Annotated in this window: 111 protein-coding genes, 6 tRNA genes, 3 rRNA genes and 1 pseudogene (2 of these 121 cut by a window edge); 93 read left to right on the forward strand and 28 right to left on the reverse strand. The window is 59.4% G+C overall.

The features are described from left to right. A protein-coding gene (argC, locus tag J3P82_RS02935) for an N-acetyl-gamma-glutamyl-phosphate reductase (protein WP_047702261.1) crosses the window boundary here: on the forward strand, positions 1-607 show its 3' portion. Its footprint begins 428 nt before the window's first position; only the last 607 of its 1,035 coding nucleotides appear in the window; the start codon falls outside the window, past its left edge; it ends in the stop codon at positions 605-607. A gap of 150 nt (positions 608-757) precedes the next feature. Continuing rightward, positions 758-1,108, forward strand: coding sequence for an iron-sulfur cluster insertion protein ErpA (gene erpA, locus J3P82_RS02940; RefSeq protein WP_003177727.1), 351 nt, complete (start codon positions 758-760; stop codon positions 1,106-1,108). Positions 1,109-1,175: 67 nt separating this feature from the next. On the opposite strand, the gene J3P82_RS02945 is transcribed toward erpA, so the two are convergent. Together J3P82_RS02945 and J3P82_RS02950 are read right to left on the reverse strand one after the other, a co-directional pair. Next, positions 1,176-2,267 carry an anhydro-N-acetylmuramic acid kinase gene (locus tag J3P82_RS02945; protein WP_434560624.1) on the reverse strand — a complete coding sequence of 364 codons (1,092 nt, stop codon included), beginning with the start codon at positions 2,265-2,267 and terminating at the stop codon, positions 1,176-1,178. 3 nt (positions 2,268-2,270) lie between these two features. Then, complete coding sequence (locus J3P82_RS02950; protein WP_434560626.1) at positions 2,271-3,689, reverse strand: peptidoglycan DD-metalloendopeptidase family protein; 1,419 nt, start codon at positions 3,687-3,689, stop codon at positions 2,271-2,273. A 211-nt stretch (positions 3,690-3,900) separates the two neighbouring features. Between J3P82_RS02950 and tyrS the strand changes: the two genes are divergently transcribed. From tyrS to bfr, 56 genes are all read left to right on the forward strand, one after another. After that, positions 3,901-5,100 (forward strand): tyrosine--tRNA ligase, encoded by a 1,200-nt coding sequence (gene tyrS / locus J3P82_RS02955; RefSeq protein ID WP_434560628.1) that lies wholly within the window; start codon positions 3,901-3,903, stop codon positions 5,098-5,100. 550 nt (positions 5,101-5,650) lie between these two features. Further along, positions 5,651-7,187: ribosomal RNA gene (locus J3P82_RS02960) — 16S ribosomal RNA — on the forward strand. A gap of 123 nt (positions 7,188-7,310) precedes the next feature. Next, positions 7,311-7,387 (forward strand) — tRNA-Ile (locus J3P82_RS02965). Between the two features lie 10 nt (positions 7,388-7,397). Further along, positions 7,398-7,473: transfer RNA gene (locus J3P82_RS02970), tRNA-Ala, on the forward strand. Between the two features lie 242 nt (positions 7,474-7,715). Then, positions 7,716-10,607 (forward strand): 23S ribosomal RNA (locus J3P82_RS02975). A 160-nt stretch (positions 10,608-10,767) separates the two neighbouring features. Then, positions 10,768-10,883 (forward strand): 5S ribosomal RNA (gene rrf, locus J3P82_RS02980). Together the 16S, 23S and 5S rRNA genes with 2 tRNA genes alongside form the textbook arrangement of a ribosomal RNA operon. 133 nt (positions 10,884-11,016) lie before the next feature. Then, on the forward strand, positions 11,017-11,973 hold the full coding sequence (gene birA, locus J3P82_RS02985; protein ID WP_434560630.1) for a bifunctional biotin--[acetyl-CoA-carboxylase] ligase/biotin operon repressor BirA: 957 nt from the start codon (positions 11,017-11,019) through the stop codon (positions 11,971-11,973). After that, positions 11,963-12,712 (forward strand): pantothenate kinase, encoded by a 750-nt coding sequence (locus tag J3P82_RS02990; protein WP_434560632.1) that lies wholly within the window; start codon positions 11,963-11,965, stop codon positions 12,710-12,712. The genes birA and J3P82_RS02990 overlap by 11 nt, the downstream gene beginning before the upstream one ends. A 7-nt stretch (positions 12,713-12,719) precedes the next feature. Next, positions 12,720-13,175, forward strand: coding sequence for a hypothetical protein (locus J3P82_RS02995; RefSeq protein ID WP_434560634.1), 456 nt, complete (start codon positions 12,720-12,722; stop codon positions 13,173-13,175). Between the two features lie 142 nt (positions 13,176-13,317). After that, positions 13,318-13,402 (forward strand) — tRNA-Tyr (locus tag J3P82_RS03000). Between the two features lie 24 nt (positions 13,403-13,426). After that, positions 13,427-13,500 (forward strand) — tRNA-Gly (locus J3P82_RS03005). A 27-nt stretch (positions 13,501-13,527) separates the two neighbouring features. After that, positions 13,528-13,603: transfer RNA gene (locus J3P82_RS03010), tRNA-Thr, on the forward strand. An 84-nt stretch (positions 13,604-13,687) separates the two neighbouring features. Further along, positions 13,688-14,881, forward strand: a complete 1,194-nt coding sequence (gene tuf / locus J3P82_RS03015; RefSeq protein WP_003186103.1) for an elongation factor Tu — start codon at positions 13,688-13,690, stop codon at positions 14,879-14,881. 53 nt (positions 14,882-14,934) lie between these two features. Further along, positions 14,935-15,010, forward strand: a tRNA-Trp gene (locus J3P82_RS03020). A 45-nt stretch (positions 15,011-15,055) separates the two neighbouring features. After that, positions 15,056-15,424, forward strand: a complete 369-nt coding sequence (gene secE / locus J3P82_RS03025; protein ID WP_024776457.1) for a preprotein translocase subunit SecE — start codon at positions 15,056-15,058, stop codon at positions 15,422-15,424. A gap of 9 nt (positions 15,425-15,433) precedes the next feature. Then, positions 15,434-15,967: a transcription termination/antitermination protein NusG gene (gene nusG / locus J3P82_RS03030; protein WP_003186097.1), complete on the forward strand. Its 534-nt coding sequence runs from the start codon at positions 15,434-15,436 to the stop codon at positions 15,965-15,967. A gap of 117 nt (positions 15,968-16,084) precedes the next feature. After that, positions 16,085-16,516, forward strand: a complete 432-nt coding sequence (gene rplK / locus J3P82_RS03035) for a 50S ribosomal protein L11 (protein WP_003176435.1) — start codon at positions 16,085-16,087, stop codon at positions 16,514-16,516. Beyond that, positions 16,516-17,211, forward strand: a complete 696-nt coding sequence (gene rplA / locus J3P82_RS03040) for a 50S ribosomal protein L1 (RefSeq protein ID WP_003186095.1) — start codon at positions 16,516-16,518, stop codon at positions 17,209-17,211. The genes rplK and rplA overlap by 1 nt, the downstream gene beginning before the upstream one ends. A gap of 198 nt (positions 17,212-17,409) precedes the next feature. Next, on the forward strand, positions 17,410-17,910 hold the full coding sequence (gene rplJ, locus J3P82_RS03045; RefSeq protein WP_047230484.1) for a 50S ribosomal protein L10: 501 nt from the start codon (positions 17,410-17,412) through the stop codon (positions 17,908-17,910). A 78-nt stretch (positions 17,911-17,988) separates the two neighbouring features. Continuing rightward, entirely contained in the window at positions 17,989-18,354 is a 366-nt protein-coding gene (gene rplL / locus J3P82_RS03050; RefSeq protein WP_025215758.1) for a 50S ribosomal protein L7/L12, read from the forward strand. A 220-nt stretch (positions 18,355-18,574) separates the two neighbouring features. Further along, positions 18,575-22,648, forward strand: a complete 4,074-nt coding sequence (rpoB, locus tag J3P82_RS03055; protein WP_434560636.1) for a DNA-directed RNA polymerase subunit beta — start codon at positions 18,575-18,577, stop codon at positions 22,646-22,648. Between the two features lie 64 nt (positions 22,649-22,712). Further along, on the forward strand, positions 22,713-26,912 hold the full coding sequence (rpoC, locus tag J3P82_RS03060) for a DNA-directed RNA polymerase subunit beta' (RefSeq protein ID WP_434560638.1): 4,200 nt from the start codon (positions 22,713-22,715) through the stop codon (positions 26,910-26,912). A gap of 216 nt (positions 26,913-27,128) precedes the next feature. After that, positions 27,129-27,500, forward strand: coding sequence for a 30S ribosomal protein S12 (gene rpsL / locus J3P82_RS03065; protein ID WP_002555494.1), 372 nt, complete (start codon positions 27,129-27,131; stop codon positions 27,498-27,500). A 116-nt stretch (positions 27,501-27,616) separates the two neighbouring features. Further along, positions 27,617-28,087 carry a 30S ribosomal protein S7 gene (gene rpsG, locus J3P82_RS03070; protein WP_003186074.1) on the forward strand — a complete coding sequence of 157 codons (471 nt, stop codon included), beginning with the start codon at positions 27,617-27,619 and terminating at the stop codon, positions 28,085-28,087. A 30-nt stretch (positions 28,088-28,117) separates the two neighbouring features. Further along, a complete protein-coding gene (gene fusA, locus J3P82_RS03075; protein ID WP_434560640.1) occupies positions 28,118-30,223 on the forward strand; it encodes an elongation factor G in 2,106 nt (701 codons plus the stop codon). A gap of 30 nt (positions 30,224-30,253) precedes the next feature. Beyond that, positions 30,254-31,447: an elongation factor Tu gene (gene tuf / locus J3P82_RS03080; RefSeq protein WP_003186071.1), complete on the forward strand. Its 1,194-nt coding sequence runs from the start codon at positions 30,254-30,256 to the stop codon at positions 31,445-31,447. A gap of 156 nt (positions 31,448-31,603) precedes the next feature. After that, positions 31,604-31,915, forward strand: a complete 312-nt coding sequence (gene rpsJ / locus J3P82_RS03085) for a 30S ribosomal protein S10 (RefSeq protein WP_003186070.1) — start codon at positions 31,604-31,606, stop codon at positions 31,913-31,915. Positions 31,916-31,995: 80 nt separating this feature from the next. Continuing rightward, positions 31,996-32,631 (forward strand): 50S ribosomal protein L3, encoded by a 636-nt coding sequence (rplC, locus tag J3P82_RS03090; RefSeq protein WP_003186059.1) that lies wholly within the window; start codon positions 31,996-31,998, stop codon positions 32,629-32,631. Between the two features lie 12 nt (positions 32,632-32,643). After that, on the forward strand, positions 32,644-33,246 hold the full coding sequence (rplD, locus tag J3P82_RS03095) for a 50S ribosomal protein L4 (RefSeq protein ID WP_186615425.1): 603 nt from the start codon (positions 32,644-32,646) through the stop codon (positions 33,244-33,246). Beyond that, on the forward strand, positions 33,243-33,542 hold the full coding sequence (gene rplW, locus J3P82_RS03100; protein WP_002555488.1) for a 50S ribosomal protein L23: 300 nt from the start codon (positions 33,243-33,245) through the stop codon (positions 33,540-33,542). Before rplD ends, rplW begins: the two co-directional genes overlap by 4 nt. Positions 33,543-33,556: 14 nt before the next feature. After that, a complete protein-coding gene (rplB, locus tag J3P82_RS03105) occupies positions 33,557-34,381 on the forward strand; it encodes a 50S ribosomal protein L2 (RefSeq protein WP_003186055.1) in 825 nt (274 codons plus the stop codon). Between the two features lie 16 nt (positions 34,382-34,397). Then, positions 34,398-34,673, forward strand: a complete 276-nt coding sequence (gene rpsS, locus J3P82_RS03110) for a 30S ribosomal protein S19 (RefSeq protein WP_002555486.1) — start codon at positions 34,398-34,400, stop codon at positions 34,671-34,673. A gap of 11 nt (positions 34,674-34,684) precedes the next feature. Then, positions 34,685-35,017: a 50S ribosomal protein L22 gene (rplV, locus tag J3P82_RS03115; protein ID WP_003103908.1), complete on the forward strand. Its 333-nt coding sequence runs from the start codon at positions 34,685-34,687 to the stop codon at positions 35,015-35,017. A gap of 13 nt (positions 35,018-35,030) precedes the next feature. Then, entirely contained in the window at positions 35,031-35,717 is a 687-nt protein-coding gene (gene rpsC / locus J3P82_RS03120; RefSeq protein ID WP_003176422.1) for a 30S ribosomal protein S3, read from the forward strand. Between the two features lie 12 nt (positions 35,718-35,729). Further along, positions 35,730-36,143, forward strand: coding sequence for a 50S ribosomal protein L16 (gene rplP / locus J3P82_RS03125; protein ID WP_003186052.1), 414 nt, complete (start codon positions 35,730-35,732; stop codon positions 36,141-36,143). Further along, entirely contained in the window at positions 36,143-36,334 is a 192-nt protein-coding gene (gene rpmC / locus J3P82_RS03130) for a 50S ribosomal protein L29 (protein ID WP_002555481.1), read from the forward strand. The genes rplP and rpmC overlap by 1 nt, the downstream gene beginning before the upstream one ends. A 2-nt stretch (positions 36,335-36,336) precedes the next feature. Then, positions 36,337-36,603 carry a 30S ribosomal protein S17 gene (gene rpsQ, locus J3P82_RS03135; RefSeq protein ID WP_003176419.1) on the forward strand — a complete coding sequence of 89 codons (267 nt, stop codon included), beginning with the start codon at positions 36,337-36,339 and terminating at the stop codon, positions 36,601-36,603. 23 nt (positions 36,604-36,626) lie between these two features. Next, positions 36,627-36,995, forward strand: coding sequence for a 50S ribosomal protein L14 (gene rplN, locus J3P82_RS03140; RefSeq protein WP_002555479.1), 369 nt, complete (start codon positions 36,627-36,629; stop codon positions 36,993-36,995). Between the two features lie 11 nt (positions 36,996-37,006). After that, positions 37,007-37,321 (forward strand): 50S ribosomal protein L24, encoded by a 315-nt coding sequence (gene rplX, locus J3P82_RS03145; protein WP_003186046.1) that lies wholly within the window; start codon positions 37,007-37,009, stop codon positions 37,319-37,321. Between the two features lie 20 nt (positions 37,322-37,341). Beyond that, positions 37,342-37,881: a 50S ribosomal protein L5 gene (rplE, locus tag J3P82_RS03150; protein WP_003186044.1), complete on the forward strand. Its 540-nt coding sequence runs from the start codon at positions 37,342-37,344 to the stop codon at positions 37,879-37,881. A 13-nt stretch (positions 37,882-37,894) separates the two neighbouring features. Further along, entirely contained in the window at positions 37,895-38,200 is a 306-nt protein-coding gene (gene rpsN / locus J3P82_RS03155) for a 30S ribosomal protein S14 (protein WP_003186042.1), read from the forward strand. Between the two features lie 210 nt (positions 38,201-38,410). Beyond that, complete coding sequence (rpsH, locus tag J3P82_RS03160) at positions 38,411-38,803, forward strand: 30S ribosomal protein S8 (protein WP_003186040.1); 393 nt, start codon at positions 38,411-38,413, stop codon at positions 38,801-38,803. A 12-nt stretch (positions 38,804-38,815) separates the two neighbouring features. Further along, positions 38,816-39,349 (forward strand): 50S ribosomal protein L6, encoded by a 534-nt coding sequence (gene rplF / locus J3P82_RS03165; RefSeq protein WP_003186039.1) that lies wholly within the window; start codon positions 38,816-38,818, stop codon positions 39,347-39,349. A gap of 10 nt (positions 39,350-39,359) precedes the next feature. After that, complete coding sequence (rplR, locus tag J3P82_RS03170; RefSeq protein ID WP_003186037.1) at positions 39,360-39,710, forward strand: 50S ribosomal protein L18; 351 nt, start codon at positions 39,360-39,362, stop codon at positions 39,708-39,710. Positions 39,711-39,713: 3 nt separating this feature from the next. Beyond that, on the forward strand, positions 39,714-40,214 hold the full coding sequence (rpsE, locus tag J3P82_RS03175) for a 30S ribosomal protein S5 (protein WP_003186035.1): 501 nt from the start codon (positions 39,714-39,716) through the stop codon (positions 40,212-40,214). A 2-nt stretch (positions 40,215-40,216) separates the two neighbouring features. Then, the gene (gene rpmD, locus J3P82_RS03180; protein ID WP_003186033.1) at positions 40,217-40,393 is read left to right on the forward strand and encodes a 50S ribosomal protein L30; all 177 of its coding nucleotides are present in this window, start codon (positions 40,217-40,219) and stop codon (positions 40,391-40,393) included. A 3-nt stretch (positions 40,394-40,396) separates the two neighbouring features. Further along, positions 40,397-40,834 carry a 50S ribosomal protein L15 gene (rplO, locus tag J3P82_RS03185; RefSeq protein WP_003186032.1) on the forward strand — a complete coding sequence of 146 codons (438 nt, stop codon included), beginning with the start codon at positions 40,397-40,399 and terminating at the stop codon, positions 40,832-40,834. Then, a complete protein-coding gene (gene secY, locus J3P82_RS03190) occupies positions 40,835-42,163 on the forward strand; it encodes a preprotein translocase subunit SecY (protein WP_047229771.1) in 1,329 nt (442 codons plus the stop codon). Positions 42,164-42,193: 30 nt separating this feature from the next. Continuing rightward, positions 42,194-42,310 (forward strand): 50S ribosomal protein L36, encoded by a 117-nt coding sequence (gene rpmJ / locus J3P82_RS03195; protein ID WP_002555468.1) that lies wholly within the window; start codon positions 42,194-42,196, stop codon positions 42,308-42,310. A 130-nt stretch (positions 42,311-42,440) separates the two neighbouring features. Continuing rightward, positions 42,441-42,797 (forward strand): 30S ribosomal protein S13, encoded by a 357-nt coding sequence (rpsM, locus tag J3P82_RS03200; protein ID WP_009045849.1) that lies wholly within the window; start codon positions 42,441-42,443, stop codon positions 42,795-42,797. A 30-nt stretch (positions 42,798-42,827) separates the two neighbouring features. After that, on the forward strand, positions 42,828-43,217 hold the full coding sequence (rpsK, locus tag J3P82_RS03205) for a 30S ribosomal protein S11 (protein ID WP_002555466.1): 390 nt from the start codon (positions 42,828-42,830) through the stop codon (positions 43,215-43,217). An 18-nt stretch (positions 43,218-43,235) separates the two neighbouring features. Next, positions 43,236-43,856, forward strand: a complete 621-nt coding sequence (gene rpsD / locus J3P82_RS03210) for a 30S ribosomal protein S4 (protein ID WP_003176404.1) — start codon at positions 43,236-43,238, stop codon at positions 43,854-43,856. Positions 43,857-43,878: 22 nt separating this feature from the next. After that, positions 43,879-44,880: a DNA-directed RNA polymerase subunit alpha gene (locus J3P82_RS03215; RefSeq protein WP_003186012.1), complete on the forward strand. Its 1,002-nt coding sequence runs from the start codon at positions 43,879-43,881 to the stop codon at positions 44,878-44,880. A gap of 42 nt (positions 44,881-44,922) precedes the next feature. Then, the gene (gene rplQ / locus J3P82_RS03220; RefSeq protein ID WP_003176402.1) at positions 44,923-45,309 is read left to right on the forward strand and encodes a 50S ribosomal protein L17; all 387 of its coding nucleotides are present in this window, start codon (positions 44,923-44,925) and stop codon (positions 45,307-45,309) included. 225 nt (positions 45,310-45,534) lie between these two features. Continuing rightward, entirely contained in the window at positions 45,535-46,983 is a 1,449-nt protein-coding gene (locus J3P82_RS03225) for a catalase (RefSeq protein ID WP_434560642.1), read from the forward strand. Between the two features lie 158 nt (positions 46,984-47,141). Beyond that, a complete protein-coding gene (gene bfr, locus J3P82_RS03230; protein ID WP_434560644.1) occupies positions 47,142-47,606 on the forward strand; it encodes a bacterioferritin in 465 nt (154 codons plus the stop codon). An 87-nt stretch (positions 47,607-47,693) separates the two neighbouring features. Here bfr and uvrA read toward each other — a convergent pair whose 3' ends face one another. Then, complete coding sequence (gene uvrA / locus J3P82_RS03235) at positions 47,694-50,528, reverse strand: excinuclease ABC subunit UvrA (RefSeq protein WP_186614515.1); 2,835 nt, start codon at positions 50,526-50,528, stop codon at positions 47,694-47,696. A gap of 169 nt (positions 50,529-50,697) precedes the next feature. Between uvrA and J3P82_RS03240 the strand changes: the two genes are divergently transcribed. The 4 genes from J3P82_RS03240 (at position 50,698) to arsH (ending at position 54,241) form a co-directional block, all read left to right on the forward strand. Continuing rightward, the gene (locus tag J3P82_RS03240; RefSeq protein WP_186641024.1) at positions 50,698-52,095 is read left to right on the forward strand and encodes an MFS transporter; all 1,398 of its coding nucleotides are present in this window, start codon (positions 50,698-50,700) and stop codon (positions 52,093-52,095) included. Positions 52,096-52,104: 9 nt separating this feature from the next. Then, positions 52,105-52,629, forward strand: coding sequence for a single-stranded DNA-binding protein (locus tag J3P82_RS03245; protein ID WP_186614519.1), 525 nt, complete (start codon positions 52,105-52,107; stop codon positions 52,627-52,629). Positions 52,630-53,009: 380 nt separating this feature from the next. Then, positions 53,010-53,480 carry an arsenate reductase ArsC gene (locus J3P82_RS03250; RefSeq protein ID WP_434560646.1) on the forward strand — a complete coding sequence of 157 codons (471 nt, stop codon included), beginning with the start codon at positions 53,010-53,012 and terminating at the stop codon, positions 53,478-53,480. A 47-nt stretch (positions 53,481-53,527) separates the two neighbouring features. After that, positions 53,528-54,241 (forward strand): arsenical resistance protein ArsH, encoded by a 714-nt coding sequence (gene arsH / locus J3P82_RS03255; RefSeq protein WP_434560648.1) that lies wholly within the window; start codon positions 53,528-53,530, stop codon positions 54,239-54,241. Positions 54,242-54,319: 78 nt separating this feature from the next. Here arsH and J3P82_RS03260 read toward each other — a convergent pair whose 3' ends face one another. Together J3P82_RS03260 and J3P82_RS03265 are read right to left on the reverse strand one after the other, a co-directional pair. Beyond that, entirely contained in the window at positions 54,320-54,943 is a 624-nt protein-coding gene (locus J3P82_RS03260; protein ID WP_434560650.1) for a hypothetical protein, read from the reverse strand. An 89-nt stretch (positions 54,944-55,032) separates the two neighbouring features. After that, complete coding sequence (locus tag J3P82_RS03265; RefSeq protein ID WP_434560652.1) at positions 55,033-55,590, reverse strand: cysteine hydrolase family protein; 558 nt, start codon at positions 55,588-55,590, stop codon at positions 55,033-55,035. A gap of 97 nt (positions 55,591-55,687) precedes the next feature. Between J3P82_RS03265 and J3P82_RS03270 the strand changes: the two genes are divergently transcribed. The 3 genes from J3P82_RS03270 (at position 55,688) to J3P82_RS03280 (ending at position 58,728) form a co-directional block, all read left to right on the forward strand. Next, positions 55,688-56,671 (forward strand): GlxA family transcriptional regulator, encoded by a 984-nt coding sequence (locus J3P82_RS03270; protein ID WP_434560654.1) that lies wholly within the window; start codon positions 55,688-55,690, stop codon positions 56,669-56,671. Between the two features lie 199 nt (positions 56,672-56,870). Then, positions 56,871-57,980 carry a DUF3182 family protein gene (locus J3P82_RS03275; protein ID WP_434560656.1) on the forward strand — a complete coding sequence of 370 codons (1,110 nt, stop codon included), beginning with the start codon at positions 56,871-56,873 and terminating at the stop codon, positions 57,978-57,980. Continuing rightward, positions 57,970-58,728, forward strand: coding sequence for an alpha/beta hydrolase family protein (locus J3P82_RS03280; protein ID WP_186614527.1), 759 nt, complete (start codon positions 57,970-57,972; stop codon positions 58,726-58,728). Before J3P82_RS03275 ends, J3P82_RS03280 begins: the two co-directional genes overlap by 11 nt. Before the next feature lie 60 nt (positions 58,729-58,788). Here J3P82_RS03280 and J3P82_RS03285 read toward each other — a convergent pair whose 3' ends face one another. Genes J3P82_RS03285 through J3P82_RS03300 form a run of 4 tightly spaced genes read right to left on the reverse strand, consistent with a single transcriptional unit; the run spans position 58,789 to position 62,810 of the window. Continuing rightward, positions 58,789-59,793 (reverse strand): lysylphosphatidylglycerol synthase domain-containing protein, encoded by a 1,005-nt coding sequence (locus J3P82_RS03285; RefSeq protein ID WP_434560658.1) that lies wholly within the window; start codon positions 59,791-59,793, stop codon positions 58,789-58,791. Then, positions 59,780-61,078 (reverse strand): cardiolipin synthase ClsB, encoded by a 1,299-nt coding sequence (gene clsB, locus J3P82_RS03290; RefSeq protein ID WP_434560660.1) that lies wholly within the window; start codon positions 61,076-61,078, stop codon positions 59,780-59,782. The genes J3P82_RS03285 and clsB overlap by 14 nt, the downstream gene beginning before the upstream one ends. Further along, entirely contained in the window at positions 61,075-61,887 is an 813-nt protein-coding gene (locus tag J3P82_RS03295; RefSeq protein WP_434560662.1) for an endonuclease/exonuclease/phosphatase family protein, read from the reverse strand. Before J3P82_RS03295 ends, clsB begins: the two co-directional genes overlap by 4 nt. Next, positions 61,884-62,810: a DUF72 domain-containing protein gene (locus tag J3P82_RS03300; RefSeq protein ID WP_434560664.1), complete on the reverse strand. Its 927-nt coding sequence runs from the start codon at positions 62,808-62,810 to the stop codon at positions 61,884-61,886. Before J3P82_RS03300 ends, J3P82_RS03295 begins: the two co-directional genes overlap by 4 nt. 187 nt (positions 62,811-62,997) lie before the next feature. Here J3P82_RS03300 and J3P82_RS03305 point away from each other — a divergent pair, with 187 nt between their 5' ends. Next, complete coding sequence (locus tag J3P82_RS03305; protein ID WP_434560666.1) at positions 62,998-65,109, forward strand: mechanosensitive ion channel family protein; 2,112 nt, start codon at positions 62,998-63,000, stop codon at positions 65,107-65,109. A 40-nt stretch (positions 65,110-65,149) separates the two neighbouring features. On the opposite strand, the gene J3P82_RS03310 is transcribed toward J3P82_RS03305, so the two are convergent. Together J3P82_RS03310 and J3P82_RS03315 are read right to left on the reverse strand one after the other, a co-directional pair. Continuing rightward, a complete protein-coding gene (locus tag J3P82_RS03310; RefSeq protein WP_434557345.1) occupies positions 65,150-66,085 on the reverse strand; it encodes an IS110 family transposase in 936 nt (311 codons plus the stop codon). A 340-nt stretch (positions 66,086-66,425) separates the two neighbouring features. Beyond that, complete coding sequence (locus J3P82_RS03315; protein WP_434560668.1) at positions 66,426-70,739, reverse strand: DEAD/DEAH box helicase; 4,314 nt, start codon at positions 70,737-70,739, stop codon at positions 66,426-66,428. Between the two features lie 201 nt (positions 70,740-70,940). On the opposite strand from J3P82_RS03315, the gene J3P82_RS03320 reads away from it, so the two are divergent. Continuing rightward, positions 70,941-71,825, forward strand: coding sequence for a sugar nucleotide-binding protein (locus J3P82_RS03320; RefSeq protein ID WP_434560670.1), 885 nt, complete (start codon positions 70,941-70,943; stop codon positions 71,823-71,825). Further along, entirely contained in the window at positions 71,818-72,747 is a 930-nt protein-coding gene (locus tag J3P82_RS03325; RefSeq protein ID WP_434560672.1) for an NAD-dependent epimerase/dehydratase family protein, read from the forward strand. The genes J3P82_RS03320 and J3P82_RS03325 overlap by 8 nt, the downstream gene beginning before the upstream one ends. Positions 72,748-72,815: 68 nt before the next feature. Here the strand turns inward: J3P82_RS03325 and J3P82_RS03330 are convergent, their stop codons facing one another. The 5 genes from J3P82_RS03330 to J3P82_RS03350 all read right to left on the reverse strand — a co-directional run bounded on the left by J3P82_RS03330 (position 72,816) and on the right by J3P82_RS03350 (position 76,804). Next, entirely contained in the window at positions 72,816-73,514 is a 699-nt protein-coding gene (locus J3P82_RS03330) for an OmpW/AlkL family protein (RefSeq protein ID WP_434560674.1), read from the reverse strand. A 127-nt stretch (positions 73,515-73,641) separates the two neighbouring features. Continuing rightward, on the reverse strand, positions 73,642-74,160 hold the full coding sequence (locus tag J3P82_RS03335; protein WP_434560676.1) for a DUF3299 domain-containing protein: 519 nt from the start codon (positions 74,158-74,160) through the stop codon (positions 73,642-73,644). 11 nt (positions 74,161-74,171) lie between these two features. After that, complete coding sequence (locus J3P82_RS03340) at positions 74,172-75,437, reverse strand: ABC transporter permease (RefSeq protein ID WP_434560678.1); 1,266 nt, start codon at positions 75,435-75,437, stop codon at positions 74,172-74,174. Position 75,438: 1 nt separating this feature from the next. Then, complete coding sequence (locus J3P82_RS03345) at positions 75,439-76,149, reverse strand: ABC transporter ATP-binding protein (protein ID WP_434560680.1); 711 nt, start codon at positions 76,147-76,149, stop codon at positions 75,439-75,441. A 70-nt stretch (positions 76,150-76,219) separates the two neighbouring features. Beyond that, positions 76,220-76,804 (reverse strand): DUF2796 domain-containing protein, encoded by a 585-nt coding sequence (locus J3P82_RS03350; RefSeq protein WP_434560682.1) that lies wholly within the window; start codon positions 76,802-76,804, stop codon positions 76,220-76,222. Between the two features lie 120 nt (positions 76,805-76,924). On the opposite strand from J3P82_RS03350, the gene J3P82_RS03355 reads away from it, so the two are divergent. After that, positions 76,925-77,281 carry a hypothetical protein gene (locus tag J3P82_RS03355; protein WP_434560684.1) on the forward strand — a complete coding sequence of 119 codons (357 nt, stop codon included), beginning with the start codon at positions 76,925-76,927 and terminating at the stop codon, positions 77,279-77,281. 80 nt (positions 77,282-77,361) lie between these two features. On the opposite strand, the gene trxA is transcribed toward J3P82_RS03355, so the two are convergent. The 3 genes from trxA to J3P82_RS03370 form a co-directional block, all read right to left on the reverse strand. Then, positions 77,362-78,234: a thioredoxin gene (gene trxA / locus J3P82_RS03360; RefSeq protein ID WP_434560686.1), complete on the reverse strand. Its 873-nt coding sequence runs from the start codon at positions 78,232-78,234 to the stop codon at positions 77,362-77,364. A gap of 85 nt (positions 78,235-78,319) precedes the next feature. Further along, positions 78,320-78,973: a class I SAM-dependent methyltransferase gene (locus tag J3P82_RS03365; RefSeq protein WP_434560688.1), complete on the reverse strand. Its 654-nt coding sequence runs from the start codon at positions 78,971-78,973 to the stop codon at positions 78,320-78,322. Then, entirely contained in the window at positions 78,970-79,434 is a 465-nt protein-coding gene (locus J3P82_RS03370) for a YbaY family lipoprotein (protein ID WP_434560690.1), read from the reverse strand. The genes J3P82_RS03365 and J3P82_RS03370 overlap by 4 nt, the downstream gene beginning before the upstream one ends. Positions 79,435-79,561: 127 nt before the next feature. On the opposite strand from J3P82_RS03370, the gene nrdR reads away from it, so the two are divergent. From nrdR to J3P82_RS03430, 12 genes are all read left to right on the forward strand, one after another. Next, positions 79,562-80,026: a transcriptional regulator NrdR gene (gene nrdR, locus J3P82_RS03375; protein WP_013694316.1), complete on the forward strand. Its 465-nt coding sequence runs from the start codon at positions 79,562-79,564 to the stop codon at positions 80,024-80,026. Further along, positions 80,023-81,156, forward strand: coding sequence for a bifunctional diaminohydroxyphosphoribosylaminopyrimidine deaminase/5-amino-6-(5-phosphoribosylamino)uracil reductase RibD (ribD, locus tag J3P82_RS03380; RefSeq protein ID WP_434560692.1), 1,134 nt, complete (start codon positions 80,023-80,025; stop codon positions 81,154-81,156). The genes nrdR and ribD overlap by 4 nt, the downstream gene beginning before the upstream one ends. Before the next feature lie 46 nt (positions 81,157-81,202). Continuing rightward, positions 81,203-81,877, forward strand: coding sequence for a riboflavin synthase (locus tag J3P82_RS03385; protein ID WP_434560694.1), 675 nt, complete (start codon positions 81,203-81,205; stop codon positions 81,875-81,877). A 16-nt stretch (positions 81,878-81,893) separates the two neighbouring features. Beyond that, positions 81,894-82,985, forward strand: a complete 1,092-nt coding sequence (ribBA, locus tag J3P82_RS03390; RefSeq protein WP_434560696.1) for a bifunctional 3,4-dihydroxy-2-butanone-4-phosphate synthase/GTP cyclohydrolase II — start codon at positions 81,894-81,896, stop codon at positions 82,983-82,985. Between the two features lie 150 nt (positions 82,986-83,135). Next, on the forward strand, positions 83,136-83,612 hold the full coding sequence (ribH, locus tag J3P82_RS03395) for a 6,7-dimethyl-8-ribityllumazine synthase (protein WP_181288414.1): 477 nt from the start codon (positions 83,136-83,138) through the stop codon (positions 83,610-83,612). After that, positions 83,609-84,109 (forward strand): transcription antitermination factor NusB, encoded by a 501-nt coding sequence (gene nusB, locus J3P82_RS03400; RefSeq protein WP_434560698.1) that lies wholly within the window; start codon positions 83,609-83,611, stop codon positions 84,107-84,109. The genes ribH and nusB overlap by 4 nt, the downstream gene beginning before the upstream one ends. 17 nt (positions 84,110-84,126) lie before the next feature. Beyond that, positions 84,127-85,092: a thiamine-phosphate kinase gene (gene thiL, locus J3P82_RS03405; RefSeq protein WP_434560700.1), complete on the forward strand. Its 966-nt coding sequence runs from the start codon at positions 84,127-84,129 to the stop codon at positions 85,090-85,092. After that, positions 85,089-85,592 (forward strand): phosphatidylglycerophosphatase A family protein, encoded by a 504-nt coding sequence (locus J3P82_RS03410; RefSeq protein ID WP_434560702.1) that lies wholly within the window; start codon positions 85,089-85,091, stop codon positions 85,590-85,592. Before thiL ends, J3P82_RS03410 begins: the two co-directional genes overlap by 4 nt. Before the next feature lie 11 nt (positions 85,593-85,603). Continuing rightward, positions 85,604-86,362, forward strand: coding sequence for a substrate-binding periplasmic protein (locus J3P82_RS03415; protein ID WP_434560704.1), 759 nt, complete (start codon positions 85,604-85,606; stop codon positions 86,360-86,362). A gap of 109 nt (positions 86,363-86,471) precedes the next feature. Then, positions 86,472-87,089, forward strand: a complete 618-nt coding sequence (gene ribA, locus J3P82_RS03420) for a GTP cyclohydrolase II (RefSeq protein WP_186614576.1) — start codon at positions 86,472-86,474, stop codon at positions 87,087-87,089. Further along, positions 87,086-87,505, forward strand: coding sequence for an MFS transporter (locus J3P82_RS03425; RefSeq protein ID WP_434560706.1), 420 nt, complete (start codon positions 87,086-87,088; stop codon positions 87,503-87,505). The genes ribA and J3P82_RS03425 overlap by 4 nt, the downstream gene beginning before the upstream one ends. Further along, the gene (locus J3P82_RS03430; protein ID WP_434560708.1) at positions 87,505-88,290 is read left to right on the forward strand and encodes a cobalamin-binding protein; all 786 of its coding nucleotides are present in this window, start codon (positions 87,505-87,507) and stop codon (positions 88,288-88,290) included. Before J3P82_RS03425 ends, J3P82_RS03430 begins: the two co-directional genes overlap by 1 nt. Before the next feature lie 36 nt (positions 88,291-88,326). Here the strand turns inward: J3P82_RS03430 and J3P82_RS03435 are convergent, their stop codons facing one another. From J3P82_RS03435 to J3P82_RS03455, 5 genes are all read right to left on the reverse strand, one after another. Continuing rightward, positions 88,327-90,207, reverse strand: coding sequence for a TonB-dependent receptor domain-containing protein (locus J3P82_RS03435; RefSeq protein WP_434560710.1), 1,881 nt, complete (start codon positions 90,205-90,207; stop codon positions 88,327-88,329). Between the two features lie 74 nt (positions 90,208-90,281). Then, positions 90,282-92,180 (reverse strand): 1-deoxy-D-xylulose-5-phosphate synthase, encoded by a 1,899-nt coding sequence (gene dxs, locus J3P82_RS03440; RefSeq protein WP_434560712.1) that lies wholly within the window; start codon positions 92,178-92,180, stop codon positions 90,282-90,284. A 113-nt stretch (positions 92,181-92,293) separates the two neighbouring features. After that, positions 92,294-93,181 (reverse strand): (2E,6E)-farnesyl diphosphate synthase, encoded by an 888-nt coding sequence (ispA, locus tag J3P82_RS03445; RefSeq protein WP_434560714.1) that lies wholly within the window; start codon positions 93,179-93,181, stop codon positions 92,294-92,296. Next, entirely contained in the window at positions 93,178-93,420 is a 243-nt protein-coding gene (locus J3P82_RS03450) for an exodeoxyribonuclease VII small subunit (protein WP_003185917.1), read from the reverse strand. The genes ispA and J3P82_RS03450 overlap by 4 nt, the downstream gene beginning before the upstream one ends. Before the next feature lie 227 nt (positions 93,421-93,647). Next, complete coding sequence (locus J3P82_RS03455; RefSeq protein ID WP_434560716.1) at positions 93,648-94,784, reverse strand: Fic family protein; 1,137 nt, start codon at positions 94,782-94,784, stop codon at positions 93,648-93,650. A 268-nt stretch (positions 94,785-95,052) separates the two neighbouring features. On the opposite strand from J3P82_RS03455, the gene J3P82_RS03460 reads away from it, so the two are divergent. Genes J3P82_RS03460 through J3P82_RS03485 form a run of 6 tightly spaced genes read left to right on the forward strand, consistent with a single transcriptional unit; the run spans position 95,053 to position 105,253 of the window. Further along, positions 95,053-95,841: a YfaP family protein gene (locus J3P82_RS03460; RefSeq protein ID WP_434560718.1), complete on the forward strand. Its 789-nt coding sequence runs from the start codon at positions 95,053-95,055 to the stop codon at positions 95,839-95,841. Positions 95,842-95,876: 35 nt separating this feature from the next. After that, positions 95,877-97,586, forward strand: a complete 1,710-nt coding sequence (locus J3P82_RS03465; protein ID WP_434560720.1) for a DUF2138 domain-containing protein — start codon at positions 95,877-95,879, stop codon at positions 97,584-97,586. Then, on the forward strand, positions 97,571-98,230 hold the full coding sequence (locus tag J3P82_RS03470; RefSeq protein WP_434560722.1) for a DUF1175 domain-containing protein: 660 nt from the start codon (positions 97,571-97,573) through the stop codon (positions 98,228-98,230). The genes J3P82_RS03465 and J3P82_RS03470 overlap by 16 nt, the downstream gene beginning before the upstream one ends. Next, positions 98,227-102,795, forward strand: coding sequence for an alpha-2-macroglobulin family protein (locus J3P82_RS03475; RefSeq protein WP_434563674.1), 4,569 nt, complete (start codon positions 98,227-98,229; stop codon positions 102,793-102,795). Before J3P82_RS03470 ends, J3P82_RS03475 begins: the two co-directional genes overlap by 4 nt. Position 102,796: 1 nt before the next feature. After that, the gene (locus tag J3P82_RS03480) at positions 102,797-104,416 is read left to right on the forward strand and encodes a DUF2300 domain-containing protein (RefSeq protein ID WP_434560724.1); all 1,620 of its coding nucleotides are present in this window, start codon (positions 102,797-102,799) and stop codon (positions 104,414-104,416) included. Between the two features lie 3 nt (positions 104,417-104,419). Further along, a complete protein-coding gene (locus J3P82_RS03485; protein WP_434560726.1) occupies positions 104,420-105,253 on the forward strand; it encodes a YfaP family protein in 834 nt (277 codons plus the stop codon). Between the two features lie 114 nt (positions 105,254-105,367). Here the strand turns inward: J3P82_RS03485 and J3P82_RS03490 are convergent. Then, positions 105,368-105,487, reverse strand: a pseudogene (locus tag J3P82_RS03490) (type II toxin-antitoxin system RelB/DinJ family antitoxin); the annotation flags it as partial. 154 nt (positions 105,488-105,641) lie between these two features. Here J3P82_RS03490 and J3P82_RS03495 point away from each other — a divergent pair. The 6 genes from J3P82_RS03495 (at position 105,642) to cyoD (ending at position 110,803) form a co-directional block, all read left to right on the forward strand. After that, complete coding sequence (locus J3P82_RS03495; protein ID WP_434560728.1) at positions 105,642-106,529, forward strand: MBL fold metallo-hydrolase; 888 nt, start codon at positions 105,642-105,644, stop codon at positions 106,527-106,529. 159 nt (positions 106,530-106,688) lie between these two features. Next, positions 106,689-106,931 carry a YdcH family protein gene (locus J3P82_RS03500; RefSeq protein WP_434560730.1) on the forward strand — a complete coding sequence of 81 codons (243 nt, stop codon included), beginning with the start codon at positions 106,689-106,691 and terminating at the stop codon, positions 106,929-106,931. Positions 106,932-106,945: 14 nt separating this feature from the next. Further along, entirely contained in the window at positions 106,946-107,878 is a 933-nt protein-coding gene (gene cyoA, locus J3P82_RS03505) for a ubiquinol oxidase subunit II (RefSeq protein ID WP_434560732.1), read from the forward strand. Between the two features lie 3 nt (positions 107,879-107,881). Further along, on the forward strand, positions 107,882-109,855 hold the full coding sequence (gene cyoB / locus J3P82_RS03510; protein WP_434560734.1) for a cytochrome o ubiquinol oxidase subunit I: 1,974 nt from the start codon (positions 107,882-107,884) through the stop codon (positions 109,853-109,855). Between the two features lie 3 nt (positions 109,856-109,858). Beyond that, positions 109,859-110,473 carry a cytochrome o ubiquinol oxidase subunit III gene (gene cyoC / locus J3P82_RS03515; RefSeq protein ID WP_434560736.1) on the forward strand — a complete coding sequence of 205 codons (615 nt, stop codon included), beginning with the start codon at positions 109,859-109,861 and terminating at the stop codon, positions 110,471-110,473. Then, positions 110,474-110,803 carry a cytochrome o ubiquinol oxidase subunit IV gene (gene cyoD / locus J3P82_RS03520; RefSeq protein WP_186641099.1) on the forward strand — a complete coding sequence of 110 codons (330 nt, stop codon included), beginning with the start codon at positions 110,474-110,476 and terminating at the stop codon, positions 110,801-110,803. 144 nt (positions 110,804-110,947) lie between these two features. Here cyoD and J3P82_RS03525 read toward each other — a convergent pair whose 3' ends face one another. The 3 genes from J3P82_RS03525 to J3P82_RS03535 form a co-directional block, all read right to left on the reverse strand. Further along, a complete protein-coding gene (locus J3P82_RS03525; RefSeq protein WP_186614607.1) occupies positions 110,948-111,880 on the reverse strand; it encodes a phosphatidate cytidylyltransferase in 933 nt (310 codons plus the stop codon). A gap of 1 nt (position 111,881) precedes the next feature. Continuing rightward, positions 111,882-112,502 carry a lysophospholipid acyltransferase family protein gene (locus J3P82_RS03530; protein ID WP_434560738.1) on the reverse strand — a complete coding sequence of 207 codons (621 nt, stop codon included), beginning with the start codon at positions 112,500-112,502 and terminating at the stop codon, positions 111,882-111,884. A 233-nt stretch (positions 112,503-112,735) separates the two neighbouring features. Continuing rightward, positions 112,736-112,977: the 3' portion of a hypothetical protein gene (locus J3P82_RS03535; protein ID WP_434563676.1), read on the reverse strand. 217 nt of this gene lie beyond the right edge of the window; 242 of the gene's 459 nt are visible here — the last part of the coding sequence; its start codon lies beyond the right edge, outside the window — the gene reads right to left on this strand; its stop codon occupies positions 112,736-112,738.

A 112,977-nucleotide genomic window follows, 5' to 3' on the forward strand; every position in this document is an offset into this window, starting at 1 on the left:
GCTGATCGCGGTGCCGGGTTGCTATCCGACCGCGACGCAGTTGGGATTCCTGCCGTTGCTGGAGGCCGGTCTCGCCGATGCTTCGCGCCTGATCGCCGACTGCAAGTCGGGCGTCAGCGGCGCCGGGCGAGGTGCCAGCGTTGGCTCGTTGTATTCCGAAACCTCGGAGAGCATGAAGGCCTACGCGGTCAAAGGGCATCGTCACTTGCCGGAGATTCGCCAAGGGTTGCGCCGCGCGGCAGGCAAGGACGTCGGCCTGACTTTCGTGCCGCACCTGACGCCCATGATCCGTGGTATCCATTCCACCCTCTACGCCACCGTGGCGGATCGCTCCGTGGATCTGCAGGCGTTGTTCGAGAAGCGTTACGCCGATGAGCCATTTGTCGACGTGATGCCGGCTGGCAGCCATCCGGAAACCCGCAGTGTCCGCGGCGCGAACGTATGCCGGATCGCTGTGCATCGCCCGCAGGACGGCGACTTGGTCGTGGTCTTGTCGGTAATCGATAACTTGGTCAAGGGTGCTTCCGGCCAAGCGGTACAGAACCTGAACATCCTCTTCGGGCTGGATGAGCGGCTGGGCCTGTCCCACGCGGGGATGCTGCCATAAATCACGAGCTGCAGGCTGTAAACTACGAGCTTATGGCTTAAAGCTTGCGGCTTGCAGCTGCTGCGCAAATAGTTGACCGATTTTGTAGGAGAAGCGGATAATGCCCGCCATCACGCATTATGGCGGCGTAAACGCCGGGAGATATTCAGCATGAGCGTCGAAACCTTCACCCCCACGGCTTTGCAATTCACCCACGGTGCTGCGCACAAGGTGAAGAGCCTGGTCGATGAAGAGGGTAATGATCGTTTGAAGCTGCGCGTATTTGTCACGGGCGGCGGTTGTTCCGGTTTCCAGTACGGCTTCACTTTTGATGAAGAAGTGGCCGAAGACGACACCATCGTCGAGCGCGAAGGCGTCAGCCTGGTGGTCGACCCGATGAGCTTCCAGTACCTGGCAGGTGCCGAGGTGGATTATCAGGAAGGTCTGGAAGGGTCGCGTTTCGTGATCAAGAACCCTAACGCCACCACGACTTGTGGGTGCGGTTCTTCGTTCTCGATCTGAGGGCTTCAATAAGAACGCCGCAGTGCCTTACGGCCCTGCGGCGTTTTTTTGTCTGGCGTTATTGATTTCAGGCCGGATAGATGGCGCCAAGTACACGCAAGCCGCGGGCGCCGGTGACACTTGGACGGTTGCCCGGGATGCCTTCAAGGCAGCAATGGGCGAGCCAGGCAAAAGCCATGGCTTCAACCCAGTCCGGGTCCACGCCGTACACCGCCGTACTGCTGACTTTGGTATCCGGCAGCAGCTCAGCCAGGCGTTTCATGAGTGTCCGGTTGTGCGCGCCGCCGCCGCAGACCAGCAGTTCCTGAGTATTGGATTGGGCATGTTGCAGCGATTCGACGATGGTCAAAGCCGTCAGTTCGAGCAGCGTGGCCTGTACGTCCTCCGGGGCGAAAGCTGGCAACTGCGATAAATGCTGGCTCAGCCACGGCAGGTTGAATACTTCGCGGCCGGTACTTTTCGGGCCCTTGGTGACGAAGAAAGGATCGCTGAGCAGAGCCTTGAGCAGAACTGGCTCGACTTTCCCGCTGGCAGCCCATTGGCCGTCGCGATCAAAATGTTCGCCTTGTTGTTGATATATCCAGGCATCGAGCAGCACGTTGCCCGGGCCGCAGTCGAAACCGGCCACGGGTTTTGCGGGTTCTATCAGGCTGAGGTTGCTGAAGCCGCCGACATTGAGTATGGCGCGATTACCGGCTCGTTCTTCGAACAATGCTTCGTGAAACGCAGGGACCAATGGCGCGCCTTGTCCGCCAGCGGCGACATCGCGGCTGCGGAAATCGCTGACCACGGAGATGCCGGTCAATTCGCTTAACAATGCCGGATTGCCGATTTGCACGGTAAATCCGCGGGCCGGTTCGTGGCGGATGGTCTGGCCGTGGCTGCCAATCGCCGTGACGTCTTCAGGCTTGAGTTTCTGTTCGTTGAGCAGGGTATGGATGCCCAGTGCGGCCAGCTTTACCCAGTTTTGCTGGGCAATGGCGGAGCGGGCGATCTCATCGGACCCGCTGCTGCACAATCCGAGCAATTCAGCGCGCAGAACGGCAGGCATGGGGATGTAGTGCGTGGCGATCAATTTGATCGCCGGGGTCAGTTCGATCAGTGCGATATCCAAGCCATCCAGGCTGGTCCCGGACATCACACCGATATAGAGCGCCATGGCTTAGCGCTTGCTCGAAGCCAGCAGGGTGGCTTTCTCTTGATCCATGCGCGCCATCAAGGGTTGGCTTTGAGCCAGGAAACGTGCGCGCTCGCCCTTGGCGATTGGGTCGGCCATCGGCAACTTCTGGCCCAGCGGATCGACGTGCACGCCGTTGACCTGGAACTCATAGTGCAAGTGCGGGCCGGTGGACAGTCCCGTGGTCCCGATGTAGCCGATCACCTGGCCTTGCTTGACGCTACCGCCAGTCTTCACGCCTTTGGCGAAGCCCTGCATGTGGCCGTACAGCGTGCGGTAGGTATTGCCATGTTGGATGATCACGGTGTTGCCATAACCACCGCGACGTCCTGCCAGCAATACCTTGCCGTCACCGGCTGCCTTGATTGGCGTACCACGTGGGGCGGCGTAGTCGACACCCTTGTGGGCGCGAATCTTGTTCAGGATCGGGTGCTTGCGACCGGCGGAAAACCTGGAGCTGATGCGGGCGAAATCAACCGGTGTACGGATGAATGCCTTGCGCATGCTGTTGCCGTCGGCGGTGTAGTAGCTGCTGTTGCCTTGCTTGTTGGTGTAGCGCACTGCGGTGTACGTCTTGCCGCGGTTGGTGAAGCGCGCGGAAAGAATCGGGCCGTTGCCGACGCTCTTGCCATTGACTACTTTCTGCTCATAGATGACGTCGAATTCGTCACCCTGGCGAATGTCCTGGGCGAAGTCGATGTCGTAGCCAAATACGCTGGCCATGTCCATGGTCAGGCTATGGGAAAGGCCTGCGCGCGCAGCGGACTGGGACAACGAACTGTTGATGACGCCGTGGACGTAGGCTGAGCGAACGGTGGGCTTGGCGGTGACGCGGTTGAATACATAACCCTTGTCGTTCTTGGTCAGGGTGATGCTTTCCAGATCGCTCAGCTTGGTGTGCAGGTTGGTCAGCTGTCCGTCTGGATTGAGTTCGAACTCGAGTTTCTGGCCACGTTGCAGTTGAATGAACTGCTTGGCTTGCTTGTCGCTGGCAAGAATTTCATGGACCGACGTCGAGGGCAGGCCAACCTTTTCGAAGAGGGTGGAAAGTGTGTCGCCCTTGGCAACTATCACTTCGCGATGATCGGGGCCTTTCTTTTCTTCCGCAACAGGGGGTTCTACCTGGGCAGCGGTCGCTGCGGTGTCTTCCGGGCTGTTTTCAATCTGTGCAAAAGGAGATGCGGCCGGTTCGTTTGTGGCTTGAACGGTTTCGGCGGCGTCTTGTTCTTGTGTCAGTTGTTCAGCAGGGCTTTCCAGTTCAAGACTCAGAGTCGTCTTTTTGGCTTCAACATCGCTGGAGGGAAACACCAGGAGCGCCAGGCTAAGGAGGGCTGCGATGCCACTTGCGGCAAGCAGGTGGGTCTTTGGGTAAAGCGGCGGCGCTTTAGACGGTTCTGTGGTCATAAGTAATTTTGGCTTTTGAAAGATGAATTGGAAAAGATGAATGACATGATGAAGATGAAATAACTGTATAAAATATAACCAAAACCCCTGCGAAGCAAGCCCGCGGAAGCTCTGTTCTGTGGATTGGCGTCCGCGCGCCGGGCAAACCTTGTATTTGGTGCGCGATCTTGTATGGTTGGTGCCCTTTGAATCTGAGCCTTACGGGTCTGTTATGAAGTCGGTTGAAGAGCAGCTAGCGCTGATCAAACGTGGTGCGGAAGAACTGTTGGTCGAGTCCGAGCTGATCGAAAAGCTCAAGCGCGGGCAGCCGCTGCGCATCAAGGCTGGTTTCGATCCGACGGCACCCGATCTGCACCTGGGTCATACCGTGCTTATTAATAAGCTGCGCCAGTTCCAGGAGCTGGGGCACCAAGTCATCTTCCTTATAGGTGATTTCACCGGGATGATCGGTGATCCAAGCGGGAAGAGTGCCACGCGCCCGCCGCTGACCCGTGAGCAGGTTCTCGATAATGCCGAGACCTATAAGACCCAGGTTTTCAAGATTCTTGACCCGGCCAAGACCGAAGTGGCTTTCAACTCCACCTGGATGGATCAGATGGGGCCGGCGGATTTCATTCGCCTGACGTCCCAATACACCGTGGCTCGTATGCTCGAGCGCGATGATTTCGACAAGCGCTATAAATCCAATCAGCCAATTGCCATTCACGAGTTCCTATACCCGCTTGTACAGGGCTATGACTCGGTTGCATTGCGCGCGGACGTTGAGCTTGGCGGTACCGATCAGAAGTTCAACCTGTTGATGGGGCGTGAGCTGCAGCGCGGTTATGGTCAGGAAGCGCAGTGCATCCTGACCATGCCATTGCTCGAAGGCCTGGATGGCGTGAAGAAGATGTCCAAGTCCTTGGGTAACTACGTAGGTATCCAGGAAGCGCCGGGCGTCATGTACAGCAAGCTGGTTTCCATCCCCGATGCGCTGATGTGGCGTTACTTCGAGCTGTTGAGCTTCCGGTCCATGGAAGAGATTGATGCGTTCCAAGCCGATGTAGAGGCAGGGGCTAATCCGCGAGACATCAAGATCAAACTGGCCGAAGAGATCGTTGCGCGTTTCCATGGTGCGGAGGCAGCGGCCAATGCTCATCGGGCGGCGGGTAACCGTATGAAGGATGGCGAGCTGCCGGATGATCTGCCTGAAATTGAACTGACTGCTACCGAGGCTATGCCGATTGCGGCGGTCCTTAATAAAGCGGGCTTGGTCAAGAATGCGGCGGTGGCGCGAGATCTCCTGGGTTCGGGCGGTGTGCGTATAGATGGTGAGGTTGTGGATCGCACCTATATATATGAGCTGGGTTCCACTCATGTATGCCAAGCCGGCAAGAAGGCTTTTGCGCGCATTACGCTTAAATCGGAATAAAGCTGGAAATAACGGTTGACGGCAAATCCTGGGTGTCTATAATTCGCCCCACTTCCGGCGCAGTCGAAACGGAAAACTCCTTGAGTTTCAACGAGTTAAGTAGGTTTCGACGTAGGCGGGCTTCAGTTCATCGAGGCACGGAAGGAGCGGGTAGGGCGGCGTTGTTTGGCTCTATCGGCGGTTCGATCTTCTCGGTCGAAAGCGGAGAAAAAGAGGTGTTGACAGCAGCGACTAACGCTGTAGAATTCGCCTCCCGCTAACGAGAGATCGGAAGCGCAAGTGGTTGAAGTTGATAAGGAAACTTTGAAAACTTCTAAAAATAACCGCTTGACAGATACACGAGGCGCTGTAGAATGCGCGCCTCGGTTGAGACGAAAGACTCAGCCAACCGCTCTTTAACAACTGAATCAAGCAATTCGTGTGGGTGCTTGTGGAGTCAGACTGCTAGTCAACAGATTATCAGCATCACAAGTTACTCCGCGAGAAATCAAAGATGTAACCAACGATTGCTGAGCCAAGTTTAGGGTTTTCTCAAAACCCAAAGATGTTTGAACTGAAGAGTTTGATCATGGCTCAGATTGAACGCTGGCGGCAGGCCTAACACATGCAAGTCGAGCGGTAGAGAGGTGCTTGCACCTCTTGAGAGCGGCGGACGGGTGAGTAATGCCTAGGAATCTGCCTGGTAGTGGGGGATAACGCTCGGAAACGGACGCTAATACCGCATACGTCCTACGGGAGAAAGCAGGGGACCTTCGGGCCTTGCGCTATCAGATGAGCCTAGGTCGGATTAGCTAGTTGGTGGGGTAATGGCTCACCAAGGCGACGATCCGTAACTGGTCTGAGAGGATGATCAGTCACACTGGAACTGAGACACGGTCCAGACTCCTACGGGAGGCAGCAGTGGGGAATATTGGACAATGGGCGAAAGCCTGATCCAGCCATGCCGCGTGTGTGAAGAAGGTCTTCGGATTGTAAAGCACTTTAAGTTGGGAGGAAGGGCATTAACCTAATACGTTGGTGTCTTGACGTTACCGACAGAATAAGCACCGGCTAACTCTGTGCCAGCAGCCGCGGTAATACAGAGGGTGCAAGCGTTAATCGGAATTACTGGGCGTAAAGCGCGCGTAGGTGGTTCGTTAAGTTGGATGTGAAATCCCCGGGCTCAACCTGGGAACTGCATTCAAAACTGTCGAGCTAGAGTATGGTAGAGGGTGGTGGAATTTCCTGTGTAGCGGTGAAATGCGTAGATATAGGAAGGAACACCAGTGGCGAAGGCGACCACCTGGACTGATACTGACACTGAGGTGCGAAAGCGTGGGGAGCAAACAGGATTAGATACCCTGGTAGTCCACGCCGTAAACGATGTCAACTAGCCGTTGGGAGCCTTGAGCTCTTAGTGGCGCAGCTAACGCATTAAGTTGACCGCCTGGGGAGTACGGCCGCAAGGTTAAAACTCAAATGAATTGACGGGGGCCCGCACAAGCGGTGGAGCATGTGGTTTAATTCGAAGCAACGCGAAGAACCTTACCAGGCCTTGACATCCAATGAACTTTCCAGAGATGGATTGGTGCCTTCGGGAACATTGAGACAGGTGCTGCATGGCTGTCGTCAGCTCGTGTCGTGAGATGTTGGGTTAAGTCCCGTAACGAGCGCAACCCTTGTCCTTAGTTACCAGCACGTTATGGTGGGCACTCTAAGGAGACTGCCGGTGACAAACCGGAGGAAGGTGGGGATGACGTCAAGTCATCATGGCCCTTACGGCCTGGGCTACACACGTGCTACAATGGTCGGTACAGAGGGTTGCCAAGCCGCGAGGTGGAGCTAATCCCACAAAACCGATCGTAGTCCGGATCGCAGTCTGCAACTCGACTGCGTGAAGTCGGAATCGCTAGTAATCGCGAATCAGAATGTCGCGGTGAATACGTTCCCGGGCCTTGTACACACCGCCCGTCACACCATGGGAGTGGGTTGCACCAGAAGTAGCTAGTCTAACCTTCGGGAGGACGGTTACCACGGTGTGATTCATGACTGGGGTGAAGTCGTAACAAGGTAGCCGTAGGGGAACCTGCGGCTGGATCACCTCCTTAATCGACGACCGCAGCTGCTCCATGAGCTCCCACACGAATTGCTTGATTCATTGAAGAAGACGATAGAAGCAGCTTTAAGCTCCAAGCTGATAGCTCACAGCTAACAGTTACAAGCTCGAAATTGGGTCTGTAGCTCAGTTGGTTAGAGCGCACCCCTGATAAGGGTGAGGTCGGCAGTTCGAATCTGCCCAGACCCACCAATTTTGTAATGGGGCCATAGCTCAGCTGGGAGAGCGCCTGCCTTGCACGCAGGAGGTCAGCGGTTCGATCCCGCTTGGCTCCACCATAAACTGCTTCTGAAAGCTTAGAAATGAGCATTCCATCGACGTGATGGTGAATGTTGATTTCTAGTCTTTTGATTAGATCGTTCTTTAAAAATTTGGGTATGTGATAGAAAGATAGACTGGACGTTACTTTCACTGGTAACGGATCAGGCTAAGGTAAAATTTGTGAGTTCTCTTAGTTGAGGAATTCGAATTTTCGGCGAATGTCGTCTTCACAGTATAACCAGATTGCTTGGGGTTATATGGTCAAGTGAAGAAGCGCATACGGTGGATGCCTTGGCAGTCAGAGGCGATGAAAGACGTGGTAGCCTGCGAAAAGCTTCGGGGAGTCGGCAAACAGACTGTGATCCGGAGATGTCTGAATGGGGGAACCCAGCCATCATAAGATGGTTATCTTGTACTGAATACATAGGTGCAAGAGGCGAACCAGGGGAACTGAAACATCTAAGTACCCTGAGGAAAAGAAATCAACCGAGATTCCCTTAGTAGTGGCGAGCGAACGGGGACTAGCCCTTAAGCTTCTTTGATTTTAGCGGAACGCTCTGGAAAGTGCGGCCATAGTGGGTGATAGCCCTGTACGCGAAAGGATCTTAGAAGTGAAATCGAGTAGGACGGAGCACGAGAAACTTTGTCTGAATATGGGGGGACCATCCTCCAAGGCTAAATACTACTGACTGACCGATAGTGAACTAGTACCGTGAGGGAAAGGCGAAAAGAACCCCGGAGAGGGGAGTGAAATAGATCCTGAAACCGTATGCGTACAAGCAGTGGGAGCCCACTTTGTTGGGTGACTGCGTACCTTTTGTATAATGGGTCAGCGACTTATTTTCAGTGGCGAGCTTAACCGAATAGGGGAGGCGTAGCGAAAGCGAGTCTTAATAGGGCGTCTAGTCGCTGGGAATAGACCCGAAACCGGGCGATCTATCCATGGGCAGGTTGAAGGTTGGGTAACACTAACTGGAGGACCGAACCGACTACCGTTGAAAAGTTAGCGGATGACCTGTGGATCGGAGTGAAAGGCTAATCAAGCTCGGAGATAGCTGGTTCTCCTCGAAAGCTATTTAGGTAGCGCCTCATGTATCACTGTAGGGGGTAGAGCACTGTTTCGGCTAGGGGGTCATCCCGACTTACCAAACCGATGCAAACTCCGAATACCTACAAGTGCCGAGCATGGGAGACACACGGCGGGTGCTAACGTCCGTCGTGAAAAGGGAAACAACCCAGACCGTCAGCTAAGGTCCCAAAGTTATGGTTAAGTGGGAAACGATGTGGGAAGGCTTAGACAGCTAGGAGGTTGGCTTAGAAGCAGCCACCCTTTAAAGAAAGCGTAATAGCTCACTAGTCGAGTCGGCCTGCGCGGAAGATGTAACGGGGCTCAAACCATACACCGAAGCTACGGGTATCACGTAAGTGATGCGGTAGAGGAGCGTTCTGTAAGCCTGTGAAGGTGAGTTGAGAAGCTTGCTGGAGGTATCAGAAGTGCGAATGCTGACATGAGTAACGACAATGGGTGTGAAAAACACCCACGCCGAAAGACCAAGGTTTCCTGCGCAACGTTAATCGACGCAGGGTTAGTCGGTCCCTAAGGCGAGGCTGAAAAGCGTAGTCGATGGAAAACAGGTTAATATTCCTGTACTTCTGGTTATTGCGATGGAGGGACGGAGAAGGCTAGGCCAGCTTGGCGTTGGTTGTCCAAGTTTAAGGTGGTAGGCTGGAATCTTAGGTAAATCCGGGATTCTAAGGCCGAGAGCTGATGACGAGTTACCCTTTAGGTGACGAAGTGGTTGATGCCATGCTTCCAAGAAAAGCTTCTAAGCTTCAGGTAACCAGGAACCGTACCCCAAACCGACACAGGTGGTTGGGTAGAGAATACCAAGGCGCTTGAGAGAACTCGGGTGAAGGAACTAGGCAAAATGGCACCGTAACTTCGGGAGAAGGTGCGCCGGTGAGGGTCAAGCACTTGCTGCGTAAGCCCACGCCGGTCGAAGATACCAGGCCGCTGCGACTGTTTATTAAAAACACAGCACTCTGCAAACACGAAAGTGGACGTATAGGGTGTGACGCCTGCCCGGTGCCGGAAGGTTAATTGATGGGGTTAGCTAACGCGAAGCTCTTGATCGAAGCCCCGGTAAACGGCGGCCGTAACTATAACGGTCCTAAGGTAGCGAAATTCCTTGTCGGGTAAGTTCCGACCTGCACGAATGGCGTAACGATGGCGGCGCTGTCTCCACCCGAGACTCAGTGAAATTGAAATCGCTGTGAAGATGCAGTGTATCCGCGGCTAGACGGAAAGACCCCGTGAACCTTTACTATAGCTTTGCACTGGACTTTGAATTTGCTTGTGTAGGATAGGTGGGAGGCTTTGAAGCGTGGACGCCAGTTCGCGTGGAGCCAACCTTGAAATACCACCCTGGCAACTTTGAGGTTCTAACTCAGGTCCGTTATCCGGATCGAGGACAGTGTATGGTGGGTAGTTTGACTGGGGCGGTCTCCTCCTAAAGAGTAACGGAGGAGTACGAAGGTGCGCTCAGACCGGTCGGAAATCGGTCGTAGAGTATAAAGGCAAAAGCGCGCTTGACTGCGAGACAGACACGTCGAGCAGGTACGAAAGTAGGTCTTAGTGATCCGGTGGTTCTGTATGGAAGGGCCATCGCTCAACGGATAAAAGGTACTCCGGGGATAACAGGCTGATACCGCCCAAGAGTTCATATCGACGGCGGTGTTTGGCACCTCGATGTCGGCTCATCACATCCTGGGGCTGAAGCCGGTCCCAAGGGTATGGCTGTTCGCCATTTAAAGTGGTACGCGAGCTGGGTTTAGAACGTCGTGAGACAGTTCGGTCCCTATCTGCCGTGGACGTTTGAGATTTGAGAGGGGCTGCTCCTAGTACGAGAGGACCGGAGTGGACGAACCTCTGGTGTTCCGGTTGTCACGCCAGTGGCATTGCCGGGTAGCTATGTTCGGGAAAGATAACCGCTGAAAGCATCTAAGCGGGAAACTTGCCTCAAGATGAGATCTCACTGGGACCTTGAGTCCCCTGAAGGGCCGTCGAAGACTACGACGTTGATAGGCAGGGTGTGTAAGCGCTGTGAGGCGTTGAGCTAACCTGTACTAATTGCCCGTGAGGCTTGACCATATAACACCCAAGCAATTTGCTGATCCTGCACGCAGGGCACCAGATTGCGGTGTGTGAAGACGAAACGAACCGAAAGTTCGAATCTCACAAAACACCGAAGCTATCACATACCCAATTTGCTGAAGCGAGGCCAACCGGCCACGACTCAGTACCCGAATTTCTTGACGACCATAGAGCATTGGAACCACCTGATCCCATCCCGAACTCAGCAGTGAAACGATGCATCGCCGATGGTAGTGTGGGGTTTCCCCATGTGAGAGTAGGTCATCGTCAAGATTAAATTCCGAAACCCCTATCTGCTGATGCAGGTAGGGGTTTTGTTTTGCCTGTAGAAAAGCAAGTTTGGTGTTTCTATGCAACTGCCCTGTGCATGGCTATCATGCGGGCCTCCTTATCAGGCACGGTTCGTATGCTCACGTTGCTAAAACTTCTGAAGGACGGCCGCTTTCATTCAGGCCAGGCGCTGGGTGCGGGGTTGGGTATCAGCCGTAGCGCGGTGTGGAAGCAATTACAACATCTGGAGGCGGAACTAGGGTTGTCCGTCCATAAGGTCCGAGGCAGGGGGTATCAGTTGGCAAGACCGCTGTTGCTTTTAGATGCGGCCGAAATTGTCTCGAAAGAAGGGTTCGAGTGGCCTGTCCAAATACATGACTCCATCGACTCCACCAATGCCGAAGCTTTGCGCGCTATAGAGCGTGGTATGGCGGCGCCCTCCTTGATCTTGGCCGAACGCCAGGTAGCGGGTCGTGGTCGTCGCGGCCGTAAATGGGTCAGTCCATTCGCTGACAACCTCTACTACAGCTTGGTGTTGCGCATCGAAGGCGGCATGCGGCAGATCGAAGGCCTGAGCCTCGTTGTCGGGCTCGCCGTCATGCAGACATTGCGCGACCTAGGCGGCATGAATGTGGGACTCAAATGGCCCAACGATGTCTTGGTTGGTGAGAAAAAAATCGCAGGTATTCTGCTTGAATTGGTAGGAGACCCGGCAGATGTTTGTCATGTTGTCCTGGGCGTAGGGATCAATGTGAATATGCGGTCGACTGAGGAGGTTGATCAGCAATGGACGTCCATGAGTTTGGAGGCAGGCCGGGATTTTGATCGGAACGAGTTGGTGGTGCGCCTGAGTGCAAAGCTCCAGCACTATCTGACATTGCACCAAGTGTCTGGGTTTGCAGCGATTCAGCAAGAGTGGGAACACTTCCACTTATGGCAGGGAAAGGCTGTTTCGCTGATTGCAGGTGCCAATCAAATTGACGGGGTGGTGATGGGCATCGACCCTCAGGGTGCGCTGCGCTTGAAGGTGGATGGTGTGGAGAAAATTTTTAGCGGCGGTGAGCTCAGTTTGAGGTTGCGTGATGATTCTTGAGCTCGATTGCGGCAATAGCTTTATCAAGTGGCGCGTCCTTCGCTCCGATGGCGTGACGCCTGTCGAAGGGGGCGTAGTCAGTTCTGACGATGACCTGCTGGCTAGCCTGAGCGATGCTGAGAAATTTCGGCTGGAAAAGTGCCGCCTTGTAAGTGTCAGGACCCCTGACGAAACTGACTCCCTGGTTGCCTCCCTCGTGAGCGCATTTGGGGTGTCGGTGGCTCGTGCTGTGCCCGCTCGGGACATGGCGGGTGTGAAAAACGGTTACGAAGAATATGAGCGATTAGGTCTCGATCGATGGCTAGCCTTGCTTGGCGGCTTCCATCTCGCATCCGGGGCGTGCCTTGTACTTGATTTTGGCACGGCTGTTACGGCGGATTTCGTGGCGGCGGACGGTGAGCATCTCGGCGGGTTTATTTGTCCTGGTATGCCTTTGATGCGTAATCAGTTGCGTACCCATACACGGCGAATTCGGTATGACGATACTGCCGCGGAGCGAGCTCACGAGAGTCTTGCGCCGGGTAGGGCGACGGTGGAAGCGGTTGAGCGTGGCTGTATGCTGATGCTCAGGGGGTTCGTCCTGACTCAACTTGAATTGGCGAAGCAATATTGGGGAAAGAATTTCGAGGTGTTTTTAACGGGAGGGGACGCCGGGCTGGTTTCCGGGGTTGTTCCTGATGCCAAGGTCGCGCCTGACTTGGTCTTTGTTGGTTTGGCGATGGCCTGTCCTTTGTCTTGAGGTTTCTATGCGGTGGCTGTTTCTTTTGTTGCTGGTTTTGAATGGCTTTTACTACATCTGGCATCAGCAAGAGGCCCCGCTTCGCGCCAAGGACGTTACTCCGCTGAGTTTGTATCGCGGTTCTCAGCAGGATATTCATCTCTTGAGCGAGACGGCGGATTCGCTTGTCCGGCGTGACAAAGGCAAAACGGGTGAAGCACGCAAGAGCTGTAATTATCTGGGCGGTGTTTTGCGCCCGGAATCGGCCAGGCAACTGGAGCAGCGGTTGGTTTCGTTGGGGGTTGTAGCGCGTCCCGTCACGTTGGTCTCCCCGGACTCTCCGGAGGGCGGAGCATTCTGGCTTCAGATTCCCTCGGAAAGCGCGGGAAAGTTGAGTGACGCAACGATCCAAAACCTTTCCAAAGAATTCAATGAGTTAAAACATAAAATAATGCCCTGTGAAGGGGTTGCACCCGCTGGGTAGTTTGCATAGAATGGCGCCCGCTTCGCAGCGAAGACCCTTAAGGGTTGGCGATACGAAGCGTGGTCAACGCAGCTAACCTCAGGTTTTTAATGAGAAAATGCTTGACAGAAGGCTGGCATGATATAGAATGCCGGCTCGCTTAGGAGGGGTTCCCGAGCGGCCAAAGGGATCAGACTGTAAATCTGACGTCTACGACTTCGAAGGTTCGAATCCTTCCCCCTCCACCATTTTTAGCGTGAGCTGCAAGCTCCGCGGGTATAGTTTAGTGGTAGAACCTCAGCCTTCCAAGCTGATGATGCGGGTTCGATTCCCGCTACCCGCTCCAAGTTTGCAGGTTGTGCAAAGCGTTTTTGCTCTTGTAGCTCAGTTGGTAGAGCACACCCTTGGTAAGGGTGAGGTCAGCGGTTCAAATCCGCTCAAGAGCTCCATATTACAAGGCAGATATGAAAATATCTGCCTTTGTTTTAATGGCTTGTGTGACTTGCTAAATTCTTCTCCTAGGGGTGATTTCGATGGCTAAGGAAAAGTTCGAACGTAATAAGCCGCACGTCAATGTTGGTACCATTGGTCACGTCGACCACGGTAAAACCACACTGACTGCCGCTCTGACCCGTGTCTGTTCCGAAGTTTTCGGTTCGGCCAAGGTTGACTTCGACAAGATCGACAGCGCCCCGGAAGAAAAAGCTCGCGGTATCACCATCAACACCGCTCACGTTGAGTACGATTCGGCCGTGCGTCACTACGCACACGTTGACTGCCCAGGTCACGCCGACTACGTAAAAAACATGATCACCGGTGCTGCTCAGATGGATGGAGCGATCCTGGTTTGCTCGGCCGCTGATGGTCCGATGCCGCAAACCCGTGAGCACATCCTGCTGTCCCGTCAGGTAGGCGTTCCGTACATCGTTGTCTTCCTGAACAAGGCTGACATGGTTGACGACGCTGAGCTGCTGGAACTGGTTGAGATGGAAGTGCGCGATCTGTTGAGCACTTACGATTTCCCAGGTGATGACACTCCAATCATCATCGGCTCGGCTCTGATGGCTCTGAATGGCCAAGACGACAACGAGATGGGCACCACTGCGGTCAAGAAGCTGGTTGAGACTCTGGATAGTTACATTCCCGAGCCTGAGCGTGCCATTGACAAGCCGTTCCTGATGCCGATTGAAGACGTATTCTCGATCTCCGGTCGCGGTACTGTTGTGACTGGCCGTGTTGAGCGTGGCATCGTTCGCATTCAGGAAGAGGTTGAGATTGTTGGTCTGCGCGACACTCAGAAAACTACCTGCACTGGCGTTGAAATGTTCCGCAAGCTGCTCGATGAGGGGCGTGCCGGTGAGAACTGCGGCGTTCTGCTGCGTGGCACCAAGCGTGACGACGTTGAGCGTGGCCAAGTTCTGGTCAAGCCAGGCACCGTCAAGCCGCACACCAAGTTCACTGCTGAAGTCTACGTTTTGAGCAAGGAAGAAGGGGGTCGTCATACTCCGTTCTTCAAGGGCTACCGTCCACAGTTCTACTTCCGGACCACTGACGTGACCGGTAACTGCGAGCTGCCAGAAGGCGTTGAAATGGTAATGCCGGGTGACAACATCCAGATGACTGTCACTCTGATCAAGACCATCGCGATGGAAGACGGCCTGCGTTTCGCTATCCGTGAGGGCGGTCGTACCGTCGGCGCTGGTGTCGTAGCCAAAGTCATCGAGTAAATAGTTGTAATGTCTTTTTCGGGCCGGCATAATGGTCGGCCTGATTTTGTTTTAGGTCAGTAGCTCAATTGGCAGAGCGACGGTCTCCAAAACCGTAGGTTGGGGGTTCGATTCCCTCCTGACCTGCCAGATTCACTTGGTGTGTCTGGCTTTCTTTTTACAGGATCTTCATAGATGACTCCTAAAGCTGAAGCTCAAGGCTCTCGCTTCGATCTGCTCAAGTGGCTAGTAGTAGTCGCTTTGGTGGTTGTTGGCGTTGTTGGCAATCAGTATTTTTCTGCTTCGCCGATCCTGTACCGCGTACTTGCATTGCTTGCTATTGCTGCTGTTGCTGCCTTTGTAGGGCTGCAGACGGCAAAGGGTAAGTCATTCTTTGTACTCGCTAAGGAAGCTCGCACCGAGATCCGTAAAGTCGTATGGCCGACTCGCCAAGAAACCACGCAGACCACGTTGATCGTTGTGGCTGTTGTTCTGGTAATGGCGTTGCTGTTGTGGGGGCTTGATTCCCTGCTCGGCTGGCTTGTTTCCTTGATTGTTGGCTAAGGGTGTCCCGTGGCTAAGCGTTGGTACGTTGTGCATGCTTACTCGGGTTACGAGAAGCATGTTATGCGCTCATTGGTAGAGCGTGTAAAGCTGGCTGGCATGGAAGATGGCTTTGGCGAAATTCTGGTCCCCACTGAAGAAGTGGTTGAGATGCGTAATGGCCAGAAGCGCAAAAGTGAACGCAAGTTCTTTCCGGGCTACGTGCTGGTACAGATGGACATGAACGAAGGGACTTGGCACTTGGTCAAGGATACCCCTCGGGTGATGGGCTTCATTGGCGGTACCGCCGACAAGCCTGCGCCGATCACGGATAAAGAGGCAGAAGCGATTCTGCGTCGTGTCGCTGATGGTAGCGATAAGCCGAAGCCGAAAACACTGTTTGAGCCGGGTGAGGTTGTACGCGTCACCGACGGTCCATTCGCTGATTTCAATGGCACGGTTGAAGAAGTTAACTACGAAAAGAGCCGGATCCAAGTGGCAGTGCTCATTTTCGGTCGCTCTACTCCGGTAGAGCTAGAGTTCAGCCAGGTCGAAAAGGTCTGATTGAACAGGCATCCCAACCCCGCAGCCCAAGGCTGTGGGGTTTTGTCGTCACTGGGATAAACGCGCAAGCAACCGGGGAGCCTTTCGAGGCGTTAGAACCCGTAATTGGAGTGCCTCATGGCCAAGAAAATTACCGCTTACATCAAGCTGCAAGTGAAGGCCGCTCAGGCTAACCCAAGCCCACCTGTTGGTCCTGCACTGGGTCAGCACGGCGTGAACATCATGGAATTCTGCAAGGCTTTCAACGCCCGTACCCAGGGTCTTGAGCCAGGCCTGCCGACTCCAGTGATCATCACTGTCTACAGCGACCGTAGCTTCACTTTCGAAACAAAAAGCACCCCTGCTTCGGTTCTGCTAAAGAAGGCTGCAGGTTTGACCAGCGGTTCCGCTCGTCCAAACACCGTTAAGGTTGGCACCGTTACCCGTGCTCAGCTGGAAGAGATCGCGAAGACCAAAAACGCGGATCTGACTGCAGCTGATATGGATGCAGCCGTGCGTACTATCGCCGGTTCTGCTCGTAGCATGGGCCTTAACGTGGAGGGTGTGTAATGGCTAAGCTGACCAAGCGTCAAAAGGCTATCGCCGGCAAAATCGAAGCAGGCAAGGCCTACAACTTTGTAGACGCCGCCGCTCTGCTGGCCGAGCTGTCGACTGTCAAGTTCAGCGAGTCTTTCGACGTTGCTGTGAACCTGGGCGTTGACCCACGTAAATCCGACCAGGTCGTTCGTAGCGCTACCGTGCTGCCACACGGCACTGGCAAGACCGTACGTGTTGCCGTGTTCACCCAGGGTCCAGCAGCTGAAGCTGCTCTGGCTGCTGGCGCCGACCGTGTAGGCATGGACGATCTGGCTGCTGAAATGAAAGGCGGCGACCTGAACTACGACGTAGTGATCGCATCCCCGGATGCCATGCGCGTTGTCGGTCAGTTGGGTCAGATCCTCGGTCCACGTGGTCTGATGCCTAACCCTAAAGTCGGCACCGTAACGCCAGACGTAGCCACTGCGGTTAAAAACGCCAAGGCTGGTCAGGTTCGTTATCGCACCGACAAGAACGGCATTATCCACACTTCCGTTGGCAAGATCGGCTTCGACGCCGTCAAGCTGAAGGAAAACGTTGAAGCCCTGATCGCTGATCTGAAGCGTATCAAGCCAGCTTCTTCGAAAGGTATCTACGTCAAGCGCGTTACCCTGAGCACCACTATGGGCCCAGGTCTGGTTATCGATCAGAGCTCGCTCGACGCGTAAGACTCAGGTTGGCGCAAGCGATTGCGCCAATTGAAAAATTGGGGTCCCTGCCTGGCGGGGGCTGTCCAAGACCGTAGGCGACGCAAGTCTTAAACCACAAGCCTACGCAGATGGTGCTCCCGGTTCCTTACCGAATCAGACACCAAAACGACATTCGGTTTCGACCGAATGAAACGGTAACAAGCAGGAGTTAAACCCGTGGCAATTAATCTCGAAGACAAGAAGGCCATCGTCGCTGAAGTCAACGAGGCTGCCAAAGTCGCTCTGTCCGCTGTCGTGGCTGATGCCCGTGGCGTAACAGTAGGCGCAATGACCGGACTCCGTAAAGAGGCCCGTGAAGCTGGCGTTTACGTACGTGTCGTACGTAACACCCTGCTCAAGCGCGCTGTTGCTGACACTGAATACAGTGTTCTCAACGACGTGTTCACCGGCCCGACCCTGATCGCGTTCTCCAAGGATCATCCAGGCGCTGCTGCCCGTTTGTTCAAGGAATTCGCCAAGGGTCAGGATAAGTTCGAGATCAAGGCAGCTGCGTTCGAGGGCAAGTTCCTCGCAGCTAATCAGATCGATGTACTGGCAACACTGCCGACCCGCGACGAAGCCATTTCGCAGCTGATGAGCGTGATTCAAGGCGCTACCAGCAAGCTGGCTCGTACTCTGGCTGCAGTTCGCGAGCAAAAAGAAGCTGCCGCAGCCTAAGGCTGAGCACTTTCTCTCGCGCTTTTTTGTTTATTTCGATGGCCGCGTAGGCCGTCCCCCAATTCAGGAAATACAGTAATGTCTATCTCCCAAGACGATATCCTCAACGCCGTAGCTGAAATGTCGGTTCTGCAGGTTGTTGAGCTGATCAAAGCTTTCGAAGAAAAATTCGGCGTTTCCGCTGCCGCTGCTTCCGCTGGTCCAGCTGCTGCTGCCGCCGTTGTTGAAGAGCAAACCGAATTCAACGTCATGCTGACCGAAGCTGGCGAGAAGAAAGTAAACGTGATCAAGGCAGTACGTGAACTGACCGGTCTGGGCCTGAAAGAAGCCAAGGCTGTAGTTGACGGCGCTCCTGCCATGGTTCTGGAAGCTGTTTCCAAAGACGCAGCTGACAAAGCCAAGGCAACTCTGGAAGAAGCAGGCGCTAAAGTCGAGCTGAAGTAAGCATCGACTTTGCGTCTCCAGCCCGAGCGTTAAGCGACAGGCTGATGGCTGGTGGCTCTTGCCACCGGCCTTTTTCCGTTATTGGCAGCCGACTGGGTCGGTGCTGATCGCGAGCTGTAACCACCCGATGTGGTGGCGCAAACCATGGGGTTTGCACGATTTTCTGGCTGCTCCCGTCGGGAGGGGCCAAACAAGCAGGTGACCAAGCTGGGGAACGCTGATGGCTTACTCATATACTGAGAAAAAACGTATCCGCAAGGACTTTAGCAAGTTGCCGGACGTCATGGATGTGCCGTACCTCCTGGCCATCCAGCTGGATTCGTATCGTGAATTCTTGCAAGCGGGAGCGACTAAAGATCAGTTCCGCGACGTGGGCCTGCATGCGGCCTTCAAATCCGTTTTCCCGATCATCAGCTACTCCGGCAATGCTGCGCTGGAGTACGTCGGTTATCGCCTGGGCGAACCGGCATTTGATGTCAAAGAATGCGTATTGCGCGGTGTTACTTACGCCGTACCTTTGCGGGTAAAAGTGCGCCTGATCATTTTCGACAAAGAATCGTCGAACAAAGCGATCAAGGACATCAAAGAGCAAGAAGTCTACATGGGTGAAATCCCCCTGATGACTGAGAACGGTACCTTCGTAATCAATGGTACCGAGCGTGTAATCGTTTCCCAGCTGCACCGTTCTCCGGGCGTGTTCTTCGACCATGACCGTGGCAAGACGCACAGCTCCGGCAAACTGCTTTACTCCGCGCGCATCATTCCTTACCGCGGTTCGTGGCTGGACTTCGAGTTCGACCCGAAAGACTGCGTATTCGTGCGTATCGACCGTCGTCGCAAGCTGCCTGCATCGGTACTGCTGCGCGCGCTCGGCTATACCACCGAAGAAGTGCTGGACGCGTTCTACACCACCAACGTCTTCCATGTGCAAGGTGAAAACCTCAGCCTGGAACTGGTGCCTCAGCGCCTGCGCGGTGAAATCGCGGTCCTCGATATCCTCGATGACAAAGGCAAGGTTATTGTCGAGCAGGGTCGTCGCATCACCGCTCGCCACATCAACCAGCTGGAAAAAGCCGGGATCAAGGAGCTGCAGGTGCCTCTGGACTACGTCCTGGGTCGCACCACCGCCAAGGTCATCGTGCATCCGGCCACCGGCGAAATCCTGGCAGAGTGCAACACCGAGCTGAACACTGAGATCCTGGCAAAAATCGCCAAGGCCCAGGTCGTTCGCATCGAAACTCTGTACACCAACGATATCGACTGCGGTCCGTTCATCTCCGACACGCTGAAGATCGACTCCACCGGCAACCAGCTGGAAGCCCTGGTCGAAATCTATCGCATGATGCGTCCTGGCGAGCCGCCAACCAAGGATGCAGCCGAGACCCTGTTCAACAACCTGTTCTTCAGCCCTGAGCGTTATGACCTGTCTGCGGTCGGCCGGATGAAGTTCAACCGTCGTATCGGTCGTACCGAAATCGAAGGTTCGGGCGTACTGAACAAGGACGATATCGTTGCGGTATTGAAGACTCTCGTCGACATCCGTAACGGCAAAGGCATCGTCGATGACATCGACCACCTGGGTAACCGTCGTGTTCGCTGCGTAGGCGAGATGGCCGAGAACCAGTTCCGTGTTGGCCTGGTGCGTGTTGAGCGCGCGGTCAAGGAACGTCTGTCGATGGCTGAAAGCGAAGGCCTGATGCCGCAAGACCTGATCAACGCCAAGCCAGTGGCTGCGGCTGTGAAAGAGTTCTTCGGTTCGAGCCAGCTGTCCCAGTTCATGGACCAGAACAACCCGCTGTCCGAGATCACCCACAAGCGTCGTGTCTCCGCACTCGGCCCGGGCGGTCTGACCCGTGAGCGCGCAGGCTTTGAAGTTCGTGACGTACACCCGACTCACTACGGTCGTGTATGCCCGATCGAAACGCCGGAAGGTCCGAACATCGGTCTGATCAACTCCCTGGCGGCCTATGCGCGCACCAACCAGTACGGTTTCCTCGAGAGCCCGTACCGCGTGGTGAAAGACGCTCTGGTCACCGACGAGATCGTGTTCCTGTCCGCCATCGAAGAAGCTGATCACGTGATCGCCCAGGCTTCGGCCACGATGAACGACAAGAAAGTCCTGACCGACGAGCTGGTAGCTGTTCGTCACCTGAACGAGTTCACCGTCAAGGCGCCGGAAGACGTCACCTTGATGGATGTATCGCCGAAGCAGGTAGTTTCGGTCGCCGCGTCGCTGATCCCGTTCCTCGAGCACGACGACGCCAACCGTGCGTTGATGGGTTCGAACATGCAGCGTCAAGCTGTACCAACCTTGCGTGCCGACAAGCCGCTGGTAGGTACCGGCATGGAGCGTAACGTAGCTCGTGACTCCGGCGTCTGCGTCGTGGCTCGTCGTGGCGGCGTGATCGACTCCGTTGATGCCAGCCGTATCGTGGTTCGTGTTGCCGATGACGAAGTTGAAACTGGCGAAGCCGGTGTCGACATCTACAACCTGACCAAATACACCCGCTCCAACCAGAACACCTGCATCAACCAGCGTCCGTTGGTGAGCAAGGGTGATCGGGTTCAGCGTAGCGACATCATGGCCGACGGTCCGTCCACCGATATGGGTGAACTGGCGTTGGGTCAGAACATGCGCATCGCGTTCATGGCATGGAATGGCTTCAACTTCGAAGACTCCATCTGCCTGTCCGAGCGTGTGGTCCAGGAGGATCGCTTCACCACGATCCACATCCAGGAACTGACCTGTGTGGCCCGTGACACCAAGCTTGGCCCAGAGGAAATCACTGCGGACATCCCGAACGTGGGTGAAGCTGCACTGAACAAGCTGGACGAAGCCGGTATCGTTTATGTAGGTGCTGAAGTTGGCGCAGGCGACATCCTGGTGGGCAAGGTCACTCCGAAAGGCGAGACCCAGCTGACTCCGGAAGAAAAACTGCTGCGTGCCATCTTCGGTGAAAAAGCCAGCGACGTTAAAGATACCTCCCTGCGTGTGCCGACCGGCACCAAGGGTACCGTCATCGACGTACAGGTCTTCACTCGCGACGGCGTTGAGCGTGATGCTCGTGCACTGTCCATTGAGAAGACTCAACTCGACGAGATCCGCAAGGACCTGAACGAAGAGTTCCGTATTGTTGAAGGCGCAACTTTCGAACGTCTGCGCTCCGCCCTGGTCGGCCACAAAGCCGAAGGCGGCGCCGGCCTGAAGAAAGGTCAGGAGATCACCGACGAGGTCCTCGACGGTCTTGAGCATGGCCAGTGGTTCAAACTGCGCATGGCTGAAGATGCTCTGAACGAGCAGCTCGAGAAGGCCCAGGCCTACATCGTTGATCGCCGCCGTCTGCTGGACGACAAGTTCGAAGACAAGAAGCGCAAACTGCAGCAGGGCGATGACCTGGCTCCAGGCGTGCTGAAAATCGTCAAGGTTTACCTGGCAATCCGTCGCCGCATCCAGCCGGGCGACAAGATGGCCGGTCGTCACGGTAACAAGGGTGTGGTCTCCGTGATCATGCCGGTTGAAGACATGCCGCACGATGCCAACGGCACTCCGGTCGATGTGGTCCTCAACCCGTTGGGCGTACCTTCGCGTATGAACGTCGGTCAGATCCTCGAAACCCACCTGGGCCTCGCGGCCAAAGGTCTGGGCGAGAAGATCAACCGGATGATCGAAGAGCAGCGCAAGGTCGCTGACCTGCGTAAGTTCCTGCACGAGATCTACAATGAGATCGGCGGCCGCAACGAAGAGCTGGACACCTTCTCCGACCAGGAAATCCTGGATCTGGCGAAGAACCTGCGCGGCGGCGTTCCAATGGCTACTCCGGTGTTCGACGGTGCCAAGGAAAGCGAAATCAAGGCCATGCTGAAACTGGCAGACCTGCCGGAAAGCGGCCAGATGCAGCTGTTCGACGGCCGTACCGGCAACAAATTCGAGCGCCCGGTCACCGTTGGCTACATGTACATGCTGAAGCTGAACCACTTGGTAGACGATAAGATGCACGCTCGTTCTACCGGTTCTTACAGCCTGGTTACCCAGCAGCCGCTGGGTGGTAAGGCGCAGTTCGGTGGTCAGCGTTTCGGGGAGATGGAGGTCTGGGCACTGGAAGCGTACGGTGCTGCATACACTCTGCAAGAAATGCTCACAGTGAAGTCGGACGATGTGAACGGCCGGACCAAGATGTACAAAAACATCGTGGACGGCGATCACCGTATGGAGCCGGGCATGCCCGAGTCTTTCAACGTGTTGATCAAGGAAATTCGTTCCCTCGGCATCGATATCGATCTGGAAACCGAATAACACGTGACGCGAATCGAGAGCGGGGCTGTTTTGCCCGCTCTCTGCTCCGCCAGGAGGAAAGGCCTTGAAAGACCTACTGAATTTGCTGAAAAACCAGGGTCAAGTCGAAGAGTTCGACGCCATCCGTATTGGATTGGCCTCGCCTGAGATGATCCGTTCGTGGTCGTTCGGTGAAGTTAAAAAGCCGGAAACCATCAACTACCGTACGTTCAAACCTGAGCGTGACGGCCTGTTCTGCGCCAAGATCTTTGGCCCGGTAAAGGATTACGAGTGCCTGTGCGGTAAGTACAAGCGCTTGAAGCACCGCGGTGTGATCTGCGAGAAGTGCGGCGTTGAAGTCGCATTGGCAAAAGTTCGTCGTGAGCGCATGGCCCACATCGAACTGGCTTCGCCGGTTGCCCACATCTGGTTCCTGAAATCGCTGCCGTCCCGTATCGGCCTGCTGATGGACATGACCCTGCGTGATATCGAACGCGTTCTCTACTTCGAGAGCTACGTCGTTATCGATCCAGGCATGACCACCCTTGAAAAGGGTCAGCTGCTCAACGACGAGCAGTACTTCGAAGCGCTGGAAGAATTCGGTGACGATTTCGACGCCCGCATGGGTGCCGAAGCTGTCCGCGAACTGCTGCACGCTATCGACCTTGAGCACGAGATCGGCCGTCTGCGCGAAGAAATTCCGCAAACCAACTCCGAAACCAAGATCAAGAAGCTGTCCAAGCGTCTGAAGTTGATGGAGGCCTTCCAGGGCTCCGGCAACCTGCCAGAGTGGATGGTGCTGACCGTTCTGCCGGTCCTGCCGCCAGACCTGCGTCCACTGGTCCCGCTGGATGGCGGTCGCTTCGCGACTTCCGACCTCAACGATCTGTATCGTCGGGTGATCAACCGTAACAACCGCTTGAAGCGCCTGCTCGATCTGTCCGCTCCGGACATCATCGTGCGCAACGAAAAGCGTATGTTGCAAGAAGCGGTCGATGCACTGCTCGATAACGGTCGTCGTGGCCGCGCTATCACCGGTTCCAACAAGCGTCCTCTGAAATCCTTGGCTGACATGATCAAGGGTAAGCAGGGTCGTTTCCGTCAGAACTTGCTCGGTAAGCGTGTTGACTACTCCGGTCGTTCGGTAATTACCGTAGGCCCGACCCTGCGTCTGCACCAGTGCGGTCTGCCTAAGAAAATGGCGCTGGAACTGTTCAAGCCGTTCATTTTCGGCAAGCTGGAAATGCGTGGTCTCGCGACCACCATCAAAGCCGCCAAGAAAATGGTCGAGCGCGAGCTGCCAGAGGTCTGGGACGTTCTCGCCGAAGTGATTCGCGAACACCCAGTGTTGCTCAACCGTGCACCGACCCTTCACCGTCTGGGTATCCAGGCGTTTGAACCGGTACTGATCGAAGGCAAGGCTATCCAGCTGCACCCTCTGGTCTGTGCTGCGTACAACGCCGACTTCGACGGCGACCAAATGGCCGTGCACGTGCCACTGACGCTGGAAGCCCAGTTGGAAGCGCGCGCGTTGATGATGTCGACCAACAACATCCTGTCGCCAGCGAACGGTGAGCCGATCATCGTTCCGTCCCAGGACGTTGTATTGGGCCTGTACTACATGACCCGTGAAGCCATCAACGCCAAGGGCGAAGGTCGCGTGTTCGCGGATCTGCAGGAAGTTGACCGTGTGTTCCGTGCCGGCGAAGCCGCACTGCATGCCAAGGTCAAGGTGCGGATCAACGAAACCGTAAACGACCGTGATGGCGGCAGCGTCAAGAACACTCGTATCGTCGACACCACCGTCGGCCGTGCGCTGTTGTTCCAGGTTGTTCCACCTGGCCTGTCGTTTGACGTCGTCAACCTGCCAATGAAGAAAAAAGCGATCTCCAAGCTGATCAACCAGTGCTACCGCGTGGTTGGTTTGAAAGAGACCGTAATCTTCGCTGACCAGTTGATGTACACCGGTTTCGCTTATTCGACCATCTCCGGCGTTTCCATCGGCGTTAACGACTTCGTTATCCCGGATGAAAAAGCCCGCATCATCGGTGCTGCCACCGAAGAAGTGAAAGAGATCGAGAGCCAGTACGCATCCGGCCTGGTAACCCAGGGCGAGAAGTACAACAAGGTGATCGACCTCTGGTCCAAAGCGAACGACGAAGTGTCCAAGGCGATGATGGCCAACCTCTCGAAAGAGAAAGTCATCGACCGCCACGGTAACGAAGTCGATCAGGAATCCTTCAACTCGATGTACATGATGGCCGACTCGGGCGCACGGGGTTCTGCGGCGCAGATCCGTCAGCTCGCCGGTATGCGTGGCCTGATGGCCAAGCCGGACGGCTCCATCATCGAGACCCCGATTACCGCGAACTTCCGTGAAGGTTTGAGCGTACTTCAGTACTTCATCTCCACTCACGGTGCTCGTAAGGGTCTTGCGGATACCGCATTGAAAACTGCGAACTCCGGTTACCTGACCCGTCGTCTGGTAGACGTTGCGCAGGATCTGGTCGTGACCGAGATCGATTGCGGCACCGAACATGGCTTGGTAATGACTCCGCACATTGAAGGCGGTGACGTTGTAGAGCCGTTGGGTGAGCGCGTATTGGGTCGTGTCATTGCCCGTGACGTATTCAAGCCGGGTACCGAGGACGTCATCGTTCCTGCTGGCACCCTGGTTGACGAAAAGTGGGTCGAATTCATCGAGCTCAACAGCATCGACGAAGTGATCGTACGTTCGCCGATCAGCTGCGAAACCCGCTACGGTATTTGCGCCAAGTGCTACGGTCGCGACTTGGCTCGTGGTCATCAGGTGAACATCGGTGAAGCGGTCGGCGTTATCGCTGCCCAGTCCATCGGTGAGCCGGGTACCCAGCTGACCATGCGTACGTTCCACATCGGTGGTGCAGCAAGCCGGACCTCCGCGGCCGACAGTGTCCAGGTGAAGAATGGCGGTACCGTTCGCCTGCATAACCTGAAGCACGTTGAGCGCGTGGACGGTCACTTGGTGGCTGTGTCCCGTTCTGGTGAGCTGGCGATTGCCGACGACTTCGGTCGTGAGCGCGAGCGCTACAAGCTTCCATACGGTGCTGTGATTTCGGTGAAGGAAGGTGACAAGGTCGACGCTGGCGCCATCGTGGCCAAGTGGGACCCGCACACCCACCCAATCGTTACCGAAATGAAAGGTACCGTGACCTACGTGGGTATGGAAGAAGGCATCACGATCAAGCGTCAGACTGACGAATTGACCGGTATGACCAACATTGAAGTACTCGATGCTAAAGATCGTCCAGCTGCCGGCAAGGACATCCGTCCAGCCGTGAAGATGGTCGACGACAACGGCAAGGACCTGTTGCTGCCAGGCACTGACGTAATCGCTCAGTACTTCCTGCCAGCCAACGCCTTGGTCGGTGTTGCGGACGGTGCGCGGATCGCGATCGGTGACGTTATCGCTCGTATTCCGCAAGAAACTTCGAAGACCCGTGACATCACCGGTGGTCTGCCGCGTGTTGCCGACTTGTTCGAAGCCCGTCGTCCGAAAGAAGCCTCGATTCTGGCTGAAGTCAGCGGCACCATCGCGTTCGGTAAAGAGACCAAGGGCAAGCGCCGTCTGGTCATTACACCGAACGACGGTAGCGATCCGTACGAAGAGCTGATTCCGAAGTGGCGTCACCTGAACGTCTTCGAAGGCGAACAGGTAAACCGCGGCGAAGTTATCTCCGACGGCCCGAGCGATCCACACGACATCCTGCGTTTGCTGGGTGTAAGTGCGCTGGCCAAGTACATCGTGAACGAGATCCAGGACGTTTATCGTCTGCAGGGCGTGAAGATCAACGACAAGCACATCGAGACCATCCTGCGTCAGATGCTGCGTAAAGTTGAAGTTGCCGAGTCCGGCGATTCGAGTTTCATCAAGGGCGACCAGATGGAACTGACTCATGTACTGGTAGAGAACGAGCGTCTGGCTGCGGAAGACAAATTCGTATCCAAGTTCACTCGCGTGCTGCTGGGTATCACCAAGGCGTCGTTGTCCACCGAATCGTTCATCTCGGCGGCTTCCTTCCAGGAAACCACTCGCGTTCTGACCGAGGCGGCGGTAACCGGCAAGCGCGATTACCTGCGCGGCCTGAAAGAAAACGTAGTCGTGGGTCGTCTGATCCCGGCCGGTACCGGCTTGGCCTATCACAGCGAGCGCAAGCGTCGCCGTGAAGCAGACAAGCCGTTGCGCGTAAGCGCCAGTGAAGTGGAAGCTGCACTGACCGAAGCACTGAACTCGAGTGGTAACTGAGTTCGGCGGTAATTGAGTGCCTGGCCCTGGTCATTCCGCTCGGCGGATCGAGACAAATTGTCGAGATCCGGCGGGCGTGGAGGTCGGGGCCTTGCCTTGACTGGGGGCAAGATCCTCTTTAGACTCTTGATCCCCTAAATTTGGCGGGAATTCGTTCCTGCCATTTTGCTTTTCTTGTAAGACAATAGCGTCGCAAGACAACAGTGGAGCTAGTAGATGGCAACTATCAACCAGCTGGTACGTCAGCCGCGTAAGCGTATCGTCGAGAAATCCGACGTGCCTGCGCTGCAGAACTGCCCGCAACGTCGTGGCGTATGCACCCGTGTGTATACCACCACGCCGAAAAAACCTAACTCGGCACTGCGTAAGGTATGCCGTGTGCGTCTGACCAACGGTTTCGAGGTTTCCTCGTACATCGGCGGTGAAGGCCACAACCTGCAAGAGCACAGCGTCGTACTGATCCGTGGCGGCCGTGTAAAAGACTTGCCAGGTGTTCGTTACCACACCGTTCGCGGTTCTTTGGATACTTCCGGCGTCAAAGGTCGTAACCAGGGTCGTTCGAAGTACGGTACCAAGAAGCCTAAGTAGTAGTGGCTTTTTGTAAAAATTGATTTTCTATTTTTTGAGTCGATAAGAGTAAGGTCGGAGGCGTCCCGCAAGGGCACCGATTCCGAGCGAACCTGAAGACCGCTTGAGGGCTTATCATGCCAAGACGTCGCGTAGCAGCCAAACGTGAGATTCTGGACGATCCGAAATACGGAAGCCAGATTCTCGCCAAGTTCATGAACCACGTAATGGAAAGCGGCAAGAAAGCCGTTGCCGAGCGTATTGTTTATGGCGCACTGGACAAAGTTAAAGAACGCAAGAACAGCGATCCCCTGGAAATCTTCGAGAAAGCTCTCGACGCCATCGCTCCGCTGGTCGAAGTGAAGTCGCGCCGTGTAGGCGGTGCTACTTACCAGGTTCCGGTCGAAGTTCGTCCGTCCCGTCGTAACGCCCTGGCAATGCGCTGGTTGGTAGACTTCGCCCGCAAGCGCGGCGAGAAGTCCATGGCCCTGCGTTTGGCTGGCGAACTGCTGGACGCTGCTGAAGGTAAAGGTGCTGCAGTTAAGAAGCGTGAAGACGTGCACCGTATGGCTGAAGCCAACAAGGCTTTCTCGCACTACCGCTTCTAATTTTAGCGTCACTCAATTTGCGAGGGCTTTATGGCTCGTACTACACCGATTAACCGCTACCGTAACATCGGTATCGTTGCTCACGTGGATGCTGGTAAAACCACCACCACCGAGCGCGTCCTTTTTTACACCGGCAAAAGTCACAAGATGGGCGAGGTGCATGATGGCGCCGCGACCACCGACTGGATGGTGCAGGAGCAGGAGCGTGGTATTACCATCACTTCTGCTGCTATTACCGCTTTCTGGAAGGGTTCCGAGAAGCAGTACAAGGACGAGCACCGCTTCAACGTCATCGATACCCCGGGCCACGTAGACTTCACTATTGAAGTGGAACGTTCCCTGCGCGTACTCGACGGCGCTGTGGTTGTTTTCTGCGGCACCTCGGGTGTTGAGCCTCAGTCGGAAACCGTATGGCGTCAAGCCAACAAATACGGCGTTCCACGTCTTGTTTATGTAAACAAGATGGACCGTGCTGGTGCCAACTTCCTGCGCGTGATCGCTCAGATCAAGCAGCGTTTGGGTCACACTCCGGTGCCGATCCAGCTGGCTATCGGTTCCGAAGATAACTTCCAGGGTCAGATCGATCTGATCAACATGCAAGCTGTCTACTGGAACGATGCTGACAAGGGCATGGTCCCTGTTCGCAAGGACATTCCTGCCGAGTTGCTGGAAGAAGCCGAGAAATGGCGCGGCAACATGGTCGAGGCTGCTGCCGAAGCCAACGAAGAACTGATGAACAAGTACCTCGAGGGTGAAGAACTCACCAACGAGGAAATCAAGGCCGCTCTGCGTCAGCGTACTATTGCTGGTGAAATCGTCCTGGCTGTTTGCGGTTCTTCCTTCAAGAACAAGGGTGTTCCCCTGGTTCTCGACGCCGTTATCGACTTCCTGCCTGCGCCAACCGACATTCCTGCCATCAAGGGTACTGACCCGGATGACGAGACTATCGAGCTGGAGCGTCATGCAGACGACAACGAGCCGTTCTCGGCTCTGGCGTTCAAGATCGCTACCGACCCATTCGTGGGTACCTTGACCTTTGTCCGGGTTTACTCGGGCGTGTTGAACTCCGGCGACGGCGTGATCAACTCTGTAAAAGGCAAGAAAGAGCGCGTGGGTCGTATGGTGCAAATGCACGCAAACGCCCGCGAAGAAATCAAGGAAGTGCGCGCTGGTGACATCGCGGCCTTGATCGGCATGAAGGACGTCACCACTGGTGAAACCTTGTGCAATGGCGACAAGCCAATCATCCTGGTTCGCATGGACTTCCCGGAGCCGGTTATTTCGGTTGCCGTTGAGCCTAAGACCAAGGACGACCAGGAAAAAATGGGTATCGCTCTGGGCAAGCTTGCTCAGGAAGATCCATCTTTCCGCGTCAAGACTGATGAAGAGACCGGTCAAACGATCATCTCTGGCATGGGCGAGCTGCACCTGGACATCCTGGTTGACCGGATGCGCCGTGAGTTCAACGTCGAAGCCAACATCGGTAAGCCTCAGGTTTCCTATCGTGAGCGCATCACGAAGAGCTGCGAAATCGAAGGCAAGTTCGTTCGCCAATCCGGCGGTCGTGGCCAGTTCGGTCACTGCTGGATCCGTTTTGCACCGGCTGACGAAGGTCAGGAAGGTCTGCAATTCTTGAACGAAGTCGTAGGTGGTGTGGTTCCTAAGGAATACATCCCAGCGATCCAGAAGGGTATCGAAGAGCAGATGAAGAACGGCGTTGTTGCCGGCTATCCGCTGATCGGCCTGAAGGCGACCGTGTTCGATGGTTCTTACCACGACGTCGACTCCAACGAGATGGCGTTCAAGGTGGCTGCTTCCATGGCGACCAAGCAGCTGGCCCAGAAGGGCGGTGGTGAGTTGCTTGAGCCGATCATGGCGGTAGAAGTCGTTACGCCTGAAGACTACATGGGTGATGTCATGGGCGACCTTAACCGTCGTCGTGGCATGATTCTGGGTATGGAAGATACGGTTTCCGGCAAAGTCATTCGTGCCGAGGTTCCGTTGGGTGAAATGTTCGGTTATGCAACCGACGTTCGTTCCATGTCTCAGGGTCGCGCAAGCTACTCTATGGAATTCAAAAAATACAATACAGCTCCGTCGCATATCGTCGAAACTGTTACCAAAAAACAAGGCTGATTCAGTCCTTTAGGCAAGGAGTTAATTGTCGTGGCTAAAGAAAAATTTGATCGTTCCCTACCGCACGTCAACGTTGGCACCATTGGTCACGTTGACCACGGTAAAACCACTCTGACGGCTGCTCTGACTCGCGTCTGCTCCGAAGTTTTCGGTTCGGCTGTTGTTGCTTTCGATAAAATCGACAGCGCTCCGGAAGAGAAGGCTCGTGGTATCACCATCAACACCGCGCACGTTGAGTACAACTCTTCGATTCGTCACTACGCTCACGTTGACTGCCCAGGTCACGCTGACTATGTGAAGAACATGATCACCGGTGCTGCCCAGATGGACGGCGCGATCCTGGTTTGCTCGGCCGCTGATGGTCCGATGCCACAAACCCGTGAGCACATCCTGCTGTCCCGTCAGGTAGGCGTTCCGTACATCGTTGTCTTCCTGAACAAGGCTGACATGGTTGACGACGCTGAGCTGCTGGAACTGGTTGAGATGGAAGTGCGCGATCTGCTGAGCACTTACGACTTCCCAGGTGATGACACTCCAATCATCATTGGTTCGGCTCTGATGGCTCTGAACGGCCAAGACGACAACGAAATGGGCACCACCGCTGTCAAGCGCCTGGTAGAAACTCTGGACAGCTACATCCCAGAGCCAGTTCGTGTGATCGACAAGCCGTTCCTGATGCCAATCGAAGACGTATTCTCGATCTCCGGTCGCGGTACTGTTGTGACTGGCCGTATCGAGCGCGGTATCGTCAAGGTTCAGGATCCACTGGAAATCGTTGGTCTGCGTGACACCACCGTCACCACCTGTACCGGTGTTGAAATGTTCCGCAAACTGCTCGACGAAGGTCGTGCTGGCGAGAACTGCGGCGTTCTGCTGCGTGGTACCAAGCGTGACGACGTTGAGCGTGGCCAGGTTCTGGTTAAGCCAGGTTCGGTCAAGCCGCACACCAAGTTCGAAGCTGAAGTGTACGTTCTGAGCAAAGAAGAAGGCGGTCGTCACACTCCGTTCTTCAAGGGCTACCGTCCTCAGTTCTACTTCCGGACCACTGACGTGACCGGTAACTGCGAACTGCCGGAAGGCGTTGAAATGGTAATGCCAGGCGACAACATCAAAATGGTTGTCACCCTGATCAAGACCATCGCAATGGAAGACGGTCTGCGTTTCGCTATCCGTGAAGGCGGTCGTACCGTCGGCGCTGGCGTCGTAGCCAAAATCATCGAGTAAGCTCTTTTTGAGTTCGCTCTGATGGATTGAAGGAGCCCCCGCCCAGCGGGGGCTTTTTTATTGGGTTGACACCTATCAGGGGCGTCTATAGAATTGCGCCTCCTTTTAACGGGCGTATTGCGCCCGGTGGGAATAGCAGCCGGAGTCTGAAATCCAATGCAAAATCAGCAAATCCGTATCAGGTTGAAGGCTTTCGACCATCGCCTGATCGACCAATCCACCCAGGAAATCGTGGAAACCGCGAAACGTACTGGTGCTCAAGTGCGTGGTCCAATTCCACTGCCTACCCGTAAAGAGCGGTTCACCGTTCTGGTCTCCCCGCACGTCAACAAAGACGCGCGTGACCAGTACGAGATCCGTACTCATAAGCGCGTTCTGGACATCGTCCAGCCAACGGATAAAACCGTTGATGCTCTTATGAAGCTCGATCTTGCGGCCGGTGTGGAAGTGCAGATCAGCCTCGGCTAAGACTCGGTCTTAGTCGTGTAACGCTCTGAAATGGGCGGCCATAGCGGGTGAAAGCCCCGTACACTCATGAGGTTTACAACATGACTATTGGTGTAGTCGGTCGTAAATGCGGTATGACCCGTATTTTCACCGAAGAAGGTGTCTCCATTCCGGTCACGGTCATTGAGATCGAGCCGAATCGCGTCACCCAGTTCAAAACTGAAGAGACCGATGGCTATCGTGCAGTGCAAGTCACTGTCGGCGAGCGTCGTGCTTCGCGTGTAACAGCTGCTCAAGCTGGCCACTTCGCCAAGGCGAACGTTGCCGCTGGTCGTACCGTAATGGAATTCCGCCTTGAAGAAGGCGAGTACCAGGCCGGCGATCTGATCAACGCTGAAATCTTCGCTGCTGGTCAACTGGTTGATGTAACCGGTCAGTCCAAAGGTAAAGGCTTCCAGGGTACGATCAAGCGTTGGAACTTCCGCGGGCAAGATAATACCCACGGTAACTCCGTGTCCCACCGCGTTCCAGGCTCTATCGGCCAGTGCCAGACTCCTGGTCGTGTATTCAAGGGCAAAAAAATGTCCGGTCATATGGGCGCTGAGCGCGTGACCGTGCAGTCCCTTGAAGTAGTGCGCGTGGACGCTGAACGCAATCTGTTGTTGGTCAAGGGCGCTGTTCCTGGCGCTACTGGCGGCAACTTGGTTGTACGTCCAGCAGCCAAGGCTCGCGGTTAAGGGGAAGCTGACATGCAATTAAATGTAAATGACGCTCAAGCGATCGAAGTTTCCGAACTGACATTTGGCGGCGAATTCAACGAGACGCTGGTTCACCAAGCAGTCGTGGCCTACATGGCCGGCGGCCGTCAAGGTAGCAAGCAGCAAAAGACCCGTTCCGACGTTCGTGGTGGCGGTAAGCGCCCATGGCGTCAGAAAGGTACTGGCCGTGCTCGTGCCGGTACTATCCGTAGCCCTATCTGGCGTGGCGGCGGTACCACTTTCGCAGCTCGTCCTCAGGATCACACCCAGAAGCTGAACAAGAAGATGTATCGCGCAGCAATGCGTTCCATCCTTGCTGAGCTGGTGCGTACTGATCGTCTGGTCGTGGTTCAGGACTTCGCTGTTGAAGCACCGAAAACCAAAGATCTGCTGAACAAGCTGAATGGCATGGGCCTGACTGACGTCCTGATCGTGTCTGACGCTGTTGATCAGAACCTGTACCTGGCTGCTCGTAACCTGCCGCACGTCGATGTTCGTGACGTTCAGGGTTCCGATCCGGTCAGTCTGATCGCATACGACAAGGTGTTGATCACCGTGTCGGCCGTGAAGAAATTCGAGGAGCTGCTGGGATGAACCAGGAACGCGTATTTAAAGTTCTGCTTGGCCCGCACGTTTCCGAGAAGGCTACGGTTCTGGCAGACAAGAAAGGCCAGTTCGTTTTCAAGGTTGCGACCGACGCAACCAAGCTGGAAATCAAGAAGGCCGTCGAAAGCCTGTTCAGCGTGAAAGTAGAGCGCGTTACTACCCTGAATGTTCTGGGTAAGAGCAAGCGCACTGCTCGCGGTCTGGGCAAGCGTAATGACTGGAAGAAGGCAGTTATCTCCCTTCAGCCAGGCCAAGATCTCGATTTCAGCAGCAGTGCTGAGTAAGGAAGGGGTGCATCATGGCAATCGTTAAATGCAAACCGACTTCCCCTGGCCGCCGTTTTGTGGTCAAGGTGGTCAACCAGGAGCTGCATAAAGGCGCTCCTCACGCACCGCTGCTCGAGAAAAAATCGAAGTCTGGTGGTCGTAACAACAATGGCCGTATTACCACTCGTCACATCGGTGGTGGTCATAAGCAGCATTATCGTCTGGTCGACTTCCGTCGCAACGACAAGGATGGCATCGCTGCCACCGTCGAGCGTATCGAATACGATCCAAACCGTACTGCGCACATCGCTCTGCTGCTGTACGCAGATGGCGAGCGTCGCTACATCATCGCCCCTAAAGGCGTGAGCGCTGGCGACCAGCTGATTGCAGGTGCCTTGGCGCCGATCAAGCCGGGCAACGCTCTGCAACTGCGTAACATTCCAGTTGGTAGCACCGTACACGGCATCGAATTGAAGCCAGGTAAAGGCGCGCAAATCGCTCGTTCCGCTGGTGCTTCGGCTCAGCTGATCGCTCGTGAAGGTGTCTACGTGACCCTGCGTCTGCGTTCTGGTGAGATGCGTAAAGTACTGGCTGAATGCCGTGCGACCCTGGGCGAAGTCTCGAACTCCGAGCACAGCCTGCGTTCGTTGGGTAAAGCGGGTGCCAAGCGCTGGCGTGGCGTTCGCCCAACCGTTCGTGGTGTTGCCATGAACCCGGTTGACCACCCACATGGTGGTGGTGAAGGTCGTACCTCTGGTGGTCGTCATCCGGTATCGCCATGGGGCTTCCCGACTAAGGGCGCGAAGACTCGTGGTAATAAGCGTACCGACAAAATGATCGTCCGTCGTCGCAAGTAAATAGAGGGATACGACAGTGCCACGTTCTCTGAAAAAAGGTCCTTTTATTGATCTTCACCTACTGAAGAAGATCGAAGTGGCGGCGGAAAAGAACGATCGCAAACCAGTTAAGACCTGGTCGCGTCGTTCGATGATCCTGCCACAAATGGTCGGTCTGACCATCGCAGTACACAACGGTCGCCAGCACGTCCCAGTTCTTGTGAACGAAGACATGGTCGGCCACAAACTGGGCGAGTTCGCCGGTACCCGCACATATCGTGGGCACGTGGCTGACAAGAAAGCCAAGCGTTAAGGGGTTAGGAAATGGAAGTAGCCGCTAAGTTGTCGGGCGCTCGAATCTCCGCCCAGAAAGCCCGCTTGGTCGCCGACCAGATCCGCGGGAAGAAGGTGGGCGAAGCGCTCAACCTGTTGGCTTTCAGCAGTAAGAAAGCCGCCGAGATCATGAAGAAAGTGCTGGAGTCGGCCGTAGCCAACGCCGAGCATAACGAAGGCGCAGACGTTGATGACCTGAAGGTCAGCACCGTTTTCGTCAACGAAGGGCGTTCGCTGAAGCGCATCATGCCACGTGCCAAAGGCCGTGCTGATCGCATCGTCAAGCGGTCTTGCCATATCACTGTCAAGGTTGCTGACAAGTAACGGAGTCGAAGAGATGGGTCAGAAAGTACATCCCATTGGCATTCGCCTGGGAATCGTCAAGGAGCACACCTCCGTCTGGTACGCAGACGGTCGGACTTATGCGGACTATTTGTTCGCTGATCTGAAGGTGCGTGAGTATCTCCAAGACAAACTAAAAAGCGCGTCCGTAAGCCGTATCGATATCCATCGTCCGGCGCAGACTGCACGCATCACCATCCACACCGCTCGTCCAGGTATCGTTATCGGGAAGAAAGGTGAAGATGTTGAGAAGCTGCGTCAGGACCTGACCAAGCAAATGGGTGTGCCTGTGCACATCAATATCGAAGAGATCCGCAAGCCGGAGCTCGACGGTATGCTGGTTGCGCAGAGCGTAGCTCAGCAGCTGGAGCGTCGCGTAATGTTCCGTCGCGCTATGAAGCGCGCTGTACAGAACGCAATGCGCATTGGTGCCAAAGGCATCAAAATCCAAGTGAGCGGTCGTCTCGGCGGTGCTGAAATCGCACGTACTGAATGGTATCGCGAAGGTCGTGTGCCTCTGCACACCCTGCGTGCCGACATCGACTATGCCAACTACGAAGCTCACACCACTTACGGTGTGATCGGTGTAAAGGTTTGGATCTTCAAAGGCGAAGTAATTGGTGGTCGCCAAGAAGAACTGAAACCACAAGCACCAGCGCCTCGTAAAAAAGCTGCTAAGTAAGGGGTACGCCAAATGTTGCAACCAAAGCGTACGAAGTTCCGCAAGCAGATGACCGGCCACAACCGTGGCCTGGCATTGCGCGGTAGCAAAGTCAGCTTCGGCGAGTTCGCGCTGAAGTCTGTTGCTCGTGGTCGTCTCACCGCTCGTCAGATCGAGTCAGCGCGTCGTGCTCTGACCCGTCACGTAAAACGTGGCGGCAAGATCTGGATCCGTGTATTCCCGGACAAGCCTGTCACCAAGAAGCCACTCGAAGTTCGGATGGGTAAAGGTAAGGGTAACGTGGAGTACTGGGTTGCCCAGATTCAGCCAGGTAAAGTCCTGTATGAAATCGAGGGTGTTTCTGAAGAGCTGGCGCGTGAGGCTTTCGCCCTGGCTGCTGCAAAGCTGCCGCTCGCCACCTCCTTTGTTAAACGGACGGTGATGTGATGAAAGCGAATGAACTTCGTGAAAAATCAGCACAGCAGCTGAACGAGCAACTGCTCGGCCTGCTGCGCGACCAGTTCAATCTGCGTATGCAGAAAGCAACTGGCCAGTTGGGGCAGTCTCATCTGCTCTCGCAAGTTAAGCGTGACATCGCTCGCGTGAAAACTGTGCTCAACCAGCAGGCAGGTAAGTGATCATGGCTGAAGCCGAAAAAACTGTCCGTACGCTGACTGGCCGTGTTGTCAGCGACAAGATGGACAAAACCATCACCGTTCTGATCGAGCGTCGCGTTAAGCACCCGATCTACGGTAAATACGTTAAGCGTTCGACTAAGCTGCACGCGCACGACGAAACCAATCAGTGCCACATCGGCGACAAAGTCACTATTCGTGAAACTCGTCCTTTGGCCAAGACCAAGTCTTGGGCGCTGGTTGATGTTCTCGAACGCGCTGTGGAAGTCTAAGGACTAGGGGTCGGAGAAATTATATGATTCAGACTCAATCCATGCTCGATGTGGCCGATAACAGCGGCGCTCGCCGTGTTATGTGCATCAAGGTGCTGGGTGGCTCCCATCGTCGTTACGCTGGTATCGGTGACATCATCAAAGTTACCGTCAAGGAAGCAATTCCTCGCGGTAAGGTGAAAAAAGGCCAAGTGATGACTGCTGTCGTAGTCCGCACTCGCCATGGCGTTCGTCGTGCTGACGGCTCCATCATCCGCTTTGATGGCAACGCTGCTGTTCTGTTGAACAACAAGCAAGAGCCGATCGGCACCCGTATCTTTGGGCCAGTGACCCGTGAACTTCGTACTGAGAAGTTCATGAAGATCGTCTCGCTCGCCCCAGAAGTGCTGTAAGGAGATCCGACATGCAAAAGATTCGTCGTGACGACGAGATCATCGTGATCGCCGGCAAAGACAAAGGTAAGCGCGGTAAGGTGCTGAAGGTTCTTGCTGACAACCGTCTGGTTGTGGGTGGTCTGAACCTGGTCAAGCGTCATACCAAGCCTAACCCGATGTCGGGCGTACAGGGCGGTATCGTCGAGAAAGAAGCGCCATTGCACGCTTCCAACGTCGCCATCTTCAACGGCGAAACCAACAAGGCTGACCGCGTTGGTTTCAAAGTAGAAGACGGTAAGAAAATTCGTGTCTTCAAGTCGACCCAAAAAGCGGTTGATGCTTGAACACTGCTAGGTAGAAGACCATGGCACGACTAAAAGAGATTTACCGGAAGGAAATCGCACCGAAACTTAAGGAAGAACTTAAGCTTTCGAACGTGATGGAAGTTCCGCGCGTTACCAAAATCACCCTGAACATGGGTCTGGGCGAAGCGATCGGCGACAAAAAAGTCATCGAGCACGCTGTTGCCGACCTGGAAAAGATCACCGGTCAGAAAGTCGTTGTGACTTACGCTCGGAAATCCATCGCTGGCTTTAAAGTCCGTGAAGGTTGGCCGATCGGCGTCAAAGTGACCCTGCGCCGTGAGCGTATGTACGAGTTCCTGGATCGTCTGCTGTCGATCTCCCTGCCTCGGGTTCGCGACTTCCGCGGCCTGAATGCCAAGTCCTTCGATGGTCGTGGCAACTACAGCATGGGCGTAAAAGAGCAGATCATTTTCCCGGAAATCGATTACGACAAGATCGATGCTCTCCGCGGTCTGGACATTACCCTGACCACCACTGCTCGGACGGATGACGAAGGTCGCGCACTGCTGCGCGCTTTCAAATTCCCGTTCCGCAACTGATTGGAGTAGGAAAATGGCCAAGAAGAGCATGAAGAACCGTGAGCTGAAGCGTCAGCTCACCGTTGCCAAGTACGCCACCAAGCGTGCAGCGCTGAAAGCGATCATCGTGGATCTGAACGCAAGTCCAGAAGCACGTTGGGAAGCTACCGTAGCACTGCAGAAGCAGCCACGTGACGCCAGCGCTTCGCGCATGCGTAACCGCTGCCGCCTGACTGGTCGTCCGCACGGCGTGTACCGCAAGTTCGGCCTCGGTCGTAACATGCTGCGTCAAGCTGCAATGCGTGGTGACGTTCCAGGTCTGGTTAAAGCCAGCTGGTAAGCACTGTCAAAGTCACGGCGTCCGGGATCGCAAGATCCTGACCGTCGGTGACCTTGAACTTGAATCAAGCCCCTTTTGGGGCTTGATTCATTTGTGGGGTGTGTCTAGAATACCCGGCTCGCCTGAGCCCGTGTTTTTATTGCACGGATGCGCTCGGCGACACGTACTAGCCGAAAGGCTAATTTTTTGTGTATTAGGAGCGTCTAGCCCATGAGTATGCAGGACCCGTTAGCGGACATGCTAACTCGTATCCGTAATGCCCAGATGGCTGAAAAGTCCGTCGTAAGCATGCCATCTTCTACGTTGAAGGTAGCTGTTGCCAAAGTCCTGAAGGACGAAGGTTACATTGCGGGTTATCAGATCAGCAGCGAAATCAAGCCACTGCTGTCCATCGAGCTGAAGTACTTCGAAGGCCGTCCGGTCATCGAGGAAGTGAAGCGCGTTAGCCGTCCTGGCCTGCGTCAGTACAAGTCCGTCGATGATCTGCCAAAAGTTCGTGGCGGTCTCGGTGTGTCTATCGTCTCCACCAACAAAGGTGTGATGACGGATCGTGCTGCGCGCGCTGCCGGTGTCGGCGGCGAAGTTCTTTGCACTGTGTTCTAAGGGGGGATAAGCATGTCACGCGTCGCTAAGAACCCCGTTAAGCTGCCAGCCGGTGTCGAAGTCAAATTCGCAGGCCAACAGCTTTCGGTGAAGGGTGCCAAGGGCACTCTGCAACTGAACATCCATTCGTCCGTTGAGATCGTTGAAGAAGCTGGTGAGCTGCGTTTCGCTGCTCGCAATGGCGATCAACAGACTCGCGCAATGGCTGGTACCACTCGTGCGTTGGTAAACAACATGGTCCAAGGCGTAAGCCAAGGCTTCGAGCGCAAGCTCCAGCTGGTCGGTGTTGGTTACAAAGCGCAAGCAAAAGGCACAGTGCTGAACCTGGCTCTTGGCTTCTCGCATCCAGTGGATTATGAACTGCCGGAAGGCATCACCGCTGAGACTCCTAGCCAGACCGATATCCTGATCAAGGGCATCGACAAGCAGCTGGTAGGTCAAGTGGCCGCCGAGATCCGCGACTTCCGTCCACCAGAGCCGTACAAAGGCAAAGGTGTGCGCTACGCGGACGAAGTCGTCCGTCGTAAAGAAGCCAAGAAGAAGTAGGGCATAGCAAATGACCGACAAAAAAGTTACTCGACTGCGTCGCGCTCGCAAAGCACGCCTGAAAATGCACGAACTCGAAGTCGTGCGTCTCTGCGTGTTCCGCTCGTCGCAGCACATCTACGCCCAGGTCATTTCGGCCGACGGCAACAAAGTCCTGGCAAGTGCCTCGACTTTGGATAAAGAACTGCGTGATGGCGCCACTGGCAACATCGACGCGGCCACTAAGGTTGGCCAGCTGGTCGCTACGCGTGCTAAAGCCGCTGGCGTCTCGCAGGTGGCTTTCGACCGCTCTGGCTTCAAGTACCACGGCCGCGTCAAGGCGCTGGCTGATGCTGCTCGTGAAGCTGGGCTGGAGTTCTAAGTTATGTCAAATAACGACCAAAAGCGCGACGAAGGCTACATCGAGAAGCTGGTTCAAGTTAACCGCGTAGCCAAAACCGTCAAAGGCGGCCGTATCTTCACTTTCACCGCGTTGACCGTGGTGGGTGATGGTAAGGGCCGTGTTGGCTTCGGCCGTGGCAAGTCGCGTGAAGTGCCTGCTGCGATCCAGAAGGCAATGGAAGCTGCTCGCCGCAACATGATCCAGGTTGATCTGAACGGCACCACTCTGCAGTACGCAATGAAGTCCGCCCATGGCGCTTCGAAGGTGTACATGCAGCCTGCTTCTGAAGGTACCGGTATCATCGCTGGCGGCGCTATGCGTGCTGTCCTCGAAGTTGCTGGCGTTCAGAACGTTCTGGCCAAGTGCTACGGCTCGACTAACCCGGTAAACGTGGTTCACGCCACTTTCAAGGGTTTGAAAGCAATGCAGTCTCCTGAATCCATTGCCGCCAAGCGTGGCAAAAGCGTCAAGGAGATCTTCTGATCATGGCTACCGTAAAAGTTACGCTGATCAAAAGCATGACCGGCCGCATCCCTAACCACAAACTGTGCGTTAAGGGTCTGGGTCTGCGTCGCATCGGTCACACTGTAGAAGTCCTGGATACTCCCGAGAATCGCGGGATGATCAACAAGGCTTACTACATGCTGCGTGTCGAGGGTTAATCGATGAAACTCAATGATCTGAGTCCAGCGCCGGGTTCCCGTCGCGAAAAGCATCGTCCGGGCCGTGGTATCGGTAGTGGTTTGGGCAAGACCGGTGGCCGTGGCCACAAAGGTCAGACCTCCCGCTCCGGTGGCACCATTGCTCCAGGCTTTGAAGGCGGTCAACAGCCGCTGCATCGTCGCCTGCCGAAGTTCGGTTTCGTTTCCCTGAAAGCCATGGACCGCGCAGAAGTGCGTCTGTCCGAGCTGGCTAAAGTGGACGGCGACATCGTCACCGTGCAGTCCCTGAAGGATGCCAACGTGATCAACCAGAACGTACAGCGTGTGAAAATCATGCTGTCGGGCGAAGTTGCTCGTGCTGTCACCATCGGAAAGGGAATCGGCGCCACCAAAGGTGCGCGTGCGGCTATCGAAGCAGCTGGCGGCAAGTTCGAGGAATAAATGGCTAAGCAAGGTGCTCTCTCTGCGCTCGGCAAAGGCGGTATGTCTGAACTCTGGGCTCGTCTGCGTTTTCTGTTCCTGGCGATTATCGTCTACCGAATAGGCGCACACATCCCGGTTCCAGGTATTAACCCGGACCGACTCGCGGACCTGTTTCGACAGAATGAGGGGACCATTCTTAGCTTGTTCAACATGTTTTCCGGCGGCGCGCTGGAACGGATGAGCATCTTTGCACTGGGGATCATGCCGTACATCTCGGCATCGATCATCATGCAATTGATGACCGCCGTCAGCCCGCAGCTGGAGCAGTTGAAGAAGGAAGGTGAAGCTGGCCGTCGCAAGATCAGCCAGTACACCCGCTACCTCACCGTCGTCCTTGCTCTTGTCCAGGCTGTTGGCATGTCCATCGGGCTGGCAGGGCAGGGCGTGGCGTTCACTGGTGACTTTGGCTTCCATTTCGTTGCGGTAACCACTTTTGTGGCGGGCGCAATGTTCATGATGTGGCTGGGTGAGCAGATTACTGAGCGTGGTGTTGGCAACGGTATCTCGATGTTGATCTTCGCAGGTATCGTCGCCGGTCTTCCGAGAGCGATCGGGCAGTCTTTCGAGTCTGCGCGTCAGGGTGATATCAACATTTTCGCCCTGGTTGCCATCGGTTTGCTGGCAGTAGCGATTATCGGTTTCGTGGTGTTCATTGAGCGTGGTCAGCGTCGTATCGCCGTTCACTACGCCAAGCGTCAGCAGGGCCGTAAGGTGTTTGCTGCGCAGACCAGCCACTTGCCGTTGAAGGTGAACATGGCCGGCGTTATTCCGGCCATTTTCGCGAGCAGCATCTTGCTGTTCCCGGCTTCGTTGGGTGCCTGGTTCGGCCAGTCTGAAGGTATGGGCTGGTTGCAGGACATCTCGCAGTCGATCGCTCCTGGTCAGCCGTTGAATATTCTGCTGTTTAGTGCAGGGATTATTTTCTTCTGCTTCTTCTATACGGCGTTGATGTTCAATCCGAAAGACGTAGCGGAAAACCTGAAGAAGTCCGGTGCCTTTATTCCGGGTATCCGTCCGGGTGAGCAGTCTGCGCGCTACATTGATGGCGTTCTGACTCGCTTGACCTTGTTCGGTGCTCTTTACATGACGGCCGTCTGCTTGCTTCCCCAGTTCCTGGTGGTTGCGGCAAACGTACCGTTCTACCTTGGCGGGACCTCGTTGCTGATCGTGGTCGTGGTTGTGATGGACTTCATGTCCCAAGTACAATCGCACCTCGTTTCGCACCAGTACGAATCCCTGATGAAGAAAGCCAACCTGAAGGGCTACGGCAGCGGCATGTTGCGCTGAGTAGCGTCCATAAGGTTCGAGGAGTTGGTGATGAAAGTTCGTGCATCGGTGAAAAAGCTGTGCCGTAACTGCAAGATTATTCGCCGCGAAGGTGTTGTTCGGGTAATTTGCAGCGCGGAACCGCGTCACAAACAGCGCCAAGGCTGAGTGTGATTGTGCTTTAAGCCCGGCAGCTAGTGCGCTGCCGGGTTGATTATTTGTTATTACAGCGATATTATCTCGCGCCCTATTTCTTGGCTTCCGGGGCGTAGGTAGCTGTCAATTGGAGTCCCACTGAATGGCCCGTATTGCAGGCGTTAACATTCCAGATAACAAGCATACTGTTATCTCGCTGACCTACATCTATGGTGTTGGTCGCACTACTGCACAGAAAATCTGTGCAGAGACTGGGGTCAACCCAGCGGCAAAGATCAAGGATCTGAGCGACGAGCAAATTGAACAGCTGCGTGGCGAAGTGGCGAAGTTCACCACTGAAGGTGACCTGCGTCGCGAAATCAACATGAAAATCAAGCGCTTGATGGACCTCGGTTGCTATCGCGGTCTGCGTCATCGTCGTGGTCTTCCAGTGCGCGGTCAGCGTACCAAGACCAACGCGCGTACCCGTAAAGGTCCGCGTAAGCCGATCCGCAAGTAATCGCCCCAGCGAATCGACAGGAATTTAATCATGGCAAAACCTGCTGCTCGTCCTCGTAAAAAAGTTAAAAAGACAGTGGTTGATGGCATCGCCCACATCCATGCTTCTTTTAACAACACCATCGTGACCATTACCGACCGTCAAGGTAACGCTCTTTCCTGGGCTACCTCCGGTGGTTCGGGTTTCCGCGGTTCCCGCAAGTCCACCCCGTTCGCTGCTCAAGTAGCTGCCGAGCGTGCTGGTCAAGCTGCGCTGGAATACGGCCTGAAAAACCTCGACGTCAACGTCAAAGGTCCAGGTCCAGGTCGTGAATCCGCAGTCCGCGCTTTGAACGGCTGTGGCTACAAGATCGCCAGCATCACCGACGTGACGCCTATCCCGCACAACGGGTGCCGTCCGCCGAAGAAGCGCCGCGTGTAATCCAGGAGATTGTAAAGAATGGCTCGTTACATTGGTCCAAAATGCAAACTCGCTCGTCGCGAAGGCACCGATCTCTTTCTGAAGAGCGGCGTGCGCGCGATCGAATCGAAGTGCAACATTGAAGCAGCACCTGGTATCCACGGCCAACGCCGCGGTCGCCAGTCCGATTACGGCACCCAACTGCGTGAAAAGCAGAAGGTCCGTCGTATCTACGGCGTTCTCGAGCGTCAGTTCAGCGGCTACTACAAAGAAGCTGCTGGCAAGAAAGGTGCAACCGGCGAAAACCTGTTGCAACTGCTCGAATGCCGTCTGGACAACGTTGTATACCGTATGGGTTTCGGTTCTACTCGTGCCGAATCTCGTCAGCTGGTATCGCACAAGTCGATCAGCGTTAACGGTCAGACCGTGAACGTTCCGTCCTACCAGGTTCGTGCTGGTGACGTGGTCGCTGTTCGCGAGAAGGCAAAAAACCAACTTCGCATTGTCCAAGCTCTCGATCTGTGTGCCCAACGTGGCCGCGTAGAATGGGTAGAAGTAGACACTGAGAAGAAGTCGGGCGTTTTCAAGAACGTTCCTGCTCGCAGTGATCTGTCCGCCGACATCAACGAAAGCCTGATTGTCGAGCTCTACTCCAAGTAAGGGCTAGAAAATAGGTGCATCCATGCAGATTTCGGTAAATGAGTTCCTGACACCCCGCCATATTGATGTGCAGGTTGTCAGTCCAACCCGCGCCAAGATCACACTCGAGCCTCTCGAGCGTGGTTTCGGCCACACCCTGGGCAACGCGCTGCGACGCATCCTGTTGTCCTCAATGCCTGGCTGTGCAGTAGTCGAGGCCGAGATTGACGGTGTGCTCCACGAGTACAGCGCCATCGAAGGTGTACAGGAAGACGTAATTGAAATCCTGTTGAACCTTAAAGGTCTGGCTATCAAGCTGCACGGTCGTGACGAAGTTACGCTGACCTTGTCGAAGAAGGGTTCGGGGGTGGTTACCGCTGCCGATATTCAGCTGGATCATGATGTCGAGATCGTTAACCCCGATCACGTAATCGCTAACCTGGCGTCTAACGGCGCCCTGAACATGAAGCTCACCGTAGCTCGTGGTCGTGGTTATGAACCGGCAGACTCGCGTCAGAGCGATGAAGACGAAAGCCGCAGCATCGGTCGCTTGCAGCTCGACTCTTCGTTCAGCCCGGTTCGCCGTATCGCATACGTGGTGGAAAACGCCCGTGTCGAACAGCGTACCAACCTGGACAAGCTGGTTATTGATCTGGAAACCAACGGTACCCTGGATCCTGAAGAGGCTATCCGCCGCGCTGCAACCATCCTGCAACAGCAGTTGGCTGCGTTCGTCGACCTCAAGGGTGATAGTGAGCCAGTGGTTGTCGAGCAGGAAGACGAGATCGATCCGATCCTGCTTCGCCCGGTTGACGATCTGGAACTGACTGTACGTTCGGCTAACTGCCTTAAGGCGGAAAACATCTACTACATCGGCGACCTGATTCAGCGTACCGAAGTAGAGCTGTTGAAGACTCCGAACCTTGGCAAGAAATCCTTGACTGAAATCAAGGACGTTCTGGCCTCCCGCGGTCTGTCCCTCGGCATGCGCCTCGACAACTGGCCGCCTGCAAGTCTTAAGAAGGACGACAAGGCGACTGCCTGATCGTCGTAATCACCGAACGTTGTGTTTGGTAAGGAATGAACCATGCGTCATCGTAAAAGTGGACGTCACCTGAGCCGCACCAGCTCGCACCGCAAGGCCATGTTCCAAAACATGGCGGTGTCGCTGTTCGAGCACGAGCTGATCAAAACTACACTGCCGAAAGCCAAAGAACTGCGTCGCGTTGCTGAGCCGCTGATCACTCTGGCCAAGACAGACAGCCTGGCTAACCGCCGCCTGGCTTTCGACCGTACCCGTTCGAAAGCTATCGTTGGTAAGCTCTTCAACGATCTGGGCAAGCGTTACGCTACCCGTGAGGGTGGCTACCTGCGCATCCTCAAGTGCGGTTTCCGCGCTGGCGACAACGCGCCTATGGCGTACGTCGAGTTGGTTGATCGTGCTACTGCTGGCGAAGCTGTAAGCGCCGAGTAAGACGACAGTCTGTAACGAAGAACCGGGCCTAGTGCCCGGTTTTTTGTGCGTGATGGAAAAGTGTCCTGGCCGTTTCGTCTGGCTTGGCTATTGGCAATCTTCCTTATTAGATAATGACTATCGAAATCCATGATTTAATGAATTTGGATACTGTCATTAACATGATCAATACTCCTCCCAGCCGATTAGCCGGCAGTCCGAAGACCGACCTAGGAAGATTTGAGCATGAGCCAGACCAAAACGCTTACGACCGCCAGTGGCGCTCCTGTCGCCGATAACCAAAACTCTCGCTCAGCCGGCCCACGCGGTCCGCTGCTGCTCGATGACTTCCACCTGATCGAGAAGCTTGCACACTTCAACCGTGAGAACATTCCCGAGCGCCGCGTGCACGCCAAGGGGTCGGGCGCCTACGGCACCTTTACCGTCACCCAGGACATCACCCAATACACCAGCGCCAAGCTGTTCGAGTCGATCGGCAAGCAGACGCCCACCTTCCTGCGGTTTTCCACCGTGGGTGGCGAGCGTGGTTCGGCCGACACTGAGCGCGATCCACGCGGTTTCGCCTTGAAGTTCTACACCGAGGAAGGCAACTGGGACATCGTCGGCAACAACACGCCGGTCTTCTTCATCCGTGACCCGTTAAAATTCCCTGACTTCATCCACACCCAGAAACGCCTGCCGCAAAGCAACCTGAAAAGCGCCCAGGCGATGTGGGATTTCTGGTCGCATTCGCCTGAGGCCTTGCACCAGGTCACCGTCCTGTTTTCCGACCGTGGCATTCCAGATGGCTACCGCCACATGCACGGCTTCGGCAGCCACACCTACAGCCTGATCAACGCGCAGGGTGAGCGGCATTGGGTGAAGTGGCACTACAAGACCCTGCAAGGCATCAAGAATCTCGCGCCGGCAGAAGCGGCACGCCTGGCGGGCACCGACCCGGATTACGCCCAACGTGACTTGTTCGAGGCCATCGAACGCGGTGACTTCCCAAAGTGGCGCGTTTGCATCCAGATCATGAGCGAGGCCCAGGCGGCGGCTCATTACGAGAACCCGTTCGACGTGACCAAGACCTGGTCGCAGAAAGAGTTCCCGTTGATCGAAGTAGGCGAGCTCGAACTCAATCGCAACCCGCTGAACTACTTTGCTGAAGTCGAGCAAGCGGCGTTTGGCCCGAGCAACATGGTGCCAGGGGTCGGCCTCTCGCCGGACCGCATGCTGCAGGGCCGTGTCTTCGCCTACGCCGATGCACACCGCTACCGTGTGGGCACCAACCATCAGCAATTGCCGGTGAATGCGCCACGCAATCCGGTTAATACCTACCAGCGCGACGGTGCGATGGCGTTTGGCAGCAACGGCGGGGCGGCACCGAACTACGAGCCTAACAGCTATGTAGAGGCGCCGAAGCAGGCCCCGCGTTATGCGGAGCCGGCACTGGCCCTCAGTGGTGCGGCGGACCGTTACGATCATCGCGAAGACACCGACTACTACAGCCACGCCGGTGCGTTGTTCCGCTTGATGAGCGACGAGCAGAAAGCCCTGTTGATCAGCAACATCGCGGGTGCGATGAGTAGCGTTTCGGCAGATGTGGTGGATCGCCAGCTGCAGCATTTCTTCAAGGCAGACGCTGCTTATGGAGAAGGGATCGCAAAAGCCATGGGCGTACAGCTTAACTAAGTCTAAACGAGAAGCAGAACCGCCCTCATTTGGGCGGTTTTTGCGTTATTTAGCCTGGTTTTCTCGGATTTTCTTCACTTTTATTGCGTTGGGGCCGTGACCTTGCGGTCAGCTTGGTTCAAACTACAACCTTTAAAAGCTTGTGGAGATGTAGGGCGATGCAAGGTCACCCAGACGTAATCGATTACCTCAACACGTTGCTGACCGGCGAGCTGGCAGCCCGTGATCAATATTTCATCCATTCGCGGATGTACGAGGACTGGGGTTTTACCGAGCTCTACGAACGTATCAACCACGAGATGGAAGAAGAGACCCAGCACGCCGATGCGCTGATGCGTCGGATCCTGATGCTCGAAGGGACGCCGCGCATGCGTGCCGATGACCTGGACGTCGGCGCCACGGTGCCCGACATGCTCGCCGCCGACCTGCGCCTGGAGTACAAAGTCCGCGCCGCGCTGTGCAAAGGCATCGAGCTCTGCGAGCAGCACAACGACTACGTGACCCGTGAGATTTTGCGGATTCAGCTCAACGACACCGAAGAAGACCACACCTACTGGCTGGAGAAGCAGTTGGGGCTGATCAAGCTGATCGGGTTGGAGAACTACCTGCAATCGCAGTTCTGATTTGTGGAAGCAAGCTTGCCCCCACAATAAAACAAAAAGCCCCTGTCATCGATGAGATGACAGGGGCTTTTTAGTGCTCGGGCGAAATCAGTCCCGATCACGTTCCAGCAATGGCTTGAGGTAGTAGCCGGTGTAGGACTGCTTCATTTCGGCCACCTGCTCCGGCGTACCCACGGCAATGATCTGACCACCCTTGGAGCCGCCTTCCGGCCCCAGGTCCACCAGCCAGTCAGCGGTCTTGATCACATCCAGATTGTGCTCGATCACCACCACGGTGTTGCCGTGGTCGCGGAGGCGATGCAGCACGTCGAGCAACTGTTGGATATCGGCGAAGTGCAGACCTGTGGTCGGCTCGTCGAGAATATACAAAGTCTTGCCGGTATCGCGCTTGGACAGCTCGCGTGACAGCTTGACCCGCTGCGCTTCACCGCCAGACAAGGTCGTCGCTGACTGCCCGAGCTTGATGTAGGAAAGCCCTACGTCCATCAACGTCTGGAGCTTGCGTGCCAGCGCCGGTACCGCGTCGAAGAACACCCGGGCTTCCTCGATGGTCATTTCCAGGGTTTCGTGGATGTTCTTGCCCTTGTATTTGATCTCCAGGGTTTCGCGGTTGTAGCGCTTGCTCTTGCACACGTCGCACGGGACATAGATGTCGGGCAGGAAATGCATTTCCACCTTGATCAAGCCGTCGCCCTGACAAGCTTCGCAGCGTCCGCCCTTGACGTTGAACGAGAACCGACCAGGCCCATAGCCCCGTGAGCGGGATTCCGGTACGCCGGCGAACAGTTCGCGGATTGGCGTGAACAACCCGGTGTAGGTCGCTGGGTTGGAACGCGGCGTCCGCCCGATCGGGCTCTGGTCGATGTCGACCACTTTGTCCAGGTGCTCCAGGCCCTTGATACTGTCGTGAGCAGCAGCTTCAAGCGTGGTGGCGCCGTTCAAGGCCGTGGCGCTGAGAGGAAACAGCGTGTTGTTGATCAGCGTCGACTTGCCGGAGCCGGAGACGCCGGTAACGCAGGTCAGCAGGCCGATCGGGATTTCCAGGTCGACGTTGCGCAGGTTGTTGCCGCGAGCTCCTTTAAGGGTCAGCGACAGCTTCTTATTGCGCGGGGTGCGCTTGGCCGGCACCTTGATCTTCACCCGGCCCGAGAGGTATTTGCCTGTCAGGGAATCGGGGTGCGCCATCACTTCGGCTGCGGTGCCTTGAGCGACAATATGCCCACCGTGTACGCCGGCGCCTGGGCCAATGTCCACCACGTAATCGGCCAGGCGAATCGCGTCTTCATCGTGCTCGACCACGATCACCGTATTGCCGATGTCCCGCAGGTGTTTCAGCGTTCCGAGCAACCGGTCATTGTCGCGTTGGTGCAGACCAATGGACGGTTCGTCGAGGATATACATCACCCCGACCAGGCCCGCGCCGATCTGGCTGGCCAGGCGGATACGCTGGGCTTCGCCGCCGGATAGGGTGTCTGCGCTGCGATCGAGGGTCAGGTAGTCCAGGCCGACGTTCACCAGGAACTGCAAGCGCTCACGGATTTCCTTGAGGATCTTGTCGGCGATTTCGCCACGGCGGCCAGTGAGCTTGAGGCCGCCGAAGTAATCGGTGGCATCGCCGATTGGCAGGCTGGTCACCGCCGGTAGGGTTTTTTCACCGACCCACACATGTCGCGCTTCCCGGCGCAAACGAGTACCGCGGCAATCCGGGCAGGGCTGGGTGCTGAGGAACTTCGCCAGTTCTTCGCGCACGCTGGCCGACTCGGTCTCGCGGTAGCGCCGCTCCAGGTTCGGCACGATGCCTTCGAACGGGTGGGAGCGCTTGACGATATCGCCGCGGTCATTCAGGTATTTGAAATCGACGTTCTGCGAGCCGCTGCCGTGCAGGATGAATTTTTGCTGGTCGGCGGGCAGCTCGTTGAACGGCTTGTCCAGGCTGAACTTGTAGTGGGCCGCCAGCGAACCGAGCATCTGGAAGTAATAGACGTTGCGCCTGTCCCACCCGCGAATCGCCCCCTCGGCCAGGGTCAGCTCGCCATTGACCAGTCGCTTGGTGTCGAAGAACTGCTTGACCCCCAGGCCGTCACAGGTCGGGCAGGCGCCGGCCGGATTGTTGAAGGAGAACAGCTTGGGCTCCAGTTCGCTGATGGCGTGGCCGCAGATCGGGCAGGCGAAGCGCGCGGAGAAGATGATCTCTTCGCCTGGCTCGTCATCCATCGGGGCTACCAGAGCTATGCCGTCGGCCAGTTTCAGCGCGGTTTCGAAGGACTCCGCCAGGCGCTGTTGCAGGTCGGCCCGGACCTTGAAGCGGTCGACCACTACATCGATCGAATGCTTCTTCTGTTTATCCAGCTTCGGCAGCTCGTCCAGCTCGCATAACTTGCCGTTGACCCGCGCACGCACGAAACCCTGGGCGCGCAGCTCTTCGAAAACCATCAGGTGTTCGCCCTTGCGCTCGCGAATCACCGGTGCGAGCAGCATCAGCTTGCTGCCTTCCGGCTGGGCCAGCACCAGGTCGACCATCTGGCTGACGGTCTGGGCTTCCAGCGGGGCGTCGTGGTCAGGGCAGCGCGGAATACCGACTCGCGCATACAGCAAGCGCAGGTAATCGTAGATCTCGGTAATGGTGCCGACCGTCGACCGCGGGTTATGCGAGGTCGACTTCTGTTCGATGGAGATCGCCGGCGACAAGCCTTCGATGGTGTCGACGTCGGGTTTTTCCATCATCGACAGGAACTGCCGGGCATAGGCCGACAGCGATTCGACATAGCGTCGCTGGCCTTCGGCGTACAAGGTGTCGAAGGCCAGGGAGGATTTGCCGGATCCGGACAGGCCGGTGATGACGATCAGCTTGTCCCGTGGCAGGGTCAGGTCGATGTTCTTCAGGTTGTGGGTACGGGCCCCACGAATCAGGATCTTGTCCAAAAGTGGCCTCGCTCGGCGGGCGTCGAAAACGTAGGAGTATACGGGCAAATACTGGATGGATGCACACTATTGGAAGCCCTGCATGAAGACTGCGCGGCAAACGGTCGCCCTATACCCCCTCAATCGATGGGACTGGTAGAATCCCCGCCGGTTCACACGAGGTTTTTCCATGCAAGATCCCCACAGCGAGCGCATGAGTAGCGGCGAGACCCGCGCGGCAAGCGGCCTGGCCCTGGTGTTCGCCTTCCGCATGCTGGGCATGTTCATGGTGTTGCCGGTGCTGGCGACCTATGGGATGGACCTGGCCGGCGCGACCCCGGCCCTCATCGGCTTGGCGATCGGTGCCTACGGCCTGACCCAGGCGATTTTCCAGATTCCATTCGGGATGATTTCCGACCGTATCGGCCGACGGCCTGTGATTTACCTGGGGCTCATCGTGTTCGCTCTCGGCAGTGTCCTGGCGGCGAATGCAGACTCGATCTGGGGCGTGATTGCCGGACGGATCCTACAAGGAGCGGGTGCTATTTCCGCAGCGGTCATGGCCTTGCTGTCCGACTTGACTCGCGAACAGCATCGGACGAAAGCCATGGCCATGATCGGCATGACGATTGGCCTGTCCTTTGCGGTCGCCATGGTTGTAGGCCCACTGTTGACCCGGGCTTTCGGCCTGTCGGGCCTGTTCCTGGCTACCGGCGCCATGGCCTTGGTCGGCATCCTTATCGTTGCGTTCATCGTGCCGCGCTCCACCGGGCCGTTGCAGCACCGTGAATCCGGCGTGGCTCGCCAGGCGCTACTGCCAACGCTCAAGCATCCGGACCTGCTGCGCCTGGACCTGGGCATCTTCGTGCTCCATGCGATGCTGATGTCGAGTTTCGTGGCGCTGCCGCTGGCATTGGTCGAGAAGGCCGGCCTGCCCAAGGAACAGCACTGGTGGGTCTACCTGACCGCGCTGCTGATTTCATTCTTCGCCATGATCCCTTTCATCATCTATGGCGAGAAGCGACGCAAAATGAAACGAGTTTTGCTCGGCGCCGTCGTGACGCTCATGCTCACTGAGCTATTCTTCTGGCAGTTCGGCGACAGCCTTCGAGCGCTGGTGATCGGCACGGTGGTGTTCTTCACCGCGTTCAATCTGTTGGAAGCGTCGCTGCCGTCGTTGATCAGCAAGGTTTCGCCAGCGGGCGGCAAGGGAACGGCCATGGGGGTTTATTCCACCAGCCAGTTCCTCGGTTCGGCGCTGGGCGGCATCCTCGGCGGCTGGCTGTTCCAGCACGGCGGTTTGTCGGTTGTGTTCCTGGGTTGTGCCGCGCTGGCTGCACTTTGGCTGCTCTTTGCTGTTACCATGCGCGAACCTCCGTATGTGACGAGCCTGCGCTTGCCGTTGTCGCCCGAAGCCATCCGCGAAGCAGGCCTGGCCGAGCGCCTCAGGGCCGTCGTTGGAGTAACCGATGCAGTGGTGGTCGCCGACGAGGCGGCCGTTTATATCAAACTGGACACCGAATTATTGGATCGTGCGACGCTCGAGCGCCTGGTGAACAACCCGGCCCCGGCAGCGTGCGAAGCCTAGGAGAACGTTATGGCCCGTGGGGTTAACAAAGTCATATTGGTCGGTACTTGCGGCCAGGATCCAGAAGTTCGCTACCTGCCCAATGGCAACGCCGTGACCAACCTGAGCCTGGCGACCAGCGAACAATGGACCGACAAGCAGACCGGCCAGAAGGTCGAGAAGACCGAATGGCACCGCGTGTCGATGTTCGGCAAGGTGGCTGAGATTGCTGGCGAATACCTGCGCAAGGGTTCGCAGGTGTATATCGAAGGCAAGTTGCAGACACGCGAGTGGGAAAAAGACGGTATCAAGCGCTACACCACCGAAATCGTGGTCGACATGCAAGGCACCATGCAATTGCTGGGTGGCCGTCCTCAGGGCGACCAACAGCAAGGTGGCAACAACTACCAGCAGTCGGCTCCGGCTCCGCGTCAGCAGGCGCCTCGTCCGCAGTCGGCGCCACAGCCACAACGCGAGCGCCCGGCCGCTCCCCAACAGGCCGCGCCGCAACCGGCCCCGGATTTCGACAGCTTTGATGACGATATTCCGTTCTAGCGCACACCTTAGACTTTTTTGTAAAGTTTCTTCTGGAAGCCCCCGCATTGCGGGGGCTTTCTCGTTTGTGCGTTGCAAGAAATAAGTCGACGTGTTTTAACCAGGCCCACCATTGCTCTGCGGCCATTTCCGTTGCCTGGGTCATATCTCACTTCCCACCCTTTCATCTCCTTTGTGCCGCCATGCATGGATTGTTAAGACGTTATGCAAAAACAGCGGACATCACATTCGCTTTACCGGATATTCGGTAAATCATATATTCGATTTTCCATATGCGTCGAGCTCAACCATGAGGCACGGCTGTGTCGGCTGTGCCATCCTCCTCGCCACATTGTCTGCCCTGGCACTGCGGCTCAGTTTCTGAATCAAGGAGTCTTCTAATGAAAGTCCTGTTCATGTGCACCCACAACAGCTGCCGCAGCATTCTTTCCGAGGCACTTTTCAACCACTTGGCTCCAGCAGGCGTTGAGGCGGTCAGCTCGGGAAGCTTTCCCAGTGGTCGAGTGAATCAGCGGGCATTGCAAACCCTGGAGGCGGCGGGGATTTCCACGGAGGGCTTGAGCAGCAAGGCTTCGGATGCTTTTGAAGGCTCGCCTCCAGACGTCGTGATCACTGTCTGTGATCGGGCTGCGGGCGAAGCATGTCCCATTTTTTTCGGGCCAGCCTTAAAGGCACATTGGGGCTTGGCTGATCCGTCCGAAGCAACCGGGCCGGAAGCGGTCATTACCGCAGCGTTCGAAAGCACACTGGCCAAAATCCACGAACGTGTGAGTGCGTTTCTTGCGCTGCCGCTCAAGACCATGAGCCCAGACCAACTGAAAGCTGAACTGAACCGCATCGGTTCGCTTTAAAGATCAACCGAGGCGGCACTCAACCAGGCCCCGCCGCAGGAGTTCATATGCAAGACACATTGCCGAACGTACACGCCGACCTGATCGACATTCCTTCGTTGGAACACTTATCGCCGCGTACGCCGTCGCTTCATAAACCTCGAATTCTTCTGTTATACGGATCAACGCGAGAGCGCTCATTAAGTCGTCTGGTCACGCAAGAGGCGGCACGCCTGCTGAATGAGTTTGGCGCCGAAACGAAGATCTTTGACCCCTCGGGTCTGCCGCTGCCGGATGACGCCCCCGATACACATCCCAAGGTCGCGGAGTTGCGTGAGCTGATGCAATGGTCTGAGGGGCAGGTGTGGTGTTCCCCTGAGCGTCACGGCTCCATGAGTGCTGTGTTCAAAGCCCAAATCGACTGGGTTCCTCTGACGATAGGTGCTGTTCGACCTACGCAAGGAAAGACGCTTGCAGTGATGCAGGTCTGCGGCGGCTCGCAGTCTTTCAACGCGGTCAATCAGCTGCGGGTACTGGGTCGGTGGATGCGGATGTTCACCATCCCAAACCAATCTTCCGTAGCCAAGGCATTCACAGAGTTCGATGAGGCCGGTCGCATGAAGCCGTCCTCGTACTACGACCGCCTAGTGGACGTAATGGAAGAGCTGATGAAGTTCACGCTGCTCTTGCGGGATCGTCAGGACTACTTGGTTGATCGTTATTCCGAGCGTAAAGAGTCCGCCGAAGAGCTGTCCAAACGTGTCAACCAGCGTTCCATTTAATGCCTGTGCGAGGAAATTATCGAGATTCGTGTGGGGTGCATGCCAGGCTTGTGGTTCCAAGAAGCAAAGCGATCCAAGTCATAAATCCAGGTCCAGTAGCTCCAGCATCCGCTCGTCAACCGACTGCGCCAACCACGTCGCATGGAATGCCATTTCCTTTACCGTTATGTCCACCCAGAACCGAAGCGTAACCGGCTTGCCATCGGCCCCTGCGTAGCACACCTCAAAGTGACTCACGTTGGCGAAAGTGGTCAAGGTATAGGGCTTGATGTAATGGATGGCGCTGTAGGGTACGCATTCGTTGGTGGTTTGTCGGGCGGGGCGGCGCTGGGTAAAAGTGAAACGTTGCTGGCGCTCGTCAAAGCAAAAACCAAGCACTTTGGGCCCGGAGGCGAGCCAGTTGAGCACGCAGACGGCCACGAATGCGCTAATGAACATGAGCCCAATAATCAGCGGGTCCAGGATGATTTTCTGGTGAATGGGCGACAGGCCTTCGACCTTGGCCAGCGTCATGGTAAACACTGCCAACCAGTAGATGGGCAGGGCCAGCAACATCCCTGCGGCGTAAATCATGGTTCCCAGGAATCCCGGCTTGGAGACGTCGTTTGAGCAATCCCAAGTCGGCGGGTGTTTTGACTCCCATCCGGCGATGTCGCTCGGGGCTGGGGAGGGGACCAGGCGCGGCGGGCGCTTACGTTTCATACGGCGAGCTCTGGGAGAAAATCCTGGTCATTCTCGTCGTAACCGCTCACACCCGCCTAGTCATTTTCGCTGGCTGTTTATGCCTGCGCCTACGCCTGGCTGTCGCTCAGAAATTGCTCGGTACTCACCACATTTGCATAAGCAAACCCCAGCGCCGACATGAAGGCCGCATGTGCTTGGGCGGCAGGGACGATCACGCCATTGAATTCAAGATCGCGAGTCGCGCAAGCGTCGTGAATCACCGTGACGCCGTAGCCCAGGTCCGCCGCTGCACGAGCGACGCCATCGATGCACATATGGCTCATGCTGCCGACAACCACCAACTGCTCGATGCCGTGCTGGTCGAGGATGGCCTGCAGTTCGGTTTCGCGAAACGAATTGACGAAGTGCTTGAGGACCACCGGTTCGTCCGGACGGTTGAGCACCTTGGGGTGCAACTGCGCGCCTTCGGAGCCGGGCGTGAAAAATGGCGCTTCGTCGGAAGTGAATTCGTGGCGAATGTGCACCACTTGCTTTGCGGCCTGACGAAACGCTTCGATCAACCGTGCAGCGTTATCGGCGGCGGCTTCGGCGCCGACCAATGGCCATTTCCCTTGGGGGAAGTAGTCGTTCTGGATATCGACTACGATGAGCGCTTGCTTGGACATGGGGCTTCCTTGATCAGGTTGGGTAGGGCGCCAGTATTGGCGTTTACCGCCGGGTCGAGGATTGGCCGCAACGACAATAAGCGAGGGAAAACTGACAATGGCGCAGCAAACGGCAATCGCCGAGCTTGGGGTACTGATCTATCCCGGCGCGCAAATGGCCGCGGTGCATGGCTTGACCGACCTGTTTGCCGTAGCACAGCGGATCGCGGCTGAGCACGCCAGCGCGCAGTTACCGCGGTTACGAGTGAGTCATTGGCAGACCGACAACAATGAGGCGCCACGGCGGATATTCGACAGCGAGACCGGCCCGGCGGGCCCGTTGGTGGCACTGCTCATCCCGCCATCCATCGCCGGCTTCAACGAAGACTTGGTCTCGCCGACACTAATGGATTGGCTGCGCACGCTCCATGCCGGCGGCACGGTGCTGGGCGGGGTGTGCGTCGGGTCTATCCTGCTGGCCGAAAGCGGCTTGCTGGATGGGCGCAGCGCCACGACCCACTGGACCTCGGCGAAGACGTTTGCGGCGCGTTATCCGAAGATCAAGCTCGACGCCGATAAACCCATTGTCGACGACGGCGACCTGATCACCACGGCCGGGCTGATGGCTTGGTCAGAGCTTGGACTGCGCCTGGTCGATCGTCTGCTCGGGCCCAGTATCGCCACGCGCACGGCGCAGTTCCTGGTGATTGAGCACAGCGACAGCGCGAGCCAGTGCGGCAGCAATTTCGCGCCGATCCTCGGGCACGGTGACGGGGCGATCCTCAAGGTCCAGCATTGGCTGCAACGCAGCGGCGCGGTGGACGTTTCCCTTGGCGCGATGGCTGAGCAGGCCGGGCTGGAAGAGCGAACTTTCCTGCGCAGGTTCCGCGCGGCCACCGGGCTCAAGCCCACCGAATACTGCCAGCACCTGCGGGTGGGCAAGGCCCGGGAAATGCTTGAGTTTACCAACGGCACCATCGATCACATTGCCTGGACCGTCGGTTATCAGGATCCCGGCGCCTTTCGATCGATCTTCAAGAAAATCACCGGGCTGGCGCCGAGTGATTACCGTACGAGATTTGGCGTAAGCCCAAAGGGCTGAGCTCCTCCTGATGTTGTGCCCCGCGTCGTGCAATTTGCCGGATGCCCGCTGCCGGTCGTGCAGAATGAAACAGGCCCTGTGCCACAGGATCGAACGTTTGTCCCCGTTTCCTTGACCGTTCGTCCCCCAACACGCCGTTGGCCTGATCTCTGCAATCCTTATAGCTACGGCTATTGAGCGCAGTTAAGAAGGACAACGCATGACGTCCATCCATCGCACCAAATTGGTAGTGGCCCATTCGGTCAATCCCCACGCACCGCAGCATGAAGTCGAGACCAATCAGGCGCTGGCCCGCTGGCTGGCGAACATCCTGGGCTTGGAGTACGGCGGCAGTCATGACAGCCGCGAGCATGCAGGACGGGACCTGTATCTGTTGCCCACGCAAACCCTGATCGGTGCCGAGGCGGCATTGCGCCTTGGCATCAAGGGGCCAGAGGACTTGTGGGGCGGCTACGTCGACCATGATTTTATCTGCACCAAGGCGATCGCCCATGGTCTCTTGAATAAGGATGCGGTCGCGCCGAAGGGGTGGTCGCCGCTGTTCGCCAATCTGACCCGTGGCGTGGTGCTCGACGGTATCAGCGTGTTCTCGCTCAAGGATGCGCGCCCAGCCGCTGAACATTTGCTTTACGCAGGGCCGATTCGCTTCAAGCCGATTCATGCCAGCGCGGGACGTGGTCAACGGGTGATCAACAGCCTCGCCGAGTTTGATGAAATTGTCGCCGCGCCTGACGCCCAGTCAGTGTTTCGCGACGGTGTGGTGCTTGAGCAGAACCTCAGCGGCGTCAGGACCCAGAGCGTCGGCCAGAGCTTCATCAATGGCCAGGTCATGAGTTATTGCGGCGTGCAACACCTCACCCACGACAATGAAGGACTGGAGGTCTACGGCGGCTCGGACCTGTTGGTGGTGCAGGGTGGCTACATCGAGTTGCTCGGCCTGGAGCTGCCGGACGATGTGCGTGAAGCGGTGCGGCTGGCGCAAGTATTTGACGACGCGGCCAACCAGGCATTTCCGTCCTTCTTTGCCTCGCGGCGCAATTACGACATTGCCCAGGGCATCGACACCGGCGGACAGCCACGCGGCGGTGTGCTGGAACAATCCTGGCGCATGGGCGGCGCCAGCAGCGCGGAGCTGGCGGCACTTCAAGTGTTTGTCGAACACCCTTCGGCCCGCGCGGTTCGCGTCTCTTCGGTGGAAACCTACACCGACCAGCCGCTGCCTGCCGGTGCCACGGAGATCTATCGCGGCGCGGCGGAAAATAGTGATTTCCTACTCAAATACGTAACGGTTCAACCCTATGACGGCTAGAAGCGAAACGATTCAGATTGCAATAGATGACGAACACATGAACGGGACCTTCCTGAGCCCAAAATCGAAGGTTCCCGGTGTCTTGTTCGTACACGGATGGGGCGGCAGCCAGGAGCGTGACCTGGAACGGGCCAAAGGCATTGCCGGCCTGGGCTGCGTGTGCCTGACCTTCGATTTGCGCGGGCACACGGGCGGGGCGGGAATCCCGCTGTCGCGGGTCACGCGCGAGGACAATCTGCGGGACCTGTTGGCAGCCTACGACCGGCTGCTCGCCCACCCCGCGTTGGACACCTCGGCGATTGCCGTGGTCGGCACCAGCTACGGCGGCTACCTGGCCTCGATCCTGACCGCATTGCGACCGGTGCGCTGGTTGGCCTTGCGGGTGCCGGCGCTGTACCGCGACGAGCAATGGCACACGCCCAAGCGCGACCTGGACAAGGCCGACCTGCTCGATTACCGCAGTACGCTGGTACACGCCGACACCAACCGCGCTTTGCAGGCCTGCTCGCAGTTCACCGGCGATGTGTTGCTGGTGGAATCCGAGACCGACGACCATGTGCCCCACGCGACCATCATGAGCTACCGAGCCGCCTGCCAGCAGACTCATTCACTGACTCACAGGATTATCGACGGCGCCGACCATTCCCTGAGTGACCCCATATCACAGCAGGCTTACACCTCGATCCTGGTGGGCTGGATCACGGAAATGGTGGTAGGCGAGCGCTTGAGCATCATTCAGGAGCGGTGATTTGCAGTATCAATAAGGCCCCGCACGCCTGCTCGTGCAGGGCCCAACCCAGCCAACCTCTCACTTGGTCCCAGGCTTGACCCGCAGCGCCTTGGCCTTCGCCTCGATCACCAGGTACATCACCACGGTCACCAGCAGCGGCAGGATGAAGTAGATCGCCCGGTAGGCAATCAATCCCGCTAACAGGCTGCCCCGCGATACCTCGTGTTGCAGCAGCGCAATGAACACCGCCTCCAACACCCCGAGCCCCGCCGGAATGTGTGTAATCACCCCGGCAATGCTGCTGATCAGCAACACCCCGAGCACTACCGGATAATCCAGTTTGCTGGGCAGCAATGTGAAGATCACCGCGGCCATCAACGACCAGTTCAGCGCGCCAAGCGCCAATTGCAGCACGGCCATGCGCAGGGACGGCAAGTTGATTTCCATGCCGCGCACGGTCCAGGCCCTGCGCTTGGAAAAGCGGCACGCCACCAAGTACCCGGCGCTGATCAGCAACAGCAGCACGCCGACGCCTTGCAACGCGTTGCTGCTCAGCTTCCAACCCGGCGGCATCGTCACCAGGCCGCTGCTGAACACCACGCCGGCCAAGGTCATGTAGCCGAACCAGTTGGTGGCCAGGCTCAGGCCGAGGATCTTGGCGATGTTGCCGTTACTGACCCCGAGCCGCGAATACAGCCGATAGCGCATGGCGATGCCACCGACCCAGGCGCTGAGATTGAGGTTGAAGGCATAGCTGATCACCCCCACCGGCAAGATCTGCCGCCAACCCAGTTTTTGCCGGATGTAGGTGCGGCCGATCAAATCGAAACAGGCGTACGTGATGAAACTGGTCACCGTCAGCGCGGCGGCTATCAGCAAAGTACGCAGCTTGAATTCGGCCAGGGTGGTGAACACCTCGGACCAATCGATGCGCCGGGCCAACGCGGTAAACAGCACGATCAGCAGCAGGAAAAAAACCAGCGTCAGCGGCCGTTTCCAACGGCTCCAGCGGGATTTCGGCTTGGCCTGTTCCGCTGCATGGGCGTCATCTCTCGGCGCGGTGTGCGCGTCAGAGTGGTTCATGGGGTTCGCTCCGGACCGCCGTCGGCGGTGAAAAAGGTTTCAGACGGGGTTTATGAGCCGGCAGCCATCCGGCCCAGGCCGGGAAGTGACGCAAGAAGTGGAACACCATGAAACCGATAGTCATGCGCCACAGCAGGCCGCGTGGGGCATGGTTCTCAGGCATGATCGTGCAATGGTTGCGGCTCAAGTGATCGAGGCGCTCGAACAGCTCGCGGTTGAACGCCCGGTCGCGGATCAGCACGTTGGCTTCCAGGTTCAACGAGAGGCTCAACGGGTCGAGATTGCTCGAGCCCACCGTGCTCCAGTCCTCATCCACCAGGGCGACCTTGCCGTGCAGTGGTCGCTCGCAATATTCATAAATCGTCACACCGGCCTTGAGCAGATAGTCATAGAGCATCCGCGCGGCGAGCTTGGCGATCATCATGTCCGGTTGCCCTTGCAGGATCAGCCGCACTTCGACGCCACGCCGGGCGGCGTTGCGGATCTCCCGCAGCAAGCGATAACCAGGAAAGAAGTAGGCGTTGGCGATCACCACCCGGCGCTGGGCGCTGCGCAGCACCTGCAGATAGACCTCCTCGATGTCGGTCTGGTGCTCATGGTTGTCGCGATAGACCAGGCGCACCTGGCCGTCATGGTCATTGAAGGCCAGCTCGGAGCGACGGTTGCGGCGACGTTGCCACCAATACTTGGCCCGAGCCGGGCGGCCGCTTTGCAGCAGCGCGAAGTGATGGATATCCACCACCGCCGGGCCTTTGATCTCCACCGAGTAGTCCTGCTTGGCCTCGGGACCGAAGTCGCCGAGGTGATCGGCGGAAAAGTTGATCCCGCCAATAAACGCGATGACGCCATCCACCACCACGATCTTGCGGTGCAGGCGGCGGAACCAGTTAGTGCGGATCCCGAGGTGTCGGGGCGCCGGGTCGAACATCTGCAAGCGCACCCCGGCATCGCTCAACGATGCGAGAAACTCGGTGGTCAGCTCGCCGCAGCCGAAACCGTCCAGGTTGACCGTGATGCGCACGCCGCGCCGGGCGGCATCGACCAGCAGGTCGCGTAATTCAACGCCGACCTTGTCCTCGAACAGAATGAAGGTCTCCAGGAGGATTTCCTCTTGGGCGCGGCGAATGGCCTCGAAAACCCTTGGGAAATATTCCTCCCCATTTTCCAGCAGCGTGACGCGGTTGTTGCCGTGCCAGCCGTATTCGATATCGGCCAGCGCCGGGTTGCGTTCGGTCGGCGGGACTTCAATCTTTTCCACCGTCGCCTTGTTCATCGTCGCGCTCATAATTCGATCTCCACCGACAGCGGTGCGTGGTCGGAAAGGTGCGACCAGGGACGTACATTCAATACCTGGGCATGATGGGCCTTGAGGTTGCGCACATAGATACGGTCCAGGCGCAGGATCGGCAGGCGCGCAGGGAAACTGCGCGCCGGTTTGCCCCATTGTTCGGCGAACACTTCCCGCAGGCCGCAAGGTTCGAGCAGATCATTGGCCTTGCCGCGCCAGTCGTTGAAGTCGCCCGCGACAATCACCGGGGCGCCGGCGGGCAATTCGCTCAGGCGCTGGCAAAGCAGTTTCAGCTGTTCAATGCGATGGCCTTCGCGCAGCCCCAAATGCACGCAAATCGCGTGGACTTCTTGCCCTTCGCCGCCGGGCAGGCGCAGCACGCTGTGGAGCATGCCGCGGCTTTCATGGCCGCTGATGGAGACGTCTAGATTGTCATGGCGGATGATCTGGAATTTCGACAGCAACGCGTTGCCATGGTCGCCCGCCGGGTACACCGCGTTGCGCCCGTAGGCGAACTGCGGCCAGAGGGTGTCGGCGAGGAATTCGTATTGCGGCATGCTCGGCCAGTTGCTGTAGCGCTGGGGATGGTGCTCGTGGGTCCCATGCACTTCCTGCAGGAACACCACGTCGGCGGACACGCTGCGTACCGCTTCGCGCAGTTCCGGCAAAATGAAACGCCTATTCAACGCCGTGAACCCCTTATGTGTGTTCACCGTGAGCACCGTGAAGCGGTTTACCCGATCAAGGTCTTGCGCCACGTCTGGGATCGGCTCGCGGGTGGCCTCGCTGGATTCTGGCGTGGTCATGGCAAGACCCCTTCGGCCGGGCGCACGCCGGGAGCGGTGGCGAGATGCTTGTCCAGGTCAAAACGCTCCAGCAGATGGCGCGCGTCATACGGCGCGCAAACTTTGATGTCGTTGTCGAAATAGCAGAACACCTCCCGGCTCTTGCGCGCCCGGGGTTTCTTTTTCGGGTCGATCAGGTGCGCGTCATCCGGTTGGCTGCCTTGGCTCCAGGCCTCGATCCGATCGCCCCAGCGTTTCAGCGCCTGGTCGGTATAGCCGCTGGCGTACAACTCTTCGGCGCCGTGCAGGCGCAGATAGACAAAATCGCTGGTGACGTCTTCGCGATAGGGCCACTTGCCGGCGGTGTCAGCGACCACCAGGGCGACGTCGTAGCGCTTGAGCAGGGTAACGAAGCGCGGGTCGATAAAGCTTTCATGACGGATCTCGACCGCATGGCGTAGCTGACGCTTTTTGTCCGCCTCGGTGCTGGCGTGGCCATCCAGGCGCGGCTCGTGCTCGCGGGCCAGCGCAGCGGCGGCTTCGGTGTCGTGGGGTAATTGCTTGAGAAAATCCTCAAACAGTTCGGGGGCGAATTTGAAGCTGGGCGGAAACTGCCAGAGGATGGGGCCGAGTTTTTCCTTGAGCTCCAGCACCCCGGAAGCGAAGAAATTCGCCAACGGCTTATGGATGTCTCGCAGGCGCTTGATGTGGGTGATGAAGCGCGGCGCCTTGACGCTGAACACGAAGTCGGACGGGGTCTCGGCGTACCACTGGGCATACCGTTCGGGACGTTGCAGGGCGTAGAACGATCCATTGATTTCGATGCTGTTGACCGCTCGCGAGGCGAATTGCAATTCCCGTTTCTGAACCAGCCCCTTGGGGTAGAAATCTCCCCGCCAAGGCGTGTAGCGCCAACCGGAAATGCCAATGTGGATCGCCGTCATGTATCCCTCCCGTGCCAATGACCTCGTACCGCCTGTGTCTTTTGATGACTGCCGCGCGGGCTGGAAAGTTTCGCTGGAGTGCCCGGCGGCGAGGAAGCAGTAACCCTGTGTATTTACCCTCGGGGCGAACTTGCCGGCCCATTATCGATCAGTTCCTTACCGACCCTGCCCGAAGGAGCCTCGCGTTTTGTCTCGATTGAGTACTGCATTGCTGCTGGTCTTGTTGACGTTGACCGGTACCAGCGCCTACGGGACCGCCGCTGTCCCTGGCACCTCCGCGCCCAGCGAGGCCCCCGCCGAACCCGAGCCGCTGGTACAAGGCGGTCTGCTCGGGGCGATCAGTTCGAGCATCGACGATGTCCAGAACAAACTCGACCTCAACCAGAGCCTGGTCGATGCCTGGCGCCTGCGTGCGGACCGGGCGGCGGACGAAGTGGATCGCTTGGTGGACCAGACCTCTCGTTCCACCTGGCGCGTGGCGGGGGATTTCCTCCTGCTCTCAGGCGTCTGGCTAGGGGCGTTTGCGCTGATCTGGGCCAGCGCGCGATTGCTGGTGCGGCGCCTGGGTCGTCGCCGCTGGTTGCGCACCCGCCAGCGTGTGCGAGACCTGCTCGGTTACCTGCTGCCCTATACTTTGCCGGCCGTGGCTTGCCTGCCGTTGACCCTTTATGTCAGCCATTTCCTGCAGGTTTCGGTCGGCCGGGCATTGGCGCTGTGCTTTGCCTACGCCACCAGTAGCGGCATCGTCTCGACCTCGGTGTTGCTCTGCGTGATCGTCATGTTCAACGCCGGCCACAAACGGCGGGCGGTAGCGATGATTCGGCGTTTCAGTCCGCGGCCGCTGTTCATGATCGGTTTTCTGGCTGCCCTCAGCGATGCCTTGACCAGCCCGCAGATCGCTCGGCAACTGGGTGGCAACATCACCAGCAGCGTCGCGGTATTTACCGGGCTGTCGGCCTCGATGATTTTCGGCTGGCTAGTGATTCACATGCGCCGACCGGTGGCCCACCTGATCCGCAACCGCCCGCTGGCCCAACGCCTGAAACAGCCGGCGTTGCAGGAATCGCTGCGGATTTTTTCCGGGCTCTGGTACTGGCCGATCCTGCTGATGGTGCTGGTCTCGGCGGTGAGCCTGATCGGCGTCGGCGAAGACAATCAGAAAGCCCTGCGTTGCGCCTTGTTCACCACCCTCCTGCTGATCGCGACGGTGTTCCTCAGCACCGTGTTCCAGCACATTTTCAAATCCCCCAAGGCCGAGGTCATCCAGCGCAACAGCGCTTACAAGGGGCGACTGTTGAGCTTGCTGCACGCGTTGTTGCGCATCGTCATGGCGGTGGCGTTCATAGAGATCCTAGGACGGATCTGGGGCATTTCCCTGTTCGAGTTCGCCTCGCGCAATGCCCTTGGCCGGGCAATCAGCGATTCCTTGAGCCGTATCGGCCTGATCTTCCTGGTGACGTGGCTGATGTGGGTGGTACTTGATACGGCGATCCAGGAAGCCTTGAAGCCGCCGCTCAACAAGCGCGGCGCCCGCCAACCCAGCACTCGGGTCAAGACCATCCTGCCGTTGTTGCGCAACGCCGCGAAAATCATCTTGGTGGTGATCTGCGCAATCACCACCATGGCCAACCTTGGCATCAACGTCGCGCCGTTGCTGGCCGGTGCCGGCGTGGTGGGGCTGGCGATCGGCTTTGGTTCGCAGCAACTGGTGCAGGACGTCATCACCGGGCTGTTCATCATCATTGAAGACACACTGTCCATCGGCGACTGGGTCGTGCTGAGCTCCGGCCATGCCGGCACCGTGGAGGGCCTGACCATCCGCACCCTGCGCCTGCGCGACGGCAAGGGCTTCGTGCATTCGGTGCCGTTCGGCCAGATCAAGGCCGTAACCAATCAGTCCCGGCAATTTGCCTTTGCGTTTTTCTCGGTGCAGTTCACCTATGACACCGACGTGGACCGCGCCATTGAATTGATCCGCGAAGCCGGGGATTCGATCTCCGAAGACCCGTTTCTCAAGTTCAATTTGCAAGGGCCACTGGATGTTTTCGGGGTGGACAGGATGGACCTCAACGGCGTGGTGCTGACGGCCCAGTTCCGCACCGTGTCGGGCGGGCAATATGCGGTCAGCCGGGCGTTCAACCAGCGACTGAAAAAGCTTGTGGATGACGACCCTGCGGTGCACTTCGCGCAGACTTATCCACAGCAGGTGATGTTGCCCAAGCGGTGGGATACGCAAGCTGAACACTCACCGCCTTCGCCGGAGGAGTCATCGAAGCCGTCCGACCAGCCTGCCCGATAACTGTGGCGAGGGAGCCAACTGTCTTTAACTTCTCCTCCGACTAACGGCTGGCAGGTTGGTCTTGCCATGGTTTTCCATCCCGAACCATGGCATTCAGCCTGATCAACAACACACGCATACACGCAACCAACGCTACCTTTGAGCATTTTCCCGCTGCCCGAAGGCGGGCATAACGGTTTTTGAAATCATCGTTGTGGCGGACCATAACCAAAGTGCTCATGTACACCGCTCGACGTAGCCTTGATCTCCCTCCATAGATGCGCCTAACACCTCGCTTGGCCCCGCTGTCGTTGTTATAGGGGGCTACACCAGCCAACGCTGCGACCTGTCCACGGCTCAGGTCTCCCAATTCTGGCAGGTAGCAGAACAAGCTGCTGATGGTCACCGGGCCAACCCCTTTGATCGAGCGCAAACGCTCCATTAGTTCGGCATCGATTTGCCGGCTTTGCGCGGCTATACGCTTATCCGCGGCGGCGATCATCTCTTTGAGTTTGGCATTGAGTTCCCTATAAGCATCCAACACGTCTGCCTCTTGCGCTTGTTGAATACGGCGCCGGTTATCGTCCCGTTGCTGGATGAAGACATCACGCTGATTAACCAACTCGGTAAGCTTGTCGCGGGCCTCATCGGGGAAAATGAAGTTTTTTTCCTCCAAGGCCGAAGCAAACGTCGCCAGCATTCGCGCGTCAATGGGATCGGTTTTAGCGCGCTTGCCCATAGCCTGCGCAAACTGGCGAGCGCGAACCGGGTTGATTCGCTGAACCTTAAAACCGGTCTTGGCTAGCAGCCGCACCGACAGCTTTTCATAGCCGCCTGTCGCTTCAACTAGAACACGCACAACCTGTCTCTCAGCAAGCCAGCCAGCCAGTTTGGCGAGCCCTTCGGCGGTGTTAGGCACACTCAGTTCGCCTGCCTGGGGAAATAGCGCGATTTGCAAAGTGGCTTTGGACACATCAATTCCGGCGTAGGCAGTCATGAGTAAAACCTCTAGGCTTAGGGGCGAGAGGTCACTCTGGTCTGGCTCACGCTTGTTGTTCGAGGTCGGACTCAGTCAACTGTTCGAGCTTGGAACCAGAGTGAAAAGAGTGGATGGCAGCTTGGCTCCCTCACGTGCTCAAAAGGCACCGCTGCTCATCAGCTGCCATTCACCCCTCTCATCTCTGACATTACCTCAGTTAAAGACACAAGCTTGCTCCCGCTCGGCTGCGCAGCAGTCGTCGCTTTTGAGCAGACTTGGATAGTGTGCCGAGAGCGTTGGGGCTGCTACGCAGCCCAGCGGGAGCAAGCTCCCTCGCCACGGGTTATTGCGTTTCTGGTTAATGGTGTTGAATCAGCTTGGTGCGAATCTCAGACATCACTTGGGCATCCAGCTCCGCCCAAAACTGCGCCTTGCCGGCAATCTGCGCCGCCACTGGCAACCCATCGCGGTATACCAGTCGATTACTCACCAGCGCCGGTACTTTCGTCCCCGGCAGCAAAGTCCCGGCGAGGTTCAGCGGATCAACGCCGCATACCGCGACCAGGCTGCCATCGGTGGGGCGGCGGCGTACTTCGCGCAGCAACGGGATGGCTTCGGGCAAGGCAAACTGTTCGCCGGCCAGCCCGCTGACGAAACGCCCGCCACGAATCTCGCCCCGTGCTTCCAGGCGATGAAAAGTGCGCAGCAGTTCACGCCAGCTCGGCAACCAATCGGCTTCGCGCTCCAGCAGCCGCCAGAACACCACACCGTAGCGGCGCAACAGGGTCATGGCGATGTGTTCCAGAGTCTCGGGCGGCGTCGGCGAGGGCCGGTTATCCGGCGCTGGGGCGGGTGAGCTGCGGCGCAACAAGGCCCAGCGCCCGGCATCGTCCATGCCGCCGACAAACGCCCCACGCCCGCGCCGGCTGCTACGGGCCTGGCGCTTGCTGGCAGGCGTGATCAACGCCCTCAGCCCGGCGAAGCTGTCGGCGTTCACCCGGCCCGCGCCCACCAGTTCCTGCAGGGCGATTTCCAGTTCGCTGCGCAGCAGGTGGGCTTCGTGCAGCAGCTCATCGAAAAACAGCGCGCCATGTTCGCTGAGGGCTTGATGGACTTTCTGCGTCTTGGGCGACAGTTCGCTGACCGGCGTCTGCTCGGTCAGGTTGCTCCACAGCGCGACCCTGGCGCGTGGCAGCAAGACAATCGGCGTGCTGCGCAAGGCGCTGGCGGCCAGCTTCTGGCGGGCACTGAGGCGCGTCCAGACGAACTTGCCGCTGCGACAGAGTTCGTCGAGCCAGCTCGGCGAATAATCCTTGACCCGTGCCGGGAGCAAGTCGCTGTCCCAGGCCGAGGCGGCGGCCGGGTAGCCCTCGAACTGGCTGACAATCGACGGCAGCACGGCGCTGCCACGGCCCTGGGCCGACGGCGAAAGGTGCTGCCAATCGAACAGGAATCGCATGAAGTCTTGCAACATCACCGGCTCGATTTCCCGCCGCAGACGCTTGACGGTGTAGCGGTGGATACGCGCCAACAGATGCCGCTCGCACCATTCTTCCTGGCCGGTGCCCGGCGTGAACCGCCCGCGCAACACGTACCCCTGCTGTTCCAGCTGGGCCAGGGCCTGGGTCGCTTGTGCCGGTGACAGCCCCAGCGGGTAGGCAATCGCCGTCAACGGCTGCGGGCCAAAGGCACTGAGCCGCGCACGGAGTATTTCCACTACGGCGTCGTCGGCGTTCCACTGTTCATCGAACCCTGGCAGCGGTGTCAGCGCTGGCTGCCATTGGGCCTGTGGATAAATCGCTTGCAGGCAAGTCAGCCGTTCCAGCGGCACCCACAGGCCGCGTTCGTCGCTGATCTCGACATGACTGGCGCGACCCTGCTCGGCCAGGGTCCGCAACCCATCCAGCCACGCCGGCTCGGCGCTGGCTTCGCTGTCGGCGATGCACGCCAGGCTCATGAGTGCTTCATGGATTTCGTCGATGTTGGTCGGCGTCGGCCAGGCCTCGTCCCGCACGGCCTGGATGGCATCGGCGTCAAGCGCGCCCAGGTCGTCGGTGGACTGTGGATCGCTCCAGCGGCGGTTGATCACCGCTTGGGTGCGGCGCTCTTCCAGCGGTGCGTCGTCGAGAAAGGTGTAGGGCCGGGCGCTGAGAATTTCCGCTGCCAGGGGCGAGGGCGCCGGGAGGTCGCGGCTGATCAGGCGAACCTCGCCTGCTTCCACGCGCCGCAACAGGGCCAGCCAGCCTTCGCTGTCCATGGCTTCGTGCAGGCAATCGTCCAGGGTTTGTTCAACCAGCGGATGGTCGGGAATCTCGCGCTCGCCGGCGAGGTTTTCCAGGCAGGCGATCTGGTCGGGGAAGACGCTGGCGATCAGGTCTTCGCTTTTCATGCGTTGGATCTGCGGGGCGACTTTGCGCCCGCCGGTATAGCGCGGCAAGGCCAGGGCCACGCCGGCGTTCCAGCGCCAACGAACGCCGAACAGCGGCGCATCCAGCACCGCTTGCACGAGAATCTGCTCGGCGCTGTGACTGTTGAGGTAGCGCCAGACCTCGTCCAGCTCGAAGCTGTGGCTGGTGGACAGCGAGAGCACGATGGCATCCTCGCTGGCGGCGGCCTGCAGTTCGAAGTTGAAGGTGCGGCAGAAGCGCTTGCGCAGCGCCAGGCCCCAGGCGCGGTTGATCCGGCTGCCGAACGGCGTGTGGATGATCAGTTGCGTGCCGCCGGACTCATCGAAGAAGCGCTCCATCAGCAGCGTTTCCTGGGACGGCAAGGCGCCGAAGGCCAGGCGCGCCGGGGCCAGGTAATCAATTAATTGTTCGGCGCTGGCGAGGTTCAGTTGCAAGGTGCCGGTCAGCCAGTCCAGGGCCGGTTGCAGGTTGCCCGGCGTGGCGCCGAGCAGCTGGTCCAGTTGGGCTTGCAGGCGGGCGACGGCCAGGGACAACTCGGCGCTGCGCCCCGGGGCCTCGCCGAGCCAGAACGGAATGGTCGGCGGCTGGCCCTGGGCATCCTCGACCCGCACGCGACCGGTTTCTACGCGGATGATGCGATAAGAGGTATTGCCCAGTTGGAACACATCGCCCGCGATGCTCTCGACCGCGAAGTCCTCGTTGACGCTGCCGATGTTCAGGCCCTGGGGTTCGAGCAGCACGCTATAGTCGGCGTTGTCCGGAATCGTCCCGCCGCTGGTCACGGCCGTCAGCTTGCTGCCCCGACGACCGCGCAAGGTCCGTGTCACGGCGTCCCGGTGCAGGTAGGCGCTGCGCACGCCCTGCCTGCCATTCAGGCCTTCGGCGAGCATTTGCAGCAGCGCCTGGTAATGCGCCTCGTCGAATTCGGCATAGGGTGAGGCGCGGCGAAACATCGCCAGCAGCGCTTGCTCCTGCCATTCCTGGCAACTGACCTCGGCGACGATCTGCTGGGCCAGCACGTCCAGCGGCGCCTTGGGGATGTGCAGGATGTCGAGTTCGCCACGGCGCACGCAATCGAGCAGTGCGGCGCATTCGATCAAGTCGTCGCGGGTGGTGGCGAACAGGCGACCCTTGGGCGTGCCGCCGACTTGGTGACCGGAGCGGCCAACTCGTTGCAGGAACGCCGAGATCGAGCGGGGCGAGGCGATCTGGCAAACGAGGTCGACATCGCCGATATCGATGCCCAGCTCCAGGGACGCGGTGGCGATCAAGATTTGCAGTTCGCCGCGCTTGAGACGTTGTTCGGCGTCCAGGCGAAACTCCTTGGCGAGGCTGCCGTGGTGTGCGGCCACGGCGTCCTTGCCCAGGCGCTCGCTCAAATGACGGCTCAGGCGTTCGGCCAGGCGTCGGGTGTTGACGAACACCAGCGTCGTGCGGTGCTCGCGCGCCAGTTCGGCGAGGCGGTTGTAGACCAGTTCCCACACATCGTTGGCCATCACCGCCGAGAGCGGCACCGGCGGCACCTCGATGTCCAGGTCTCGCGGACGGGCGTGGCCGATGTCGACGATCTCACAGGTTCGGCCATGGCCCACGAGAAAGCGCGACACCGCCTCGATGGGTTTTTGCGTGGCGGACAGGCCGATGCGCACCAGCGGCTCGGCGCACAGCGCTTGCAACCGTTCCAGGCTCAGGGCCAGGTGGCTGCCGCGCTTGCTGGCGGCGATCGCGTGGATTTCATCGACGATCACCGTGCGGGTGCTGGCGAGCATCTGCCGGCCGGAATCGGAGCCGAGCAACACATAAAGCGATTCGGGGGTGGTCACCAGGATGTGCGGCGCCGTCTTGCGCATCGCCGAGCGTTCTTTTTGCGGCGTATCACCCGTGCGCACGGCGGTGGTGATGTGCAGGGGCGGCAAATCCATCCGGCGCAATTGTTCGGTGATACCGGCCAGTGGATTCTGCAGGTTGATCTGGATATCGTTGCTCAGCGCCTTCAGCGGCGAGACATAAACCACCAGGGTCTGGTCCGGTAGGCCACCCTGTTCCAGGCCGCGATGCACCAAGTCATCGAGCACCGCGAGAAACGCGGTGAGGGTCTTGCCCGAGCCCGTGGGCGCCGCGACCAACACCGAACGGCGCTCGCCGATCAACGGCCATGCTCGGGCCTGGGCGGGCGTGACCGCCGCAAATGTCTGGCTGAACCAGGCGCGAACGGCGGGGTGAAAGCCTGCCATCGCGTGGTCGGCTGCAAGGGGTGAATTCATGGTGCAAGTTATGCGGGTGGGGCGGGGAAGATGCAAGTACCGCTTGAGGCCTTCATTGCCTCCCAGGGTCACACAAACCCACCGATCTGCACTTTACGGATGACGGTTGCGCACTAAACCCGCAAAATGCAACGATTCCGGCGACGCCCACGGGCGTTGTCGACCAAATTCTTGTGCCAACAGACTGGGCCTGCTGACTTTATGCGAATGCGCCTTATGTTATTGGGCGGCGGAAATGCCCTTGGGCAGGCGCTGATTCGCCTCGGTGCAGAAGAAGACATCGGTTTTCTTGCCCCCCGCCCACCCGAAGACGGCTGGGATGCCGCGAGCCTGACTCAACTGCTCGACGACACCCGGCCGGACGCCTTGATCAACCTGGCGTACTACTTCGACTGGTTCCAGGCCGAGGCTGTCAGCGAGCAGCGCCTGGCCAGCCAGGAGCGGGCGGTCGAGCGCCTGGCCGAACTGTGCCAGCATCACAATATCGTCTTGCTGCAACCGTCGAGCTACCGCGTGTTTGATGGCTCCCGCGCCACTGCCTACAGCGAAAAAGACGAGCCCGTGCCCCTGGGCCTGCGTGGCCAGGCGTTGTGGCGAATCGAGCAAAGCGTGCGCGCCACCTGCCCGCAACATGTGCTGCTGCGTTTTGGCTGGCTGCTGGACGATAGCGCCGACGGCATCCTCGGACGGTTCCTCGCTCGGGCCGAGCAGCCCGAAGAGCTGCTGCTGGCCGACGACCGTCGGGGCAATCCGACACCGGTCGACGACGCGGCGCGGGTGATCATCTCGGTGCTCAAGCAACTCGACTGTGCGGCGCCGCTGTGGGGCACTTATCACTACGCTGGCCACGAGGCGACCACGCCGCTGGCGCTGGGCCAGGCGATCCTCACCGAAGCCCGTGCACTGCATCCGCTGGCCATCGAGTCGCCCACACCCCAGGCCCACGCCGCCAGGCCGGACGCGGCGGAAGAACCGCAGCACGCGGTCCTGGCCTGCAAGAAAATTCTGCACACCTTCGGGATCAAGCCCCGCGCCTGGCGCGCGGCCCTCCCGGGCTTACTGGATAGGTTTTATCGCCATGGCTGAAGGCCCTGTTTTAATCACCGGCGGCGCGGGTTTCATTGGTTCGCACCTGACCGACGCGTTGCTCGCCAAGGGGCATTCGGTGCGCATCCTTGACGACTTGTCTACCGGCAAGCGCAGCAACCTGCCGCTGGACAACCCCGCGCTCGAACTGATCGAGGGCGATGTCGCCGATGCCGCGCTGCTCGCCCGGGCCATGCTCGGTTGCAGTGGCGTGGCGCACTTGGCGGCCGTGGCTTCGGTGCAAGCGTCGGTGGATGACCCGGTGCGCACGCACCAGAGCAATTTCATCGGCACCTTGAACGTTTGCGAGGCCATGCGCCAGGCCGGTGTGAAGCGTGTGTTGTTCGCCTCCAGCGCGGCGGTCTATGGCAATAACGGCGAAGGCCAGTCCATCGATGAAGAGACGCCCAAGGCGCCGCTCACGCCTTACGCGGCAGACAAACTGGCCAGCGAGTTCTACTTGGATTTCTACCGGCGCCAGCATGCCCTGGAACCGGCGGTGTTCCGTTTCTTCAATATCTATGGCCCGCGCCAGGATCCGTCTTCGCCCTATTCCGGGGTGATCAGCATCTTCAGCGAACGGGCACAAAAAGGCTTGCCGATCAGCGTATTCGGCGATGGCGAGCAGACCCGCGATTTCGTCTATGTCGAAGACCTGGTGGACGTGCTGGTGCAGGCCATTGAAAAAACTGAGGTGGACGCAGGCGCGGTGAATGTCGGCTGGAACCAGGCCACCAATCTCAAGCAGATGCTCCAGGCCCTGGCCGAGGTCGTGGGTGACTTGCCGACGATCAGCTATGGCCCGGCGCGCTCCGGCGACATTCGTCATTCGCGGGCCGATAACCGTCGGTTGCTGGAGCGTTTCCAATTGCCAGCGCAGACGCCAATGAGTGTGGGGCTGGCGCGGTTGCTGGGGCGCTGAGTTTCCATCGGCCAAAAAAAAAGGCGCCTTTCGAGGCGCCTTTTTTGTCACCTGGCAATTGCGCAGGCTTAGAACTTGTAGCCCAAGCCCACCATGTAGACGAACGGGTCCACGTCGACGTCCACCTTGGCCCGGGTGCCGCCGGCCACGGCGTTGTTGTCGACATAGGCCGTGGTGTCGATGTCGATGTAGCGGACCTGGCCGTTGATCATGATGTTATCGGTCAGCATGTAGTCGGCACCGACTTGCCACGCCATGCCCCAGCTGTTTTTCGCCCGGAAATTGCTGAAGCCGTTGGCGCTGGCTTCGCTGCCGACGTGTTCATCGTAGATCCAGGTGTAGTTGATGCCGGCGCCGACGTAAGGCTGGAAGGCCGACTTGGCGTCGAGCGGGTAGTAAACCACGCTCAGGGTTGGCGGCAGGTGCTTGAGGGTGCCGAGCTTGTTATTGGCCGCGCCCAGGGCGGTGCCTTTGATTTTGACGTCGTGCTCGAATGGCGAAGCCGCCAGCAACTCAATACCCCAGTTGTTGGTGAGCATGTAGGCGAAGTTCAGGCCCAACTGAGTGTCGCTGCTCATGGTTGCCTTGCCGCCCAGGTCAGCGCCGGCCAGCGGGCCTCGGTCGACCTTGACGCTGGAGCTGTCGGCATCCGGATTGACGGTGATGGCGCCCGCGCGAACGATGATATCGCCGGCGGTATGGGCCTGGGCCATCGGGGCGGAGAGTGCGAGGGCCACGAGGGAAGCGCTGAGCAAGGACTTGTGCATGGGGGCTCCAGAGAACATTCAAAAAAGGATGTCCCATGGTACGAAGCCGTCTGGACCGGTCTTTTGACTCAGCTCAATGAAAGTGTGATGAGGCTGATGCGAACAGACCGCCGCTACTGGATCGGTCTCACTCCGGCAGCTCATAAACGTAGATTTTCTCGGCGTCCATCTGGTATCCGGCATCGGCCAGTTCACTGGTGGACGGCTTGACCTGCATCGGCCCTTCGACCCAGTACGGCTGGTACAACTCGTCGAGCTTGACGCCGAGCTCGCTTTTCACGTGCACGATCTGGTTCGACGGCGGTGGCGGCACGTGGATGCAGGCGCCGAAATACGGCACCAGCAGAAAGTCGGTAGTGCGGCCTTCCTCGCTGACTTCCAGCGGCACGATATAACCTGGCAAGCGAATCTGCTGACCGTCCAGCGCCTTGACCACCGGGGCGTTGGGCAGGTCCTGCTTGGCCGCAGGCGCGGATTCGGCCGCCAGGGCATCGCTCATCTTCGACAGGTCGTGCAGCGGTGTCATGTTCGGCACTTCCGGCGGCGCGTCCGGTGGGATCATTTCCGACCAGGACAGGTTCCTCGGCTCGGCTGCCCACAAGGGCAGGGCGACCAGCATCAACAGCGCAAGCAGGGCGCGGGGCATTTTCAACGTCCTCATAAACGGATCGACAGGCCATCGGCCAGCGATTGGCGATAGGCGCGCCAGGCCGGCACGCTGCCCATCAGCAGGGCGGCGACCAGAATGCCAGCCAGCAGCGTCCATTCATACTCGCTCGGCCAACTCAATGGCAGGTACAAGCCATAGGCCGACTGCACGTAGCCCTGGGCGGCGGCAATGCCAACGTAAAGCAACGCCAGCCCGGCGACCACCCCGGCCAACGCCAGGGCGAAGGCCTCGAGCACCAGCAGGCTTGCGATGTGCCACGGCCTCGCGCCCACCGAGCGCAGGATCGCCATCTCTCGACGACGCTCGTTGAGGCTGGTGAGGATCGCCGTGAGCATGCCGATCAACCCGGTCAGCACGACGAACAACGAAATCACGAACAAGGCTTTTTCGGCCGTGCCCATCAGGCTCCAGAGTTCCTGAAGGGCCACGCCGGGCAGGATGGCCAACAGCGGTTCGCCACGGAATTCATTGATCTCGCGCTGCAAGGCAAAGGTCGAGATCTTGCTGTTGAGGCCAAGCATGAACGCGGTGATCGCCTGGGGCGTGAGGTCCATGTTGCGGGCCTGGTCGGCGCTGATGCGCCCGTTGCCCTGGGCCGGCACGCCGTTTTTCCAGTCGATGTGAATCGCTTCCATGCCGCCGAGGCTGATGTGCAGCGTGCGGTCCACTGGCGTGCCGGTGCGCTTGAGAATCCCGACCACAGTGAAAGGCTTGTCGTCATGCTTGACCAGGCTGATCGCCGCCACGCCGTGGGCCAGCACCAGTTTGTCGCCGAGTTTGTAATGCAGCGCCTCGGCCACTTCGGCGCCGAGCACGACTTCGAATGGATCGCTGACGAACGCCCGGCCCTCGGCCAGCGCCAAGTGTTGCTGGCGGCCGTACTGGTAATGCTCGAAGTAGGCTTCGGTGGTGCCCATCACTCGGTAGCCGCGATGGGAGTCGCCGAGGGACATGGGGATTGCCCATTTCACTTTCGGGTTGTTGGCGAAGTGTTCGAAGCTGTCCCAGCGGATGTTGTTGGTGGCATTGCCGATACGAAACACCGAATACAACAGCAGGTTCACCGAGCCGGAGCGAGCGCCGACGATCAGGTCGGTGCCGCTGATGGTGCTGGCGAAGCTGGCCCGCGCCTCGGTGCGCACCCGCTCCACCGCCAGCAGCAGGCACACCGAAAGGGCGATGGCGAACGCGGTAAGGATCGCGGTGAAGCGGCGGTTAGCCAGGCTGGCCATGGCTAGGCGGAACAAATACATCTCAGACCTCGAGTGGCGTGGCGGCGCGATTGAGATCGGCCAGCGACAGATTGCGGTCGAACAGCGGCGCCAGGCTCTGGTCATGGCTGACGAACAACAGGCTCGACCCGGCTTCACGACATTCGGCGAAAAGCAGCCGCAGGAAGTTTTCCCGAGCGTCGTAGTCCAGGGCTGACGTCGGTTCGTCGGCGATCACCAGTTCCGGTTGGCCGATCAAGGCGCGGGCGGCGGCGACCCTTTGCTGCTGGCCGATGGACAGCGAGTCGGCGCGACGCTCCAGCAGGCTCGAATCGGTCAGCCCAAGGTGCGCCAGCAGCGTGGCGGCGGCCAGATCGACACTGCCGTGGCGATGGATGGCACGTTGCGCGCGCAGCTTGGAAAAGTGACAGGGCAACTCGACGTTCTCGCGCACCGAGAGAAACGGCAGCAGGTTGAACTGCTGGAAAATGTAGCCGGTGTGATCCACGCGAAAGCGGTCGCGACTGCCGGCGCCCAGCTCGGTGAGCTCCTGGCCGAGCAGGCGGATACTGCCGCGATCCGGCGTCTGCACACCGCCCAGCAGGCCCAGCAGCGTCGTTTTCCCGCTGCCGCTGGGACCTTTCAGGAACAAGGTTTCGCCGGCTTCCAGGCGAAACGCCGGGATATCCAGCAGCAGCGGATGCCCGGGCCAGCTAAAGCCCAGGTCGGACAGTTGGATGAGTGCTTGGGTCATGTTTGCCGCTTCAACAAATAATGGAGCCCTGTGGAAGCGAACATGCTCCCCACAGGGTTCTTGCAGTGAATCAGAATTTCAGGGCTGGCGCCTTGGCCGTGACCTCAACGCCTTGCTGGCCGCTCGGGCTGATCAGTTGTACCTGGATTTTCTGGGTCGCGGGGAAGGTTTTGAACAGGGTCGCCAGGTCCAGGTTCTTCAACGCGCCAGGCGCTGCGCAGGTGAATTGGTAGTGAGCGTGGATTTCGCTGTGCTCGTCGTGATGCTCGTCGCCGTCTTCATCGTGGTCTTCATGGTCCGGCTCATCGCCGAACAATGGGCTTTCCAGCTCTTGCTTGGCCACGGTGCACTTGGCGGCGGCCGGCAGGTTGAACAGCGCCAGGGGTTTTTCCAGCTGCGCCCGCACGGCGGCGACTTTGGCCTTGTCGGCGTCGCTGGTGGCGGCATGTTCGAAGCCCACCAGGTTCATCGCCGGGCTTTCCAGTTCCAGCTCCAGGGTCTGGCTGTCCAGCGCCGCGTTCAGCTGAGCGACGCCGTGTTCATGGGCGCCGAGGCTGCCGTGCTCATGGTCATGGTCGTGATCATGTTCGGCGACCGCGTGAGCGACAGCCAACGGCAGCAGGGCGAACGGCAAAGCGAGAAGCAAACGACGCATGACGAGTCTCCGGAAAAGTTATGTAATCTTATAACGAAAGTGCGCAGAGTTTGACCGTCTGCTTGGCGTCGCGCAAGGCCCATGGGAGCATGCGCAGATGAAATCTTCAGGAGCACGGTGATGTTGCGGATACGCGGAACCGTCGGCGAATGGCCGGTGGACTTGTCGATCGAAATGGATGAGGGCGACTGGGCGCAGCTCGGTGCCCAGTTGCAAGCGGTCAAATACGAAGGCGCGGCGGCACCGGCGGCCAATCCGACGGCCAAACCAGTGAACCCGGACGACACCCAGTGGCAGATCGCCCGGGAATTGCTGCGCAAGGCGGGGCAATTGAGCGGCCCGGACCTGCTGGAGCAACTCGAAGGCTTGACCGGCAGCGCTTCGGCAGGCAAGCGCCTGTTGGTGCGCCTGCGCCATAGCGCCGAGGTCAAGGTGTTGAGCGGCGGGGATACGCCGCTCTATAGCTGGGTGGGATAAAAGCAGCGAGGAGCTGCAAGCTTCAAGCTGAAATCATCTTGCCGCTCGATGCTCGATGCTTGGCGCTTGCAGCTAAGCCTTCAATACAACGCAGCGAACAGCTTGCGGCGGTAGGTCGTCACCAGCGGGTGGTCGTTGCCCAGCAGTTCGAACACTTGCAACAAGGTCTTGTGGGGAAGGCCTTCGCTGTAGCTGCGATTGCGGATGAACACTTTGAGCAGTGCGTCGAGCGCAGGTTCGTACTGCTGGCGGGCGAGTTGCTGGATCGCCAGTTGGTACACCGCCTCATCGTCCTGCGGATTTTGCGCCAGGCGCGCCTTGAGGTCGGCGGCGTCCGGCAGATCCTTGGCCAGGCCGAGGAATTGGATCTGCGCCTTGGCGCCGGCCAGGGCGGCCTTGTGTTCATCGCTTTTCACCGCGTCGAGCACCGTCTGCGCCTCGCCCAGCTCGCCGCGCTCGGTCAGGCAGCGCGCATAGAGAATCAGCGCCTTGGCGTTGGTGTTGTCTTCTTCCAAGAGCACTTTCAACAAGGCTTCAGCGTCGGCGAAGCGACCATCGTCGAACAGCGCCTGAGCCTGTTCGAACGGGTCGGCGGCGGCCGGAGGCGGCATCTGCACATGCGGCTCGAGCATCGCCCGCACCGCCGATTCCGGCTGGGCCCCGGCAAAACCGTCGACCGGTTGGCCGTCCTTGAACAGCACCACCGTCGGCAGGCTGCGAATGCCGAAGCGGGCGACGATGTCTTGCTCTGCGTCGCAATTGACCTTGGCCAGCAGCAGTTCGCCCTGATAACCCTCGGCGATACCTTGCAACATTGGCATCAACGCCTTGCACGGTGCGCACCACTCGGCCCAGAAATCCACCAGCACCGGTTTGTGGAAGGAGTTGGCGATTACCGACTGGTCGAAATCGGCGGTAGTTGCGTCGAAAATGTAGGGCGTGTCCTGGGTCATGGGAATCTCGTAGAACGCTTGAATAGCGCAACTATACGGCTTGGTGTGGGGTGGCTGAAAGGCCAGGCGCTCGCGGCGCCTGAGGTCAGCGACGGGCGTGATACAGGCTCACATGCCGAAACTCCTCGGGCTCGGCCAGGTCCGGCAAGGTCATGGCTTCGAGCATTTCGATGCGCCGGTACAACGGATGCTGGAAATCCCGCACCCGCGAGTCGGCCACCAGGGCCTCGCGGCCACGGCTGAGGAACTGGTCGAGTAACGGCAGGTTGGCGCGGTCATAGAGCACATCGGCAACCAGGATCAGGTCGAAGCGATCGGCTTCGGCGAAAAAATCCGTTGAATAATTCAGCGTGACGTCATTAAGCAGGGCGTTGGCCTTTGCGGCGGCAAGTGCCAGCGGATCCAGGTCACAGGCCACCACTTGCATCGCCCCGGCCTTGGCCGCCGCGATCCCCGCCACGCCGGAACCGGCGCCGAAATCCAGCACCCGCTTGCCCTCGACCCACTGCGGATGTTCGGCCAAGTAGCGGGCCATCGCCAGGCCGCTGGCCCAGCAGAAGCTCCAATAGGGCGGTTCGTGGAGGATGCGCCGGGTTTCTTCCGAGCTGAAGGCACGGTCCATATTGTCGCCGTCGATCAGCCATAACGTCAGGTCAGTGCCGGGTAACGGGCAAGGCACCAGGCGCGCATCGCCAAGCAACTCGCCCAAGGCGTGTTGCAGGTCGTGCGGTGCATTCATGGTGCTTTGACAAATTGCAGCACGCCCAGGGCCTGGGTGGTTGGTTGGGCAATACGTTGCTCAGGCAGATGCAGGATCAATTGGCCGGATTGGCTGGCGCGACCGCGCAGTTCCACGCGGGCGCCGACCGGGAACGCTTCGGGATTGAAACGCAAGCGGAAGGGCAGCGCCTGGTTGGTGCCGATCAGGCTGGAGCTGGCGAGCAGTTGTTGCGGCCGATCCTTGTCGTCGATCACCAGCAGCGCCAGTTCAACTTCAGCCCCGGCCGGCACGCCTTGCAAGGTGCCGCTCAACTCACGCTGATGCGCCGGCAACGGCCCCAGCTCGGTGGCCTGCCGGGCTTTTTCCTGGGCCTGTTTCGGCGCCGGGGCTGGAGCGGGCGCGGCGGGTTTGGGGGCGTCGCTGCTGCACGCCATCAGCAGGCTGAAAAAACTGAGCAAAACGAGCGATCGTAGCGGCATGTGTGGCTCCAGCAAGGTGAATTCCATGGATCTGACGGTAAGCCCGTCTGTATACCGTAAACCCTATGGCTTGTCTTGCCAGTGGGATGCGCTACCATGGCCCTCCCTTTTTTTGTTGCCTGCCACCATGCACTGTCCCTTCTGCGGTGCCAACGACACCAAGGTCATCGACTCGCGACTGGTCGCCGAAGGCGAACAAGTCCGCCGCCGCCGCGAATGCCTGGCCTGCGGCGAGCGTTTCACGACGTTCGAGACCGCTGAACTGGTGTTGCCGCGCCTGATCAAAACCGACGGCAGCCGCCAGCCGTTCGACGAAGAAAAACTTCGCGCCGGCATGCAGCGCGCCCTGGAAAAACGCCCGGTGAGCGTCGAGCGCCTGGAAGCGGCACTGGTGCACATCAAGCACAAGCTGCGCGCGACCGGCGAGCGCGAAGTCAAGTCCCTGGTAGTCGGCGAGCTGGTGATGGCCGAGCTGCAGAAGCTCGATGAAGTTGCCTACATTCGCTTTGCCTCGGTGTACCGGCGCTTTCAGGATCTCAACGAATTCCGCGAAGAAATCGACCGCCTGGCCCGCGAACCGGTGAAAGAATGACCGGCCCCGGACAGCAGGCCGTCCTCGACGCTCATTACATGGCCCGCGCCCTGGAACTGGCGCGGCGCGGGCATTACACCACCCACCCCAACCCCCGGGTCGGATGCGTGATCGTGCGGGACGGGCAGATTGTCGGCGAAGGCTGGCACATCCGCGCCGGCGAACCCCATGCCGAAGTCCATGCCCTGCGTGCCGCCGGTGACAACGCCCGGGGCGCCACCGCCTATGTGACGCTCGAGCCGTGCAGCCACCACGGGCGCACTCCGCCTTGCGCCGATGCGTTGGTCAACGCCGGCGTGAAGCGGGTCGTCGCGGCGATGCAGGACCCCAATCCGGAAGTCGCCGGCCGTGGTTTGCAGCGGCTGGTCCAGGCCGGTATCGCCACCGAAAGCGGTGTGCTGGAGGGCGAGGCGCGCAAGCTCAACGAAGGTTTCCTCAAGCGCATGGAGCAGGGCCTGCCGTTCGTGCGGGTCAAGCTCGCCATGAGCCTCGATGGCCGCACCGCCATGGAAAGCGGCGAGAGCCAGTGGATCACCGGTCCGGCCGCGCGTTCGGCGGTGCAGCGCCTGCGAGCCCAGGCCAGCGTCGTCCTGACCGGCGCCGACACGGTGCTGGCGGACAACGCCCGGCTGACCGTGCGCGCCGACGAACTCGGCTTGGATGCCGAACAAACCGCGCTGGTCATGAGCCGTCCGCCGCTGCGGGTGCTGGTCGACGGTCGCCTGCGGGTGCCGCTGGATGCAGCCTTCTTCAGGGCCGGCCCGGCGCTCGTCGCTACCTGCATGGCGGTGGAAGAACAATACGCCAACGGCCCCGAGTGCATGATCGTCGCGGGTGACGACGGCCAGGTCGATTTGCGGCGCCTGCTGGTCGAGCTGGCGAACCGTGGCGTCAACGAGGTGCTGGTGGAGGCTGGGCCACGGTTGGCGGGGGCTTTCGCCCGGCAAGGGTTGGTGGATGAGTTCCAGATTTTTATCGCCGGCAAGTTCCTCGGTTCTTCAGCGCGGCCGCTGTTGGACTGGCCGCTGGCGCAGATCAAAGACGCGCCGGAACTTAGCATCACCGAAATCCGCGCCGTGGGCGATGACTGGCGAGTCATCGCCGTCCCCGCTCCACAGGCCAGCGTATAATTCCCGGCTTTCGCGCAAGCGGCGGCCCGTTCTCGAGGAGGACTCCATGTTTACCGGCATCATCGAATCCATCGGCAGCATCCGTGCACTCACTCCCAAGGGTGGGGACGTGCGGGTCCATGTCGAAACCGGCAAGCTCGACCTGAGCGACGTCAAACTCGGCGACAGCATCGCCGTCAACGGCGTCTGCCTGACCGCCGTTGAGCTGCCGGGCAATGGTTTCCTGGCGGACGTCAGCCGGGAAACCCTCGATTGCACGGCGATGAACGATCTCAAGAGCGGCAGCCCGGTCAACCTGGAAAAAGCCCTGACCCCGACCACTCGCCTCGGCGGGCACCTGGTCAGCGGTCACGTGGACGGTGTCGGCGAAGTGGTCTCGCGCACCGATAACGCCCGTGCCGTGGAGTTTCGTATCCGCGCCCCGAAAGAACTCGCCAAGTACATCGCCCACAAAGGCTCGATCACCGTCGATGGCACCAGCCTGACGGTCAATGCGGTGGACGGCGCCGAATTCCTGCTGACGATCATTCCGCATACCCTGAGCGAAACCATCATGGCCTCGTACCGGCCGGGTCGCCGGGTCAACCTGGAAGTCGACTTGCTGGCGCGTTACCTGGAGCGCCTGTTGTTGGGCGATAAGGCCGCAGAGTCCGGCGCCTCGCAAAAAGGCGGCAACATCACCGAAAGCTTTCTGGCCGCCAACGGCTACCTCAAATCCTGACCCAAGGGGGTGCCGCGTGGCGCTCAATAGCATCGAAGAACTGGTTGAAGACATCCGCCAAGGCAAGATGGTCATCCTCATGGATGACGAAGACCGCGAGAACGAAGGCGACCTGATCATGGCCGCCGAGTGCTGCAAGGCCGAGCACATCAACTTCATGGCCAAGCACGCCCGCGGGCTGATCTGCATGCCGATGACCCGCGAGCGCTGCGAGCTGCTGAAGCTGCCGTTGATGGCGCCGCGCAACGGCTCCGGGTTCGGTACCAAGTTTACCGTGTCGATCGAGGCCGCCGAAGGCGTCACCACCGGTATCTCCGCCGCTGACCGGGCGCGAACCGTGCAAGCGGCCGCTGCTGCCGGCGCCAAGGCTGAAGACATCGTCAGTCCCGGCCACATCTTCCCGCTGATGGCCCAGGCCGGCGGCACCCTGGCCCGCGCCGGCCACACCGAAGCGGCGTGCGACCTGGCGCGCATGGCCGGTTTCGAGCCCGCCGGTGTGATCTGCGAAGTGATGAACGACGACGGCACCATGTCCCGCCGTGCGGAACTGGAAACCTTCGCCGCTGAGCACAACATCAAGATCGGCACCATCGCCGACCTGATCCACTACCGCATGATCCACGAACGTACCGTTCAGCGGATCGCCGAGCAGCCGCTGGACAGCGAACTGGGCCAGTTCAACCTGGTGACCTACCGCGATTCGGTGGAAGGCGATGTGCACATGGCGCTGACCCTGGGCACCGTGTGCGCCGAAGAGCCGACCCTGGTTCGCGTGCACAACATGGACCCGCTGCGCGACCTGTTGATGGTCAAGCAACCGGGCCGCTGGAGCCTGCGCGCCGCCATGGCCGCCGTGGCCGAGGCTGGCAGCGGCGTGGTGCTGCTGCTCGGGCACCCGCTCGACGGCGACGTGCTGCTGGCGCATATCCGCGAAACCACCGAGCAGCAACCGCTGAAAAAACCGACCACCTACAGCATCGTCGGTGCCGGTTCGCAGATCCTTCGTGACCTGGGTGTACGTAAAATGCGCCTGATGAGTGCACCGATGAAATTTAATGCGATATCCGGTTTCGATCTGGAAGTTGTAGAATACGTGCCCTCCGAATAATGGCCTGCGGATTCCGGATTGTTGTTCAGGCTTGTTAGATCCATTTGTGGCAAGCGAACGAGATGGCGGAGTCCACAGCGTTGTATTCGAGACTAATATCACTGAGGAGTGCGTATAGAACGCGCTCCGGCTCTTTAAGAGATCTGACGAATGACCCTGAAGACCATCGAAGGTACCTTCATCGCCCCCAAAGGCCGCTACGCTTTGGTAGTAGGCCGTTTCAACAGCTTTGTGGTTGAGAGCCTGGTCGACGGTGCGGTCGATGCCCTGGTTCGCCATGGCGTGAGCGAAGGCGACATCACCATCATCCGCGCGCCTGGCGCCTTCGAAATTCCGTTGGTTGCGCAGAAAGTCGCTCAAAAGGGCGAATATGCGGCGATCATCGCCCTCGGCGCGGTCATTCGTGGCGGTACTCCGCATTTCGAATACGTGGCCGGCGAATGCACCAAGGGCCTGGCCCAGGTGTCCATGGAATTTGGCGTACCGGTCGCCTTCGGCGTGCTGACCGTTGATTCCATCGAGCAAGCCATCGAACGTTCCGGCACCAAGGCCGGTAACAAAGGTGCCGAAGCTGCCCTGTCCGCCCTGGAAATGGTCAGCCTGCTGGCGCAGTTGGAGGCCAAGTGATTAGCGACGAAAGCGATCGTTTCAATCCGCGCGATCCGAAGCCGGCCGACGCCGGTAAACCTTCGAAAAGCGTCAAGCGCCGCGAAGCCCGTCAGCTCGCGACCCAGGCCCTGTACCAATGGCACATGGCAAAGCAGTCGCTGAACGAGATCGAAGCGCAGTTTCGCGTCGATAACGATTTCAGCGATGTCGATGGTGCGTACTTCCGCGAGATCCTCCATGGCGTCCCGGCGCACAAGAGCGAAATCGATATCGCCCTGGCGCCTTGCCTGGACCTGACCATCGATGAGCTGGACCCGGTTGAACTGGCCGTGTTGCGCCTGTCCACCTGGGAACTGATGCAGCGCGTCGACGTACCGTATCGCGTGGTGATCAACGAAGGGATCGAACTGGCGAAAGTCTTCGGTTCCACCGATGGCCACAAGTTCGTCAACGGCGTCCTCGACAAGCTCGCCCCGCGCCTGCGTGAAGCTGAAGTGAAGGCGTTCAAGCGCTGATTGGCGCTTGAAATCCCATGGGTGAGTTCGAGCTGATCCGTCAGTACTTCGCTGCCGCTGCGTGTGCGCAAGGCGGCGAGGGCGTTGCGCTCGGAATCGGCGACGATTGCGCCCTGCTGGCCGTTCCTCCCGGGGAACAGCTGGCGGTATCCACCGATACGCTCGTGGCCGGTGTGCATTTTCCAGACCCTTGCGACCCGTTCCTGCTCGGCCAGCGCTCGCTGGCCGTGGCGGTCAGCGACCTGGCCGCCATGGGCGCCAGTCCTCTTGCCTTTACCCTTGCCTTGACCTTGCCGACGGTGACCACCGATTGGCTGCAGGCTTATGCCTGTGGCTTGAACCAGATGGCCCAGGCCTGTGGCGTAGCGCTGGTCGGCGGCGATACCACCCGCGGGCCGTTGAGCCTGACCCTGACCGTGCTCGGTCGCGTACCGTCCGGCCAGGCCTTGATCCGCAGCGGCGCGCAGCCCGGCGATCTGCTCTGCGTCGGCGGTGACCTGGGCAATGCCGCTGGCGCGTTGCCGCTGGTTCTTGGCGAGCGTAGCGCCGAGCCTGCTGTTGCCGAGCCGCTGCTGGCACATTACTGGTCACCGCGACCGCAGATCGACTTGGGCCTTGCGCTGCGAGGCAAGGCCGGCGCGGCGATGGATATTTCCGATGGCCTGCTGGCCGACTGTGGGCATATCTCATTGGCGTCCGGCGTGGCACTGACGGTTGAACGGGACCGCTTGCCGCTGTCCATGCCGCTGGTGACGCTGCTTGGCCAATCGGGCGCAGAACACGCCGCCCTGAGCGGTGGCGACGATTACGTGTTGCTGTTCACATTGCCGCCGGTCCGATTGTCGGCACTCCTGGCCGAAGGCTGGCCGATCCATGTGGTCGGCAATGTCACGGCGGGGCAGGGCGTCATGCTGCTCGACAGCCTTGGACAGGACATCACCCCGCCAATCCGGGGCTATCAACATTTTCGGGAGACACCGTGACAGATCATCCCAACCAGGTTCCAGCAGAATTCGTTCCGCCCTCGGTCTGGCGTAATCCTTGGCATTTCCTGGCGTTTGGCTTCGGTTCGGGCACGTTGCCGAAAGCGCCAGGCACATGGGGTTCGCTGGTTGCGCTACCCTTCATACCGTTGTGGCAGATGTTGCCCGATTGGGGCTACTGGCTGATGCTCGGCATCACCATGCTGTTCGGCTTCTGGCTGTGCGGCAAAGTGGCGGATGATTTGCGGGTGCACGACCATGAAGGCATCGTCTGGGACGAGATGGTCGGCATGTGGATTACCCTGTGGCTGGTGCCGGAAGGCTGGTACTGGTTGTTGACGGGTTTCCTGGTGTTCCGCTTCTTCGATATCCTCAAGCCGTGGCCGATCCGCTGGATCGATCGCAAGGTACACGGCGGGGTAGGCATCATGCTCGACGACGTACTGGCCGGCGTCTTCGCCTGGCTGGCAATGCAAGGGTTGGTGTGGTGTTTCACCTGAGGGGTCCAGGCATGGGCGTAAGCCGCGCACTTCTGCTGTTGCTGTGTTTTGGAGCCTTGCTCGGCTTTCGGGTGGCCGAGTCGGCGCCCTTGCCCGGCGAGATCCGCGCCGCCAGCGAAGAGTGGGCCGATTACACCCAGGCAGACGGCCAAGGCATGGCATGGGACATTCTGCGCGAGGTGTTCGAACCCGAGGGCGTCAAGCTGAAGACCCGAAGTGTCCCCTACACACGTTCAATCGGCTTGGTGGAGCGCGCCGACGCCGATGTCCAGGTCGGTGCCTATCGCGATGAGACCGAGGGATTGCTGTACCCCCGTTGGCACTACGACGTTGATCACATCTATGCCTTGGGCCTGGCCTCCAAACCCTCTCCCTCATTGGCGACCATCGGTGACTACCGGCTTGTGTGGATGCGCGGCTACGAATACGACCGCTATCTGCCTAACATCCGCCGTTTCAATGAAATCCACCGCTCTGTCGGCATCCTGCCGATGCTCGTCCATGATCGCGCCGATTTTTATATCGATGCATTGATGGAGATCCAGGATGTGCTTTCCAAGGCCGATGATCCCAAGCAATACAAGCTTTCCCCGCTGATCAACCTGCCGCTGTACCTGGGCTTTGCCAACACCGAAAACGGCCGTGCGTTGCGTGCACTGTTTGACCGGCGCATGGATGTACTGGTGAAAAACGGCGAGTTGAAACCGATTTTCGAACGCTGGAAGCAACCCTATCCCTTCGACGAGCACGGTAAACCACCGAAGCTGTGATCAAACTTTTTGATGTTTATGGCCGATAATTCAGCCTAAGCGTCTGCGGGAGCCTGCTGTTACAATGCCCGCCTCTGCGAAACTTCAGTACTAGATCAGGAGCACACCGGTGCCTGTCGTTTTTGTTGCCGCTTCCAAGCTGCCAACGCCCTTTGCGCAATTCACCATGCATGGTTTTCTCGATGAAACCACCGGTCGCGAGCACGTCGTGCTCAGCCTGGGGGATTTCGCCGACGGTGCTCCGGTACTCGGTCGCCTGCACTCCGAATGCCTGACGGGCGATGCGTTGTTCAGCCAGCGCTGCGACTGCGGCTCGCAACTCGAAGCCGCGCTGCAGGCCATTGCCCGCGAAGGCCGTGGCGTGCTGTTGTACCTGCGCCAGGAAGGACGCGGCATTGGCTTGCTGAACAAGATCCGCGCCTATGAACTGCAAGATGGCGGCGCCGATACCGTGGAAGCCAACGAACGCCTGGGGTTTGCCGCCGACATGCGCGACTACAGCATTTGCCAGCCAATGCTCGAACATCTGGGTATCAAGTCGTTGCGGTTGATGACCAATAATCCGCGCAAGGTCAAGGCATTGACCGACATGGGCATCGTGGTGGCCGAGCGCGTGCCGTTGCACACCGGGCATAACCCGCATAACAAACTGTACCTGGCGACCAAGGCCAGCAAGCTCGACCACATGATGGGCAACGAGCACCAGGGCGAGGTTGACCGGGCGTGACGCGCGGTCAGGTTCGGCGGCGGCTGTCCGTCAGTTGGTGGCAATACTTGGCGCTGGCCTTGCTGCCGCTGTTCGTGATCAACGCGGTGTTTGGCCAGGGCGAAGCGATTCTGCCGGTGCTGGCGATGCCATTGTTCATCGCCGGCGTGGCGTCGATGTTTGTCAGCCTGCGGTTTTTCGGTGGCTATAAAAACGCCCTGATCGCCACGCAAAAATCCCTCGATACACCGGAAGAGCCTCAGGCCTGGATCACCCTCGCGGCCCGGCGTCGCGCAGCCTTCCTGGCCGCCGGCTTGCCGGCCTGGATTGGCGCATTGGCAGTATTCGTCGGTCTGGAAGCGGTGCCGCTGATGCTTTTGGCGCTGTCCACCGCCGTACTGTTCTACCTGTATCGCATTCCGCGCCAGCTCGGCTGATGCGCCTCTGGCTGGCGGTCCTGCTGCTGGCCGCCAGCGCGTCGACGGCGGCGGCTTCCCGGGTCGTCAGCCTGGCGCCGTCGCTGTCTGAAATCGTCGTCGAACTGGGTTCTACCGACTTGTTGGTGGGCGTGCTGGACGGCGGCGATCGCCCACCGGCCCTGAAAGACCTGCCTTCGGTGGGGCGTTACGGGCAACTGGATATGGAGCGCTTGCTCAGCCTCAAGCCTGATCTGCTCCTGCTCTGGCCTGGCAGTGTCGGCCCGGCCCAGCGCGAACAGCTCAAGGGTTTGCAGATCCCTGCCTATGTCGCCGAACCCCGCAGTCTCGACCAACTTATCACGCAAATCGAAGAAATTGCCCAGATACTCGGCCGCCCGGAACGGGGCGCCCAGCGAACCGCGCAACTGCGCGTGCGTCTTGAGGCACTGCGCCTGCGCTATCGGCGAGACACGCCATTGCCGGTGTTCTATCAGGTCTGGGACCGGCCGTTGTACACCGTGGGTGGCGGGCAGATCATCAGCGATGCGCTGGCCACTTGCGGTGCACACAACGTATTTGCCGACCAGGATCTGCCGGCGCCGCAGGTGAGCGTGGAATCGGTGTTGCAGCGTAAGCCGCAAATGATCCTGGCCACGGACCAGGCGCAGCTCGATGCCTGGAAGGCCTGGCCGGTGGCGCAGGGGCGGTTGTTGCTGGTCACTGACAAGGGATTGGAGCGGCCCAGCGGGCAGATGATCGAAGCCGTTGCCCGGTTGTGTGAGCTGATCGCGCCGGACCGGTAGGCCGCGACGTCGTCATCGCCGTGCGCGGGGTTGCGATCAAAGGGCCGGCGTCCACGTCACCCCGAACAACCAGGTCCGCCGCTCTTCACGATAACCATATTGTGCTCCGTCGTGGCTATACAGCGCCCGGCTGTAATCCTTGCCCAGCAGGTTATCCACTTTCATTTCCAGCTTCAGTTCCCGAGTCCAGGCCCAACTTGTGCGCAACCCGAGCAGGGTATAGCCGCCCAAGGCATTGCGGTTGTTTTCATCATCGTAGCTGCCGCTCACCGCTTGCCAGCTTGCGCCCAGGCCCAGGCGATCGAATTGCCGGTCCAGATCCAGGCTCAAGGTTCGGCGGGCGCGGCGGGCGAGGGTGTGGCCGCTGTCACGATCGCGCGGATCGATAATGGCCAGGCCCAGGTTGCCCTGCCAGCCGAACAACTCCTGTCGCAAGGCCGCTTCGAACCCGTTGATCCGTGCTGAGGCAACGTTCTGCGGACGCGAGTTGCTGCCAAAGATGATCGCGTCTTCCAGATCGGTGCGGTACAACGACGTTTCCAGGCGGGCGCTGTCGCTCAGTTGGCTACGCCATTGCAGCTCATAACTCTTGGCGGTTTCGGGCGCAAGGTCTGGGTTGCTGAAGTCCGGGTAGTACAGGTCGTTGAAGGTCGGCGCGCGGAAGCTTTCGCTGTAGGTCAGCAGCAGATCGTTGTCCGGGTTCATCGGTAGGGTGAGGGTGCCGCTCCAACTATTCTGACCACCAAATTGCTGGTTCTGGTCGCGGCGCAGACCCAGTTCGGTGGAGAATTGTTCGCCTTGGAAGCGATGCTGGATAAAGGCCGCGCGGTTCCAGCGGCTGTCTTCGTCGAACGGCGTGCTGCTGTTGACGCGGTCTTGATACCAGTCGCCGCCGACGACCAGGCTGTTGCGCTCGTCCAGCGTCACGTCGTTCTGCCAGGTCAGGGAATCACGGTAGGTGTTGAAGGTTTCGCGTACATCGCTGAGCTTGTCGAAGGTTTTCTCCCGGTTCTCGCTGTGGCCGAGCTCGAGGCGCGATTTCCAGCCGTTGTTGATCCGTCCATCCACATAGCCGCTGAAACTGCTCACTGCAAATTCACTGTAGGGCTGTTGGGGCAGGGACGCGAAGGTGTTGGGGTCGAAACGGCCGAACGGATTGTCGTATTCGCTTTTGCCACGGCTATCCAGCAGGTTCAGGCCCACTTCCAGCTCGTCGCTGGGCGCATGACTCAGGCTCAGGCTGAAGGACTGGTTGCGGTTGGCATCGGCGTCTCGGTCGCTGGCGTAGGATGCGTGCGTGCGATTGCTCCCCTCGGTTTCGTCCAGGCTCGCACCGAGGTTGAAACGAGTCTGCTGGTCACCGCCGGACAGGCCGAGGCTGCGTTCCCACGTCTGCTGGCTGCCAGCACCCAGGTGCAAGCGCGGTTGCAGGCCTTGGTCGTTGCTGCGTCGAGTGAAAATCTGAATGACACCGCCCACCGCATCGGCGCCGTAGATCACCGAGCGCGAACCGCGCAGTACTTCCACGCGTTCGATCTGATTGATGTTCAGGCGCTGCAGGTTGCTGTCGCCGGACGTGGCGTTGCCGATACGCTGGCCATCCACCAGCACCAGGCTCTGGGCCGATTTGGTGCCGCGAATGTAAATCCCCGGCAGGCTGCCGCGTCCGCCCAGTGGCGCCACCTGCACGCCCGGTACGCGGCTGAGCAGCTCGGTGACGCTGGCGGGTTGCAGGCGTTCGATGTCGTCGCGGGTGAAGACGGTATTGGCGGCGCTGCTGTCGTTGCGGGCTTCGACCTGGCGGTTGGCGCTGATCACGATGTCGGGCAGCTTCAGGGCCTGGTCGCGGTCGAAGGTGTCGGCCAGCAGGTCAGGGGCGGGGAGTAGGGAAAGCGTGAGGGCGAAGCGCAGTTTCATGGCATTTCCGAGAAGATCAGAACTGCTGCGGGAGCGAGCATCGTCGTCCCCCGCAGAGTTTGTATCGGCTGACCTTACAAGCCCAGCAACTGCAACCGCAGACGCACCGATGCTTCGATCCCGGCTTCGTCCAGCCCGCATTCGGCCAGCATCTGCGCAGGCTTTGCATGCTCGACATAGGTGTCCGGCAGGCCCAGGTGCAGCACGGGTTTGAGGATGTTTTCCCTGGCCAGGTATTCGCTCACCGCCGAGCCGGCGCCGCCCATGATGGCGTTCTCCTCAATGGTCACCAGCAGCTCGTGGCTGCCGGCCATTTCCCGTACCAGGGCTTCGTCCAGGGGTTTGACGAAACGCATGTCCACCACGGTGGCATCGAGTTTTTCCGCGACTTTAAGCGACTCGGCCAATTGCACGCCGAACACCAGCAGGGCGGTTTGCTTGCCTTGGCGACGGATCACGCCCTTGCCGATCTCGATCGGCTCCAGGTCAGTTTCGATCGTGGCGTTCGGGCCATTGCCGCGAGGGTAGCGCACCGCCGCGGGACCATTGAACAGGTGGCCGGTGGTGAGCATTTTTCGCAATTCGTTTTCATCGCTCGGCGTCATGACCAACATGCCGGGGATGCAGCGCAGGTAAGACAAATCGAAACTGCCGGCGTGGGTCGGACCGTCTTCGCCGACCAGGCCCGCGCGGTCGATGGCGAACAGCACATCGAGGTTCTGCACGGCCACGTCATGCACCAGTTGGTCGTAAGCCCGTTGCAGGAAGGTCGAATAAATCGCCACCACCGGTTTCGCGCCTTCGCAGGCCATGCCGGCGGCAAAGGTCACGGCGTGCTGCTCGGCAATCGCCACGTCGAAATAGCGTTGCGGGTAGCGTTCGCTGAAGGCCACCAGGTCCGAGCCTTCCTTCATCGCCGGGGTGATGCCCACCAGGCGCGGATCGGCGGCGGCCATGTCGCACAGCCATTGGCCGAACACGCCGGAATACTTCGGTCCGCCAGCCTTTTTCGGCGCGGCGGCCGGGGCATCGAGCGGTTCGAGCTTGGTGATGGCGTGGTAGCCGATCGGATCGATTTCCGCCGGGGCGAAACCCTTGCCCTTCTTGGTCACTACGTGCAGGAATTGCGGGCCCTTGAGATCGCGCATGTTGCGCAGCGTGGCGATCAGCGTCGGCAAATCGTGGCCGTCGATGGGGCCGATGTAGTTCCAGCCCAACTCTTCGAACAGCGTGCCGGGGACCAGCATGCCCTTGGCGTATTCTTCGGTGCGCCGGGCGATTTCCCAGGCGCCGGGCAGGCGCGACAACACCTTCTTGCTGCCCTCGCGCATGCTCGCGTAGGTACGGCTGGAAAGGATCTTCGCCAAGTAGTTGGACAGCCCGCCGACGTTGCGCGAGATCGACATGTCGTTGTCGTTGAGGATCACCAGCATGTTGGCGTTGACTTCGGGAGCATGGTTAAGCGCCTCGAACGCCATGCCCGCGGTCAGTGCACCGTCGCCGATCACGGCAATCGCCTTGCGCTCGCTGTCCTGCAGGCGGGCGGCAATCGCCATGCCCAGGGCGGCGCTGATGGAAGTGCTGGAATGGCCGACGCCAAAGGTGTCGTATTCGCTCTCGGAACGGCGCGGAAAGGCCGCGATCCCGTCTTTCTGGCGCAGCGTGCCCATGCGGTCGCGACGATCGGTGAGGATTTTGTGCGGATACGCCTGATGCCCAACGTCCCACACCAGCCGGTCGTCCGGGGTGTCGAAGACGTAATGCAGCGCGATGGTCAGCTCGATGACGCCCAGGCCCGCGCCGAAATGCCCACCGGTCTGGCCGACCGTGTAGAGCAATTCCAGGCGCAACTCATCGGCCAGGGTTTCCAGCTCGGCTTCACCCAGGCGACGCAGGCCGTCCGGCGTGTTGGCGCGGTCCAGCAGTGGCGTGCTCGGGCGTGTGCGGGGAATCTCTTGGAACGTCGTGGGCATCAGGCGAATCGTTATAGGTATAGAAAGAGGCGGCAGTTTACCTTATGCATCGCAAGCTGCCCACGCGTTGGCCGGAACTTGGCCGATACGCACTATGAATGGTTGACCCTGTATCAGCTGCGTCGTTCGACGATATAACGCGCCAGCTCGCGCAGCGGCTCGGCCGCCGCGTCAAACGGTCGCAGCGCGGCCAAGGCCTGGTCACGCAGCTCCAGCGCATAGGCCTTGGCGGCATCGAGGCCAAGCAAGGCCGGGTAGGTCGGCTTGTCCCGTGCGATGTCGGCGCCCTGGCGCTTGCCCAGTGTCTGGGTATCGCTTTCGACGTCGAGGATATCGTCCTGCACCTGGAACGCCAGGCCGATGGCCCGGGCATAGGTTTGCAAGGCTTGCAGTTGTTCAACCGTTGCCCGGCCACTGGCCAACGCGCCGAGCCGGACGCTGGCTTCGATCAGGGCGCCGGTCTTGTGCCGGTGCATGTATTCCAGGGCGCTCTGGTCCAGCTTCAGGCCCACCGAGCCGAGGTCGATGGCCTGACCGCCGACCATTCCGGCCGGGCCGGCGGCCAGTGCCAGGGCGCTGACCATGTCCAGGCGAACCTGTGCCGGGCACTCGCTCAGGGCCGGGTCCAGCAGGGCGCTGAAGGCCAAGCTCTGCAAACCGTCGCCGGCCAGGATCGCGCAGGCTTCGTCGAATTGTTTATGGGTGGTTGGCTGGCCGCGACGCAGATCGTCATCGTCCATGGCCGGCAGGTCGTCGTGCACCAGCGAATACGCGTGGATCAGCTCAACCGCGCAGGCGGCGCCGTTGGCCTGCTCGGCCTCGCCGCCAAGGGCTTCGCACGCGGCGTAGGCCAACAGCGGTCGCACCCGCTTGCCGCCGTTCATCACGCTGTAGCGCATGGCTTCGTACAGTCGCGCCAGTTCCGGGCTCGGGGCGCTGAACAAGGTGTCCAGCGCGGCATTGACCCGGGCTTGGCTGCTGGCCTGATAGGCGCCGATCATTCAGGCTGTTCCGCGTCAAAAGGCTCTTCGGTCAGCTCCCCGTCGCGTTCGAGCAGCAGTTGCACTTTCTGCTCGGCCTGGGCCAGCGCCGCCTGGCAGTCGCGAGTCAAGCCGATACCCTGTTCAAAAGCGGTCAGCGAGTCTTCCAGCGACAATTCGCCGTTCTCCAACCGCTCGACCAGCGTTTGCAGGTCGGCCAGAGATTGTTCGAAATCCAGTGCAGCTTTTTTGCGGGCCATGGCGGCTATTCCGGTTGACTGTTAAACCGGCGCGACACTAGCAGACATGGGGTTTTGGGGCAAATCAGGGTGGGGCTAACGCCGGCGATGATCCATTGCTTTTGTGGCGAGGGAGCTTGCTCCCGCTGGGCTGCAAAGCAGACCCAAACCTGCGAAGACTCATCCAGACTTTCAGACTTTCGACTGCTGCGCAATCGAGCGGGAGCAAGCTCCCTCGCCACGGGTGTTCAGTCAGCGGGATAGTTGATTCGATACCGGGTACTGCGCCCGCCGCCGGGCATCCTCTCCAGGCAGCCTTTTTCCAGCAGCTCCGCCAAGTGTCGCGTGGCCGTCGCCTTTGAGACCTTGGCTACGGCTTGATATTGAGCGGCGTTGATCCCCTGCTCGAAGCCCTTCTCACCGCCATCGAGCAAGCGGTTCAGGACCTTGATCTGCTCCGGGGTGAAGGCTGAGGCGCGATGGGCCTGCCAGAACCGCGTCTTGCCCAGCACGCTTTCGATCTGCGCCATCGCTGTGTGCAGGCTGCGCAACAGCGTTTGCAGAAACCAGGTCAGCCAAGCGGTGATATCCAGCGTGGCTTTCTGGCTGCTTTCCAAGACTCGATAATAACCGGCGCGGTCTTCCAGGATGCTCACGGACATGGCATAGAAACGGATCGCCTGGGCCTCGCCCTGGGCCAGCGCCAAGTCGGTGAGCGTGCGAGTCAAGCGACCATTGCCATCGTCGAAGGGATGTAGGGTGACAAACCAGAAATGAGCGATACCGGCGCGTAGCAACGGATCGAGGCCGGCCTGATGACGGCTGGCCTCGAACCAGTCGACAAAGGTCTGTAAATGTCGCTCAAGCCCCTGGCGAGGCGGTGCTTCGAAGTGAACGGTTGGGCGGTCCAGCCTGCCCGAGACCACTTGCATCGGTTCGTCACCGCGCAGCGTACCCACGCGCATCTGCCGATGGGCAAAGTCACTGGTTTGGTCAGGAAACAACCAATTGTGCCATTCCAGCAAGCGCTCGACAGTCAGCGGCTGGTTGAAGTGCCGGGTCGCGTCCAGCAAGAGGTTTGCCAAGCCTTCGCTGCGTTGGCTGGCCGGATGGTCGTCGCCTTGTTCCAGACCGAGGCGGCGCGCCAGGGACGAGCGCACCGAGCCGACATTCAATTGCTCTCCTTCGATAGCCGAAGAGGTCACGATGTTTTGCAGCAGTGCGTCCAGCTCATTCTGGGCGCTGAGCGAAGCCGTGACCGCGCCTGTCATGCCGAGCAGTTGGCCTTGGGCCTGCACGCATACGCGCAGCAGCGGTGCCAGTGCTTCGGATTGCCAGCGGAAGTTTGGCCAGTCGGGATGCTGCCAGATCCAGTAGGGTTCCATGAGCCTGTCCAAAGAGCGATGAGCCGAATAATAGCGCTATTCGGCTCATCCAGTGAGCCGAATAAATCCTCTATTCGGCTCACGCACGCTTCAGTCCGTGATTTCCCACACAGAATCGCGCGTTGCCTGATTGTGAAAAATCCGTCAAATGGCTACTCTTCGCGCCATCTACGGCCCCGTGCGACGGGGCCTCCAGACGAAACCCGAATAATGACAATCAGCGCCTGGGAAGGGCGCCGGGTTGCGTCGTGCATGGCAGGAGGCATACGTGCGTTTTCTTTCTCTATTGATCGTGTTGCTCGGTGCGCCGCTGGCGTGGGCCGCGCCTTCGGCTGAGTTGTCGGAGCCGGTCGGCGGCTGGCGCTACAGCGGCTTGCTCGATCGCACGGAAAACCCGCAAGTCGCCTACCCCACGCCGCCCATCGACCGCGGCGTGCAGCGCAATCGCACGATGATCGAGGGCCGGATCAAAGACATGGGCACCGCGCGCCAGCCCCACAGTCTGGCGGTGAATGGCAATCCGCTGAATCTCTATACCGACGACGAGGGGCGTTTTGCCCGGCCGTATGCGTTCGGCGCCGGCTCCAACAGCGTTGAAGTACGTAGCTCCGAAGGCCAGTCCCTCAAACGCGTGCAATTCTATGAAGCCAACAACCTGCGCACCCCGGCGCAGATCCGCGTGGTGCTGGGCTGGGACGATCCGAACGCCGAGCTCGACCTGCATATCGTCACACCCGACGGCCAACATGCCTTTTTCGGCCAGCCGGCGCTGAGCAATGGCGGCGGCCTCGACCCGGACGGTGTCGATGGCCCCGGCCCCGAGATGTTCACCATGACCGCGCCGATGCACGGCACTTATCTGGTCTACGTGAACTATTGGGGCAACTACGGCAGCGGCGGCTACAACTTCGATGAAACCAGCAACCAGAACGAGGTGATCACCTCGCAGATCAACCTGGTGCTCAACGAAAACACCGTCGATGAAAAACGCGAGACCTTTGTCGTGCCCCTGCGCGCCATTGGCGATCTGTTGCTGGTCAAGACTTTCAATTACTAAGTATCCGCTCCACGGATGAACAGGCCCTAGTGAATATGAGCGACAACACTGCTTCCCCGACCACGCCGACACCTGTCGCCAAACCTGTGCGCCGCTGGCCGGCGATACTGATCGGGCTGTGCCTGGTAACGGGGGTCGCCGCCGGGTTGGGCTGGTTCATGACCAAGCCCAAGTCGCCGCCCATGGAGCTGGCACTGGAAAAGCTCGGCCTGAGCCGCCCCGACGGCTTGCTCGAGGCCCACTCCCTGAGCCAATTGCCCAAGGACCTGTTGGCCGTGCCATTCCTCAAGGCCACGCTCACCGAGGATTTCGTCTTCTATTACGAAGCCCATGCCGACCGTCTCGGGCTGATCGGCAGCCTGCGCCGGATCATCTACGAGCATGACCTCAAGCTGCAGGACAGCCTGATCGAGCAGCTTTTCGACCAACCGGCGGACGTGGCGCTGTGGCGCGGTGCGGACGGTCGGCTCAAGGATTTCCTGTTGGTGATGGATCGCGGCGGGTTGGCCAAGGTGCTGGAGCCGTTGGCAAAAGTCGCCTTGGATGACACCCAGTTGAGCAAACTCGGCGACTTGAAAGTGGGCGGCGATGAAGTCGCGCTGTACCAGCTCAGTTATAACGCCAGCAAATCCCTGGTCTTCGCCTCCCATGGTGACAAGCTCGTCGTGCTGTCCAACCCGACCAAGCTTTACGACAAGGGCAATGGCCCCACCGATGAACCCGGCATGGTCTCGACCCAGGCCATCGAAGCGCTGCTGGCCGGTGAAAAACTCTTTCCCGAAGCCTTCGGCCTGGCGCCCAAGGCGCCGCAGGTCAAGCAACGCATCTCGGTCAACGCCAGCGTGCTTGCCATGGGTTACCAGCGTTTCATCCCGAACTTTGCCGGGTTGCGTTTCGACATGGACGACAAGGGCTGGCACAGCTTCCTGGCCATGGACGAGCAGGAGAACCAGCCTGACTTCGACTTCAAGCCAATCTGGCAAGCCATGCCCATGGGCGCCAGCGCCTGTGTCGCCTTGCCGCTGGCGGCGGAGCAACAGAAGCCGCTGCTGGTGAAACTCGGCGCCGACGACAAGGCCGCCCAGGCCATGGTCGACCACATGGCCGGCGCGGCGGGCCTGTGCTGGTACGCCGAGTCGCGCCTGTACACGCCGCTGCTGGTGGCAAGTTTGAATGACGACGAGGGCAAGCTCGACGGCGACCTGGGCAACCTGTTCGGTTCGATGGTGGGCGCCTACGAAAACAACGTTGCCGAGCACGCGTTCCCGGTGGTCGAGAAGCAAGAAGGCTCGACGCACCAGTGGCAGCGCCAGGTCAGTTCAAACTTCGGTCCTTATTCGGCCAAGGAAGCGCAGCAGCCCGAAGCGATCACCGGCAAGGCGTTCATGCGCGTGAGCCTGGCGCGACACGGTTCGACGTTGCTGTTCTCCCTGGACGACAAACTGGTGGACAAGGCCCTCGGCACCCTCGACAAGCGCTTCCCGCCCATGGCCGACGTCGTGCCCAAGGACGTGCTGATGCCGATTTACTTCGGTCCCGACTCCATGGCGCAACTGATGCAGCGCGAAACCCTCGACAGCCTGCCCCAGGACATGGAGCCAGTGTTCTACAACGCCGCGCAAACCTACCTGATTCCTAAACTGCGCACCCTCGGCGGCTACGGCAAATACGCCCTGACGTTGCCTGAGGGCAGCGAGCCGGACGGCCATTGGCAGTGGCTGCCGCTGGAATGGAAAGCGCTGTGACAGCACTGATCCGCAACCCAGCGTTGGCGTTGCTACTGGCGTTGCTGCTCGGCGGGCCTGCGCTTGCCGTCGAGGCGCCGCCGTTGGACGCCCAGCAATCCCAGGTCTTTCGTGCCTGGTTCGTGCGCATCGCCCAAGAGCAACTGACCAAAGGCCCGAGTCCGCGCTGGTATCAGCAGGATTGCGCCGGCCTGGTGCGCTTCGCCGCCAACGAAGCGCTGAAGGTCCACGATGACAAATGGCTGCGCAGTAATGGTTTGTCCAATCGTTACCTGCCACCGGAATTGCCCCTGAGCGATGCGCAACGGCGCCTTGCCCAGCAATGGCAGCAGGGTGGCGGCAAAGTCGGGCCCTATGTCAACGCGATCAAGTTGATCCAGTTCAATAGCCGCCTGGTGGGTCGCGATGTCACCCAGGCCCGGCCCGGCGACTTGATGTTCTTCGATCAGGGCGACGACCAGCACCTGATGATCTGGATGGGCCGCTACATCGCCTATCACACCGGCACCACGACCCCAACTGACAACGGCATGCGCTCCGCAAGCCTGCAACAACTCATGAACTGGAAGGACACCCGATGGATACCCGACGCAGCCAACCCCAACTTCATCGGCGTCTATCGACTCAACTTTCTCACCCAATGACCGGTGCCCGCATGCTGCGCTTGTGTTCGAAACTGCCCCTGCTGTTTGCCTTGTTGCTGGCCCCCTTGGTGAACGCCGAAGACACGGTGGAGCCCAGCGGCTACACGCCGGTGTCCGGTGAAAGCTTCTTCCTGTTGGCCGACAGCAGCTTTGCCAGCGACGAGCAGGCGATGGTCCGTCTCGAAGCGCCGGGCCGCGACTACCGTCGGTTCCGCATGGAGCCCTACGGCGGCGCCGACATCCGCGTCTATCGCATTGAAAAGCCGCTGGACTTCCTCAAGCGCCAGAAAAACTTGCACCGCGTGGTCAGCGACGGCCAGTTCAAGGGCGAAGGCCTGTCCAACACCCTCGCGTACCTGTGGGACAACTGGTACCGCAAGTCCCGCCGGGTGATGCAGCGGGCGTTCTCCTACGAGTCGCGTCAGCAGGTCACTGAAGAAGTGCCGGAACTGAAGGTCGGCAACGCCCTGATCGCTCCGACCCCGTACGACGCTCCAGCGCAATTCGCCTTGATCCCCGATTTGCCAGTGGTCAGCCAGTTCCGCTACCCGCTGTGGCAGGCCAAACCGATCCAGCCGCCGGCCGGCGTCGACCTGGCCGGTTCGTCCAGCGACTTCGTCAGCGTCGCGCCGGGTAACGTCTATGTGCCGCTGGGTCAGTTGAAGCCGGGCCTGTACCTGGTGGAAGCGCTGATCGGCAAATATCGCGCGACCACCATGGTCTTCGTCTCCAATACCGTGGCGGTGAGCAAGATTGCCGGCGACGAGTTGCTGGTCTGGGCCGCGCGCAAGCATGAAGGGCGCTCGGTGCCCAAGGTCAACGTGTTGTGGACCGACGGCCTGGGCGTGATGAGCAGCGGAGCCACCGATGAAGATGGCCTGCTGCGCCTCAAGCACGTCAGCCCGGAGCGTTCGTTCGTCATCGGTGAAGACGAAGAGGGTGGGGTGTTTGTCTCGGAAAATTTCTACTACGACAGCGAAATCTACGACACCAAGCTCTACGCCTTCACCGACCGGCCGCTGTACCGGCCGGGGGATTGGGTGTCGCTGAAAATCGTCGGGCGCGAGTTCAAGAACGCCCGTGAATCGGTGCAACCGACCGCCGCCGACGTCAACGTCAGCGTGTTGGACGCGACCGGCACCGCGTTGCAAACCCTGGCCTTGAAGCTGGACTCCAAGGCCGGCACCCAGGGCCGTTTCCAACTGCCGGAAAACGCCGTGGCCGGTGGTTATGAATTGCGCTTGCGCTACAAGGACCAGCTCTACAGCAGCGCCTTCCGTGTGGCTGAATACATCAAGCCGCACTTCGAGATTGCCCTGAACCTGGCCAAGCAGGATTACCGCACCGGTGAGCCGGTCAAAGGCAACCTCGTGTTGCTGTACCCCGACGGCAAGCCGGTGGCGAACGCCAAGGTGAGCCTGAGCCTGCGGGCCCAGCAACTGTCGATGGTCGATAACGAGCTGCAATACCTGGGGCAATTCCCGGTCGAGCTGACCAGCAGCGAAGTGACTACCGACGACAAGGGCAACGCCACCCTCGACCTACCGGCCGCCGACAAGCCGAGCCGCTATACGTTGACGGTATTCGCCAGCGATGGCGCGGCGTACCGGGTCAAGACCACCAAGGAAATCCTCATCGACCGTGGCGCGGCGAATTTCCGCTTGAGCGCGCCCCAGCGGTTCAGCGCCGCCGGCCAGAAGGTCTCGTTCAGCTACGCCAACGAGGGCGGCAACGAGCAAGCCAAGGCTGTAGCGCCGGGCAGCTACGCCTGGGTGCGCCTGGAAGACCAGACCACCGGTGAAGGCAAGTTGGCGGCCAAGGACAAGGGCTTCAGCCTGACCTTCGACCGTCCCGGCACCTACAACCTGACACTCAAGGACGACCACGGCCGGGTCATCGGCGCCGCCGCGCATGCGGTGACCGGTGAAGGGGTCAAGGCCGTGCCGGGCACGGTCGAGATCGTTTTTGACAAGCCTGAATACAAGACCGGTGACGAAGCCCTGGCGTTGATCACCTTCCCCGAGCCGGTCAGCGATGCGCTGCTGTCCCTGGAGCGGGACAAGGTCGAGGCCACTGCCCTGCTGACCAAGGGCGCCGACTGGCTGAAGATGGAAAAACTCAGCGACACCCAATACCGCGCGCGCATCACCGTGAAAGACAACTTTGCGCCGAACCTGACCTTCTCGGTGCTGTACACCAAGGGCGGCCAGTACAGTTTCCAGAACGCCGGCATCAAGGTCGTTGCGCCGCAGATCGACGTGGCCATCACCACTGATAAAGCCACCTACCGGCCGGGCGACACCGTGACCGTGGACCTCGGCACCCATTTCGCCGGCAAGGCGATCCCGGCGCACCTGACCGTCAGCGTGGTCGATGAAATGGTCTACGCGCTGCAACCGGAAGTCGCGCCGACCATCGACCAGTTCTTCTATCACCCGCGTCGTAACAACGTGCGCACCAGCGCCAGCCTGTCGTTCATCAGCTACGACGTGGCATTGCCAGGCAGCCCCGGCGCGCCGGGCAAGGCCAACCGCAGCGAGCGTGGCGTCAAGGTACTGGAGCGACCGCGTCGCGAGGACGTCGACACCGCCGCGTGGCAACCGGAGCTGGTCACCGACGCCAATGGCAAGGCCCGCTTCACCTTCAAGATGCCGGACTCGCTGACCCGCTGGCGCATCACCGCCAAGGCGATCGCCGACGACGGCCAAGTGGGACAGAAGAAGCAATTCATCGCCTCGGAAAAACCGCTGTACCTGAAGTGGAGCGGCCCGACCCGTTTCCGCGTAGGCGACAAGCCGCAACTGGGCATGTTCGTCTTCAGCCAATCGGAAAAGCCGCTGAAGGCCGAGCTGGTGATCCGTTACGCCGGTGCCGAACAGCGCGTCGTGGCGGACCTGAAAAGCGGCATCAACTACGTGGCGTTGCCTGCCATGGAGCTGAGTAATGGCGACTTGAACGTGCAGTTGCAACTCAACGGCGAAACCCAGGACGCCCTGGCCATGCACTTGAACGCCAGCGGCAACGGTTGGCAAGTCACCCAGAGCCAACGCCTCGACGTGGCCAGCGGCGACACCCCGCTGACCTTGCCAGCCGACGCCAGCGACATTCGCTTGCGCCTGGATGACAGCCCGCAAGCGCTGTTCCGTTCGGCCCTCGATGACCTGCTGAGCTACCCGTACGGCGGCGTCGAGCAGACCGCCAGCCGCCTGCTGCCGTTGAGCATCGCCTACCCGACATTGGCGTCGAACCCGCAGATCCGCGACCGCTTGCGGTTGATCATGCAGAACAGCCGCCTGCGCCTGGTGCAAATGGCCGGTCCATCGGCAAGCTTTACTTGGTGGGGCCAGGACGGTGAGCCGGATGCGTTCCTCACCGCCTATGCCTATTACGCGGACTGGCACGCCAGCCAGGCGCTGGACTTGAGCCTGCCGCCGGAACACTGGCAGCGGGTGCTGGAGGTCTACGCCAAGCAGGCCGGTGATACGCCGCTGTTGCAACGTGCGCTGATCCTGTCGTTCGCCAAGCAGATGCAACTGCCGGTGAACACCTTGCTCAGTGGCTTGATGGATGATCTGGCGAAGGCCAGCGAAGACAGCACCGAGAGCGTGCTGGACAGCGGTGAAGACAGCCTGGTCATGTACGCGCCGGATTCATCCCTTGGCCTGGCCAGTGCCCGTGTCCTGACGGCATCGCTGGCCAAACAGGCGAAAGTGCCATTGCCAGCCGCCTTCAGTCGCCAAGCGGACGCCGCGCAACAGCAGTTGGAGCTCAGCTCGCAACCGTTTGTCGAGGCCTTGCTCTTGTCGTTGCAGAGCTTCGACCAGACGCGTGCCACGGCGCTGCTCGAGCGTGTGCTGCCGCAACAGTCCACCCTCGAGCGGGCCCTGGCCTTGACCTGGCTGCAACGCAGCATCGAACAGGCCGCACCGGCCGTGGCTTTGGCGCCGGGCGAAGGCTGGACAGCCAAGCAAGGCGCGTCCGGTGAAACCTACTGGCAATGGCAGGGCGCGCAGCTTCCAACGATGTTGACCCTGACCGGCGCCCAGGAGCGTCCATTGCAAGCGGCATTGAGCTTCCAGAGCCAGCAAGCGCCCTTGGCGCCGATGGCCGTATCCATCACCCGCCGCCTGTCCCGTCTGGTGCCGGGCGACGAGGCCTTCACCTTCAAGCTCGAAGCGGTGGGCAACAAACCGTTGTCCAGTGACAGCCTCTATCTGGATGAAGTGATCATCAACAGCAAGGCCCCGACTCCGCTGCGCTACGGCATGCTCGAAGTGCCGCTGCCGCCGGGCGCCGATGTGGAACGCACGACGTGGGGCATTCAGTTGCTGGGCAAGGCCGACAGTGAGTCGACGTCCCTGGAAAAGGCTCGTTTCGAGCCGGGCCAGATGGCCTACGCGGTGCCGGTGGATGCCCTCAGTGGCGAGCTGCGCCTGCGTCATTTGGTGCGCTTCTCCCAGAAGGGCCAGTTCAGCGTGCCGCCGGTGCGTTTCACTCAGGTCTACGCGCCACAGAACCAGGCCCGGGAGCAGAAACCGGCACTCGGTCAGGTCACGGTCGACTGACATGCGCAAGCAGCGGGGCTGGTGGTGGCTGTGCTTGATTCCTGCGCTGGCGACAGCGCAGGAGGAGCCGTTGCGCCTGGCCTTCGATGGCGAACTGCTGCGAGTGAGCCAGACCCAAGTGCTGGACCGCCAGCCACTGCCCGATTCGTTGCAAGCGCCGCTGGGCAGCTTGTGGAAGCTGTTCGTCTACGCCTGGCTGGTAGACACCGATGCCCGCGAGCCTGTGTATGAATGTCGCGGTGAATCGAAAGAGGAAGTCTATTGCTGCACCGCCGGAAAGAGCATTGGCCGCGACCAGGCGCTGGTGAAGTCCTGCGGTTTGTATTTCGAACCGCAACGCCTCGGGCTTTCGACCGCGACTTGGCGTGATTACTGGCAGGTCCGCCAGGCACCGAATTGGTTGTTGGATTTGCCGGCCTTGCAGCCGCAAACCCAGGTGCCTGTCGCGCAATTGCTCAAGGCGCTGGCCATGCTGCCGGCCCAGGATCAGGCCCGCCGGGTGTTGCTCGACGTCGTGCTTGGCGCGGCGGACGGGCGAGTGGTCGGCCAGTTGGGCGGGCGCTTGCGGGTCAAGACCTGGAGTTGGCTGGGCGACCAGGGGCCTGCGTCGCGCCAGGGCGGTTTCGCCGGTTGGCTGGCCGACGGTACGCCGGTTTGGGCCGGTGGCCGCGGCACCAGCCAGCAAATCCTGAAAAAGTATGGCGATGGCCTGGCCACGGCATTGCCATCGCGCTGGCCGGCGGAAACCGGGCGTTGCGTGGAGGTCGACCTGTTTGCCCGCTATCCCTTGCAACGGGTGATGGCTGGTGAGCGTCCAGCCACGCCGGGTCAGCTGCGTGGCGACTATCGCGTCGAGTTCACCAACGGCAACCAGTTGGATATCCACAGCGACGGCGAATTGTTCCTGATGCCCGGCAAGCTGGTGGCGCGCCTGGACCGGGAGGAATACGTCGCCCGGGTCTTGCAACGCGAAGCCAAGGCCGAGCCCGTCGAAGCCGCCAAGGCGTTGGCCGTGGCGATCCGCACCTACCTGCTGCAAAACGCCCAGCGCAATGGCGATTGCCTGAGCATCGACGACAGCAGCCACCGCCAGCGCGTCGCCCCGCGTCCGGCGGCGCCTGAAACCCGCGCCGTTGCGGCGTGGACCACGGACCTGGTCCTGGCGGGCACCGATGTCACTTACCACTCCGATCAGCCAGGTCCGGACAAGTTGTCCTGGGCGCACGCCGTCGAGCAGGCCAACGGCGGCCAGCGCTATGACGCCATCCTGCTACACGCTTATCCGCGCGCCAGCCTTAGCCGCTGGGACAATCCGGTGGCGTCCTGCGAAGCGCTGCCCGCCGCCCAGGAATGGCTGCTGAAACAGCGACGGGGCTGGCGTGAGCGGCTGGAAAGCGAAGTGGGCTACAACGAAATCAGTGCTTTCGCCGTCTGCCGCGTCGCCTTTGGCCGGCCTTACGTTGACCGCGAGCGCCAGCGCATCTATGTGCGCGGCGTACTGACGCTGCAAGACCGCCTCGACCTGACACATGAATACCTGCACCTGGCCTTTGAAGCTCATCCCAACGGCCAGGACGAAACCTATATCGAAGGGCTTGCCCGTCACCTCTTGCTGGAATAGACCATGACACTCCGTTATCCACAGGTCTTGCTGTTGCTCTGCGCCCTGACTGCGTTGCCACCGGCCATTGGCGCCGACACCATTAAACTGGACACTCCGGTCGGCGGCTGGCGCAGCGGTGCGCCGGGCGGCGAGGGCGAAAGCTTCAGCCAGACCGTCAACTACCCGGCCTCGTCGGTCAATACGCCCCCAGGCCAGGCCGACACGGCACGCATCAGCGGCCAGATCAAAGGCGCGCCCAAGGACAGCAGCGCGCCGGGCCAGCTCATCGTCAATGGCGTCAGCCTGCCGCTGAAAGTGGATGAAGAAGGCCGTTTCGACCGCCCGTTCTCATTCCCCAACGGCAGCAACAGCGTTGAAGTGCGCAGCGCCGACGGCCAGCAGCGCCACCGCACGCAATTCCTCAACACCAGCGGCGGCGCCACCCCGGCCAAGCTGCGCGTCCTGCTGACCTGGGACAGCGACGGCACCGACCTCGACCTGCACCTTGTCACTCCCGACGGCGCCCACATCTGGTACGGCGACCGCGCCGTCGCCAACGGCGGCGCGCTCGACGTCGATGTCACCACCGGCTATGGCCCGGAAATTTTCGCCATGCCCGCGCCCATCAAGGGCCAGTACCTGGTGTACGTGAATTACTATGGCGGCGGGTATCGCAGTGACGAGGATGAAGAGGGCGACGGTGAACAAGTTGAGCAGGCGCAACAAGCCCTGACCACGGCCCAGGTCACCGTCATCACGGAAGAAGGCACGCCGAGCGAGAAGATGGAAACGTTTGTGGTGCCAATGCGCGCGGTCGGCGAGCTGACGTTGGTCAAGAGCTTCAGCTACCCCTGAACCCGACGCGATCCATGGGGCGAGGGAGCAAGCTCCCTCGCCACGAAAAGCGCTGGTGGCGCCCCCACGAACAGCGCCAGTCAATCCTTCAGGGCACGTCGATCAAACTCCAGGCTATAGGTCATCCAGGCTTACCTTAACCCTTTGAGGGTTAGCGAGACGCTCCGTCACAACGGCAATGAGCGCTTCGTCTTCTTCGCTGAGTAGCGCAGCTTTGAAAGGCAGCTTGCCTCGCCACAGGTGGTTCACTTTATTCCCCCTCGCCAGGCGCTGCACTAAGCCACCACCCGTCGCCTTCTCGGAATTCCCTCAACGTCCCGCCAGTCGATTCCACAGAGTCCGTTAAAAAACCTGCAACAAAAGCCCCACCCGGGAAAGGAGGCCGTCCATGCGCATCCATCATCTGAACTGCGGTTGCATGTGCCCGGTGGGTGGTGCGCTGTTCGATGGCTACAGTCGAGGGCTGACCGCGTGCCTGGTGTGTCATTGCCTGCTGATTGAAACCGACACCAACGGCCTGGTCCTGGTGGACACCGGTTTCGGCCAGCGGGATGTGCAGACGCCCGAGCGGCTGAGTCGTTTTTTCCGCATGTTCAACAACATCAAGTTCGAGCATCGCCTCACGGCTTTGGAGCAAGTGCGGCACCTGGGCTTCGACGCCAATGACGTGCGGCATATCCTGCTGACGCACCTGGATTTCGATCATGCCGGCGGACTCCAGGATTTCCCCCAGGCCCGGGTGCATGTCATGCGCGACGAGATGGCGGCGGCGCGTTCCGCTGACAGCTGGATCAGTCGGCGACGGTTCCAGGCGCGGCAATGGCAAGGCGTCGACAGTTGGGAGTTCTACAACACCGAAGGCGACACCTGGTTTGGTTTTGACTCGGTGCGCGCGCTGGTCGGGGCCGAAGAAGAGGACATTTTCCTGGTGCCGCTCCAGGGCCACACCGCCGGCCACGCCGGGATTGCCCTGCGCACCGCCCATGGCTGGATGCTGCACGCCGGCGACGCGTATTTTTTCCACGATGAAGTGCATCGACCCGAGCGTCACTGCCCGCCGGGCCTGAAGTTCTATCAATACATGATGGACACTCACCGCCCGGCACGGATGCGCAATCAGAATCGCCTGCGGGAGTTGGCGCGGACCCAGGACGGGCACGTCGAGATTTTTTGCAGCCACGACGCCAGGGAGTGGGAGCGCGCCACCCTCCAGGCTCGCACGGTCCGGGTAGACTCCACGGCCATGCCATCGGCTGCGGGCAGACAGTCTTCCTGACCCGATCCAACCGGAAACCGCGTTCCCTTTGCCCACGTCTCGTGGGCTTTTTTTATCAGGGATGCCGTTCGTCACCGTGTCCAGATGTTTCTTTCAACTTAGCCGTGGGGGCCAATTCTAAAAATCGTGTACCCCAACATCACTGCTAAGGAGAAGGCCATGCCTGCTTCTCACGATCTCTATCAAGATTTGAATTGCAGCAAAGAGGCGGTTCAACAACGTCGTCAACAAGACCCGGAGCTTGATCGCCTGCTCGATGAATACACGGACGTGGATAACCAGGTCCTGGCGGCCGAATCGATATCGGCGGGCAACGTCGAGGATGATGACATCCGCAGACTCAAGGAACAGCGTCTGTCGATCAAAGACAAGATCGCTCGGCAACTGACAAACACTCAATAAGCGAAGCGTAAGACATGCGAACTCGACTGCCTTGTTACTTGATGAGGTTGTTGCTGGTCGGCGGGATACTGTTGCTCGGTGGTTGCGACATGGTGTTGTTCAATCCCAAGGGACAGGTCGGCGTTGACCAACGCAACTTGATCATTCTCTCGACGTTATTGATGTTGCTGGTGGTGGTACCGGTCATCGTCATGACGTTCGTTTTCGCAGTGAAATACCGCGCCTCCAACGAAAAGGCCCAGTACACGCCCGAGTGGGCCCACTCGCGCAAGATCGAAACGGTGGTGTGGGGCGTTCCGTTGGTGATCATCATCATCCTGGGCGTGGTTACCTGGAAGTCGACCCATGCGCTGGACCCATACCGGCCGTTGGACTCGGACGTGAAACCGATCGTGGTGCAGGTTATCGCGGCGGACTGGAAATGGGTGTTTATCTACCCGGAACTGGGCATTGCCTCGGTCAACGAACTGGCCATGCCGCTGGATACACCGGTGAACTTCAAGGTGACGTCCGACGGCGCCATGACCTCGTTTTTCATCCCGGCCCTCGGCGGGCAGATCTATGCCATGGCCGGCATGCAGACCCAACTGCACCTGATCGCCAACGAGGCCGGGGAATATCGAGGCATCGCCGCCAACTACAACGGCCCGGGATTCTCCGACATGCACTTTCGGACCCTGGCCACCGACGCGGCGGGCTTCGACAAGTGGGTCGCCCAGGTCAGGGCGGGGCAGGCACGGTTGGACAAGGACAGTTATGCCCGACTTGCCAAGCCGACGTTCAAGCATCCGGTGGAGCATTACGCCTCGATCCAGCCGGACTTGTTCCAGAGCATTATCGATAAATACGAAGGCATGAACCGTTCCCGTGAAGTCGAGCATCGCATGCACGACATGCAGGGCGGCATCGAGCCTCCCGTCGGGGCTCAAAGGTCAGCGCAGGAGTAAGACATGTTTGGAAAACTCACCCTTGAGGCGATCCCGACGGATGAGCCGATCATCATGTGGACGCTGGCGGTGGTGGGCCTGGTTGCCTTGGCCGGCATGGGCGCCATCACCTATCAGCGCAAATGGACCTACCTGTGGAAAGAGTGGTTTACCTCGGTGGACCACAAGCGCATCGGCGTGATGTACATCATCGTGGCGCTGGTGATGCTACTGCGCGGTTTCTCCGACGCGATCATGATGCGCACGCAACAGGCCATGGCGTCCGACGGCTCGCCCGGCTACCTGCCTCCGGAACACTACGATCAGATCTTCACGGCCCATGGCGTGATCATGATTTTCTTCATGGCGATGCCGCTGGTGGTGGGCTTGATGAACATCGTCGTGCCCTTGCAGATCGGTGCCCGGGACGTGGCGTTCCCGTTCCTCAATGCGTTGAGTTTCTGGCTGTTCGTCGCCGGTGCAATGCTGGTGAACATCTCCCTGGCGGTCGGTGAATTCGCCCGCACCGGTTGGGTCGCGTATCCGCCGTTATCAGGGTTGTCCTACAGCCCCGGGGTCGGGGTGGATTACTACATCTGGTCATTGCAGATATCCGGCGTGGGGACGTTACTCACCGGGGTGAATTTCTTCGTCACCATCCTGAAAATGCGTACGCCGGGCATGACCCTTTTCCGCATGCCGGTGTTCACCTGGACGGTGCTGTGCACGGCGGTGCTGATCCTTGCCTCGTTCCCGATCCTCACCGCCACGCTGTTGATGCTCAGCCTCGACCGCTACCTGGACATGCATTTCTTCACCAACGAGCTGGGCGGCAACCCGATGATGTACGTCAACCTCATCTGGGCCTGGGGCCACCCGGAGGTGTACATCCTGATCCTGCCGGCGTTCGGCATCTTCTCCGAGGTGGCGTCGACCTTCAGCCGCAAGCGCCTGTTCGGCTACCACTCGCTGGTGTGGGCGACGATTGCAATCACGATCCTGTCGTTCATCGTCTGGGTGCACCACTTCTTCACCATGGGCTCGGGGGCGAACGTCAACGCGTTCTTCGGCATCATGACCATGATCATCGCCGTGCCCACCGGGGTGAAAATCTTCACCTGGCTGTTCACCATGTACCGTGGGCGGGTGCGCTTTGAGACGTCGATGCTGTGGACGGTCGGCTTTATCGTCACCTTCAGCATCGGCGGCATGACCGGCGTGTTGCTGGCGGTGCCCGGCGCGGATTTCCTGCTGCACAACAGCCTGTTCCTGATCGCCCACTTCCATAACGTCATCATCGGCGGCGCCGTGTTCGGCTATCTGTGCGGCCTGACGTACTGGTTCCCCAAGGCCTTCGGCTTCAAGCTTCATGATGGTTTTGGCCGGGCGGCGTTCTGGTGCTGGATCATCGGCTTCTACTTTGCCTTCATGCCGTCCTACTTCCTGGGCTTCATGGGCATGACCCGGCGCCTGAATCACTTCAACGTGCCCGAATGGCGGCCGTGGCTGGAGCTGGAATTGCTCGGCGTCGGCATCATTCTCTGCGGCGTGGTCTGCCAGATCCTGCAGTTCTACTTCAGCATCCGCCAGCGCCACCAGAACCGCGACCTCACCGGCGACCCATGGGACGGCCGCACGTTGGAGTGGTCCACCGCTTCTCCGCCGCCGTTCTACAACTTCGCCCAACAACCGGTGGTGGACGGCATCGACGCCTACTGGGGCATGAAGGAACGTGGCCAGAAGACCGTCGTCGAAGCCGATTTCCAGAGCATCCACATGCCGCGCAACACCGCGATGGGCCTGGTCATCAGCCTGTTCAGCCTGATCATGTGTTTCGCCTTGGTCTGGCATATCTGGTGGCTGGCCATCGTCGGGCTGGTCGCGACCATCGGTGGCGTGATCTGGCGCAGCGCCGATGACGACATTGATTACTACGTCCCCGCCGAAGAGGTGGCGCGGATCGAAAATCAACGCATCAAGGCATTGGCGGAGGCTTGATCCATGTCCAATCTCGTCCAGCCAAACGCCACGGCGCCGGAATCCGAACACGGGCACTCGGACGCCAGCTCCATGACCCTGTTCGGCTTCTGGGTCTACATGATGACCGACTGCATTTTGTTCGCAACGCTGTTCGCGACCTATGCGGTACTCGGCCAGAGCGTCGCCGGCGGCCCTGGCTCCGCCGACATTTTCGAATTGCCCTACGTGCTGACGGAAACGTTCATCCTGCTGTTCAGCAGCATTACCTACGGCTTCGCCATGCTCGCCCTGAGCGCCGGCCAGAAGCAGAAGGTATTGGCCTGGCTCGGCCTGACGTTCGTTCTTGGCCTGGCGTTCATCGGCATGGAAGTCCATGAGTTCCAGAAGCTCATTGCCGAAGGCTACGGCCCCAACCGCAGCGCCTTCCTCACCGGTTTCTTCACGCTGGTAGGCACCCACGGCCTGCATGTCACCACGGGCCTGATCTGGATGGCGGTGGTGATGTTCCAAGTGCAACGCAACGGCCTGACCACCGTCAACGCCACCCGCATGGGATGCCTGAGCCTGTTCTGGCACTTCCTCGACGTGGTGTGGATTTGTGTGTTTACCGTGGTCTATCTGTTTGGAGTGATGTAGATGAGCAATCTTCAGAGCAGCGTCGATGCCAGCCACGGCAGCGCAAAGTCCTACCTCACCGGGTTCGTTCTCTCGGTCATCCTTACCGTGATCCCGTTCGCCCTGGTGATGTATCCCACATTGCCAAAGTCCATGACGGCCGGGATCGTGGCGGTATTTGCGGTGATCCAGATCGTCGTGCACCTGATCTATTTCCTGCACCTGGACTTCTCACCGCAGCAACGCTGGAACCTGACGGCGCTGGTGTTCTCCACGGTGGTGATTGCGCTGTTGGTGGGGCTGTCGCTGTGGATCATGTACAGCGTGCATCACAACATGTTGGCCCATTGAGGCGGTACGGCGACCCGCTCTTCGTGGCGAGGGAGCTTGCTCCCGCTGGGTCGCGCAGCGGCCCTAAGATTTTGGGTCTGCTGCGCAGCCCAGCGGGAGCAAGCTCCCTCGCCACAGAAACCTCTTCAGCCTCACAGGTTTATTTCACGTCCACCAATACCGAACCAGATGAAAGAAGATCGGCGCGGCGAAGCACACCGAGTCCAACCGGTCGAGCATGCCGCCGTGGCCTTCGATCATGTGCCCCCAATCCTTGACGCCGCGGTCGCGCTTGATCGCCGACATGACGATGCCGCCGGCAAAGCCCAGCAGGTTGATCAGCAAGGCGATGAGGAACGACTGCCACGGGTTGAACGGCGTGATCCACCACAACGCGCCACCAATCAGCGAGGCCAGGAAAATCCCGCCGACAAAGCCCTCGACGGTTTTCGACGGCGACAGGTTTGGCGCGATCTTGTGCTTGCCGAACAGCTTGCCGCAGACGTACTGCAACACATCCGACAGCTGCACCACGATCACCAGGTAGGCGATCAGCAGCAGGTTGCGCCCTTCGAAACCGGCGATGTCCAAGGTCAATAAGGCCGGCACGAAGGAGATGCAGAACACCGCGATCATCAGCCCCCATTGCACCTTGGAAGCGCGCTCGAGGAAGTGTGTGCTGTCGCCGCCCAGGGACGCGAGGATCGGCAGCAGCAGGAACACGTACACCGGGATGAAAATCGAAAACAGCCCGTACCAGTCGAAGTAGATCAGCAGGTATTGCAGCGGCAACGCCAGGTAGAACGCCGCTACCAGGGCCGGGTAGTCACTGCGTCGCGTGGGCGTGAGCGTCAGGAATTCCCGCAGGGCATAGAACGATACCGCGTAGAACAACAGGATCACCGCCGCATTGCCGAGCCAGAACGCGATGCCGATCACCAGCACCATGATCCACCAGGCGTTGATCCGGGCGTTGAGGTTCTCGATGACCGAATTCGGCGCGCCTTTTGTCCGCAGCTTGAGAATGAAACCGACCAGCGAAGCCAGCAGCAGAATCGCGCCGATCCCGCCAAACAACATCAAGGTATATCGATCCATGTCAGACGTGCTCCGGGGCCAGCGCCAGCAGTGCGGCGCGGCTGCGTTCAAGAAAGTGCTCTTTGCTTTCGCCGTCCTCGATGCGCAGCGGCGCACCGAAACTGGTGGTGCACAGCAGCGGCAGCGGCAGCACCCGGCCCTTGGGCATGACGCGGTTGAGGTTGGCGATCCACACCGGGATCACTTCGACCTCGGGGTGGCTTTTCATCAAGTGATAGATCCCGCTCTTGAACGGCAGCAGGCCTTCGTCCGGATTGCGCGTGCCCTCCGGGAAGATGATCAGCGAGTCGCCGTTTTCCAGCGCATCGAGCATCGGCTGCAAGGGGCTGTAGGACGGGTCCTTGCGCTCACGATCCACCAGCACGCCGTTGAACACCCGATTGATGATGTAGCGGCGCATCGGGCTGGTCTGCCAATAGTCGGCCCCGGCAACCGGGCGGGTGAGCTTGCGCAGCGCCGGCGGCAGCGAGGCCCAGAGCAACACGAAGTCGCCGTGGCTGCTGTGGTTGGCGAAGTAGATCCGCTGCACCGGCGTCGGCGCGCAGCCGAGCCACAGGCTGCGAGCGCCGGTGACCATGCGCGCGGCGGAGGTGATGAGATTGGCGACCACGGGTTCGAACATGAGGATTCCTTGTCCTGAAAGCTTTGGTTTTATGCGACTTCTATAGCTGACAAACCATCGTGGCGAGGGAGCTTGCTCCCGCTGGGCTGCGCAGCAGACCCATTAGGCTTCAATGTAATCAGCCTGACACAACGCAGTGCTTGGTTTTGGGGCCGCTGCGCCCGAAGCGTCGGACCGGCCCAGCGGGAGCAAGCTCCCTCGCCACAAAGCCATCTTTTCCTGTAATTCATTGTTTAAACACCAGAGAACATCAGCCAGGGACTGGCCAGAATGACGCTCACCGTCAACACCGCTTGCGTAGCCACCGACAAGGCTTGGCGGCGAAGCAGTCGCATCGAACCGTGGCTGCGCTCGGGCCATGAACGCCCGCCACGCTCGACCGGTTGCAGGCCGAGATTGGCGAGGGCTGCGTCCAGCGCCTCGGTGCGTTCGGTCAGCGGCTTGCCGGCATCCGCGACGATCTGAAACAGGTCGG

The organism is Pseudomonas sp. Z4-20, assembly GCF_051131955.1.
Taxonomy (GTDB): domain Bacteria; phylum Pseudomonadota; class Gammaproteobacteria; order Pseudomonadales; family Pseudomonadaceae; genus Aquipseudomonas; species Aquipseudomonas marvdashtae.

Coding starts and splice junctions, on each gene's coding strand:
- erpA (WP_003177727.1), top strand. CDS start 758: ATGAGCGTCGAAACCTTCACCCCCACGGCTTTGCAATTCACCCACGGT.
- J3P82_RS02945 (WP_434560624.1), bottom strand. CDS start 2,267: ATGGCGCTCTATATCGGTGTGATGTCCGGGACCAGCCTGGATGGCTTG.
- J3P82_RS02950 (WP_434560626.1), bottom strand. CDS start 3,689: ATGACCACAGAACCGTCTAAAGCGCCGCCGCTTTACCCAAAGACCCAC.
- tyrS (WP_434560628.1), top strand. CDS start 3,901: ATGAAGTCGGTTGAAGAGCAGCTAGCGCTGATCAAACGTGGTGCGGAA.
- birA (WP_434560630.1), top strand. CDS start 11,017: ATGCTCACGTTGCTAAAACTTCTGAAGGACGGCCGCTTTCATTCAGGC.
- J3P82_RS02990 (WP_434560632.1), top strand. CDS start 11,963: ATGATTCTTGAGCTCGATTGCGGCAATAGCTTTATCAAGTGGCGCGTC.
- J3P82_RS02995 (WP_434560634.1), top strand. CDS start 12,720: ATGCGGTGGCTGTTTCTTTTGTTGCTGGTTTTGAATGGCTTTTACTAC.
- tuf (WP_003186103.1), top strand. CDS start 13,688: ATGGCTAAGGAAAAGTTCGAACGTAATAAGCCGCACGTCAATGTTGGT.
- secE (WP_024776457.1), top strand. CDS start 15,056: ATGACTCCTAAAGCTGAAGCTCAAGGCTCTCGCTTCGATCTGCTCAAG.
- rplK (WP_003176435.1), top strand. CDS start 16,085: ATGGCCAAGAAAATTACCGCTTACATCAAGCTGCAAGTGAAGGCCGCT.
- rplA (WP_003186095.1), top strand. CDS start 16,516: ATGGCTAAGCTGACCAAGCGTCAAAAGGCTATCGCCGGCAAAATCGAA.
- rplL (WP_025215758.1), top strand. CDS start 17,989: ATGTCTATCTCCCAAGACGATATCCTCAACGCCGTAGCTGAAATGTCG.
- rpoB (WP_434560636.1), top strand. CDS start 18,575: ATGGCTTACTCATATACTGAGAAAAAACGTATCCGCAAGGACTTTAGC.
- rpsL (WP_002555494.1), top strand. CDS start 27,129: ATGGCAACTATCAACCAGCTGGTACGTCAGCCGCGTAAGCGTATCGTC.
- rpsG (WP_003186074.1), top strand. CDS start 27,617: ATGCCAAGACGTCGCGTAGCAGCCAAACGTGAGATTCTGGACGATCCG.
- fusA (WP_434560640.1), top strand. CDS start 28,118: ATGGCTCGTACTACACCGATTAACCGCTACCGTAACATCGGTATCGTT.
- rpsJ (WP_003186070.1), top strand. CDS start 31,604: ATGCAAAATCAGCAAATCCGTATCAGGTTGAAGGCTTTCGACCATCGC.
- rplC (WP_003186059.1), top strand. CDS start 31,996: ATGACTATTGGTGTAGTCGGTCGTAAATGCGGTATGACCCGTATTTTC.
- rplD (WP_186615425.1), top strand. CDS start 32,644: ATGCAATTAAATGTAAATGACGCTCAAGCGATCGAAGTTTCCGAACTG.
- rplW (WP_002555488.1), top strand. CDS start 33,243: ATGAACCAGGAACGCGTATTTAAAGTTCTGCTTGGCCCGCACGTTTCC.
- rplB (WP_003186055.1), top strand. CDS start 33,557: ATGGCAATCGTTAAATGCAAACCGACTTCCCCTGGCCGCCGTTTTGTG.
- rplV (WP_003103908.1), top strand. CDS start 34,685: ATGGAAGTAGCCGCTAAGTTGTCGGGCGCTCGAATCTCCGCCCAGAAA.
- rpsC (WP_003176422.1), top strand. CDS start 35,031: ATGGGTCAGAAAGTACATCCCATTGGCATTCGCCTGGGAATCGTCAAG.
- rplP (WP_003186052.1), top strand. CDS start 35,730: ATGTTGCAACCAAAGCGTACGAAGTTCCGCAAGCAGATGACCGGCCAC.
- rpmC (WP_002555481.1), top strand. CDS start 36,143: ATGAAAGCGAATGAACTTCGTGAAAAATCAGCACAGCAGCTGAACGAG.
- rpsQ (WP_003176419.1), top strand. CDS start 36,337: ATGGCTGAAGCCGAAAAAACTGTCCGTACGCTGACTGGCCGTGTTGTC.
- rplN (WP_002555479.1), top strand. CDS start 36,627: ATGATTCAGACTCAATCCATGCTCGATGTGGCCGATAACAGCGGCGCT.
- rplX (WP_003186046.1), top strand. CDS start 37,007: ATGCAAAAGATTCGTCGTGACGACGAGATCATCGTGATCGCCGGCAAA.
- rplE (WP_003186044.1), top strand. CDS start 37,342: ATGGCACGACTAAAAGAGATTTACCGGAAGGAAATCGCACCGAAACTT.
- rpsN (WP_003186042.1), top strand. CDS start 37,895: ATGGCCAAGAAGAGCATGAAGAACCGTGAGCTGAAGCGTCAGCTCACC.
- rpsH (WP_003186040.1), top strand. CDS start 38,411: ATGAGTATGCAGGACCCGTTAGCGGACATGCTAACTCGTATCCGTAAT.
- rplF (WP_003186039.1), top strand. CDS start 38,816: ATGTCACGCGTCGCTAAGAACCCCGTTAAGCTGCCAGCCGGTGTCGAA.
- rplR (WP_003186037.1), top strand. CDS start 39,360: ATGACCGACAAAAAAGTTACTCGACTGCGTCGCGCTCGCAAAGCACGC.
- rpsE (WP_003186035.1), top strand. CDS start 39,714: ATGTCAAATAACGACCAAAAGCGCGACGAAGGCTACATCGAGAAGCTG.
- rpmD (WP_003186033.1), top strand. CDS start 40,217: ATGGCTACCGTAAAAGTTACGCTGATCAAAAGCATGACCGGCCGCATC.
- rplO (WP_003186032.1), top strand. CDS start 40,397: ATGAAACTCAATGATCTGAGTCCAGCGCCGGGTTCCCGTCGCGAAAAG.
- secY (WP_047229771.1), top strand. CDS start 40,835: ATGGCTAAGCAAGGTGCTCTCTCTGCGCTCGGCAAAGGCGGTATGTCT.
- rpmJ (WP_002555468.1), top strand. CDS start 42,194: ATGAAAGTTCGTGCATCGGTGAAAAAGCTGTGCCGTAACTGCAAGATT.
- rpsM (WP_009045849.1), top strand. CDS start 42,441: ATGGCCCGTATTGCAGGCGTTAACATTCCAGATAACAAGCATACTGTT.
- rpsK (WP_002555466.1), top strand. CDS start 42,828: ATGGCAAAACCTGCTGCTCGTCCTCGTAAAAAAGTTAAAAAGACAGTG.
- rpsD (WP_003176404.1), top strand. CDS start 43,236: ATGGCTCGTTACATTGGTCCAAAATGCAAACTCGCTCGTCGCGAAGGC.
- J3P82_RS03215 (WP_003186012.1), top strand. CDS start 43,879: ATGCAGATTTCGGTAAATGAGTTCCTGACACCCCGCCATATTGATGTG.
- rplQ (WP_003176402.1), top strand. CDS start 44,923: ATGCGTCATCGTAAAAGTGGACGTCACCTGAGCCGCACCAGCTCGCAC.
- J3P82_RS03225 (WP_434560642.1), top strand. CDS start 45,535: ATGAGCCAGACCAAAACGCTTACGACCGCCAGTGGCGCTCCTGTCGCC.
- bfr (WP_434560644.1), top strand. CDS start 47,142: ATGCAAGGTCACCCAGACGTAATCGATTACCTCAACACGTTGCTGACC.
- J3P82_RS03240 (WP_186641024.1), top strand. CDS start 50,698: ATGCAAGATCCCCACAGCGAGCGCATGAGTAGCGGCGAGACCCGCGCG.
- J3P82_RS03245 (WP_186614519.1), top strand. CDS start 52,105: ATGGCCCGTGGGGTTAACAAAGTCATATTGGTCGGTACTTGCGGCCAG.
- J3P82_RS03250 (WP_434560646.1), top strand. CDS start 53,010: ATGAAAGTCCTGTTCATGTGCACCCACAACAGCTGCCGCAGCATTCTT.
- arsH (WP_434560648.1), top strand. CDS start 53,528: ATGCAAGACACATTGCCGAACGTACACGCCGACCTGATCGACATTCCT.
- J3P82_RS03260 (WP_434560650.1), bottom strand. CDS start 54,943: ATGAAACGTAAGCGCCCGCCGCGCCTGGTCCCCTCCCCAGCCCCGAGC.
- J3P82_RS03265 (WP_434560652.1), bottom strand. CDS start 55,590: ATGTCCAAGCAAGCGCTCATCGTAGTCGATATCCAGAACGACTACTTC.
- J3P82_RS03270 (WP_434560654.1), top strand. CDS start 55,688: ATGGCGCAGCAAACGGCAATCGCCGAGCTTGGGGTACTGATCTATCCC.
- J3P82_RS03275 (WP_434560656.1), top strand. CDS start 56,871: ATGACGTCCATCCATCGCACCAAATTGGTAGTGGCCCATTCGGTCAAT.
- J3P82_RS03280 (WP_186614527.1), top strand. CDS start 57,970: ATGACGGCTAGAAGCGAAACGATTCAGATTGCAATAGATGACGAACAC.
- J3P82_RS03285 (WP_434560658.1), bottom strand. CDS start 59,793: ATGAACCACTCTGACGCGCACACCGCGCCGAGAGATGACGCCCATGCA.
- clsB (WP_434560660.1), bottom strand. CDS start 61,078: ATGAGCGCGACGATGAACAAGGCGACGGTGGAAAAGATTGAAGTCCCG.
- J3P82_RS03295 (WP_434560662.1), bottom strand. CDS start 61,887: ATGACCACGCCAGAATCCAGCGAGGCCACCCGCGAGCCGATCCCAGAC.
- J3P82_RS03300 (WP_434560664.1), bottom strand. CDS start 62,810: ATGACGGCGATCCACATTGGCATTTCCGGTTGGCGCTACACGCCTTGG.
- J3P82_RS03310 (WP_434557345.1), bottom strand. CDS start 66,085: ATGACTGCCTACGCCGGAATTGATGTGTCCAAAGCCACTTTGCAAATC.
- J3P82_RS03315 (WP_434560668.1), bottom strand. CDS start 70,739: ATGAATTCACCCCTTGCAGCCGACCACGCGATGGCAGGCTTTCACCCC.
- J3P82_RS03320 (WP_434560670.1), top strand. CDS start 70,941: ATGCGAATGCGCCTTATGTTATTGGGCGGCGGAAATGCCCTTGGGCAG.
- J3P82_RS03325 (WP_434560672.1), top strand. CDS start 71,818: ATGGCTGAAGGCCCTGTTTTAATCACCGGCGGCGCGGGTTTCATTGGT.
- J3P82_RS03330 (WP_434560674.1), bottom strand. CDS start 73,514: ATGCACAAGTCCTTGCTCAGCGCTTCCCTCGTGGCCCTCGCACTCTCC.
- J3P82_RS03335 (WP_434560676.1), bottom strand. CDS start 74,160: ATGCCCCGCGCCCTGCTTGCGCTGTTGATGCTGGTCGCCCTGCCCTTG.
- J3P82_RS03340 (WP_434560678.1), bottom strand. CDS start 75,437: ATGTATTTGTTCCGCCTAGCCATGGCCAGCCTGGCTAACCGCCGCTTC.
- J3P82_RS03345 (WP_434560680.1), bottom strand. CDS start 76,149: ATGACCCAAGCACTCATCCAACTGTCCGACCTGGGCTTTAGCTGGCCC.
- J3P82_RS03350 (WP_434560682.1), bottom strand. CDS start 76,804: ATGCGTCGTTTGCTTCTCGCTTTGCCGTTCGCCCTGCTGCCGTTGGCT.
- J3P82_RS03355 (WP_434560684.1), top strand. CDS start 76,925: ATGTTGCGGATACGCGGAACCGTCGGCGAATGGCCGGTGGACTTGTCG.
- trxA (WP_434560686.1), bottom strand. CDS start 78,234: ATGACCCAGGACACGCCCTACATTTTCGACGCAACTACCGCCGATTTC.
- J3P82_RS03365 (WP_434560688.1), bottom strand. CDS start 78,973: ATGAATGCACCGCACGACCTGCAACACGCCTTGGGCGAGTTGCTTGGC.
- J3P82_RS03370 (WP_434560690.1), bottom strand. CDS start 79,434: ATGCCGCTACGATCGCTCGTTTTGCTCAGTTTTTTCAGCCTGCTGATG.
- nrdR (WP_013694316.1), top strand. CDS start 79,562: ATGCACTGTCCCTTCTGCGGTGCCAACGACACCAAGGTCATCGACTCG.
- ribD (WP_434560692.1), top strand. CDS start 80,023: ATGACCGGCCCCGGACAGCAGGCCGTCCTCGACGCTCATTACATGGCC.
- J3P82_RS03385 (WP_434560694.1), top strand. CDS start 81,203: ATGTTTACCGGCATCATCGAATCCATCGGCAGCATCCGTGCACTCACT.
- ribH (WP_181288414.1), top strand. CDS start 83,136: ATGACCCTGAAGACCATCGAAGGTACCTTCATCGCCCCCAAAGGCCGC.
- thiL (WP_434560700.1), top strand. CDS start 84,127: ATGGGTGAGTTCGAGCTGATCCGTCAGTACTTCGCTGCCGCTGCGTGT.
- J3P82_RS03415 (WP_434560704.1), top strand. CDS start 85,604: ATGGGCGTAAGCCGCGCACTTCTGCTGTTGCTGTGTTTTGGAGCCTTG.
- J3P82_RS03430 (WP_434560708.1), top strand. CDS start 87,505: ATGCGCCTCTGGCTGGCGGTCCTGCTGCTGGCCGCCAGCGCGTCGACG.
- J3P82_RS03435 (WP_434560710.1), bottom strand. CDS start 90,207: ATGAAACTGCGCTTCGCCCTCACGCTTTCCCTACTCCCCGCCCCTGAC.
- dxs (WP_434560712.1), bottom strand. CDS start 92,180: ATGCCCACGACGTTCCAAGAGATTCCCCGCACACGCCCGAGCACGCCA.
- ispA (WP_434560714.1), bottom strand. CDS start 93,181: ATGATCGGCGCCTATCAGGCCAGCAGCCAAGCCCGGGTCAATGCCGCG.
- J3P82_RS03450 (WP_003185917.1), bottom strand. CDS start 93,420: ATGGCCCGCAAAAAAGCTGCACTGGATTTCGAACAATCTCTGGCCGAC.
- J3P82_RS03455 (WP_434560716.1), bottom strand. CDS start 94,784: ATGGAACCCTACTGGATCTGGCAGCATCCCGACTGGCCAAACTTCCGC.
- J3P82_RS03465 (WP_434560720.1), top strand. CDS start 95,877: ATGAGCGACAACACTGCTTCCCCGACCACGCCGACACCTGTCGCCAAA.
- J3P82_RS03470 (WP_434560722.1), top strand. CDS start 97,571: ATGGAAAGCGCTGTGACAGCACTGATCCGCAACCCAGCGTTGGCGTTG.
- J3P82_RS03475 (WP_434563674.1), top strand. CDS start 98,227: ATGACCGGTGCCCGCATGCTGCGCTTGTGTTCGAAACTGCCCCTGCTG.
- J3P82_RS03480 (WP_434560724.1), top strand. CDS start 102,797: ATGCGCAAGCAGCGGGGCTGGTGGTGGCTGTGCTTGATTCCTGCGCTG.
- J3P82_RS03485 (WP_434560726.1), top strand. CDS start 104,420: ATGACACTCCGTTATCCACAGGTCTTGCTGTTGCTCTGCGCCCTGACT.
- J3P82_RS03495 (WP_434560728.1), top strand. CDS start 105,642: ATGCGCATCCATCATCTGAACTGCGGTTGCATGTGCCCGGTGGGTGGT.
- J3P82_RS03500 (WP_434560730.1), top strand. CDS start 106,689: ATGCCTGCTTCTCACGATCTCTATCAAGATTTGAATTGCAGCAAAGAG.
- cyoA (WP_434560732.1), top strand. CDS start 106,946: ATGCGAACTCGACTGCCTTGTTACTTGATGAGGTTGTTGCTGGTCGGC.
- cyoB (WP_434560734.1), top strand. CDS start 107,882: ATGTTTGGAAAACTCACCCTTGAGGCGATCCCGACGGATGAGCCGATC.
- cyoC (WP_434560736.1), top strand. CDS start 109,859: ATGTCCAATCTCGTCCAGCCAAACGCCACGGCGCCGGAATCCGAACAC.
- cyoD (WP_186641099.1), top strand. CDS start 110,474: ATGAGCAATCTTCAGAGCAGCGTCGATGCCAGCCACGGCAGCGCAAAG.
- J3P82_RS03525 (WP_186614607.1), bottom strand. CDS start 111,880: ATGGATCGATATACCTTGATGTTGTTTGGCGGGATCGGCGCGATTCTG.
- J3P82_RS03530 (WP_434560738.1), bottom strand. CDS start 112,502: ATGTTCGAACCCGTGGTCGCCAATCTCATCACCTCCGCCGCGCGCATG.